The following is a 115,343-nucleotide window of genomic DNA, read 5'->3' on the forward strand; positions in this document are numbered from 1 at the left end:
AGGCGATGCATATCATAGGATTGTGGAAATCCCTTTTTCTTCATCAACCCACGCTCTTTCAGCACGTCATTAGGGTGCAAAAAGCCGTCGGTAGTAATCAGTTCAACGCGTCTGTGTTCTGGCCAACGGCTCAGCAGCGCCTGCAGCACGCGTGCTGTGGTGCTTTTGCCGACGGCAACGCTGCCGGCAATGCTGATAATATAAGGAACCTTCTGGCCATTAGTGCCCAGAAACTGTTCGAGCACCGCCTGACGACGCACGTTGGAACTGATATAAAAATTCAGCAAACGTGACAGAGGCAGATAGATCTCGGCCACTTCTTCCAGCGAAAGATCTTCGTTAATACCTTTCAGTTGTGCAATTTCTACTTCTGAAAGCGTCATTGGCACGGAGTCACGTAATGCTGCCCATTGGGTTCTGTCGAACTCTAAGTAGGGCGTAGTCACCAGGGAATCTTTTTTGCTCATATGCATGCTTCTGCCAGCAAATATCTATCCATCTGCACGTTATATAAGGGCTGGCATGATAACGCCATCTCCTTAATTCGTTCACGTACTCAGGGAAATATCAGAAAACAATGCGCAGGAGGTTAACACCAGTAAGGCGTGAAAAAGAAGGAAAAAGATAAATGTGCAGGCGCAATCGCAACAACGCCCGCACTTTTGTACTTTTGTTAACTGGCAATTGAAGGAATCAGCTGGTTAACGGCAAACAGTCTCTTGTAATAGATCACCGACGCATGGAAATAGCCATCGGGGGAGCTGGCGAAATCGGGAATTTCACCGAGGCAGTGATAACCCTGGGCGCGCCAGAAAGCTTCAGAAGCTGAACCTGCCCGCGTATTCAGGCAGAGCAAGCCGCGCTGCTGATCATGTGCGCTGCGCTCAAGGGCGGCGATCAGCATTTTGGCCGTGCCCTGACGTCTGACGCGCGAGTGCACCAGCAGTTTATGAATCTCTGCGCGGTTCTGACCATCTGGCTTTTGACAGATCTCCAGCTGGATGCTGCCGCGCACTCCTTGTGCGTCACGGGCAATCCACAGCTGCCGTTCGCCTTTGGCGATCCCGGAGCGCAGGCTATGAAAGTAACTCTCCGCGGCTTCGCGCGTTAATCGTTGCTGATAACCTACGGAAGCATTACTGGCGACAGCATCCATTAACAGACTGGCCAACTCGCTACGATACATCGGTAAGGTGGTAGCATTGAGCAAGATGATTTTCATGCGATCCCCTCCTTAGTGATATTCACTATTCAGATGCAATAAGCGATCCAGTGCTGACATCATGGGACATCGGGGTTACGTTTTACGCCTGAGCATAAATTGCACTATCAATGAGCAGCAGTGCAATGCTGGTGGTGCAAATGAGGATGTTTGTATAAATAGTGACCGAACAGTTGTCAGCAAAATAATTAAACCACTGCATAGTTGAGAGATGGCCGCAGAAAAAAGCGCTGACGAATCGTTTTTTTTGTGCGTTTTTTCTCCATTAAAGCGTGAATTTGCGAAGTTTTGCACAAATAACAAGCGAAAGAACAATTATCGCAATTTTTTTGTTGCATCCCACGCCAGCACTTCCTAGAATGCGCACCACTTGATGCCGGCTTAGCTCAGTTGGTAGAGCAACTGACTTGTAATCAGTAGGTCACCAGTTCGATTCCGGTAGCCGGCACCATCAAGTACCCAGGTGGGGTTCCCGAGCGGCCAAAGGGAGCAGACTGTAAATCTGCCGTCACAGACTTCGAAGGTTCGAATCCTTCTCCCACCACCATATTCAGGCTGAGCTCAAGCACAGTCAGGGTCAACAGGTTAAACCGGTTGGCTCGAATAATAAGAAGCTCATCTTATTATTCATAAGCTACAGAAAGAACAGGTAGCCGAGTTCCAGGTTGCGGGCATCGTATAATGGCTATTACCTCAGCCTTCCAAGCTGATGATGCGGGTTCGATTCCCGCTGCCCGCTCCAAAGATGTGCTGATATGGCTCAGTTGGTAGAGCGCACCCTTGGTAAGGGTGAGGTCCCCAGTTCGACTCTGGGTATCAGCACCACTTCATAATCTCCCTCCCTGATTCTTCTCTGTTACCAAAAAAATTCAACAGTTCAGGCTATGCCTGGTTGATGTGGTGATATCACCGATTTATCCGTGTCTTAGAGGGACAATCGATGTCTAAAGAAAAATTTGAACGTTCAAAACCGCACGTCAACGTCGGTACTATCGGCCACGTTGACCATGGTAAAACTACCCTGACTGCAGCTATCACCACCGTACTGGCTAAAACCTACGGCGGTTCTGCTCGTGCATTCGACCAGATCGATAACGCGCCAGAAGAAAAAGCTCGTGGTATCACCATCAACACCTCTCACGTTGAGTATGACACCCCGACTCGCCACTACGCGCACGTTGACTGCCCGGGACACGCCGACTACGTCAAAAACATGATCACCGGTGCTGCTCAGATGGACGGCGCTATCCTGGTTGTTGCTGCGACTGATGGCCCAATGCCTCAGACCCGTGAGCACATCCTGCTGGGTCGCCAGGTTGGCGTTCCTTACATCATCGTGTTCCTGAACAAATGTGACATGGTTGATGACGAAGAGCTGCTGGAACTGGTTGAGATGGAAGTTCGTGAACTGCTGTCTGCATACGATTTCCCAGGCGACGATCTGCCGATCGTTCGTGGTTCTGCTCTGAAAGCGCTGCAAGGCGAAGCTGAGTGGGAAGAGAAAATCGTTGAGCTGGCAGGTTACCTGGATTCTTACATCCCAGAGCCAGAGCGTGCGATTGATAAGCCATTCCTGCTGCCTATCGAAGACGTATTCTCCATCTCCGGCCGTGGTACTGTTGTTACCGGTCGTGTAGAGCGCGGTATCGTTAAAGTTGGTGAAGAAGTTGAAATCGTTGGTATCAAAGATACCGTGAAATCTACTTGTACCGGCGTTGAAATGTTCCGCAAACTGCTGGACGAAGGCCGTGCTGGTGAGAACGTTGGTGTTCTGCTGCGTGGTATCAAACGTGAAGACATCGAACGTGGTCAGGTTCTGGCTAAGCCAGGCTCAATCAAGCCGCACACCACTTTCGATTCAGAAGTTTACATCCTGTCTAAAGATGAAGGCGGCCGTCATACTCCGTTCTTCAAAGGCTACCGTCCACAGTTCTACTTCCGTACTACTGACGTGACCGGTACCATCGAACTGCCAGAAGGCGTTGAGATGGTAATGCCAGGCGACAACGTAAACATGAAAGTTACCCTGATCCACCCAATCGCGATGGATGACGGTCTGCGTTTCGCAATCCGTGAAGGCGGCCGTACTGTTGGTGCGGGTGTTGTTGCTAAAGTTATCGCTTAATCGCTGATAATATTTGACGCAACGCACAAGAAAAGGGCATCATTTGATGCCCTTTTTGCACGCTGTAACATAGAACCTGGCTCATCAGTGATTTTCCGTCATAATCATTGCTGAGGCAGGCTCTGTAGCACGGCGTTAAATGCCGAGTTACGCCTTCAACAGCTTTATTCGGTTTGGTTGCCTCGCATTGCGCGGGGCAAAATAGTTTCTGTTTATTGTGGCAGGTTGGTTTATGAGTGCTAATACCGAAGCTCAACGGAGCGGGCGCGGCCTGGAAGCGATAAAGTGGTTAGTCGTTGCCATTTTGCTTATCGTGGCAATCGTAGGTAACTACTACTATCGCGAAATTACATTGCCGGTACGTGCGCTGGCCGTTGTGGTGCTGATTGCCGCAGCGGGTGGCATTGCGCTGCTGACGACGAAAGGTAAAGCTACGGTGGCTTTTGCTCGTGAAGCAAGAACTGAAGTCCGTAAAGTCATTTGGCCTACTCGTCAGGAAACGTTGCATACCACCTTAATCGTTGCCGCGGTTACTGCCGTGATGTCACTGATTTTGTGGGGGCTGGATGGTATTCTGGTCCGTCTGGTATCGTTTATCACTGGCCTGAGGTTCTGAGATGTCTGAAGCTCCAAAAAAGCGCTGGTACGTCGTTCAGGCGTTTTCCGGTTTTGAAGGCCGCGTAGCACAATCGCTGCGCGAGCATATCAAGTTACACAACATGGAAGAGCTGTTTGGCGATGTCATGGTTCCAACCGAAGAAGTGGTTGAGATCCGTGGTGGTCAGCGTCGTAAAAGCGAGCGCAAGTTCTTCCCTGGTTACGTTCTGGTTCAGATGGTCATGAACGATGCAAGCTGGCACTTAGTGCGCAGCGTGCCGCGTGTCATGGGCTTCATCGGCGGAACATCAGATCGCCCGGCACCGATTAGCGATAAAGAAGTCGATGCGATCATGAACCGCTTACAACAAGTTGGCGATAAGCCACGTCCGAAAACCTTGTTCGAACCAGGCGAAATGGTGCGCGTCAACGACGGCCCGTTTGCCGACTTCAACGGTGTGGTCGAGGAAGTGGATTACGAAAAAAGCCGCCTGAAAGTGTCAGTCTCCATCTTTGGCCGTGCAACGCCAGTGGAACTCGACTTTGGTCAGGTTGAAAAAGGCTGATAGTCGCTGCGAAGCTCCGGGCGGCAGCTTGCGGTCAACCGGTTAAACAGTTTACGCATTGAACGATTATTGGTTGCAGAAGGCGCGAAATTGGCATACAATTTCGCGCCTTTTGTTTTTACATGCTGTCTCAGCGTGTAAAACGTAGATTGCACCTCAGCCTTTGGCCGGGTGCAAACGAATAATCACGGGGAGCTTCTTACGAAGCGCTATAACCCAATAGAGGAATTATCATGGCTAAGAAAGTACAAGCCTACGTCAAACTGCAAGTTTCTGCAGGTATGGCTAACCCAAGTCCACCAGTTGGTCCAGCACTGGGCCAGCAGGGTGTTAACATCATGGAATTCTGTAAAGCGTTTAACGCCAAAACAGAAAGCCTGGAAAAGGGTCTGCCAATTCCGGTTGTTATCACCGTTTATTCTGACCGTTCTTTCACCTTTATCACTAAAACCCCGCCAGCAGCAGTTCTGCTGAAAAAAGCGGCTGGTATTAAATCTGGTTCCGGTAAGCCGAACAAAGATAAAGTTGGTAAAGTAACTCGTGCTCAGGTACGTGAAATCGCAGAAACCAAAGCTGCGGACATGACTGGTTCTGACATTGAAGCGATGACTCGCTCAATCGAAGGTACTGCTCGTTCCATGGGCCTGGTAGTGGAGGACTAAGAAATGGCTAAGCTGACCAAGCGCATGCGTGTGATCCGTGACAAAGTTGATTCAACTAAACAGTATGATATCAACGAAGCTGTTGCTCTGCTGAAAGAACTGGCTACTGCTAAGTTCGTAGAAAGCGTTGACGTAGCTGTAAACCTGGGCATCGATGCTCGTAAATCTGATCAGAACGTTCGCGGTGCAACTGTACTGCCTAACGGTACTGGCCGTTCCGTTCGCGTAGCCGTATTTACTCAGGGCGCAAACGCTGAAGCTGCTAAAGCTGCAGGCGCTGAGCTGGTAGGTATGGAAGATCTGGCTGACCAGATCAAAAAAGGCGAAATGAACTTCGACGTAGTTATCGCATCTCCAGATGCAATGCGCGTTGTTGGCCAGCTGGGTCAGGTTCTGGGCCCACGTGGTCTGATGCCAAACCCGAAAGTTGGTACTGTAACTCCTAACGTTGCTGAAGCAGTTAAGAACGCTAAAGCAGGTCAGGTTCGTTATCGTAACGACAAAAACGGTATCATCCATACCACTATCGGTAAGGTTGATTTCGATACAGACAAACTGAAAGAAAACCTGGAAGCCCTGCTGATTGCGCTGAAAAAAGCGAAACCATCTCAGGCTAAAGGCGTTTTCATCAAGAAAGTTAGCCTGTCCACCACCATGGGCGCTGGCGTAGCTGTAGATCAGTCTGGTCTGAATGCAGTAGCGAACTAATTCGCTGCTTTACGCGGGCGAAAGTTTCGACTAGAATCTTACGCCCGTTGTTCTGTAAATATACAGAACCAAGATTCAAGACATTTGCGCTGAGACAAGCAGACAATGCAGTAGCTGCGCGAATGACGAAGAAGCTTAAGAATTTTCGGTTGGAGCCTGGCCTTATCCAGGCCTCCGTCCAAGACCGCAGGAGTCAGATGCTTTCGGGTTGAAGACTTAATACTTCCTGCGTAGACGGTGACAGAACCTGAAGAATATTTTTATAGTCTTTGCTGGATTCTGCTCACCGTGTGTTAGCGCTTACCTTCGGCAACGCGGGTAAGTGATGTGAGTTTCGGGGAAATCCTTCCCCGACCAAAATCCAGGAGCTAAAGCTAATGGCATTAAATCTTCAAGACAAACAAGCGATTGTTGCTGAAGTCAGCGAAGTAGCCAAAGGCGCGCTGTCTGCGGTAGTTGCGGATTCTCGTGGCGTTACCGTTGACAAAATGACCGAACTGCGTAAAGCAGGTCGTGAAGCTGGCGTTTACATGCGTGTTGTTCGTAACACCCTGCTGCGCCGCGTCGTTGAGGGTACTCAGTTTGAGTGCCTGAAAGACACGTTTGTTGGTCCGACCCTGATTGCATACTCTATGGAACACCCGGGCGCTGCTGCTCGTCTGTTCAAAGAGTTCGCGAAAGCGAATGCAAAATTTGAGGTCAAAGCTGCAGCCTTTGAAGGCGAGTTAATCACCGCGGCCAATATTGACCGTCTGGCGACTCTGCCAACTTACGATGAAGCAATCGCACGCCTGATGGCAACCATGAAAGAAGCCGCTGCCGGCAAACTGGTTCGCACTCTGGCTGCTGTACGCGATCAGAAAGAAGCAGAAGCTGCTTAATCAGCCTCGCTTTTCTTTTCTCGTTCACTTGCTTACGTACAAACTTTTTCTGAATTTAGGAACACGAAATGTCAATTACTAAAGACCAAATCATTGAAGGCGTTGCAGCTCTGTCTGTAATGGAAATCGTTGAACTGATCTCCGCTATGGAAGAGAAATTCGGCGTGTCAGCTGCTGCTGCTGTTGCAGGTCCAGCTGCTGCTGCTGAAGCTGTTGAAGAAAAAACTGAATTCGACGTTGTACTGAAAGCTATCGGCGCTAACAAAGTTGCTGTTATCAAAGCAGTACGTGGCGCAACTGGTCTGGGCCTGAAAGAAGCTAAAGACTTGGTTGAGTCTGCACCAGCAACTCTGAAAGAAGGCATCAGCAAAGATGACGCCGAAGCCCTGAAAAAGGCTCTGGAAGAAGCTGGCGCTGAAGTTGAAGTCAAATAAGACAGCCTTAACGGTTGCAGCCTGATTCGTCAGGCTGATGGCTGGTGACTTTTTGGTCACCAGCCTTTTTGCGCTCAAGGACCTCAATGGGGTTTCACACTGTTTAGCCATTGAAGTTCCTCAATATCTTTTTCTATCGACGCCTTAATATACTGCTTCCCTGTGAAGATTCCCTGTCGGCACAACAGCAATGAAATGATTTAAGAGTGATAGAAAGATGTATTGTCGGGGGGTGAGCCCTCACTTTCCGAAAAACAAAATAGTGTTGCATGAACTGTCCTCCAGGACGGACAGAGTGGGTCACTGATCAGCGAGCTGAGGAACCCTATGGTTTACTCCTATACCGAGAAAAAACGTATTCGTAAGGATTTTGGTAAACGTCCACAAGTTCTGGACATTCCATATCTCCTTTCTATCCAGCTTGACTCGTTCCAGAAGTTTATCGAGCAAGATCCGGAAGGCCAGTACGGACTGGAAGCAGCATTCCGTTCTGTTTTTCCTATTCAGAGCTACAGCGGTAATTCCGAGCTGCAATATGTCAGCTACCGCTTAGGCGAACCTGTATTTGATGTTAAAGAATGTCAGATTCGTGGCGTGACGTATTCTGCTCCGCTGCGTGTAAAACTGCGTCTGGTGATCTACGAGCGCGAAGCGCCGGAAGGCACTGTTAAAGACATCAAAGAACAAGAAGTTTACATGGGCGAAATTCCGCTCATGACCGATAACGGTACTTTCGTTATCAACGGTACAGAAAGGGTTATCGTTTCTCAGCTGCATCGTAGTCCTGGCGTATTCTTTGACAGCGATAAGGGTAAAACCCACTCATCGGGTAAAGTGCTGTATAACGCACGTATTATTCCTTATCGTGGTTCTTGGCTGGACTTCGAGTTCGATCCGAAAGACAACCTGTTCGTTCGTATTGACCGTCGCCGTAAACTGCCTGCGACCATCATTCTGCGCGCACTGAGCTTCACCACTGAACAGATCCTTGACCTGTTCTTCGCTAAAGTGGTGTATCAGATCCGTGACAACAAGCTGCAGATGGAACTGGTGCCAGAGCGTCTGCGTGGCGAAACCGCGTCCTTCGATATTGAATCGAACGGTACGGTATACGTTGAGAAAGGCCGTCGCATCACTGCACGTCATATCCGTCAGCTGGAAAAAGATAGCGTTGCGCATATCGAAGTTCCGGTTGAGTACATCGCGGGTAAAGTGGTCTCTAAAGACTACATTGACGAAAATACCGGTGAGCTGATTATTGCTGCCAACATGGAGCTGTCGCTGGATCTGCTGGCGAAACTGAGCCAGTCTGGTCACAAGCGTATTGAAACGCTGTTTACCAACGATCTGGATCACGGCGCTTACATGTCCGAGACCTTACGTGTTGACCCAACCAGCGATCGCCTGAGCGCGCTGGTTGAGATCTACCGTATGATGCGTCCTGGCGAGCCACCAACGCGTGAAGCGGCTGAAAACCTGTTCGAGAATCTGTTCTTCTCAGAAGATCGTTATGACCTTTCTGCGGTTGGCCGCATGAAGTTCAACCGTTCTCTGCTGCGTGACGAGATCGAAGGTTCCGGTATCCTGAGCAAAGACGACATCATTGAAGTGATGAAGAAGCTCATCGGTATCCGTAACGGTGTTGGCGAAGTGGATGATATCGACCACCTCGGCAACCGTCGTATCCGTTCCGTAGGCGAAATGGCAGAAAACCAGTTCCGCGTTGGCCTGGTACGTGTTGAGCGTGCGGTGAAAGAGCGTCTGTCTCTGGGCGATCTCGATACCCTGATGCCTCAGGATATGATTAACGCTAAGCCGATCTCTGCGGCAGTGAAAGAGTTCTTTGGTTCCAGCCAGCTGTCTCAATTTATGGACCAGAACAACCCGCTGTCTGAGATTACGCACAAGCGTCGTATCTCTGCACTTGGCCCGGGCGGTCTGACGCGTGAGCGTGCAGGCTTTGAAGTTCGAGACGTTCACCCGACTCACTACGGTCGTGTGTGTCCAATCGAAACGCCGGAAGGTCCAAACATCGGTCTGATCAACTCCTTGTCTGTTTATGCACAGACCAACGAGTATGGTTTCCTGGAAACCCCTTATCGTCGCGTACGTGACGGTGTGGTCACCGACGAAATTCATTACCTCTCTGCAATTGAAGAGGGTAACTACGTTATCGCTCAGGCGAACACCAACCTCGACGACGAAGGTCACTTCGTAGACGATCTGGTGACTTGCCGTAGCAAAGGCGAATCGAGCCTGTTCAGCCGCGATCAGGTTGACTACATGGACGTTTCCACCCAACAGGTGGTTTCCGTCGGTGCGTCACTGATTCCGTTCCTGGAGCACGATGACGCCAACCGCGCATTGATGGGTGCAAACATGCAACGTCAGGCGGTTCCAACTCTGCGTGCGGATAAGCCGCTGGTTGGTACCGGTATGGAACGCGCGGTTGCGGTTGACTCCGGTGTAACTGCCGTAGCGAAACGTGGTGGTACCGTTCAGTACGTTGATGCATCACGTATCGTTATCAAAGTTAACGAAGACGAAATGTATCCGGGCGAAGCCGGTATCGACATCTACAACCTGACCAAGTACACCCGTTCGAACCAGAACACCTGCATCAGCCAGATGCCGTGTGTCAACCTGGGCGAGCCGATTGAACGTGGCGATGTGCTGGCTGATGGCCCGTCTACCGATCTCGGTGAACTGGCGCTGGGTCAGAACATGCGCGTGGCGTTCATGCCGTGGAACGGCTACAACTTCGAAGACTCCATCTTAGTCTCCGAGCGCGTAGTACAGGAAGATCGCTTCACGACCATCCACATTCAGGAACTGGCATGTGTGTCGCGTGACACCAAGCTGGGGCCAGAAGAGATCACCGCTGATATCCCGAACGTGGGTGAAGCTGCGCTCTCCAAACTGGATGAGTCCGGTATCGTGTATATCGGTGCTGAAGTGACCGGTGGCGACATTCTGGTTGGTAAGGTAACGCCGAAAGGTGAAACCCAGCTGACGCCAGAAGAGAAGCTGCTGCGTGCGATCTTTGGTGAGAAAGCGTCTGATGTTAAAGACTCTTCTCTGCGCGTACCAAACGGTGTCTCCGGTACCGTTATCGACGTTCAGGTCTTTACCCGCGATGGCGTGGAAAAAGACAAGCGTGCGTTGGAAATCGAAGAGATGCAGCTGAAGCAGGCGAAGAAAGACCTGACTGAAGAACTGCAGATCCTCGAAGCTGGCCTGTTTGCGCGTATCAATTACGTGCTGGTTTCTGGCGGTGTTGAAGCCGAGAAACTGGACAAGCTGCCACGCGAGCGCTGGTTGGAACTCGGCCTGACCGACGAAGACAAGCAAAACCAGCTGGAGCAGCTGGCAGAGCAGTACGACGAGCTGAAGCACGAGTTTGAGAAGAAACTCGAAGCGAAACGCCGCAAAATCACTCAGGGCGATGATCTGGCACCAGGCGTGCTGAAAATCGTGAAAGTGTATCTGGCGGTTAAACGTCAGATCCAGCCTGGTGACAAAATGGCAGGTCGTCATGGGAACAAAGGTGTTATCTCCAAGATCAACCCGATCGAAGATATGCCTTACGATGAAAACGGCACGCCGGTAGACATCGTACTGAACCCGCTGGGCGTACCATCACGTATGAACATTGGTCAGATTCTTGAAACCCACTTGGGTATGGCTGCAAAAGGTATCGGTGAGAAAATCAACTCGATGCTGAAAAAGCAGGAAGAAGTGACCAAACTGCGTGAGTTTATCCAGCGCGCGTACGATCTGGGCACCGACGTGCGTCAGAAAGTCGATCTGAACACCTTCACCGATGATGAAGTACTGCGTCTGGCAGAGAACCTGAAAAAAGGTATGCCAATCGCAACGCCGGTGTTTGATGGTGCTAAAGAAAGCGAAATCAAAGAACTGCTGCAATTGGGTGGTTTACCGACTTCCGGTCAGATTACGCTGTTTGATGGTCGTACTGGCGAGCAGTTCGAGCGTCCGGTTACCGTTGGCTACATGTACATGCTGAAACTTAACCACCTGGTTGATGACAAAATGCATGCACGTTCTACCGGCTCTTACAGCCTCGTTACTCAGCAGCCGCTGGGTGGTAAGGCACAGTTCGGTGGTCAGCGCTTCGGTGAGATGGAAGTGTGGGCGCTTGAAGCATACGGCGCTGCCTATACGCTGCAAGAAATGCTCACCGTTAAGTCTGATGACGTCAACGGTCGTACTAAGATGTATAAGAACATCGTGGACGGCAACCATCAGATGGAACCAGGCATGCCGGAATCCTTCAACGTACTGTTGAAAGAGATCCGCTCGCTGGGTATCAACATCGAGCTGGAAGACGAGTAACTACCCGATTGGGTAAGCAGTTGTATTCGTACTGGTTACGAGGCGTCCGGGTCACACCGGACTGCCTTGAGAAGTCTCACTCCGACGGGAGCTAATCCGTGAAAGACTTACTAAAGTTTCTGAAAGCGCAAACTAAGACAGAAGAGTTTGATGCGATCAAAATTGCTCTGGCCTCGCCAGACATGATCCGTTCCTGGTCTTTCGGTGAAGTTAAAAAGCCGGAAACCATTAACTATCGTACGTTCAAACCTGAACGTGACGGTCTGTTCTGTGCGCGTATTTTCGGGCCGGTAAAAGACTATGAGTGCTTGTGCGGTAAGTACAAGCGCCTGAAGCATCGCGGTGTGATCTGTGAGAAGTGTGGCGTTGAAGTTACACAGACCAAAGTTCGCCGTGAGCGCATGGGTCACATCGAGCTGGCTTCGCCAACTGCGCACATCTGGTTCCTGAAATCGCTGCCTTCGCGCATCGGTTTACTGCTGGACATGCCACTGCGTGATATCGAACGCGTGCTGTACTTCGAATCTTATGTAGTGATCGAAGGCGGCATGACTAACCTCGAGAAGCGCCAGATCCTGACTGAAGAGCAGTATCTGGATGCGCTGGAAGAGTTTGGTGATGAATTCGATGCGAAGATGGGTGCGGAAGCTATCCAGGCGCTGTTGAAAAACATGGATCTGGAGCAAGAGTGCGAGCAGCTGCGTGAAGAGCTGAACGAAACCAACTCCGAGACCAAGCGTAAGAAGCTGACCAAGCGTATCAAGCTGCTGGAAGCGTTCGTTCAGTCTGGTAACAAACCAGAGTGGATGATCCTGACCGTGCTGCCGGTACTGCCACCTGATCTGCGTCCACTGGTTCCACTGGATGGCGGCCGTTTTGCTACGTCCGATCTGAACGACCTTTATCGTCGTGTGATCAACCGTAACAATCGTCTGAAACGTCTGCTGGATCTGGCTGCGCCAGACATCATCGTACGTAACGAAAAACGTATGCTGCAGGAAGCGGTCGATGCACTGCTGGACAACGGTCGTCGCGGTCGTGCGATTACCGGCTCTAACAAGCGTCCGCTGAAATCGCTGGCTGACATGATTAAAGGTAAGCAGGGTCGTTTCCGTCAGAACCTGCTGGGTAAACGTGTCGACTACTCTGGTCGTTCCGTTATTACCGTAGGTCCATACCTGCGCCTGCATCAGTGCGGCCTGCCGAAGAAAATGGCACTGGAACTGTTCAAACCGTTTATCTACGGCAAGCTGGAACTGCGTGGCCTCGCGACCACCATTAAAGCCGCCAAGAAAATGGTTGAGCGTGAAGAAGCTGTCGTCTGGGATATCCTCGACGAAGTGATCCGCGAACACCCGGTGTTGCTGAACCGTGCACCAACACTGCACCGTCTGGGCATCCAGGCGTTTGAGCCAGTACTGATCGAAGGTAAAGCTATTCAGCTGCACCCACTGGTCTGTGCGGCATACAACGCTGACTTCGATGGTGACCAGATGGCTGTTCACGTACCGCTGACGCTGGAAGCCCAGCTGGAAGCGCGTGCGCTGATGATGTCTACCAACAACATCCTGTCTCCAGCGAACGGTGAGCCAATCATTGTTCCTTCTCAGGACGTTGTACTGGGTCTGTACTACATGACCCGTGACTGTGTTAACGCCAAAGGCGAAGGCATGGTGCTGACCGGCCCGAAAGAAGCCGAGCGCATCTACCGTGCTGGCCTGGCATCGCTGCATGCTCGCGTTAAAGTGCGTATTACTGAGCACGAGAAAAACGAGCAGGACGAGTGGGTTGAGAAAACCAGCCTGATCGACACCACCGTTGGTCGCGCCATCCTGTGGATGATCGTGCCTAAAGGTCTGCCTTACTCCATCGTCAACCAGGCGCTGGGTAAGAAAGCGATCTCCAAAATGCTGAACACCTGTTACCGCATTTTGGGCCTGAAGCCGACGGTTATCTTTGCTGACCAGACCATGTACACCGGTTTTGCCTACGCTGCCCGTTCAGGTGCATCGGTAGGTATCGACGATATGGTCATTCCGGCGAAGAAAGTGGAAATCATCACTGAAGCGGAAGCTGAAGTTGCTGAAATCCAGCAGCAGTTCCAGTCTGGTCTGGTTACCGCTGGCGAACGCTACAACAAAGTGATCGATATCTGGGCTGCAGCTAACGAACGCGTTGCTAAAGCGATGATGGAAAACCTGTCGACTGAAACCGTGATTAACCGTGACGGTGTTGAAGAGCGTCAGGTTTCTTTCAACAGCATCTTTATGATGGCCGACTCCGGTGCGCGTGGTTCTGCGGCACAGATTCGTCAGCTGGCAGGTATGCGTGGTCTGATGGCGAAACCAGATGGTTCGATCATCGAGACGCCAATCACTGCGAACTTCCGTGAAGGTCTGAACGTACTCCAGTACTTCATCTCCACGCACGGTGCACGTAAAGGTCTGGCGGATACCGCACTGAAAACTGCGAACTCCGGTTATCTGACGCGTCGTCTGGTTGACGTTGCACAGGATCTGGTCGTAACCGAAGACGACTGTGGTACCCACGAAGGTATCCTGATGACGCCGGTTATCGAAGGTGGTGATGTTAAAGAACCACTGCGTGAGCGCGTACTCGGCCGTGTTACTGCGGAAGACGTTCTCAAGCCAGGTACTGCAGACATTCTGCTGCCACGTAACACTCTGCTGCACGAGCACCAGTGTGACCTGTTGGAAGAGCACTCTGTCGACAGCCTGAAAGTCCGCTCCGTGGTAAGTTGTGAAACTGACTTCGGTGTGTGTGCACACTGTTATGGACGCGATCTGGCGCGTGGTCACATCATCAATAAAGGTGAAGCGATCGGCGTTATTGCAGCACAGTCCATCGGTGAGCCGGGTACTCAGCTGACCATGCGTACGTTCCACATCGGTGGTGCGGCATCGCGTGCGGCAGCCGAATCCAGCATTCAGGTGAAGAACAAAGGTACTATCAAGCTGACCAACGCGAAATCGGTAACGAACTCCGCTGGTAAGCTGGTGATCACCTCGCGTAACGTTGAACTGAAAATGATCGACGAATTTGGTCGTACCAAAGAGAGCTATAAAGTTCCTTACGGTGCCACCATGGCGAAAGGTGATGGCGAACAGGCCGCAGCGGGCGAAACCGTCGCGAACTGGGATCCGCATACCATGCCAGTTATCACCGAAGTGAGTGGTTTCATTCGCTTCACGGATATGGTCGACGGCCAGAGCATCACCCGTCAGACTGACGACTTAACCGGTCTTTCTTCACTGGTTATCCTCGACAGTGCTGAGCGTACTACCGGTGGTAAAGATCTGCGTCCGGCACTGAAAATCGTTGATGCGAACGGTAATGATGTTCTGATCCCTGGTTCAGATATGCCAGCTCAGTACTTCCTGCCAGGCAAAGCGATCGTCCAGCTGGAAGATGGTATTAAGATCAGTTCAGGTGATACCCTGGCGCGTGTTCCTCAGGAATCAGGCGGTACCAAGGATATTACCGGTGGTCTGCCACGCGTTGCGGATCTGTTCGAAGCCCGTCGTCCGAAAGAGCCGGCAATCCTGGCTGAGATCAGCGGTATTATTTCCTTCGGTAAAGAGACCAAAGGTAAACGCCGTCTGGTGATCACCCCGATTGATGGCAGCGAACACTACGAAGAGATGATTCCTAAGTGGCGTCAGCTTAACGTGTTCGAAGGTGAGCGCGTAGAACGTGGTGATGTGGTTTCCGATGGTCCAGAGTCTCCGCATGACATTCTGCGTCTGCGTGGCGTGCATGCTGTGACCCGTTATATCACTAACGAAGTGCAGGAAGTTTACCGTCTGCAAGGCGTTAAGATTAACGATAAACACATCGAAGTCATTGTTCGTCAGATGCTGCGTAAAGCAACCATCGAGAACAACGGTAGTTCAGACTTCCTGGACGGTGAGCAGGTCGAGTTCTCGCGCGTTAAAATCGCGAACCGCGATCTGGAAAACAGCGGCAAGATTGCAGCGACCTTTGCACGCGATCTGCTGGGTATCACCAAGGCATCTCTGGCAACCGAATCGTTCATCTCTGCGGCATCGTTCCAGGAGACCACACGTGTCCTGACCGAAGCAGCCGTTGCAGGTAAACGTGACGAACTGCGCGGCCTGAAAGAGAACGTAATCGTGGGTCGTCTGATCCCAGCCGGTACCGGTTACGCTTATCACCAGGATCGTATGCGTCGCCGTCAGGCAGGTGAAGCACCAGTAGTACCTCAGGTGACTGCAGATGAAGCATCTGCAAGTCTGGCTGAACTGCTGAATGCAGGCCTCGGTGGTAGCGACAACGATTAATCGTTAGTCTGCTATTACGCTATAAAAACCGCTCTTCGGAGCGGTTTTTTTATGCACAGAATTTGGCTGACCTGGGAAATTTCGTATATTTCAACGATTAATGGCGTTCTGAACGGTGCATGCGTATTTTTATCAGGCCACCTAATGTTAAGGACATCATAATGAAATTATTACCTTCTGCTTTACTGGCTTCTGCCACACTTTTATCACTGTCTGCGGTCGCGGCTGAAGCGCCAGCGGCAAAAAATCCGTTAAGCGTACACGTACTCAATCTGCAAACTGGCGTACCGACTGCCGGGGTTAACGTCGAGCTGGAACAGAAACAACAGGATAAGTGGGTGAAACTGGCATCGGGTACGACCGATCAAAATGGTCGTATTACCGCGCTCTATCCGGCAGGTAAAGACTTCGCTGAAGGTGACTACAAAGTGGTTTTTAAAACCGGCGATTACTACCAGAAAGTGAAGCAGGATACCTTCTTCCCGGAAATTCCGGTGATTTTCCATGTGACTAAAACCGATCAGCACTACCATATTCCGTTATTGCTGAGTCAGTACGGTTACTCTACCTATCGCGGTAACTGATTTAGCAAAAAAGGGGCGAAGCTGATCCTTCGCCCAATAACAACACACACTATTTATAGCGCCTGACATCCTCACACGTTAAGCCGATATCCCGCAGTTGCGCGTCACTCAGTGCCGATAAAATTTTCCGCGTTTGCTTTCGCAGTAGCCACGCCTTCCACAGGCGATACGGCAGAATAAACATCAAACGAAAAGGTGACTGCTTAAAAGGTTTACCCGCACGGTTCTCATTAAATTCCATCATCTGTTCCTCATCCGGTATCTGAGAACCATTTTGCGAGCAAAGTGATTTTCAATACAGATGCAAAATTCACCTTTATTTAACATACAGAATGGCGGATAGTACTTCTGAATGGTCGGTTTTACTGCGATCTGTACTGGTTTTTACCTGGCTGATTAAGGTGAGTGTAATACGATGACGCGCTATCAACATCTGGCAACGCTGCTGGCACAGCGGATTGAGCAGGGGCTGTATCAGGGAGGCGAACGACTGCCCTCGGTACGATCGCTGAGTGCTGAGCATGGTGTCAGTATCAGCACCGTGCAACAGGCTTATCACCTGCTTGAGGAGAAACAGCTGATCACTCCACAGCCGCGATCGGGCTATTTCGTCACACCCTGTAAATCGAAGCCGCCGGTACCGCCGATCACCCGACCGGCACAGCGCCCGGTCGAAATCACCCAGTGGGAATCGGTGCTCGAGTTAATTAATTCCCGGCTGGACGAAGACACTTTGCAGCTCGGCAGCGGTATGCCTGATACCAGCCAGCCGACCATCAAACCGTTATGGAAAATCATCAGCCGCCTGGCGCAGAAGCAAGATCCGCGCATGCTGAATTACGACAATATTTACGGTGTCGCGGCACTGCGTGAGCAGGTGGCGCGGATGGCAATAGACAGTGGTTGTCAGCTGTCGCCGGATGAGATTGTGATTACCACCGGCTGCCACGAGGCGCTGTCAGTTTCGATCCGCGCCATTTGTCAGCCGGGAGACATTATTGCCGTCGAGTCGCCGACCTTTCACGGTACCATGCAGACACTGCGCGGTTTTGGTATCAAAGTCATTGAGATCCCGACCGACTCCGTTACCGGCATCAGCCTTGAAGCGCTGGAGCTGGCGCTGGAACAGTGGCCGATAAAAGCCGTGATCGTCGTACCCAACTGTAATAACCCATTGGGCTTTATCATGCCCGAGGCGCGCAAACGGGCGCTGCTGTCGATGGCGCAGCGTTATGATATCGGCATTATTGAGGATGATGTGTATGGCGAGCTGGTCTACGAATATCCCCGTCCGCTCAGCATCAAGTCAATGGATGAAGATGGCCGTGTGCTGCTGTGCAGTTCGGTTTCCAAAGTGCTGGCACCTGGATTGCGGGTCGGCTGGGTAGCGCCGGGCCGCTATCTTAATCGGGTTCTGCATTTGAAATATATTGGCACCGGCTCGACCGCGACCCAGACTCAGCTGGCGGTCGCTGAGTTTATCCGTCAGGGATACTATCAGCCGCATCTGCGTAAGATGCGCATGCACTATCAGCGCAACCTCACTATTTTCACCCACTGGGTGCGCCACTATTTTCCCTGCGGTATTTGCGTCAGTCGTCCGCAGGGCGGATTTCTGATGTGGATTGAGCTGCCGGAAGCATTCGATGCAGTGCGACTTAACCGCGAACTGCGAGAATCACATATCCAGATTAGCGTCGGTTCGCTATTTTCCGCCTCGGGTAAATATCGTAACTGTTTGCGGTTGAATTACGCGTTGGCGGTCACGCCACAGACCGAGCGGGCGCTGGCGACAGTCGGGGCAGCCGTTGAGCGTGCGATGGCGAGTTGCATACCCGTTGCTGCAGTAGCAGTAGCAGAAGTTGAAGGCGGGGCCAGCCTGAAGGGATAACAACCGGCCCCGGACGATAACGAAATTGCTACCGACAGCGCCACTATAGCGCTGTCGGTCATTGCAGCCAGCGATGCTTTGGCGGCTTGCGGCCTGTACCGATAACTTTCTGTCGTCGTTGCTTCAGCTTACGGTTTGATGCGGGATGCGTCCCAGATAACCATCCCAGTCCTTCCATACTGGCTGCAAACCCGCCTTGCTCAGCGCGGCAGCAACCTGCTGCGGTGTGCGGGCATCATGGGGAGCAAACTGTTCAAGTTCCGGGCGATTATCGGCATAGCCACCCGGTTGAGTTTTGGAAAAGGCGCTGACGCTGTTGATCGCCAGCGGCACCACATGATCGCGGAAAAACGGCGATTCACGCGTTGACAGCGACAGTTCCACATCCGGTGAGAACAGACGAAACGCGCAAATCACCTGCACTAGCTGGCTTTCGCTCATAATCGATGCGGGTTCTATGCCGCCGGCACAAGGCCGCAGGCGCGGGAAGGAGAGTGAGTAACGGCTTTGCCAGTAAGTTTGCTGCAACCATAACAGGTGTTCAGCAACCATCAAGCAGTCGGTACGCCAGCTGTCAGACAGGCCGATCAGCGCGCCCAGACCGATCTTATCGATCCCGGCACGTCCAAGACGATCGGGGGTTTCCAGTCGGAAGAAGAAGTCCTGCTTGTTACCTTTCAGATGATGCTGGCTATACACCGCCTGATGATAGGTCTCCTGATACACCAGTACGCCATCCAGCCCCAAAGTTTTTAACTCAGCGTATTCATCCTGCGACATCGGCTGCACTTCCATCATCAACGAGCTAAAGCGCTGTCGAATCGCCGGCAGGTGCTGACGAAAATAGTCCATGCCCACTTTACTTTGATGTTCGCCGGTCACCAGCAATAAGTGATCGAATCCCATTGCGCGTATCGCTTCACATTCTCGGGCAATTTCATCACTGTCCAGCGTTTTGCGCTTGATGCGATTGCTCATTGAGAAACCGCAGTAAGTGCAGTCATTGGCGCACAGATTGGAGAGATAGAGCGGAACATAGAAGCTAACGGTATTACCGAACCGCTGGCGCGTCAGCCGCTGTGCCTTTTGCGCCAGCGGTTCGAGATAAGCCGCCGCTGCTGGTGACAGCAACGCCATCAACTCTTCACGTCCGACGCGCGAAGCATTCAAAGCACGTTCAACATCGGCGGCAGTTTTGCTGTTGATACGCAGGGTAATATCATCCCAGTTCAGGGTTTGCCAGCGTGAGATAAAGTCATTCATGATGATACCTCACCGTGCTGCAAAAATGCGGTAAGCGGGCTGGACGCGACCGCCTGCTGCTGCGATACACCCAGCCCGCTGTGCCATGCCAGTTCTCCAGCCTCCACCGCCAGCTTAAAGGCCCGCGCCATCTGCACCGGGTCACGTGCCACCGCAATCGCGGTATTAACCAGCACCGCATCTGCGCCCATTTCCAGCGCTTCGCTGGCATGGCTGGGTGCGCCAATACCGGCATCGACGACGACAGGCACCTTTGCCTGTTCGATGATGATCGCCAGTAAATCGCGGGTTTTTAATCCCTGATTGCTGCCGATAGGCGCACCAAGAGGCATCACTGCGGAACAGCCCGCTTCTTCCAGGCGCTTACACAATACCGGGTCGGCACTGCAGTAGGGCAGCACCACAAATCCATCTTTAACCAGCTGTTCGGCAGCTTTCAGCGTTTCGATGGGATCCGGCAATAAGTAGCGCATATCGGGATGAATTTCGAGTTTTACCCAGTGAGTGCCCAGCGCTTCACGGGCCAGGTGCGCGGCAAATATCGCCTCCGCCGCGGTTTTTGCCCCTGAAGTATTGGGCAGAAGCTGCACGCCAAGCTGCTGTAACGGGGCGAGGATGCCATCATCTCCGCCTTTCAGGTCAACACGTTTCATCGCCATAGTGACCAGCTGAGAACCTGATGCGGCAATCGACTCCAGCATCAATCCTGGCGTGGCAAATTTTCCGGTTCCGGTAAACAGGCGTGATGAAAAGCTTTTGTCTGCAATGTGTAGCATATCAACCTCCGGCGATGGCCTGGAAAATCACCAGTTCATCGCCCTCCTGTAACTGATAAGACGGCCAATGGGCGCGTGGCACAATGGTCTGATTAACCGCCAGCGCGGTACCGGGCTGGTGGTGTTCCAGTTGTTCAAGCAGCGCCACAATCGACAACGGCATATCCAGCGTTATCGGCTGGTCATTGACCACAATCCTCATGACTCGCCTCCACAAACCGGACAGTGTGGCGAGCGCTGCAGATTTAAGCTGCGCCAGGTCTGTTGACGGCCATCAAACAGTCGCAGTTTGCCGTTGAGCGGTGATGGATGTCCGGCCAGTAATTTAACGGCTTCCAGCGCCTGCAACGTGCCAATTACACCGACGACCGGGCCAAGTACTCCTGCGGTACGGCAATTACGCTCGGGTTCCGCTTCATCCGGCCACAGGCAGCGGTAGCAACCCTGCGTCCACGGCGGGGTGATGACCATCAACTGGCCGCCGAAGCCAACCGCACTGCCGCTGACCAGCGGTGTGTTGCTGGCAACACAGGCGGCATTCACCTGTTGACGCGTGGTCATGTTATCGCTGCAGTCCAGCACCAGATCGACCTGTTGTAATGCGGTCTTCAGCGACAGCGGATCCATTCGTTGTTCCAGCGCGATTGACTCCACCTGTGGATTAATCGCCTGCAAATGTCCCTGAGCCAGCAGCGCTTTTGGCTGTCCGATTTCGCTACTGCGAAACAAAATCTGTCGCTGTAAATTGCTGATATGCAATTTATCGTCATCTGCCAGCAGCAATTTGCCCACTCCCGCGGCCGCCAGATAAAGCGCGGCAGGTGAGCCCAGACCGCCCAGTCCGACGATCAGTACGCTGGCGTGCTGCAATTTTTCCTGAGCTTCGATGCCGAACTCCTCCAGCAGCAGCTGACGGCTGTAGCGCAGGAAGTCACTGTCATTCAGCATGCTCAGCCCCTTGTGGCTCTGTCAGCGTCAGCAGAGTTTGCGTGGCTTGTCGCCAGTCTGCCGCCTGAGTAATGGCGCTGACCACCGCAATACTGCCGACACCGCAGGCCAGCACTTCGGGTGCCCGCTCAATGCTGATGCCGCCGATTGCTACGGTAGAAATATCGCCCAGACGGCGAATATGGCGTTTCAGTTCATTCAGCCCCTGTGGCGCAGAGGGCATATCTTTAGTCTGGGTAGGAAAAATATGGCCGAGTGCGATATAAGAGGGGCGCACGGCAAGCGCCCGATCCAGCTCAGCGTCGTCGTGGGTGGAAAGGCCCAGCCGCAGCCCGGCATTGCGTATTGCGGCTAAATCGGCCACATCCAGATCCTCCTGACCGAGATGCACGCCGTAAGCGTTATGTTTAATTGCCAGCTGCCAGTAATCATTGATAAACAAACGTGCGCGATAGCGTTTACCCAGCGCGATGGCTGCAGCTATCGCCGGTTCTACTGCCTCGTCAGGCTGATCTTTTATCCGCAACTGGATGGTGCGAACACCCGCGTCCAGCAAGCGGGCAATCCATTCCACACTGTCGACCACTGGATAAAGCCCGAGTTTTTTTTCAGTGGCAGGGAAGGGCGCGCTCATACATTTTCCTCCTGTTGCAGGCCATCGGCCGGGTGATAAAGTTCGCCGCCGCGACTGCGGAATTCCGTCGACATCTGCGCCATGCCGACCTCAATCGGCTGTGCCATTGCCTCTTGCTGCGCGGCATATTCACGCACTTCCTGGGTAATCTTCATTGAGCAGAATTTCGGGCCGCACATGGAACAGAAATGTGCCACTTTGCCGGATTCCTGCGGCAGAGTTTCATCGTGGTAAGCCCGGGCGGTATGCGGGTCCAGTGCCAGGTTAAACTGATCTTCCCAGCGGAATTCGAAGCGTGCTTTTGACATGGCGTTATCGCGGATCTGCGCGCCCGGATGGCCTTTGGCGAGGTCGGCGGCGTGGGCGGCAATTTTGTAGGTGATCAGTCCCTGTTTGACGTCCTCCTTGTTTGGCAGGCCAAGATGCTCTTTAGGCGTTACGTAACAGAGCATCGCACAGCCGAACCAGCCAATCATCGCCGCGCCAATGCCTGAGGTGAAATGGTCATAGCCTGGCGCAATATCGGTGGTTAACGGGCCGAGGGTATAGAACGGTGCTTCATGGCAGTGTTCCAGCTGTTCGGTCATATTCCGGCGAATCATCTGCATCGGCACATGGCCCGGACCTTCAATCATCACCTGCACATCATATTCCCAGGCGATTTTCGTCAACTCACCCAGCGTACGCAGCTCGGCAAACTGTGCTTCGTCATTGGCATCCTGAATCGAGCCGGGGCGCAGGCCGTCGCCTAATGACAGCGAAATATCATAGGCGGCGCAAATCTGGCAGATGTCGCGGAAATGCTGATAAAGGAAGCTCTCCTGGTGATGTGACAGGCACCATTTGGCCATAATCGATCCGCCACGTGAGACAATACCGGTCAGACGTTTCGCGGTCATTGGCACGTAGCGCAGCAGCACACCGGCGTGAATAGTAAAATAATCCACTCCCTGTTCGGCCTGTTCCAGCAGCGTATCGCGGAAGATTTCCCAGTTAAGGTCTTCGGCAATGCCATTCACTTTCTCCAGCGCCTGATAAATCGGCACCGTACCAATCGGCACCGGGCTGTTACGCAAAATCCATTCGCGAGTTTCGTGAATATAGCGGCCGGTAGAGAGATCCATTACCGTGTCGGCACCCCAGCGGGTAGACCACACCAGTTTCTCCACTTCCTCTTCAATCGAAGAGGTGACCGCGGAATTACCAATATTGGCATTCACTTTCACCAGGAAGTTACGGCCGATAATCATCGGTTCCGATTCCGGATGATTGATATTGGCCGGGATAATCGCGCGACCTGCGGCCACTTCCTGGCGGACAAATTCGGCGGTGATATTTTCCGGCAGCTGTGCACCGAAACTGTTGCCGGGATGTTGTTGCAGCAGAACCTCACCGCGGATGCGATCGCGGCCCATATTTTCCCGCAGCGCGATAAATTCCATTTCCGGCGTGATGATGCCGAGGCGAGCATAGTGCAACTGGGTGACACAGCGACCGGCCAGCGCGCGCTTCGGGCGCGGCAGGTTATCAAAGCGCAAATGCTCCAGTCCTTCATCGGCCAGCCGCTGCTGGCTATAGCTTGAGCTGAGCTGGTCGATCTCTTGTGTATCACCACGTTCAGCAATCCAGCCGGCACGTAATTTCTCCAGGCCAGTATGGACATCAATGCTGGCGCTCGGATCGCCATACGGACCGGCAGTGTCGTACACCGGGACCGGCTCGTTATCCTCAAATTTTGGCTGATCTTTGCTGCCACCCACCATGGTCTGGCTCAGCTGAATTTCACGCATTGGCACACGAATATCCGCGCGTGAACCGCTCAGATAAATTCGTCTGGAATTGGGAAAAGCGGTGCCTTGCAGGGAATCGATAAACTGTTGGGCCTGAGCGCGTTGCTCACGACGACGGGATTTTTTCTCAACGGTAGACATAGCTCATATCCTGATTACAAGGAAAAATGGCTTGTCCGGAGTTCGGAGGGAGTAACAGACGGTGTGACGACGTGTCGGCAAACACCGAAAAAGATTGTTTACTCTTGTTCCCTTCGCAGGTACTAACCTGATCAGGTTCCGCGGATCCCGAATTAACGGTCTCAGCCCCGGGGGGCACTCCGACAAGATGTTGGTCGTATAAAACACAACCAAAAAATAGCCCCTCCAGCATAGGGGGGCTTTTGGCAAACTACAACAAATTTACTACCTGAGCAACCTTACGCCGGACGAACCAGAGCAGGCTCATTGGCCGCTGGCTGTGGGCGCAATTTGTGGTCGAAGGCGAGCTGAATCAGCTTATCTTCAAGAGTAAAGCGTGCTTCAAGCGCTTCACCGACGCCGGATAATGCCTGCTGGAATTCCAGACAGTTGTCATCATCAATCGCCGTTTCCAGGTGAGTATCGTAATAATCCATGATGCGTTCAGTGTTGGCCTGCAGCGCCGGATAAATCTGGGAGGCCGCAATCAGCGGGCTATCACCCTGCAGTTCATCAATGATACGTTCGTAAATATTGAAGTGTCCGGTGGAAAGGTAGTCCACCAGTCTCTGACAAAAGTTATCCAGAGCTTCATCGTCAAGTACGGTCAGTGGATCTTTGTTAGGCTTAATACCCACTAACTGATAATAGGCGGCCAGTAGCGGTCTGCGGGCATTTAACCAGAGATCCACCAGTTCATTACTACCACCGACGCGTGCGGCCAGAGCATCTAACTGGTTAAGCATGATCAACTCCGTTGAGTAAATACCCTGCTACTTTGGGTATTATAGTTATAAGCATCTTTCCGAATACTTAACATCAGTACTACAGAGTGCCTGTTAAAGCAAAGGATAACAAATTTTATGGAACATGAGATCTCAAGCGTAGACGCTGGCTGGTGGGTTGTCAGCCATGAGCAGAAACTTTGGTTACCGAAGGGGGATCTGCCGCATGGTAATGCGGAAACTTTCGGGCTGACAGGATCGAGAGGATCGCTGATCGGTGAATGGCAGGGTGAAAAGGTGTGGTTGATCCGCGAGAACCGCGCGGAAAATATGGGATCGGTACGGCAAATTATCGATCAGGATGTCGGGTTGTTTCAACTGGCGGGGCGCGGGGTCCAGCTGGCAGAATTCTTCCGCTCTCATCGCTGGTGCGGTTATTGCGGCCACGAAATGCACCACAGCAAAAGTGAAAATGCCTGTCTCTGCGGCCATTGTCGTCAGCGTTACTATCCGCAAATCGCGCCCTGCATTATTGTCGCCATTCGCCGTGGCGACGAGATACTGCTGGCGCAGCATGCCCGCCATCGCAACGGTATTTATACCGTACTGGCCGGATTTGTTGAGGTCGGCGAAACGCTGGAGCAAGCCGTGGCGCGTGAAGTGATGGAAGAGAGCAGCGTCAAAGTGAAAAACGTGCGTTACGTGACTTCGCAGCCGTGGCCGTTTCCTCATTCACTGATGATGGCGTTTATGGCCGAATACGATGCCGGTGAGTTGCAGCACGATGGTAAAGAGCTGATTGACGCTGGCTGGTATCGCTATGACGAGCTGCCGCTGTTACCGCCGCCGGGTACGGTGGCCCGTCGGCTGATTGAGGATACTGTTGCACTGTGCCGCGCCGAAGCGCAATGAGTGATATACTGAGCACCTGTTTTTGAGAGAGTCTGATGATGAGTGAATTGAAGAACGATCGTTACCTGCGTGCTCTGCTGCGCCAGCCCGTTGATATCACCCCGGTATGGATGATGCGTCAGGCAGGACGTTATTTGCCAGAGTACAAAGCCACTCGCGCAGTGGCGGGTGACTTTATGTCACTGTGCAAGAATGCCGAGCTGGCGTGTGAAGTCACGCTGCAACCACTGCGACGTTATCCGCTTGATGCGGCGATCCTGTTCTCCGATATCCTGACCATTCCTGATGCGATGGGCTTAGGGCTCTACTTCGAAACCGGTGAAGGCCCACGTTTCTCATCGCCGATTACCTGTCGCGCCGATGTGGAAAAACTGCCAATCCCGGACCCGGAGCACGAACTGGGTTACGTGATGAACGCTGTACGCACCATTCGTAAAAACCTGCAGGGTGAAGTGCCGCTGATTGGTTTCTCCGGCAGTCCGTGGACGCTGGCGACCTACATGGTTGAAGGCGGTAGCAGCAAAGCCTTCACCAAAATCAAAAAAATGATGTATGCCGAGCCGGAAACGCTGCATCTGATGCTGGATAAGCTGGCAGATAGCGTCACGCTGTATCTGAACGCTCAGATCCGTGCGGGTGCGCAGTCGCTGATGATTTTTGATACCTGGGGTGGCGTGCTGACCGGTCGCGACTATCGTGATTTCTCCCTGTACTACATGCATAAAATCGTCGACGGCCTGCTGCATGAAAACGAAGGCCGCCGTGTGCCGGTAACGCTGTTTACTAAAGGCGGCGGTCAGTGGCTGGAAGAGATGGCGGCAACCGGTTGTGATGCGCTGGGCCTGGACTGGACGACTGATATCGCCGATGCGCGTCGTCGCGTCGGTGACAAAGTCGCGTTACAGGGCAATATGGACCCGTCGATGCTTTATGCTTCGCCAGAACGCATTCAGCAGGAAGTTGCTGGCATTCTGCAAGGCTTCGGTAAGGGTAACGGCCATGTATTTAACCTGGGGCACGGTATTCATCAGGATGTGCCACCAGAGCATGCCGGTGCCTTTGTGGAGGCAGTACACGCGTTATCGCGTCCTTACCATCAGGAGTAAGCATGGATATTCAGGCGCTGCGCGCTGAGCAGCTGGCCCGTGCAGCGGAAGTGGTTCGCCACGATGACTTTGACTGTTTGCCGCCGCGCCTGATTGCTGGCGCGGATGTCGGATTCGAGCAGCAGGGTGAGGTTACCCGCGCGGCGCTGGTCATACTGGAATATCCTTCGTTAAAACTGGTTGAATACAAGGTGGCGCGCATCGCCACCACCATGCCCTATATTCCGGGCTTCCTCTCCTTCCGAGAATATCCTGCGCTACTGGCTGCCTGGCAGATGCTGGAGCATCGACCCGACTTGGTGCTGGTCGATGGTCACGGCATTTCGCATCCGCGACGCTTGGGCGTTGCCAGCCATTTTGGGCTGCTGGTGGATGTGCCGACCATTGGCGTGGCAAAGCGACGTCTGTGCGGTCGTTTTGAGCCGCTTGATGAAGAACCGGGCTCCCGTCAGCCGCTGCTGGATAAAGGCGAGCAGATCGGCTGGGTATGGCGCAGTAAAAAACGCTGTAACCCGCTGTTTGTTTCAGGCGGTCATCGCGTCAGTCTGGATACCGCGCTACAGTGGGTAGAGAACTGTATGGCGGGTTATCGCCTGCCGGAACCGACCCGCTGGGCAGACGCCGTCGCCTCACAGCGCAGCGCTTTCGTGCGCTGGCAGCAACAGGGTTAACGGTGTGAGTCAGCGGCTTTTCAGGTACACTGCAGGCCGCGCGTCAATGTCTATGAGATCCCAACATGTTACGTAATCCGATTCATCTGCGGCTGGAAAAGCTGGAAAGCTGGCAGCACGTTACTTTTATGGCTTGCCTGTGCGAGCGTATGTATCCCAACTATTGGGCATTCTGCCAGCAGACCGGTTTTGCCGATCCTCAGCTGTATCGCCGCATCCTCGATCTGGTATGGGAAACGCTGGTGGTGAAAGATGCCAAAGTGAATTTCGACAGCCAGCTGGAAAAACTGGAAGAGGCGATTCCAGCGGCAGAGGATTACGATGTTTACGGCGTTCACCCGGCTATTGATGCCTGCGTGGCGCTGAGCGAGTTGCTGCACTCACGTCTGAGCGGTGAAACCTTTAGTCATGCCATCGAAGTGAGTGAAACTTCGATCACGACCGTTGCTATCCTCGAAATGACTCAGGCCGGTCGCGAAATGACCGATGATGAGCTAAAAGTTAATCCTGCAGTGGAAGAGGAGTGGGACATCCAGTGGGAGATTTTTCGCCTGCTGGCAGCCTGCGAGGAGCGGGACCTGGACCTGATTAAAGGACTGCGATCTGACCTGCGCGAGTCGGGAATCAGTAACATCGGTATAAATTTTCAGCAGTAAGGCGATAAAACGTGACTTCACGCCTGATTTGTCATGCCTAAAGGCTTCACATTCGCCCCCTGTCTGGTCTACATTTGGGGGGCTGAAAAATGTTGCTATCGGTGCGTGCAGGCTGAAGAGTGCCGAATGCTGGCTTTTCCCTCGCACTTGATGCTTAGCAAGCGATAAATACACTGTAAGGATAACTTATGAACAAGACTCAACTGATTGATGTAATTGCGGACAAAGCGGACCTGTCTAAGACCCAGGCTAAAGCTGCTCTGGAATCCACCCTGGCTGCGATTACTGAGTCTCTGAAAGAAGGTGATGCTGTACAACTGGTTGGTTTTGGTACCTTTAAAGTTAACCACCGTGCTGAGCGTACTGGCCGCAACCCGCAGACTGGCAACGAAATCAAAATTGCTGCTGCAAACGTACCGGCATTCGTATCTGGTAAAGCACTGAAAGACGCTGTTAAGTAATAGCGTTACAGTGAAGGTTTGAACACTGGGAGCGATTAATCGCTCCTTTTGTTTTTTTGGCTGCCCAGGCTATCTTACTTGTCATATTCGGCTTGCGTAGTGCTCGCACCAATCTGACAGTGACGATGACGCTTTATGAAATTAAAGTCCGTTTTAATTCTTTCAATGGTTCTTCTTGCGGGTTGTAGCTCGCGTTCTTCTCTGCCGGACTTTACCGCCAGCGGCTATCTGGCCGATCGCGGTGCGGTGCGTATCTGGCGCAAAGACACCCATCAGGAAGTGGCGCATATGATGACGGTATTTAGCCCGTTTGAAGGCGACGCGACTGAGATCACCGATTACCACTGGCAGGCTGGCAATTTGCTCTCCATCGAGCGGCATATTAAAGGCGCGCATCCTGATGACATCACCTTGCGATTCGATCAGCAGGGAAAACTCAATTTTATGCAGCGTCAGTTAGTGGGCCGGCGCGAATCGGTCTCAGCGGACGCTGTAGAGCTTTATATTTTCGATGCACAGCGAATGCTGAGAATTAGCGACGCGTTGCTTACCGGGCGTGTGATGCTGAAACAGGGGCACTGGCTTTCGGGCGGCGAGGTGAAAACCTGTCAGGGCGCGCAGGAAAAACCAGCACTGGATAACAGCGCAATACAATATATTGTGCAGCGACAGAGTCGTTCGGCGGTTCCGGTGAGCATCGCCTGGCTGGAGGCGCCAGAAGGCACGCAGTTACTGTTGGTGGCAAATGAAGATTTTTGTCAGTGGGAGCCGACGGAAAAAGATTTCTGACAGGTGTCAGAATGGGCGGCAATACCTTCTCACCGCCCATTTGCGGTTTATTTGCGATTAATCGCGCGGTAACCGATATCCTTACGGCAAAAACTGCCATCCCACGAGATGTGCTCCATCAGCTGATAAGCCCGCTGTTGTGCCGCAGCCACATCATCACCCAGCGCGGTTACGCATAATACGCGTCCACCATTGGTCACCACCAGATCGTCCTGCATGGTGGTTCCGGCGTGGAATACTTTACCGTCAGCGACTTCTTCCAGTGGCAATCCGTGGATCTGGTCGCCGGTATTGTAGTTGCCCGGATAACCTCCTGCCGCCAGCACCACACCCAGTGAAGGGCGCGGATCCCACTGTGAATCTTTCTGATCTAATTTACCGTCGCAGGCCGCGAGGCAAAGATCAACCAGATCCGATTGCAGACGCAGCATGATCGGTTGCGTCTCCGGATCGCCAAAGCGACAGTTAAATTCGATCACTTTCGGCTGATTGTTGCTGTCGATCATCAGGCCGGCATACAGGAAACCCGTGTAAGTATTACCTTCTGCTGCCATGCCGCGAACGGTTGGCCAGATCACTTCGTCCATTACACGCTGGTGGATTTCATCCGTCACTACCGGCGCCGGGGAGTAGGCACCCATTCCACCAGTGTTAGGGCCGGTATCGCCATCGCCGACGCGTTTGTGATCCTGGCTGGTAGCCATCGGCAACACATTTTCACCGTCGACCATCACAATAAAACTGGCCTCTTCACCATCAAGAAACTCTTCCACCACGATGCGGTGGCCAGCGTCGCCAAAAGCATTACCAGCCAGCATATCCTGAATGGCATCTTCCGCTTCCTGCAGCGTCATCGCGACAATCACGCCTTTACCGGCAGCCAGACCGTCAGCTTTAATTACAATTGGCGCGCCTTTACTGCGCACGTATACCAGAGCTGGCTCTGTTTCGGTGAAATTCTGGTATTCCGCGGTAGGAATCTGGTGACGTGCCAGGAAATCTTTGGTGAAAGCTTTTGAGCCTTCCAGCTGTGCTGCCGCCTGAGTCGGGCCAAAAATCTTCAGACCGGCGGCGCGGAATGCATCAACCACACCGATAACCAGTGGCGCTTCCGGGCCAACGATAGTCAGATCGATTTTTTCTCTCTGAGCAAAATTCAGCAGCGCCGGAATATCCGTCACGCTGATAGCCACGTTTTGCAGCGCGGGTTCCAGCGCCGTGCCGGCATTGCCTGGCGCGACAAATACCGTTTCGGCCAAAGGAGACTGGGCTGCTTTCCAGGCCAGTGCGTGTTCACGACCGCCATTACCGATAACTAAAATTTTCATCACAAATTCTCCAGAGGACGATTAATGGCGGAAATGGCGCATGTCGGTAAAGATCATCGCAATACCATGCTCGTTGGCTGCGGCAATCACTTCGTCATCACGAATCGAACCGCCCGGCTGAATAACACAGCTAACGCCAACGGCGGCGGCAGCGTCAATACCATCGCGGAACGGGAAGAAGGCGTCGGAAGCCATCGCGCAGCCTTTCACTTCCAGACCTTCGTCTGCGGCTTTAATACCGGCAATTTTCGTTGAGTAGACGCGGCTCATCTGGCCAGCACCAATGCCAATGGTCATATTGTTGCTGGCATACACGATGGCGTTGGACTTAACGAATTTCGCAACTTTCCAGCAGAACAGCGCATCACGCAGCTCTTGTTCGCTTGGCTGACGCTGGCTGACTACGCGCAGCTGGCTCTCATCGACCATTCCGAGATCGCGGTCCTGCACCAGTAAGCCACCATTAACGCGTTTGAAATCCAGCCCTTTTTGACGCTGCTGCCACTGGCCGCAGGTCAGCACGCGTACATTCTGTTTAGCTGCGGTGATTTTCAGCGCGGCTTCGCTGGCGGAAGGAGCAATAATCACTTCAACAAACTGGCGGCTGATGATCGCCTGCGCGGTCGCTTCGTCCAGTTCGCGGTTAAAAGCAATAATGCCGCCGAATGCTGAAGTCGGGTCGGTTTTGTAAGCACGCTCGTAAGCATCGAGGATCGCATCACCCACCGCCACACCGCACGGGTTAGCATGCTTGACGATCACGCAGGCCGGCTCGCTAAATTCTTTAACGCATTCCAGTGCGGCATCGGTATCAGCGATGTTGTTATAAGAGAGCGCTTTGCCCTGTAACTGCTGTGCAGTGGCTACCGAAGCTTCAGCGATCTTCTCTTCTATATAGAAGGCAGCATCCTGGTGGCTGTTTTCACCGTAACGCATATCCTGCTTCTTAATGAAGTTCAGGTTTAACGTACGCGGGAAGCGGCCAGCTGGCTCACGGGACTCGCCGTGATAAGCCGGTACCAGGCTACCGAAGTAGTTGGCGATCATGCTGTCATAGGCGGCTGTGTGTTCGAAGGCTTTGATTGCCAGGTCGAAGCGCGTTTCCAGCGTCAGGGAGTTTTCGTTGGCATCCAGCTCGGCAACGATCGCGCTGTAGTCACTGCTGTTTACAACGATCGCCACATCTTTATGGTTCTTGGCGGCGGAGCGCACCATCGTTGGGCCGCCGATATCGATATTCTCTACCGCATCTTCCAGTGAACAACCTTCGCGGGCCACGGTTTCAGCAAACGGATAAAGATTGACGACCACCATGTCGATAGGGGAGATGTCATGCTGCGCCATAATCGCATCATCCTGACCGCGGCGACCGAGAATGCCACCGTGTACTTTCGGGTGCAGCGTTTTGACGCGTCCATCCATCATTTCAGGGAAACCGGTGTAATCCGATACTTCGGTCACTGGCAGGCCCGCATCAGCCAACAGGCGAGCAGTGCCTCCGGTGGAGAGTAGTTCAACACCACGGCTGGAGAGCGCCTGGGCAAATTCAAGGATACCGGCTTTATCAGACACGCTGAGCAGCGCGCGGCGTAGAGGACGAGGTTGTTGCATGGTGGTTATATCCCTTGGCTTTGGTTCGCAATGACTTGGGGTAATGAAACAGCGTTACATCAAGCTTAGCTTTCTCTCTATATATAGAGGGAGAGAAGATAAGTTTCAGGTAACGCCCCAAAAGGAGAGCCCGTTACGTCGCCCGGCATTGTAGCGAAAACGTTTGCGTGATGCTCGTCAAAATTTCCGCTCGATAATGAATGTGGATAAGTTTGTGCATAACCACGTATAAGGTGGCCTTTTGCTGGGGATTGCAGCAAACAGTTAATTTATCGCAATTTACCTGTTGCGGCCTGCGGAGAACTCCCTATAATGCGCCTCCATCGACACGGAACAACGGCTTACCAGCCACGGTGTTGAGAGGTTCAGGAAGTTCTGAACCGCCGGAGAAAAACTTCTGAAAAAGAGGTTGACTCTGAAGGAGGAAAGCGTAATATACGCCACCTCGCAACAGCAAGCCAAATCGCTGATTGCACTGCTCTTTAACAATTTATCAGACAATCTGTGTGGGCACTCGCAGGGTTGATATCGCAAACCATCCTCGGATGGAAAAAATTTGAAATATCAAGTCTCAAGAGTGACTACTATATTCATTACGAATAACAGTTTTAATTCTTTGAGCATCAAGCTTTTTAATTGAAGAGTTTGATCATGGCTCAGATTGAACGCTGGCGGCAGGCCTAACACATGCAAGTCGAACGGTAGCACAGGGGAGCTTGCTCCCTGGGTGACGAGTGGCGGACGGGTGAGTAATGTCTGGGGATCTGCCCGATGGAGGGGGATAACTACTGGAAACGGTAGCTAATACCGCATAACGTCGCAAGACCAAAGTGGGGGACCTTCGGGCCTCACACCATCGGATGAACCCAGATGGGATTAGCTAGTAGGTGGGGTAACGGCTCACCTAGGCGACGATCCCTAGCTGGTCTGAGAGGATGACCAGCCACACTGGAACTGAGACACGGTCCAGACTCCTACGGGAGGCAGCAGTGGGGAATATTGCACAATGGGCGCAAGCCTGATGCAGCCATGCCGCGTGTATGAAGAAGGCCTTCGGGTTGTAAAGTACTTTCAGCGGGGAGGAAGGGATGAGGGTTAATAACCTTCGTCATTGACGTTACCCGCAGAAGAAGCACCGGCTAACTCCGTGCCAGCAGCCGCGGTAATACGGAGGGTGCAAGCGTTAATCGGAATTACTGGGCGTAAAGCGCACGCAGGCGGTTTGTTAAGTCAGATGTGAAATCCCCGGGCTCAACCTGGGAACTGCATTTGAAACTGGCAAGCTTGAGTCTCGTAGAGGGGGGTAGAATTCCAGGTGTAGCGGTGAAATGCGTAGAGATCTGGAGGAATACCGGTGGCGAAGGCGGCCCCCTGGACGAAGACTGACGCTCAGGTGCGAAAGCGTGGGGAGCAAACAGGATTAGATACCCTGGTAGTCCACGCCGTAAACGATGTCGACTTGGAGGTTGTGCCCTTGAGGCGTGGCTTCCGGAGCTAACGCGTTAAGTCGACCGCCTGGGGAGTACGGCCGCAAGGTTAAAACTCAAATGAATTGACGGGGGCCCGCACAAGCGGTGGAGCATGTGGTTTAATTCGATGCAACGCGAAGAACCTTACCTGGCCTTGACATCCACGGAATTCGGCAGAGATGCCTTAGTGCCTTCGGGAACCGTGAGACAGGTGCTGCATGGCTGTCGTCAGCTCGTGTTGTGAAATGTTGGGTTAAGTCCCGCAACGAGCGCAACCCTTATCCTTTGTTGCCAGCGAGTAATGTCGGGAACTCAAAGGAGACTGCCGGTGATAAACCGGAGGAAGGTGGGGATGACGTCAAGTCATCATGGCCCTTACGGCCAGGGCTACACACGTGCTACAATGGCGCATACAAAGAGAAGCGACCTCGCGAGAGCAAGCGGACCTCATAAAGTGCGTCGTAGTCCGGATCGGAGTCTGCAACTCGACTCCGTGAAGTCGGAATCGCTAGTAATCGTAGATCAGAATGCTACGGTGAATACGTTCCCGGGCCTTGTACACACCGCCCGTCACACCATGGGAGTGGGTTGCAAAAGAAGTAGGTAGCTTAACCTTCGGGAGGGCGCTTACCACTTTGTGATTCATGACTGGGGTGAAGTCGTAACAAGGTAACCGTAGGGGAACCTGCGGTTGGATCACCTCCTTACCTATGTGAAGATACCCGCGCAGTGCCCACACAGATTGTCTGATAGAAAACGTAATGAGCAAGGCGCCTGCGAAGTCGCGACACCCCGTGTCCCCTTCGTCTAGCGGTTAGGACTCCGCCCTTTCACGGCGGCAACAGGGGTTCGAATCCCCTAGGGGACGCCACTTGCTTGGTGACAGGTGAAAGGTGTCGCTGAAAATATCTTAAAGCTGACTTTCGAGTCAGGTTTTAAGATATTGCTCTTTAACAATCCGGAACAAGCTGAAAATTGAAACGACGCGTCGTCTCATTTCTCCGTAATAAGAAATGAATCGCGATGTGTTCGAGTCTCTCAAATGCTTACAACCGCAGTGGAAACACTTGTGGGTTGTGAGGTTAAGCGACTAAGCGTACACGGTGGATGCCCTGGCAGTCAGAGGCGATGAAGGGCGTGCTAATCTGCGATAAGCGACGGTAAGCCGATATGAGGCGCTACAACCGTCGATACCCGAATGGGGAAACCCAATGCAATTCGTTGCATTATCATTAAGTGAATACATAGCTTAATGAGGCGAACCTGGGGAACTGAAACATCTAAGTACCCAGAGGAAAAGAAATCAACCGAGATTCCCCCAGTAGCGGCGAGCGAACGGGGAACAGCCCAGAACCTGAATCAGTTTGTGCAGCAGTGGAAGCCTCTGGAAAGTGGCGCGATACAGGGTGATAGCCCCGTACACGAAGCTGCACTTGTTGTGAGTTCGATGAGTAGGGCGGGACACGTGACATCCTGTCTGAATATGGGGGGACCATCCTCCAAGGCTAAATACTCCTGACTGACCGATAGTGAACCAGTACCGTGAGGGAAAGGCGAAAAGAACCCCGGCGAGGGGAGTGAAACAGAACCTGAAACCGTGTACGTACAAGCAGTGGGAGCCTTGATTTATCAGGGTGACTGCGTACCTTTTGTATAATGGGTCAGCGACTTATATTCTGTAGCAAGGTTAACCGTATAGGGGAGCCGCAGGGAAACCGAGTCTTAACTGGGCGTTAAGTTGCAGGGTATAGACCCGAAACCCGGTGATCTAGCCATGGGCAGGTTGAAGGTTGGGTAACACTAACTGGAGGACCGAACCGACTAATGTTGAAAAATTAGCGGATGACTTGTGGCTGGGGGTGAAAGGCCAATCAAACCGGGAGATAGCTGGTTCTCCCCGAAAGCTATTTAGGTAGCGCCTCGTGAACTCATCTCCGGGGGTAGAGCACTGTTTCGGCTAGGGGGCCATCCCGGCTTACCAACCCGATGCAAACTGCGAATACCGGAGAATGTTATCACGGGAGACACACGGCGGGTGCTAACGTCCGTCGTGAAGAGGGAAACAACCCAGACCGCCAGCTAAGGTCCCAAAGTCATGGTTAAGTGGGAAACGATGTGGGAAGGCACAGACAGCCAGGATGTTGGCTTAGAAGCAGCCATCATTTAAAGAAAGCGTAATAGCTCACTGGTCGAGTCGGCCTGCGCGGAAGATGTAACGGGGCTAAACCATGCACCGAAGCTGCGGCAGCGACACTATGTGTTGTTGGGTAGGGGAGCGTTCTGTAAGCCGTCGAAGGTGGACTGTGAGGTCTGCTGGAGGTATCAGAAGTGCGAATGCTGACATAAGTAACGATAAAGCGGGTGAAAAGCCCGCTCGCCGGAAGACCAAGGGTTCCTGTCCAACGTTAATCGGGGCAGGGTGAGTCGACCCCTAAGGCGAGGCTGAAAAGCGTAGTCGATGGGAAACAGGTTAATATTCCTGTACTTGGTGTTACTGCGAAGGGGGGACGGAGAAGGCTAGGTTATCCGGGCGACGGTTGTCCCGGTTTAAGCGTGTAGGCTTGCATTCCAGGCAAATCCGGAATGCTCTAAGGCTGAGGCGTGATGACGAGCCACCACGGTGGTGAAGTAACTGATGCCATGCTTCCAGGAAAAGCCTCTAAGCTCCAGGTAACACGAAATCGTACCCCAAACCGACACAGGTGGTCAGGTAGAGAATACCAAGGCGCTTGAGAGAACTCGGGTGAAGGAACTAGGCAAAATGGTGCCGTAACTTCGGGAGAAGGCACGCTGGCGCGTAGGTGAAGGGACTTGCTCCCGGAGCTGAAGCCAGTCGAAGATACCAGCTGGCTGCAACTGTTTATTAAAAACACAGCACTGTGCAAACACGAAAGTGGACGTATACGGTGTGACGCCTGCCCGGTGCCGGAAGGTTAATTGATGGGGTTATCCGCAAGGAGAAGCTCTTGATCGAAGCCCCGGTAAACGGCGGCCGTAACTATAACGGTCCTAAGGTAGCGAAATTCCTTGTCGGGTAAGTTCCGACCTGCACGAATGGCGTAATGATGGCCAGGCTGTCTCCACCCGAGACTCAGTGAAATTGAACTCGCTGTGAAGATGCAGTGTACCCGCGGCAAGACGGAAAGACCCCGTGAACCTTTACTACAGCTTGACACTGAACATTGAGCCTTGATGTGTAGGATAGGTGGGAGGCTTCGAAGCGTGGACGCCAGTCTGCGTGGAGCCAACCTTGAAATACCACCCTTTAATGTTTGATGTTCTAACCTGGCGCCGTAATCCGGCGTGGGGACAGTGTCTGGTGGGTAGTTTGACTGGGGCGGTCTCCTCCTAAAGAGTAACGGAGGAGCACGAAGGTCAGCTAATCACGGTCGGACATCGTGAGGTTAGTGCAATGGCATAAGCTGGCTTGACTGCGAGAGTGACGGCTCGAGCAGGTGCGAAAGCAGGTCATAGTGATCCGGTGGTTCTGAATGGAAGGGCCATCGCTCAACGGATAAAAGGTACTCCGGGGATAACAGGCTGATACCGCCCAAGAGTTCATATCGACGGCGGTGTTTGGCACCTCGATGTCGGCTCATCACATCCTGGGGCTGAAGTAGGTCCCAAGGGTACGGCTGTTCGCCGTTTAAAGTGGTACGCGAGCTGGGTTTAGAACGTCGTGAGACAGTTCGGTCCCTATCTGCCGTGGGCGCTGGAGAATTGAGAGGGGCTGCTCCTAGTACGAGAGGACCGGAGTGGACGCATCACTGGTGTTCGGGTTGTCATGCCAATGGCATTGCCCGGTAGCTAAATGCGGAAAAGATAAGCGCTGAAAGCATCTAAGCGCGAAACTTGCCTCGAGATGAATTCTCCCTGACTCCTTGAGGGTCCTGAAGGGACGTTGAAGACTACGACGTTGATAGGCCGGGTGTGTAAGCGCAGCGATGCGTTGAGCTAACCGGTACTAATGACCCGTGAGGCTTAACCTTACAACGCCAGAAGTGTTTTTGGTGGTTGTGATGTGAGAGAACCATCAATATTCAGCTTGTTCGAAACGGATTGATTCGCGTGGCCCGCAGGGCGGCGCGGATAACAGAATTTGCCTGGCGGCTTTAGCGCGGTGGTCCCACCTGACCCCATGCCGAACTCAGAAGTGAAACGCCGTAGCGCCGATGGTAGTGTGGGGTCTCCCCATGCGAGAGTAGGGAACTGCCAGGCATCAAATTGCGATAACCCCAGCGTAAGCTGGGGTTTTTTGCGTTTAAAGCCCCGAAAAATCTCCTGACAGGTCACTTCACGCTATTACAGGTGAAACATTTTCAACTATCGTATCATCTCTCGACTTTTGCATGACAAAACGCTATCTTCAGGCATCTGGATGTCTAAACGTTTAAACGTATGTGTGAGGAAAGCAGGTTATGCCAATCAGGGTACCCGATGAATTACCAGCCGTGAGTTTTTTGCGCAATGAGAATGTCTTTGTCATGGCATCTTCACGTGCAAGCACTCAGGAAATCCGTCCGTTAAAGGTGCTGGTGTTAAATCTGATGCCGAAAAAGATTGAGACTGAGAACCAGTTTTTACGCCTGCTTTCTAATTCACCGCTGCAAATCGATATCCAGTTGCTGCGTATCGACAGCCGTGAGTCGCGTAATACCCCCAGTGAGCACCTCAATAATTTCTACTGTAATTTTGAAGATATCCAGCACGATAATTTTGATGGACTGATCGTCACGGGCGCACCGTTAGGTCTGGTAGATTTTAACGATGTGGCATACTGGCCACAGATTCAAAGGGTGTTGCACTGGGCAAAAGAGCATGTCACTTCGACACTGTTTGTCTGTTGGGCGGTGCAGGCAGCATTAAACATTCTGTATGGCATCCCGAAACAGACGCGAGAAACCAAACTGTCGGGAGTATATGAACATCAGACGCTACACCCACATGCGCTACTGACGCGTGGTTTTGATGATAATTTCCTCGCACCCCACTCGCGCTATGCGGATTTTCCAACGCAGCTATTGCGGGATTACACCGATCTGGAAATTTTTGCCGAATCTGAGCAGACGGGAGCCTACCTGTTCGCCAGTAAGGATAAGCGTCTGGCGTTTGTTACCGGCCATCCCGAATATGATGCACTGACTCTGTCGGGTGAATATCATCGTGATTTTGATGCAGGGCTTAATCCGGAAGTGCCGTTTAATTACTTCCCGCATAACAATCCTGAACTGCCGCCGCGTGCCAGCTGGCGTAGCCATGGTAATCTGCTGTTTACCAACTGGCTTAACTATTATGTCTATCAAATCACACCGTTTGATCTGCGCCATATGAATCCAACGCTGGAATAATCTGCTGTAGCGGGCCGAGCCTTTTCGGCCCGTTTTCTGAACATCCCTCCACACCTCCTTCCGGTTTACAACACACCGCTGCTGCTTTTTTCCGTCTTAAAACCAGATGAAAACCAATTCCTCTCACGCTTAAACTTTAACCACTTATTTATCATGCTGTTAAATGCATTCGATTACAAAAATGGAAATAGCTTTTGATTTTAAAAGTTATCTGATTATTATTTGATCCTGCGGGTCAAAAAACCATCAGTGCAAAGATTGGTTTATCGATCGCAATGCGGCTCAGATGATCAAACAGGAGAGGGTGAGCATGACACAACAAGCAATCAGCACCGAACTGGCATTCAGCCAGCCTTTTGGCAGAGCGGAACAGCAGATTTTAACTGATGATGCCGTCGATTTTCTCAGCGAACTGGTCAGGCGCTTTACACCACGCCGCAATGAATTACTGGCTGAACGCAGGCTGGTGCAAGGTAAAATCGATCGCGGTGAGCTGCCTGGATTTATTTCGGAAACGGATTCCATTAAAAACGATAACTGGAGAATCCGCGGGATACCGACAGATTTGCAGGATCGTCGCGTTGAGATCACCGGCCCGGTAGAGCGCAAAATGGTGATCAATGCGCTGAATGCCAATGTGAATGTATTTATGGCAGATTTCGAAGATTCACTGGCCCCGTCATGGGAAAAAGTGATCGCCGGGCAAATTAACCTTCGCGATGCGGTGAACGGTTCCATCAGTTACAGCAATGAAGCGGGCAAAATTTATCAGCTGAAGCCCAATCCGGCGGTGCTGATTTGCCGGGTTCGCGGTCTGTATCTGCCGGAGAAACACGTTAACTGGCGTGGTGAAGCGATCCCTGCCAGCCTGTTTGATTTTGCGCTCTATTTCTTTCATAACGTCGATGCTTTGCTGGCAAAAGGGAGCGGCCCCTATTTCTATCTGCCGAAAACCCAGTCTTTCCAGGAAGCAGCCTGGTGGAGTGAGGTATTCAGCTTTGCCGAGGATCGTTTTGATCTGCCGCGCGGCACAATTAAAGCCACGCTGTTAATTGAAACGCTGCCAGCGGTGTTCCAGATGGACGAGATCCTCTTTCACCTGCGCGATCATATTGTTGGGCTGAACTGCGGCCGTTGGGATTACATCTTCAGCTATATCAAAACCCTGAAAAATCATCCGGATCGCGTATTGCCGGATCGCCAGTCGGTCACGATGGATCAGGGTTTCCTTGATGCCTATTCGCGACTGTTGATTAAAACCTGCCACCGACGCGGAGCCTTTGCCATGGGGGGAATGGCGGCATTTATTCCCAGTAAGGAGACTGAGCGTAATAACTGGGTGCTGAATAAAGTGCGGGCTGATAAACAGCGTGAAGCTGAGAACGGTCACGACGGCACCTGGATCGCGCATCCTGGGCTGGCCGATAGCGTTATGGCGGTCTTTAACCAGGCATTGGGTGATAAACCGAATCAGCTGGATGTACTGCGTGAAAACGATGCGCCGATCACCGCTGAACAGTTGCTGGAACCCTGTGCGGGAAAACGCACCGAGGCAGGAATGCGCGCCAATATTCGCGTGGCGGTACAGTACATCGAAGCCTGGATCTCCGGTAATGGCTGCGTGCCAATCTATGGCTTGATGGAAGATGCCGCAACGGCAGAAATCTCGCGAACCTCAATCTGGCAATGGATACATCATCAGAAAACGCTGGAAGATGGCCAGCCAGTAACCGCCAGCTTGTTCAGCAAAATGCTGGCAGAAGAGATGCAGGTGATTCAGGAAGAGCTGGGTGAGCAGCGCTTCAGCCAGGGACGCTTTGATGAGGCCGCGCGCCTGATGGAGCGCATCACAACCGAACCTGAACTGGTAGAGTTTTTGACGCTGCCAGGCTACCGCCTGATTCCCTGAACTTTATTCCTTAATAAACAGGAGTATCTGCTATGACCTCACGTACCCAACAGATTCAGCAGACAGAACAAAACTGGCGCAATGCACGCTGGGAAGGCATCACCCGTCCGTACAGCGCGGCGGAAGTAGTGAAACTGCGCGGTTCGGTTAATCCGGCCTGTACGCTGGCGCAGCAAGGAGCAGAAAAATTGTGGTCGCTGCTTAACGGCGGCGCGAAGAAGGGATATATCAATAGCCTGGGAGCGCTGACCGGTGGCCAGGCGTTGCAACAGGCAAAAGCGGGAATTGAAGCAATCTATCTTTCCGGCTGGCAGGTGGCGGCGGATGCCAATCTGGCTGCCAGTATGTATCCCGATCAGTCGCTCTATCCGGCGAATTCAGTACCGTCGGTTGTCGAGCGAATTAATAACAGCTTTCAGCGAGCCGACCAGATTCAGTGGGCCAACAATATTGAACCGGGCGATGCGCGCCACGTTGATTACTTTCTGCCCATTGTCGCCGACGCTGAAGCCGGTTTTGGCGGCGTGCTGAATGCTTTTGAGCTGATGAAATCGATGATCAGCGCTGGTGCGGCGGGAGTACATTTTGAGGATCAGCTGGCCTCGGTGAAAAAGTGCGGTCATATGGGCGGAAAGGTGCTGGTGCCAACGCAGGAGGCGATTCAGAAACTGGTGGCGGCGCGTCTGGCGGCCGATGTAATGGACGTGCCGACGGTATTGATTGCCCGTACGGATGCCGATGCTGCCGATCTGATTACCTCAGATTGCGATGAATACGATCGCGAATTTATCACCGGTGAGCGTACGCATGAGGGCTTCTTCCGTACCCGGGCTGGCGTGGAACAGGCCATCAGCCGTGGACTGGCCTACGCACCGTATGCCGATGTGCTGTGGTGCGAAACCTCGACGCCGGATCTGCATTTGGCGCAGCGCTTTGCCGACGCCATCCATGCAAAATTCCCCGGAAAACTGCTGGCCTATAACTGCTCACCTTCATTTAACTGGAAGAAGAATCTCGATGACAGCACCATCGCCCGCTTTCAGCAGGCGCTGGCTGATATGGGCTACAAATATCAATTTATCACGCTGGCAGGCATTCACAGCATGTGGTTCAACATGTTCGATCTGGCACAGGCTTATGCGCAGGGTGAGGGAATGCGACATTACGTCGAAAAGGTGCAACAGCCTGAGTTTGCGGCGATTAAACAGGGCTACACCTTCTCCTCGCATCAACAGGAAGTCGGCACCGGCTATTTCGACAGCGTCACCACCATTATTCAGGGGGGGGCTTCGTCGGTTACCGCGCTGACGGGTTCCACCGAAGAGCAGCAGTTTAACCATTAAAGATTTGACGCCGGGCAGCGTTCTCGCTGCCCGCGTGGAGGGCGTGCTATGCCACAAATCGAAAAGCTGATTGCGCAAACCATTTTGCAGGGTTTCGATGCGCAATATGGCCGCTTTCTGGAGATTACTGCCGGGGCACAACAGCGCTTTGAGCAGGCTGACTGGTTAGCGGTACAACAGGCCATGAAGGCGCGTATTCATCTCTACGATCATCACGTCGGCCTGGTGGTTGAACAGTTACGCTGCATCACCGCGGGAGAAGATTACGACGCGGACTTCCTGCTAAGGATCAAAGCGATCTATACCGATCTGCTGCCTGATTATCCACGCTTTGAAATTGCAGAAAGCTTCTTTAACTCAGTCTATTGCCGTTTATTTGATCATCAATCACTGACTCCGCAGCGCTTATTTATCTTCAGTTCTCAGCCAGCGTGTCGTTTTCGCTCTGTTCCGCGCCCGCTGGCGAAAGAGTTCAGCGCAGTGAAGGGTTGGCAGCCGATGCTGCATCGTCTGCTGAGCGACTTACCTTTGCGTTTGCCGTGGCAGAATTTATCGCGGGATATTGGCTATATCATTGCGCATCTGCAGCAGAACTTTGCTGTGCAGCAGCTGGAGCAAGCGACGCTAAAAGTAGTCAACGAACTTTTCTATCGCAATAAGGCCGCGTGGCTGGTCGCCAGGCTCTGTTTGCCGTCAGGCGTATTTGCATTTTTACTGCCAATTCATCGCAGCGACGCGGGCGAGCTGTTTATCGATACCTGCCTGACGCGTAAACGTGAAGCCAGCATCGTATTTGGTTTCGCTCGCTCCTATTTTATGGTGTATGCCCCGTTGCCTGCCGCACTGGTGGAGTGGCTGCGGGAAATATTGCCGGGCAAAACCACTGCCGAGCTGTATATGGCAATTGGCTGCCAGAAGCACGGCAAAACCGAAAGCTACCGTGAATATCTGCAATATATGGCGACAACCCGCGAGCAGTTTGTCATTGCACCGGGAGTACGCGGCTTAGTGATGTTGGTATTTACCTTACCGGGTTTTGATCGGGTATTTAAGGTAATAAAAGATCGTTTTGCGCCGCAAAAAGAGGTGACGCCAGCCAGAGTGCGTCAGTGTTATCAGCTGGTGAAAGAACATGACCGCGTCGGGCGGATGGCAGATACCCAGGAGTTCGAAAATTTTGCCATTGAGAAAGCGCGCATTAGCGTCGAGCTACTGGCTGAGTTACAGCGTGAAGTGCCGGAAAAATTGCAGCAACGCGGCGAGATGCTGATTATTCAGCATCTGTATATTGAGCGACGGATGACGCCACTCAATATCTGGCTGGAGCAGGCCAATCCTCAGCAGCGCCATGATGCAATTGAAGAGTATGGCAATGCGGTGAAACAGCTGGCGGCGGCGAATATCTTTCCCGGCGATATGCTGTTTAAAAACTTCGGTGTCACTCGTCATGGGCGGGTGGTGTTTTACGATTACGATGAAATTAGTTATATGACCGAAATGAATTTTCGCGATATTCCGCCGGCACGTTATCCGGAGGATGAGCTAAGCCTTGAACCCTGGTATAGCGTGTCACCGGAAGATGTGTTTCCGGAAGAGTTTCGCCACTATCTGTGTAGCGATCCGGCTATTGCGGCGTTATTTGATGAGATGCACAGCGATCTGTTTTGTGCCGATTACTGGCGTGCGCTACAGCAACGAATCCGCGACGGCCATATTGAGGATGTGTTCGCCTATCGCCGTCGCCAGCGCTTTTGCCAGCGTGATATGCCGGTAGCAAGCGCACATGTCTGAAACATTATCGGCTGCGGGTTACAACCTCTTAAAATCTCCCGCCAGCTGGATGCCCGCAGCGTCGAAATAGACCGGTAGATAAGGATGCGTTGGCATATTTTTGATTACACTCAGCAGCTCGAATCCGTCGGCTGACTGAAGTCTGATTCTGCGGTTCATATCGGCAACCGACATTTTCATCCCGGTGGAGTAATTCTCCGATTCCAGTAGACGCAAATAAGGGCTTACCGCTTCTCTGGCGACAACTCTACCGGTATAGCCTTTGACTGGGAGGTGGCTGACTCTGGCAAATCCGGCGGCAAAACTGTTTTCACCGCCAGCAGCTGAATGGCACACTACCATTCGGGCATACTGATAATCTGCGAAGTTAACTTGCAGATTATCCCTTAAATATTCCGCAAAGGCGTGGCCGGGATAAAAATTAAGCCGATCGTCAGTGAGCATGGCATAGTCAGTGGAGTCAACCAGGAAACCATGGCCTATAACATTCAGTCGCTTGCCACCTTTATAACTATCATCAAATATTGCATTAACACATCTTACGCGCTGTCCAGCTATTATCTCATACTCAGCGGAGGAGGAGACGGGGAGCAGGTTTTCACCGCCCGCCAAAACAACCGTTGTACTGCGCGGAAAACTATCAAGCACACCTCTGCCATTAAGCACTGACGGACTGATAGCAGAGATACCGCTAAGTATGCCGCAGGCCAGTGCTACCCATCCCAGTACACCAGAAGCTTTCGGATCTTTTCCGGCGGTCAGTACACTGGCAATTCCGCCAGCATCTGCCATCACACCCGTTGCGCCCGTCATTATTGACATCACACTGGCTGAGTTTAAAGCAGCTAAAAGGCCGCCTTCTGCAGCCAGCGATATGCCGCCGGTAAAAATCGCCGCCAGTAAACCCAACACGCCGGTTCCCACACCCAGCCATGCCTGCCAGCTGGAATGGCCGCTGGGATCGGCGCGATTAATCGGGTCGCCGATGCAATAAACGTAAGCATTTATCCCGCCCGCGCCAAACGGACTAAAGTCGTCCGGGTGGCTAAAGCGCATCAGCTGCGGATGATAAGCCCGGTATCCGTTGCCGGGATGAAAACAGCCGCTGATTGGATCACGACGTTCGCCATTGTAGCTGAGCAGACAACTGTCCATGTTCTGTCCTTGTGATTAAGCGCGAAATTCCTCTTAATCAGACTGAGCGATAGGCGGTCGTCAGTGCAAGCTCAACAACATCATTGAAAACACGCTGTGCGGCGGATCTTATATCGGAGTTTAACGCCTGCCCCCGTATTCGCCGGTAATTTCCTTTGCCGCCTTAATCACCATCGCACCGATTTCGGTGACGCGGTCATCGGTGATACGGGAAATCGGACCGGAGATAGAGATGGCTGCAAAGGGCTCGCCATGCTCATCGTAAATGCAGGAGGCAACGCAGCGCAGTCCCAGCGCATGCTCTTCATCATCAAAGGCATATCCGGCTTTACGCACCTGTGCCAGATTCTCCTTCAGACTTTGCGGCGACATCAGGGTGTGTGGCGTGTAGTGATGCAGCCCTTTGCGGTGCAGCAGGTCAGTAACCTGTTGTTCGCTGAGATTGGCCAGAAACGCTTTTCCTGCCCCTGATGCATGCATCGGTAGCTTCCCGCCGATCGGCGCGGACATGCGCATCAGCTGGGTACACTGTACCTGGTCAATAATCACCGCCTGATGATCGCTTAAATCCAGCACCGCCAGGTTAACGGTTTCTCCGGACGACTCCATTAACTTACGCAGCATCGGATGCACCATCGCCAGCAGATTACGGCTCTGCAGGAAACTGCTGCCGACAACAAAGGCATGTGCGCCAATGGTCCAGTAACCCAGATCGCCAACCTGTCGTACAAAACCGAGCTGTTGCATGGTGGTCAACAGACGATGGGTGGTGGAGTTGGGCAGGCCAGATTGCTGGGCCAGTTCAGTTAATGCCACGCTGCCATGGGATTCTGCGATGGCTTCAAGCAGCTTTAATCCACGCGTCAGGGATTGCACCTGCCCGGTCGGGGCGGCAGCTGGCGTGGCAGCATTGCGGGGTTTTTTACCCCGCTTGGTCGGAACGGGCGTTGTCATATCGTGTTCCTCTTATTTTCACTATATGGAAATCATTTTCGTTCTATTGGCTAATATTGCAACGACCAGCATTCTGGTCGGAGCAGTTTGGCGGCTCAGCTGAAAATGTCTCATATACCGTTGCTTTTACCCGGTCAAAAGTTGTGCCAGTATGTCCAGCTGGCATATCAGCCAGAGAAAATACGGTGACGAGGCGAGTGTGAGTAACAGAACAGAAGCGCTGCATCAGCAGCTCGCGAAACGTATCATGGTGCTGGATGGCGGCATGGGCACGATGATCCAAAGTTATAAGCTAGAAGAAGATGACTTTCGCGGCACGCGTTTTGCTGACTGGCAAAGCGATCTGAAAGGCAATAATGATCTGCTGGTGCTCACACAGCCCGGAATTATTAGCTCCATCCATCACGGCTACCTCGAAGCGGGTGCCGATATTCTGGAAACGAATACTTTTAACTCCACCACCATTGCGATGGCGGATTACCATATGGAGTCGCTGTCGGCGGAGATTAACTTCGAGGCGGCGAAACTGGCGCGCGCGGCGGCCGATGAATGGACGGCAAAAACGCCGGATCGCCCACGCTATGTCGCCGGGGTACTGGGGCCGACCAACCGCACCTGTTCTATCTCTCCGGATGTTAACGATCCCGCTTTTCGTAACGTCACTTTTGATCAGCTGGTGGAGGCCTATCGCGAGTCAACCCGCGCGCTGGTGGAAGGCGGTTCCGACCTGATTATGATCGAAACGGTGTTTGACACCCTGAATGCCAAAGCCGCCATCTTTGCAGTACAGACCGAGTTTGAAGCATTGGGCGTCGATCTGCCGCTAATGATCTCCGGCACTATCACCGATGCATCCGGGCGCACGCTCTCCGGCCAGACTACCGAAGCGTTCTACAACTCCTTACGCCATGCGCAACCGCTGTCGTTTGGCCTGAACTGTGCACTCGGCCCGGATGAGCTGCGTCAGTATGTGGCTGAGCTTTCGCGGCTGGCGGAGTGTTATGTTACCGCACACCCTAACGCCGGTTTGCCGAATGCCTTTGGTGAGTACGATCTGGATGCCACTATTATGGCCGAACAGATTGGCGAATGGGCACAGGCCGGATTTCTTAATATTGTCGGCGGTTGCTGCGGCACTACGCCAGAACACATTGCCGCTATTGCTGCGGCGGTTGCCAATGTTCCCCCGCGTCAGCTGCCGGAAATACCGGTTGCTTGCCGTCTCTCCGGCCTTGAACCCTTAAACATCAGCGCTGAATCGCTGTTTGTTAACGTCGGTGAACGCACTAACGTCACCGGTTCAGCTAAGTTTAAGCGACTGATTAAAGAAGAAAAATATAACGAAGCGCTGGAAGTGGCGTTGCAGCAGGTGCAAAGCGGCGCGCAAATTATTGATATTAATATGGATGAGGGAATGCTCGATGCCGAAGCGGCGATGGTGCGTTTCCTAAATCTGATTGCCGGTGAACCCGACATCGCGCGGGTGCCGATTATGATCGACTCCTCGAAATGGGAAGTGATTGAGAAAGGGCTGAAATGCATTCAGGGCAAGGGCATTGTTAACTCCATCTCAATGAAAGAAGGGGTTGAAACCTTTATCCATCATGCACGGCTGGTGCGGCGCTACGGTGCAGCGGTGGTGGTGATGGCGTTTGATGAAGTCGGCCAGGCGGATACCCGCGAGCGCAAAATTGAAATCTGCCGCCGCGCCTACAAAATTCTCACCGAAGAGGTAGGATTCCCGCCGGAAGATATTATTTTTGACCCCAATATTTTCGCGGTTGCCACCGGGATTGAAGAACATAACAACTATGCGCAGGACTTTATCGGCGCATGCGCTGATATAAAGCGCGAACTGCCACATGCGATGATTTCGGGTGGCGTATCCAATGTCTCCTTCTCATTCCGCGGCAACGATCCGGTGCGTGAGGCTATTCACGCGGTATTCCTGCTCTACGCCATTCGTAACGGCATGGATATGGGCATTGTTAATGCCGGTCAGCTGGCAATCTACGATGATCTCCCGGCCGAACTGCGCGATGCAGTGGAAGATGTGGTGCTGAACCGTCGTGATGACAGTACCGAGCGATTACTGGAGCTGGCAGAGAAATATCGCGGCAGCAAATCTGATGATGAAAGTCACAAACAGCTGGCTGAATGGCGCAGCTGGGAAGTGGAAAAGCGGCTTGAATATTCGCTGGTCAAAGGCATTACCGAATTTATCGAAGCCGATACCGAAGCCGCACGCCAGAATGCTTCCCGCCCGATAGAAGTGATTGAAGGGCCGCTGATGGCCGGGATGAACGTGGTCGGCGATCTGTTTGGCGAAGGTAAAATGTTCCTGCCGCAGGTGGTTAAGTCAGCGCGCGTAATGAAACAGGCGGTGGCGTATCTGGAACCTTACATCGAAGCCAGTAAAGAGAAGGGACAGACCAACGGTAAAATCGTGCTGGCAACCGTAAAAGGTGACGTGCACGACATCGGTAAAAATATCGTCGGTGTGGTGCTGCAGTGTAATAACTACGAAATTATCGATCTCGGCGTTATGGTGCCGGGCGAGAAAATCCTGAAAACCGCGCGTGAAATGAATGCCGATATTATTGGCCTGTCCGGGCTAATTACGCCGTCGCTGGATGAAATGGTCAATGTTGCCAAAGAGATGGAACGACAGGGCTTTACCATACCGCTGCTGATTGGCGGTGCCACCACCTCGAAAGCGCATACCGCGGTTAAAATTGAGCAGAACTACAGTGGCCCAACGGTGTATGTACAGAACGCCTCACGCACCGTTGGCGTGGTGTCCGCGCTGTTATCCGCCACGCAGCATGACGACTTCGTGGCGCGCACGCGGAAAGAGTACGATACCGTGCGCATCCAGCATGCGCGCAAGAAGCCGCGCACTCCGCCGGTCACCTTGCGCGCAGCGCGTGAAAATGACTTAGCGTTTGACTGGGACAATTACACACCGCCGGTGGCACATCGTCTCGGAGTCAGTGCAGTGGAAGCCAGCATTGAGACACTGCGCCATTATATCGACTGGACGCCTTTCTTTATGACCTGGTCGCTGGCGGGCAAATATCCGCGCATTCTTGAAGATGAGGTCGTTGGCGAGGAAGCAAAACGGTTGTTTGCCGATGCTAACGCGATGCTGGACCAGTTGGATCAGCAGAAGACATTGAATCCGCGCGGTGTGGTCGGTATTTTCCCGGCGAATCGGGTAGGCGATGATATTGAAATTTATCAGGATGAATCCCGTTCACAGGTGATTCAGGTCAGCCGTCATTTACGTCAGCAGACCGAAAAAACCGGCTTTGCCAACTACTGTCTGGCTGATTTCGTTGCAGCAAAATCCACTGGTAAAGCGGACTATCTCGGTGCCTTTGCCGTTACCGGCGGGCTGGAGGAGGACGCGCTGGCGGAAGCCTTTGATGCACAGCATGATGATTACAATAAAATCATGGTGAAAGCACTGGCCGACCGTCTGGCGGAAGCCTTTGCTGAGTATCTGCATGAGCGGGTGCGTAAAGTGATCTGGGGCTACGCCGCCCATGAAAGCCTGAGCAACGAAGAGCTGATTCGCGAAAATTATCAGGGGATTCGCCCGGCTCCGGGGTATCCGGCCTGCCCGGAACATACCGAGAAAGCGACTATCTGGCAGTTACTGGATGTTGAAACGCATACCGGTATGCAACTTACCGAATCTTTTGCGATGTGGCCAGGTGCAGCGGTATCCGGGTGGTACTTCAGTCATCCTGAAAGTAAATATTTCGCCGTAGCGCAACTGCAACGCGATCAGATTGAGGATTACGCCGCGCGCAAACATATGTCGGTCAGTGAAGTGGAGCGCTGGCTGGCGCCGAACCTCGGTTATGACGCGGATTAATGCATAATAAGCGACAGGGCGGAATCTCAGCCGCCCTGACTCGCTACCCGGCTAAAAACCTTCTGCGGATGGCATCGATCCTGTTCCGCATGAAAATCTGAGCTTGATAAAATAATGGTCTTAATTACCGATAGCGAATAATAATTGACGATGATTTGGCGTTTTTTAATAAACTTTTTGTTCGCCTGAAAGATACAATATCAGCGTTTTAGGCAAGCCTTAAGTTGAAATGGCAAGTCAATTAATCTATTAATAATTCATCCCCGACTTCCCTGCGGTGAGGATTATTATGAAGGACTTTAATATCGTTTCGACGGCATTTACAATGCCAAATCTGTTAATCATCAATCAGCAGCAAACTGACGTCATTCAGCCTGTTACACAATTTATCTCGGCTGTGACCAATTCACCTCTGTTGTTTACCCTGCCTTTATCTGACGAACCCTTGATACTCTGCGGGCAACCTGTTCAGCCCAGTTGCCCGGCAGCCTTACCTGCTGCGGTGGTAAACGTCAGCAATTACAGCCTCGTCGATGAAAGATATGTTTCTCAGCCATCCACTTCCTCAGCGCAATCTTTAACAACATTGATGCCATCAGTCAGTAAGAAAAAAGCGGATGGAAGTAAATATTATAAAATGAGGAAAGTGTTTATCGAAATTAAAAGTGATGCCATGAAGTTCATTAAAGAATATGCTGATGATAAAACCTACGGCAAGATGCCAAAAGGAACCATCATTGCAGGGCTGGCTTTTAATCAGGGGATTTCGATCAAAGATAAAAATATACAGAAAAAAATCAGACTTTGGGCGTTTTGTACAAAACAGGAATTAAAATCCGGTGTGGATTATATTATTAATGAATCAAAATCATCAGCCGGAAGGCATTTTCTGTCGAAGCTGGCGACTATCAGCCATCAATCCCGACTGGTAAAAGTTGATGTTCTGACAAAAAAAATCGATGCCTTATCGCTTGTTGCCAAACGCACTAAGCCGAATGTGTCGGGCAACCAGTTTATTTCGGAAAAATCGATAAACCGATTTAGAGCGACCTCTACTTCTGAAAACCACCTGCCTGTATCACAGTATGAATTACAACTGAAAACCAGTGAGCAAAATCTTCGGCTGACCAGTAATATAATCAGTAAAATCAGCAATCTAAATAAAGAGGAGCGTGATGCGCTGTTCTGCGCGATGAAAGCTATGGCGAGTCAGGAGACGGGCAAAGCGGTAAAAATCAGTGATGTGGTGAGAGCAAGACTGATTGAGTTGAGACTGGTTGAATCCAGATTCAGATCGCCTGTTCTGACACCGGTTGGTGAAGAAGTGTTGACGATATTAATTGCTGCGGAGCAATCTGTAACCCCGTTCGGGACACGAAGGTCTCATCGGCAAGCCGAAGGACAAATCATCACCTCTGCCGGACAGCTCACTCGTTCAGAACTGGCTTATTTGCTGACAAATAAGGTTGAGACGGATAATGTTCTGCAACTGGCCAATACAGAATTGATCACCAGGCTGATTGTGCAAACTCCTTACTTCAGAAGTTTGTCAGCCTATCTGGTGGTGGCTAATACACAACACGAGGTGATTAAGGTCATCACCTGTGGTGCTGCGCTGACACCAGAAGAGGCTCTGACCTCCGCTTTACCGGCGGCGGTTATTCAGCAGGTAACTGACTCACGCTACAATGCCTATGTGACATATGGCGATAATGTCAGCGTTGAGATTCTGGATGGTGGGGGATTGAGGGTAAGTTCGGAACAGTTGTTAGCCACATCACCCGCTTCATCTCATTCGCTGGTCGATGCCGCCGCGATGGCATTAATGGGCATCGCCGCTGATACTGAACTGGGCAGGGGCGCTGATCCCAAACAATACTGCGCACTGCTGCGTGAGCAGTTGTTTGAACTGGTCTCCCAATCTGGGGAGGCGGATGCATCTGCGGGTTATGCGGAGTTTCCGGGTATCGCCTGACTAAAACAGCCGATCCAGTTACCCGATTGGTCTATACTCAATCCTGGCCACCTTGCGTAAAGTTGCATGTAAAATAAGCAAAAATAGTGCTATTCACTAAAACAGGCGCAGGGATGGCGGATGCATTCATGCGCTGCTCTTTCGCGTCAGGCAGGCAGTGCGTGTGGTTTTTAAGCCTGGCGTGAAAGGAGTACATATCGTTGTTAACCCTGCTTAATTTACTTTCTGCCATCGCTTTGCTGGTATGGGGCACGCATATCGTGCGTACTGGTATTATGCGTGTCTACGGTGCGGACTTGCGCCGTGTGCTTAGCCGCGGCGTCGAGAAAAAACCGATGGCGTTCCTCGCTGGCATTGGCGTTACTGCGCTGGTGCAGAGCAGTAATGCCACCACCTTGCTGGTGACCTCATTTGTCGCTCAACAGCTAATGGGGCTGACGCCAGCGCTGGTGGTCGTGCTCGGTGCCGATGTCGGTACCGCATTAATGGCGCGCGTACTGACTTTTGACCTTTCATGGCTGTCACCGCTGCTGATCTTTTTTGGTGTGGTGTTTTTCCTTGGCCGCAAACAGTCGCGCGCCGGGCAATTAGGCCGTGTCGGCATTGGTCTTGGGCTTATCCTGCTGGCATTGCAGCTGATCGTCGAAGCCGCGCGGCCGATTACCCAGGCTTCCGGCGTGCAGGTGATTTTCTCCTCACTGACCGGCGATATTATGCTGGATGCGCTGATTGGTGCGGTATTTGCGATCATCAGCTACTCAAGCCTGGCAGCGGTGTTGATCACCGCGACCCTGACGGCCACCGGTGTAATCTCTTTCCAGGTGGCGCTCTGTCTGGTCGTTGGTGCCAATCTTGGCAGCGGCCTGCTGGCGATGCTGAATAACAGTGGTTCCAACGCTGCCGGTAAGCGGGTCGCACTCGGCAGTCTGCTGTTCAAATTTATCGGTTGTCTGGCCGTGCTGCCGTTTATCCATGTACTGGCCACCTGGCTGGACAAACTGCCGATCAATGATGAAGAGGTGGTGATTTTTTTCCACGTGTTCTACAACCTGATTCGTTGTCTGGTAATGGTGCCCTTTGCCGCACCGATGGCCAAACTCTGTGAGCGGTTAATCCGTGACGACCCGGAAACCGATCTGCGGCTGAAACCACGCCATCTTGATACCAGCGCGCTGGATACGCCGGCATTAGCACTGGCTAACGCCGCCCGTGAGACGCTGCGTATGGGGGATGTGCTGGAGCAGATGATGACCAGCTTCAGTAAAGTGGTGCATGGTGCACCGCGTGAAGATCGCGAAGTTCGCAAGTTGGATGACGATGTTGACGTGTTATACACCGCGATCAAACTCTACCTGGCGCGTATGCCAAAAGAGGATCTGGCGGAAGAGGATTCGCGTCGCTGGGCAGAAATTATCGAGATGGCGCTAAACCTTGAGCAGGCGGGCGATATTATCGAAAGGATGAGCGGTGACGTAGCGGATAAGTCGCTGGCGGCGCGTCGGGCATTTTCACCGGAAGGCGTGGCAGAGCTTGAAACATTGCAGGAACAGTTGCTGAATAATTTGCGGCTGGCGCTGTCAGTATTTTTATCGCGTGATATCACCAGCGCCAAGCGCCTGCGCCGCGGTAAGCACCGTTTCCGCATTACCAACCGCCGCTATTCCCATGCACATGTTGAGCGACTGCATCAGCAGAATGTGCAGAGCATCGAAACCAGTTCACTGCACCTGGGGCTGCTTGGTGATATGAAGCGTCTGAACTCACTGTTTTGTGCGGTGGCGTATAGCGTGCTGGAACAGCCGGATGACGATCGGGATAATGAATAGTCGTGGATAGTTAATGTTAACGGCGGCGTATTCGCCGCCGTTAAACGATTATTTTTTCTTAATCTGTTTGCCAGACCAGTAACCGGCCAGCAGCGAACCGGACAGGTTGTGCCAGACCGAGAATAGCGCGCCAGGCAGCGCGGCCAGCGGTGAGAAGTACAGCTTACCCAGCGTTGCTGCCAGCCCGGAATTCTGCATGCCCACTTCCAGCGCCAGTGTTCGACAGGTGGACTCATCGAAACCAAACAGCTTGCCGCCCCAGTAACCGCCCAGCAGCCCAATGGCGTTATGCAGAATCACTGCCGCGATGACCATCAAACCGACTGAACCAATAAAGCCCTGGCTACCGGCAACTACCGCACTGATAATCAGCAAAATACACACCATCGAAAACGCCGGAAGATACGGCTCAACGCGTTTCACCACGCTATTCATTGAGTGATGAATAATCAGACCAAGGCTGATGGGGATCACGACGATTTTCACGATGCTGAGCAACATGCCGACCACATCGACTTCAATATGGGTATCAACATAAAAGCGCGTTAGCAGCGGGGTGGCAAACACGCCAACCAGTGCCGAAACTGATGAGATGGTCACCGACAGCGCCACATCGCCTTTCGCCAGATAAATCATCACATTCGATGCGGTGCCGCTGGCAACGCTGCCGACGAGTATCATTCCGGCAGAAAGATCCGGTGGCATATGGAACAGTTTTGCCAGCCCCCATGCCGCCAGCGGCATCACCAGATAGTGTAAAAAGGTGCCGGCAATCACCGGTGCCGGGCGAGTCAGTACCCGCTTGAAGTCGCCGATATTCAGCGTTACGCCCATACCAAACATAATCAGCATTAATAACCAGCTGACCCACGGGCCAATGCCGAGAAAAGTGGTAGGGGTGTAATAAGCAGCGACAGAGAGCAGGACTGCCCACAGCGGGAACAGTCGGGTAATTTTGGCGAGCATAGCAGGCTTCCTTGTTGCCCGTCATACTTCAGATCGCCGGCGAGTTAACGGCGCCTGCGATCTGAATGATTCAGGGGGGAAATAAGTTATTCGAATAAATTGTGATGCAGGGTGCGAACCACCTGTTCTGCATCGTTACCCGGAACCAGGAAGCAGAGATTATAGCTGCTGGCACCGTAGCAGATCAGACGCAGGTTGAAAGGTTCGAGCACGCCGAATACCTCTTTTCCTACGCCACACGCCTGCGACAATTTGTTGCCGATAATCGCTACCAGCGCCAGGTTCTCTTCGACTTCTACCCGGCACAGCGAAGAGAGTTCGGTCAGCAGTGCCTGAGATAACAGGCTGTCGCCGCTGGAGGTTGAACCGGTGGTATCCAGCGTCAGCGCCACGCTCACTTCTGAGGTGGTAATCAGATCCACCGACATATTATGGCGGGCAAGAATATTAAACACTTCGGCAAGGAAGCCGCGTGCATGCAGCATATTCAGGCTGTGCAGCGTCAGCAGCGTTTGCTTACGACGCAGTGCCAGCGCGCGGAACAGCGGCGGATTTTCACTCTGGTTGCACACCATGGTGCCACCGGCAGCCGGATCTTTGCTGGAGCCGACAAACACCGGAATATCGCTACGAACTGCTGGCAGCAGAGTGGCCGGATGCAGCACTTTCGCGCCAAAGGTCGCCATTTCAGCGGCCTCTTCGAAGGTGATTTCATCGATACGTTTTGCCGTAGGCACCACGCGTGGATCGGTGGTGTAAATCCCTGGCACATCCGTCCAGATATCAATACGTTTCGCCCGCAGCGCTTCGCCCAGCAATGCCGCAGTATAGTCGCTGCCGCCACGACCCAGCGTAGTGGTGCGGCCTTTACTTTCACTGCCGATAAAGCCCTGGGTAACGATCAGCGCTTCTTCGACGCGCGGCTGCAACTGGCTGACGGCCAGTTCTGCCAGCTCGGCCATATCCGGCTCGGCGCGACCAAAACGGTCGTTGGTACGCATCACTTTACGCACGTCAAACCATTCTGCGGCAACACTGCGTTCACGCAGAATTTCAACAAACAGCAGGGTAGACATTAACTCGCCGTGGCTGACCAGTTCATCGGTCAGGGCGGTTGAGGTAGCCAGCGCAGCGGCTTCAGACAGCATGGCGATATTTTCGATCATGCGGTCGATCTCTTCGCGAATCACTTCCGGCTGCTTCAGGCAATCAATGATTGCATACTGAATGCGGCGGATTTCGTCCAGCTGGCAGACGCGCTGTTCTGCTTCCTGGCCTTCAGCCAGGGAAACCAGCAGATTGGTGATGCCGGCAGAGGCAGAAAGTACCACTAAACGCACATTGGCATCAGACAGCACCACGTCGGCGCTGCGGTTCATAGCCGCAAAATCGGCAACGCTGGTACCGCCAAATTTCGCAACAATAAGAGTAGGTTGGAACATTAAATTGACTACCTCGTGTCAGGATAAATCATCAGGCTTGGCACAAGGTAAGAGCGGGATACGGGGCAGACGTAGAAAGGAATGACTACGATACACCCAGAAGCGCCCCACCTTGCAGATCGTCCGACTGCCGAACGGTCCTGGTGACAACCCAGGGGATTCAGCCCCTGCAGTCGATATCTTACACTCCGTATGTAAGATATCTCGGCGTCGCACCCCCTTGTGTGCCTTCATCGGATTCGGTTCCTCCGACACACTACCTGGGCGACGCGCCTCTTCTGGCTTGCGCACACGTGCGCAAGTAGTTGCTTAGAAATATCGGTTTCTGGCTTCGCTGTCAACGTTTGGCGGATGATCAATTTTCATTTAATCGTTTGATGTCAGCGCACAAGCAATCAAGCGTTACGTCAGGCTGAGGCTTAAAGTGAGTAAATGACGGCAGGGTTAATGACGCAGCACAATGCGTTAAGGGTTTTGACGCCGCAAGATAACGCCATAATTTTTTGCCTTTCTTCAGCAACCATAGTCATACTGAAAAGCTGTGCGGGAATCATTATCGCAGCCTGAATTACGAGCAGTTCCGGAAATGATAGCCGTAACCTGTTGCAGGAAAAGGGAAGTTGGTTCCTGGTAACGGGTAAGATGGCATCCGGTCTGAATTACGGTTCTTAAATAAAAAAGAGTGTTGTTATGAAAAATATCAATCCGACACAAACCGCTGCCTGGCAAGCGCTGCAGCAGCATTTTGAACAGATGAAAGATGTCCAGATCGCCGATCTTTTTGCCAAAGATGGCGATCGTTTTGCGAAATTCTCTGCCACCTTTGACGATCAGATGCTGGTGGATTTCTCAAAAAACCGTATTACCAGTGAAACCCTCGATAAGCTTCAGGCGCTGGCAAAAGAGACCGATCTGCAAGGCGCGATCAAATCGATGTTTGCCGGTGAGAAAATTAACCGCACCGAAGAGCGTGCGGTTTTGCACGTGGCGCTGCGTAACCGCAGCAACACGCCAATTCTGGTAGACGGTAAAGACGTTATGCCAGAAGTGAATGCGGTGCTGGCGAAGATGAAAGGCTTCTCAGAGCGCATTATCAGCGGCGAATGGAAAGGCTATACCGGCAAGCCAATTACCGATGTGGTTAACATTGGTATCGGTGGTTCTGACCTGGGACCTTTTATGGTGACTGAGGCGCTGCGCCCGTATAAAAATCACCTGAATATGCATTTTGTTTCTAACGTTGACGGCACTCATATTGCTGAAACGCTGAAGAACGTTAATCCAGAAACCACGCTGTTCCTGGTGGCTTCGAAAACCTTCACCACTCAGGAAACCATGACTAACGCCCACAGCGCGCGCGACTGGTTCCTGCAAACTGCCGGTGATGAACAACACGTGGCAAAACACTTTGCTGCGCTCTCCACCAACGCCAAAGCGGTGGGCGAGTTCGGCATCGACACCAACAATATGTTCGAATTCTGGGATTGGGTCGGTGGCCGCTATTCGCTGTGGTCGGCGATTGGCCTGTCGATCATCCTGTCAGTCGGCTATGACAACTTTGAGCAGTTGCTGAGCGGCGCGCACGCGATGGATAAACACTTCGCTGAAACGCCAGCGGAGAAAAACCTGCCGGTGCTGCTGGCGTTGATTGGCATCTGGTACAACAATTTCTTTGGTGCTGAGACCGAAGCGATTCTGCCTTACGATCAGTATATGCATCGCTTTGCTGCCTATTTCCAGCAGGGCAATATGGAGTCCAACGGTAAGTATGTTGACCGCAATGGCACGCCAGTCAATTATCAGACTGGCCCAATCATCTGGGGTGAGCCAGGTACCAACGGTCAGCATGCGTTCTACCAGCTGATTCACCAGGGCACCAAGCTGATCCCTTGTGATTTTATCGCGCCGGCAATCAGTCATAATCCGCTCAGCGATCATCACGCAAAACTGCTGTCGAACTTCTTTGCCCAGACCGAAGCGCTGGCGTTTGGTAAGTCGCGTGAAGTGGTGGAAAAAGAGTTTGCTGATGCCGGTAAAGATGCGCAGTCTGTAGAGCATGTGGCACCTTTCAAAGTGTTTGAAGGTAACCGCCCGACCAACTCAATTTTGCTGCGTGATATCACCCCATTCAGCCTCGGTGCGCTGATTGCGTTGTATGAGCATAAAATCTTCACTCAGGGTGCCATCCTCAATATCTTTACTTTCGATCAGTGGGGCGTGGAGCTGGGTAAACAGCTGGCTAACCGTATTCTGCCTGAGCTGGGTGGAGAAGAAGCGATTAACAGCCATGACAGCTCAACCAATGGTCTAATTAATCGCTATAAATCCTGGCGTAAATAATTGTTAAGTGGCCAGCCTGTCTGGCCCATTAATAAGTTCAGTATTTCGTCCTGAAATACTGAACTTATGCGATCTGGTTGGCATTTTCAGAGGTTAAAACTGGCAGAATGATGAAAATCGTCCTCAGTTTATTCTGAAAAAACTGCGTAATTGCGGTATTTAATGCAAGATTAATCTGAAACAATCGCGCAGAAAAAGCGACTTTTTCTGATGTTTTCACAATCTAACGTATTAATTTTTAAGTTAAATTTAAGTTCTTCCTGCTAATCCTTCCACTTTTCCTCGTTTCGGCAATAAATCAGATTCATTCAGATGAAAATCCTGCCATATGTTTAATTTTTGTAATTTTATATGGTCAATTTGCGATGAAATATCTCAAATTGTTAATTAAAGCTGTATTGCTGTCATTTCGACCTGTTAATGCACGCCATTTTAGCCGCGGTTCGGCCACTAATTTCTGGCATTTGGTTGCCCTATACTCACAAGTCCCGGAATCCATCCGGGCCTGTTATCCATTCATCTGATGAAGGGAATGTTAGTTATGAAAAAAATATTATGTGCTACTGCAGCCGTAATGTACTTCGCAGCCGCATCTGCCGCGTTCGCCGCGCCAGGTGATGCCGCAGGTGACAATGCCAATACAATGTCATCTGGTGACTCTACGGCAGTTGGTCTTGGTGCAGTGGGTGCGCTGTTAGGTATTGCTCTGATCGCCTCTGATGGTGACAGCTCTAATACCGGTACCACTACCACCACGAGCACAACGCGTTAAGTTGGCTTAATTAAACATAACCACACAGCCGTGTGGTTATTTTTTGACTTTGTCGGAATTAAGTACAGGGATACACAGGTGCGACATATTCCATTACTGCTTCTCTGCCTGTTGCTTCAGGCTTGTACCCAGACTCAGCTGGGCGTTGGCGAATCCCTAAAAAGAGCCGTGACCGGCAGCGATGACGTTACGCTTACTAATGAAAAAATCCAGTCACTGCCTTATGCCAGCATGTATCTGCGAATTGATGGCGGACAGCGTATTTTCGTGGTGCTGGGCTATAACGAAAATGGCGAACAGAAATGGGTCACTCAGGATAAAGCGATGCTGGTTACCCGTCACGGACGCGTAGTCAGAACCCTTGGCTTGCCGGACAACCTGAAAGATATCAACAATCTGCAACAAGATCCGCTGGCTAATCCTCTGAACATTGCCAATGGCGCAAGCTGGACACGTACCCTGAGCTGGACCGAAAAAGGCCAGTTGCGTTCGGGCACCGCCGTTTCACGTTTTACTCGTGAAAAAGATCAGCTGCTGAGCATTGCTGGCGAGCAGGTTACCTGCCGGGTTTATCGTGAATCGATAGAGATCGCGGCTAATGGTGCATCGTGGGAAAACATCTTCTGGGTTGATGCCATTTCGGGCCAGGTCCGCCAGACCAGCCAGTCGGCAGGCGCTGACTCTATTCATGTTGAAACCACCATCCTGAAGCCGGCTAAATCATGAAAAAAACCACATTATTTCTCGCAGGCATCTGTTCATGCCTGTCTATTAGCGCCAACGCGGATAGCCAGGTAAGTGTTTACTATCCTGGGAAAAAAGAGATCTCAATCGTCAGTCATGCGGCGAATCTGTCGCAGTTAGTGGCCAGCCCTGCACTGCAGGGAAAAACCTGGTGGCCAGGTACGGTGATTAGCGACAAGCTGGCGACTGCCGTAGCGGAACAACAGTATCAGCAGCTGATGGCGCGCCTGAAAGGCTATGCCGCGCAAAGCTCAGGCGAAAAAGCGGCGGCAATTAATAACGTCATTCAGCAGCTGTCAGCCATTAAGGTGACTGGCCGCCTGCCAGCTAACCTCGATCCGGACTGGCTGCGTATGCGCCCGGAACTGAATCGTCGTCTGGAAGGTGAATACAGCGTCTATACCCTGCCAAAGCCCAACTCAGTGACCTTGTTCGGTGCTATTACCGGCAGTGGCAAAGTCAGCTGGCAGCCGGGCGGCGATACGCGCGATTATCTTGACGGACACGATCGTCTGGACGGCGCAGATCGCAATATCGCCGTGGTGATTGCACCTTCGGGTGACGTTACCGAGGCTCCGGTCGCTTACTGGAACCATCGCTATGTTGAAGTCGAACCGGGCTCGATTATCTATATTGGTTTCTCTTCCTGGTCGCTGCCCGCTGCCTATAAAGACCTGAATCAACAAATCATTTCTGTACTGACGCACCGGATCCCTGACTGATGAAAAAACGTTATCTTCTCAGCTTCTTATCCATTTCGATTGCCTGCGCCTGTCAGGCCCAGGCGGCCATCAAGCCCGATCCGGTTGGGCCATCACAGTCAGATTTCGGTGGTGTCGGCCTGATGCAGGTGCCGACTGCGCGTATGTCGAAAGAGGGTGAGTTTAGCCTTAACTACCGCTGGAACGATCAATACCGTTTTTACTCCTCTTCCGTTCAGCTGTTCTCCTGGCTGGAAGCGACAATTCGTTACACCGACGTCAGAACCCGTCTCTACAGTGGAGTCCAGGAGTTCAGTGGCAATCAAAGCTATAAAGATAAAGCGTTTGATCTGAAACTGCGCCTGTGGAATGAGGGATACTGGCTGCCGGAAGTGGCAATTGGTACGCGCGATCTCGGCGGTACCGGCCTGTTTGACAGTGAATATCTGGTAGCGAGTAAAGCCTGGGGCCCGCTTGATTTTACCCTCGGCTTTGCCTGGGGTTATCTTGGTAACAGCGGCACGGTAAAAAATCCGTTTTGTGAAGCCAGCGATAAATACTGTACCCGGAGTAATGGCGGCTCGACCGGCTCGATTGACGCCGACAACATGTTCCGTGGCCCGTCGGCGCTGTTTGGCGGCGTAGAGTATCAGACGCCCTGGCAGCCGCTGCGCCTGAAAGCAGAGTATGAAGGCAATGATTATCAGGGTGACTTTGCCGGTAAGCTGAGACAGAGCAGTAAGGTCAACGTCGGTGCGATTTACCGCATTACCGACTGGGCCGATGTTAATGTCAGCTATGAGCGCGGTAATACGCTGATGGCGGGCTTGACCCTGCGCACCAACTTCAACGACCTGCGTCAGCCAAAGATCGACACGCCAAAACCGGCTTATCGGCCAAATCCGCAGTCGGAGTTTTTGCAAACGACAGTGGCGGGATCCCAACTCAGTGACCTGAAATATAACGCTGGCCTGGATGCACCGAATATCCAGATGAAAGGCAATACCCTGTACGTTACCGGTGAGCAGTATAAATATCGCGATACTCAGGAAGGCGTCGATCGCGCCAACCGTATCATGATGAATAATCTGCCGCAGAACGTCGATACGTTGAAAGTGACGCAAACGCGTTACAACATGCCGCAAGTTACCACCGTGACTAAAGTAGACAGCCTGCGTGAGCAGTTGGAAGGTTATCCGCTGGGTCATGAGAAAACGTTGGATCAGCAGCGCGTTAACCCGGTTGATCCGGGTAAAACCGAGCAGGGTTACTATATCGAAAAAGACAGCCTGAACTACAGCCTGTCGCCGATACTGAACCAGTCATTTGGTGGCCCGGAAAGTTTCTACATGTATCAGGTTGGCGTGATGGGTAACGCCGATTACTGGTTAACCGACCATTTAATGGTTGGGGGCGGGCTGTTTGCTAACATCGCCAATAACTACAATAAATTCAATTACACCAATCCGCCGAATGACTCCAAACTGCCGCGTGTGCGTACTCACGTGCGTGAATATGTGCAGAATGACGTTTACATTAATAACCTGCAGGCCAACTACTTACAGTACCTGGGTAACGGTTTCTATGGCCAGGTATACGGTGGTTATCTGGAGACGATGTTCGGTGGTGCCGGTGCGGAAGTCCTTTATCGTCCGCTGGATTCCAGCTGGGCAGTCGGTGTTGATGCCAATTACGTGAAGCAACGTGACTGGGATAACATGATGAAGTTCACCGATTATAAAGCGCCAACCGGTCATTTAACCGGTTACTGGCAGCCGCAGTTTATGGATGGTGTACTGGTGAAAGTCAGCGTTGGTCAGTATCTGGCAAAAGATAAAGGCGGCACCGTCGATATTTCGAAACAGTTCGACAGCGGTATCACTGTCGGTAGCTATGTCAGCCTGACTAACGTATCCAAAGAAGAGTATGGCGAGGGTGACTTCACCAAAGGTTTCTATATCTCTATTCCAATGGATCTGTTCAGCGTGAATCCGGTACGCGGTCGTGCGCAGGTCAACTGGACCCCGCTGACGCGTGATGGTGGTCAGATGCTGGGTCGTAAGTACCAGCTGTATAATATGACCAGTGACAGAGATATTAACTTCCGTTAATTGCACTGACTTCGGGGCGGCACTTTGTCGCCCTGATTAATTTTTATCCTCCCTATACGATAACTTGTGATCTTCGTCACACTAAAGCATATTGTTGACCTCGGCCTGTGCCGACTAATAACAATAATGTTGAGGGTGTGAACATGATTACCGGAACGCGTATTGCACAAGCGCTGCAGATGGTGTTAAACATCGGCTTGCTGGTGCTTGGCGTCATTTTGATTATCTTTTTGGGTAAGGAAACCATTCACTTAGCCAATGTGCTGCTGAATACTGGCGAACAGGCATCGTCCTATCTGCTGATTGAAGGCATCGTCATCTATTTTCTCTATTTTGAGTTTATCGCGCTGATTGTGAAGTATTTTCAGTCGGGTTATCACTTCCCGCTGCGCTACTTTGTCTATATCGGTATCACTGCGATTATTCGTCTGATTATTGTCGACCATAAGAACCCGTTTGATACGCTGGCTTACTCAGGGGCAATCCTGATCCTGGTGGTCACGCTGTGGTTGGCGAACAGTAATCGTCTGAAGCGCGAATAAAAAAAAGGCGGCCTGATGGCCGCCGAAAACACAGGGACTTGCAATGGCAATGACTAACAGTGGCAATGACTAACAGTGGCAATAATAGAGAAATTTAGCCCTTCACCCCGCCGGCGGTTAAGCCATTAACCAGCCAGCGCTGTGCCAGCAGGAAGACGAGAGTGATTGGCAGGGCAGAGAGCACCGCAGCCGCGGCGAAATCCCCCCACAAATAGTTCTGCGGATTCAGATATTGCTGCATGCCCACCGCCAGCGTGTAGCTGTTGACGTCACGCAGCAGCAGCGAGGCGACCGGTACTTCGGTCACGGCGGCAATAAACGACAGAATAAACACAACGGCTAAAATCGGCACCGACAGCGGCAGCAGAATCAGGCGGAATGCCTGCCACGGCGTTGCGCCATCCAGCGCTGCCGCTTCTTCCAGCGAACCATCAATCGTTTCAAAATAGCCTTTAATCGTCCAGACATGCAGCGCGATACCACCGAGGTAGGCGAATATCAGCCCGGCGTGGGTATTCAGCCCGATAAACGGGATGTACTGACCGAGACGATCAAACAAGGCATAGAGTGCGACCAGCGACAGTACTGCCGGGAACATTTGAAAAATCAGCATTCCTTTTAACAGGCTGGATTTGCCGCGAAAACGCATACGGGCAAAGGCGTAGGCACAGGTGGTCGACAGCGCCACAATGCCAATGGCGGTAATCGCCGCTACCTTCACTGAATTCCATAACCACAACAGCACCGGGAACGGCGGCGGTGTTACGCTACCGTTTTCATGGGTAACCGAAAAGCCCAGCGCCAGCTTCCAGTGATCCCACGAGATATGGTCGGGCAGCAGGCTGCCAATCGAGTAGTTGCCGGGACGCAGCGAAATCGCCAACACCATTAGCAGCGGATACATAATCAGCGCGATAAAACTTAGCAGCAGCAGGTGAGTAAACAGTAGCCGCAGCTTTTGAGATTTCGGTTGTACGATAGCCATAAACGTTACTCCTTACTAAATCTTCATCCGCGTGGCTTTCAGGTTGAGAATAGCGAGACCGCCAACCAACAGGAAAATCAGCGTGGCAATGGCTGCCGCCAGGCCAAAGTCTTGTCCACCACCGCCTTCAAAGGCGATGCGCCAGGTGTAGCTGACCAGCAAATCGGTATATCCGGCTGGCGTGGTGGTGCCGAGACGATCCGGGCCACCATTGGTAAGTAACTGAATAAGAACGAAGTTATTAAAGTTAAAAGCAAAACTGGCGATCATCAACGGCGTCAGCGGTTTGATCAGCAGCGGCAAGGTGATGCGGAAGAAATTCTGCATTGGCGTAGCGCCATCCATTGCCGAGGCTTCATACAAATCTTCAGGAATCGCTTTGAGCAGGCCCATACAGAGAATCATCATGTAAGGGTAGCCCAGCCAGGTATTTACAATAATCAGCATGCTACGCGCCAACGTCGGGTCGCTAAACCATGCGGGTTTAAGCCCGAACAGGTTATGCAGCATCACGTTGATTTCGCCAAAGCTCTGGTTAAATAATCCTTTGAAAATCAGTATTGAAATAAATGCCGGCACCGCATAGGGCAGAATCAACAGTAGACGGTAGACCGCGCGTCCTTTCAGCGACTCCCACTGCATCAGGCAGGCGAGTACCATGCCAACGGCGACCGTCAGAAATACCGTGATGGCGGAGAACACCACCGTCCAGACAAAGATGGCCATAAAGGGCTTTTTGATCCCTTCGTCGGTCATCACCCGCAGAAAGTTTTTCCAGCCCACCGTCACGGTATATCCCGGACTGAGCTTTTCCGTGGTCCATTGCTGGGCTGCATCTTTAGTCTGATAGAAGCCGCTGTCGTCGTTTGGCCACCACACTACGCCGGTTTGCTTGTCGGTCAGACTGCCGTTTTCGGCGAGGGTATACAGCGGCTGAGTGCCGGAGAACTGACGCAGTGAACTCATGCGTACCTTGCTGCCATCGGGCAACACGGCAGTGAGTAAGCCCAGCGCCTGACGGTTTTGCGTCACGATCCGCAGCATGGCTTTTTCACCATCAGGTGGAGTCTGGCTTTTAGTGAGTGTGAGTGTTTGCTCACTTTTTGTATCAAAGCTGAAGGGAGGCGATACTAACTGGCTGTTATCCGCGTCGTTTAGCGCCAGAATCCATTGATTACCCTGTGGATAAAGGCTGAAATTATATCCGGCACCGGCCTGAAACTGGCGGTCCATTAATACCTGTTGCGCCCGCTCAAAGGTGAGCTGATTGGTGCTGCTGTAGTTGGTAAAGGCGATAGCGATAGTGCAGGCCAGTGGAAACAGGACAAACAGCCCCATACCGGCAAGGCCCGGGTAAACATAGCGCCAGGCGGAAGCGCGACGCTGGGCGAAAATGGCCAGCCCGACGCTCAGCAGTACCAGAGTCAGAATAGCGAACAGATATTCACCCTGCACATACATCAGGACGACCAGATAGCCAGATAACAGGGTACAGAGGGCAAGAACCAGCCACTTCAGGGCGTCATGCTGCCACCACAATGCAGATTTTGCCATTTAACATTCCTTTTGCTGGAGGATACGGGCGGAAAACGGAGCGGCTTCTCGCCGCCCCATACCGGTTTATTTGGTGATGCGCTTTTCCGCATCTTCCAGCGCGGCTTTCACCGTCTGACGACCATTAATCGCATTCAGCACCGCGGTGCGTTCGGCGTACCAGAAGGCGCTCATTTGCGGAATGTTTGGCATCACTTCGCCTTTCTGCGAGTTAGCCATGGTGGCGGCGATTTTTGGATCTTTCGCCAGCTGCTCCTGATAGGATTTCAGCGCCACCGCACCGAGAGGTTTGTCAGCGTTCACTTTCGCCAGACCGTCGTCAGTCAGCAGGTAGTTCTCAAGAAACTCTTTAGCCAGCTCTTTATTCGGGCTGGCGGCGTTGATACCCGCACTCAATACCCCAACAAAGGGTTTGGACGGCTGACCTTTAAAGCTTGGCAGCAGTGTGACGCCGTAATTAACTTTAGCGCTGTCGATATTGCCCCATGACCACGGACCATTAATGGTCATCGCGGTTTCGCCCTTATTAAATGCGGCTTCGGCGATGGCATAGTCAGTATCAGCATTCAGCTGCTTGTTTTTCACCAGGTCGACAAGGAATTGCAGCCCCGCCTGAGAGCCCTCGTTGGCAACGCCAACGTCTTTCAAGTCATAGCTGCCGTCTGCCTGTTTTTTAAAGGCGTAGCCGCCAGCAGCAGCAGTCACTGGCCAGGTGAAGTAGGGTTCTTGCAGGTTAAACATGATGGCGCTCTTACCTTTAGCGCGCAGCTGTTTATCCAGCGCCGGGATCTCTTCCCAGGTTTTCGGTGGCTCTGGCAGCAGATCTTTATTGTAAATCAGCGACAGTGACTCAACGGCCACCGGATAGCCAATCAGCTTACCGTTGTAACGCACCGCGTCCCAGGTAAAGGGATAGATTTTATCCTGTAGCGCTTTGTCCGGGGTGATCTCTGCCAGCAGGCCAGATTGTGCATAGCCACCAAAACGATCATGGGCCCAGAAAATAATATCCGGGCCGTCACCAGTGGAGGCCACCTGCGGATATTTCTCTTCCAGTTTATCGGGATGCTCAACCGTCACTTTAATGCCGGTATCCTGTTCAAACTTCTTACCGACTTCAGCCAGTCCGTTGTAGCCTTTATCTCCGTTAATCCAGATAACCAGCTTACCCTCTTCGATTTTCGCCAGCGCGGCACCCGGAAGCAGCGCGGTGGTTAAGGCACACAACATCAGCGTTTTTGTATTCAGTTTGAACTTTGACATTTCCCGTTCCTCTAATCGTTAGCGGTAGTCTTAACGCCAGCAGTCTGCGGATAACTGCCCGTTCCCTCATCCTCCTCCGCTCTACGCCCCAGTGGGTGGAAGTGTGATCGCCGCTACCTTTCTGCCTGTTTCTGTGTCACAGCCCACAAAAAACACCCCCTTTTTTTGCCAGCACGATCACGAAAATCTGTTTTGTTCCCGGTTTCTGCGCGTCCTGTTACGCGTCTCATCCTCCTGCCTCCTCCCCCATAAAAAAGCAGCAGGCGGAGGATTTAACCTCCGCTGACATCCCACAGACTCCCAGCCATTCGATAAGCGGTACGAACTGGACGGGAGAGGCAAATGGCGAGCGTGGTGCTGAAGGATGTCACCAAAGCCTGGGGTGATGTGGTGGTATCGAAAGATATCAATCTGACTATCGCTGAAGGTGAATTCGTCGTGTTTGTCGGGCCATCAGGCTGCGGCAAATCAACACTGCTGCGCATGATTGCCGGATTAGAAGAGATCACCTCGGGTGAATTGCTGATTGGTGATAAACGCATGAACGAGGTACCACCAGCCGGGCGTGGTGTCGGCATGGTGTTCCAGTCCTATGCGCTCTATCCGCATCTGTCGGTGGCGGAAAATATGTCGTTTGGCCTGAAGCTGGCCGGTACGGCAAAAGCGGAGATTCAGCAGCGCGTGACCCAGGTTGCTGATGTGCTGCAACTCGGGCATCTGCTGGAGCGCCAGCCAAAAGCGTTATCCGGTGGACAGCGTCAACGCGTTGCTATCGGACGTACGCTGGTGGCCGAACCCGAAGTATTCCTGCTGGATGAGCCCCTGTCTAACCTTGATGCCGCGCTGCGCGTGCAGATGCGTATAGAGATTTCCCGCCTGCATAAACGCCTGCAGCGCACCATGATTTACGTCACCCACGATCAGGTAGAAGCGATGACGCTGGCTGACAAAATTGTGGTGCTGGAAGGGGGACATATTGCGCAAGTCGGCAAGCCGCTGGAGCTGTATCACTATCCAGCCAACCGTTTTGTCGCCGGTTTTATCGGCTCGCCGAAGATGAACTTCCTGCCGGTCAAAGTCACCGCTACGGCGATCGACCAGGTGCAGGTCGAACTGCCAAACCGCCAGCAGATCTGGCTGCCGGTCGACAGTACCGATGTACCGGTGGGCGCCAATATGTCGCTCGGTATTCGTCCGGAACATCTGCTGCCCAGCGACGTTGCTGACGTCACGCTATCTGGCGTGGTGCAGGTCGTCGAACAGCTGGGACATGAAACCCAAATCCATATTCAGATTCCGGCTCTGCGTCAAAACCTGGTTTACCGCCAGAACGACGTGGTGCTGGTAGAAGAAGGTGCCCATTACGCCATCGGCCTGCCGCCACAACGTTGCCATCTATTCCGTGAAGATGGTCGCGCCTGTCGCCGGCTACATACAGAGCCGGGTGTTGAAGCACGCCAGCAATAGCAAAGAGAACAGGAGAATAACAATGATGATAATGCTGCGTAAATATCCTCTGGCCGTGGCAGTGGCTGCAGCGGTGATCTCAACTCAGGCAGCTGCGGTTGATTTTAAAGGCTATGCGCGTTCAGGTATTGGCTGGACCGGCAGCGGCGGAGAGCAGCAGTGCTTCAAGGCAACCGGTGCTGACAGTAAGTATCGTCTCGGTAACGAGTGCGAAACTTACGCTGAAATTCAGTTAGGTCAGGAAGTCTGGAAAGAAGGTGATAAAAGTTTCTATGTCGACACCATGATCGGCTATGCGGTTGATCAGAAGAACGATTATGAAGATACCTCCCCGGCCGTTCGTCAGATGAACGTGGTCGGTAAAAACCTGTTCGATGCATTGCCGGGTGCCGATATCTGGGCCGGTAAACGTTACTATCAGCGTCATGACGTTCATATGATCGACTTCTACTACTGGGACATTTCGGGTCCTGGCGGTGGTATCGAAAATATCGATGTTGGCTTTGGTAAGCTCTCACTGGCAACAACCCGTAACAGCGAAGCCGGTGGTTCTCAGAGCTTTATTAATGGCACGACCCGAACCAAAGATCTCTCCAACGACATCTTCGATGTGCGTCTGGGACAGATGCAAGTCAACCCGGGCGGTTCACTGGAAGTGGGCTTTGACTACGGCAGAGCGAACGAAAGCGATGGCTATGAACGCGTTAACCGTGACAGCTCGAAAGATGGCTGGTTGGGCACCATTCAGCACACGCAGACCTTCGGCGATAACGGCAGCCTGAACAAATTTGTGGTGCAGTACGCTACCGATGCGATGACTCAGAACCGTAACGGTCGTCCGGGCACGGCACAGAACAACAATGGCAAAATGATCCGCGTGATCGATCACGGTGCGATTGATTTCAACGACACCTGGAGCCTGATGTATGTCGGTATGTACCAGGACGTCAATCGTGATAACAACAATGGCACCACCTGGTACACTGCGGGCGTGCGCCCGATGTACAAATGGACGCCAATCATGAGCACCTTACTGGAACTCGGCTACGACAACGTGAAATCGCAGAATACCGGCGACCGCAACAACCAGTATAAAGTGACTTTAGCGCAGCAGTGGCAGGCGGGCAGCAGTATCTGGGCTCGTCCGGCAATCCGCGTGTTTGCCACTTATGCCAAGTGGGATGAGAAATGGGGCTACTCTTCGTCAACCGTGGGCGACAGCAACTATGTCGCGGGCGTGCCAAATGGTACCGCGTTGAATGACACCAACACCCAACGCTTCAGCCGTGGCGATAGCGACGAGGTGACCTTCGGTATTCAGATGGAAGCCTGGTGGTAAATTTATCCGTCATCGTTCAGGTCGCAGAGGCATCAGCCGCCCCCTGAATTATTCCGGATAAATCCTTTGTTAGCCCGTCTTCCTATTGCCTGAGGAAGACGGGTGAAAATTTTGAGGAAAACAACAATGAAAAAACACCTAATCGCGCTCTGCCTGCTGCAGGCGCTGAGCGTCGGCACGCTGTCAACCAGCTTTGCCGCCAGTAATCTCAACCCACAAAATGTTTCAACCGCGCCGGTGATTGCGCAGGATAAACTGCACAGCCTCTCGTGGCTGCCGGTGATGCCGCCAGTGACACAGGATATTGAACTGAATGCTTCTTCGGTAACGATCAATCAGGGTAATATCAGCGGCGCAGTTGCCGCGATTGCGCTGCCAGCCGATCAAGGCTCGCTGGAGATTACCCTGACCAGCAGCATCAAAGATAAACGCGCCTACGTGCCTAATGTATTGGTGCTGGATGAGCAGTTACAGCCCGCCGCTTACTTTCCTGGCAGCTATTTCCCGTATGCCAAGCCGGGTATTGCCTCTGGTAACCGCTTGGAAGGCACCCTGAAACTGACGCCAGTGCTGGGGCAGAAACAGATTTATCTGTTGATCTACACCACCACTGACGATCTGGCTCGTACTTCTACCATGCCCAGCCCGGCCAAGCTATATGCCGAGGGGGCGAACAACGCCATTCCTGACGTACCGGATTTAGTGGTGCGGCATAGTCCGACAGGCAGCTTAACCATTAAGGCGAAAACCGAGCAAAACAGCGGCAATATTATGATTGGTAAGCTTTTTGGTGCTGCCGATCCTAAACCTGTGGTGATCGGAAGCACCGGTGCTGCGGTTAACACCACTGCCGCGCCAGCTCCGGCTTCGGCTCCAGCCCTCGCACCGGCACCGGCGCCTGCCCCGATGCGCGCCGCACCTGCGCCGAAAACTGAGCCATTACTGAACGAGACCGAAAGCTACTTTAATAACGCGATCAAACAGGCGATTAAAGAGGGCGAAATTGATAAAGCGCTGAGGTTGATGAATGAGGCTGAACGCCTTGGCTCGTCGACGGCCCGCGCGACCTTTATCAGCAGTGTGAAAGGCAAGGGATGACGTTATCCCCATATTGCTGATGTTGCTGGACCATTGGTGCGTCACTGACGCACCCTTTTTTAACTGACATCAGCCAGATAATTTTTGCCATTTCCTCCCGCGTGGCGTGTTCTCCGCCAGGCTCTGCGTTACACTACGGCTTCTGATTTTTAACCTGGAGATGCCGTATGTCGGATAACGCGCTTAAGCTGCTGCGCGCGATGGAATGGCTTCCTGCTTCGTCCCCTTCACTTGATGCAGCCCTGCTGGACTGGCTGATGGAAGAGGATTCAATGACGAGGCGTTTTGAGCGTCACTGCGCGAAAGTCACCGTTGAGCCACTGCGCGAAGGTTTTATCAGCGCTGCTGACGTTGGCGATGAGGTGGCGTTACTGCCACAGGAACAGCGTTACTGGCTGCGCGAAATCTTGCTGTTTGGCGACGGCGTGCCCTGGCTGGCTGGCCGCACTATTGTGCCGGAATCGACGCTTAACGGGCCGGAAGCGATGCTGCAAAACTTAGGCAGTCGTCCACTTGGTCGCTATCTGTTTTCGTCCTCTACGCTAACCCGTGATTTTATTGAACCCGGTATCGTCCAGTCCTTATGGGGACGACGCTCGCGCCTGCGTCTGGCCAATAAGCCGCTACTCCTTACCGAACTTTTTTTACCTGCGGCGCCGCTCTATCAGCGTGGGCCTGCGGAAGGATCACGATAAGTGGAAAAAAGTCTGCAAATAAACAAACTTCAGGCTTATAGCCGCCTGATGCGTATCGATAAACCGATTGGTTCACTGCTGCTGTTATGGCCGACGCTCTGGGCGCTGTGGCTGGCTGATATGGCAATGCCACCGCTGAATGTACTGGTGGTGTTTGTGCTGGGCGTATTTACTATGCGTGCTGCGGGTTGTGTGATTAACGACTATGCCGATCGCAAAATCGATGGTCATGTCAAACGCACCCGCGAGCGGCCGTTACCGAGCGGAGCGGTTAGCGGGAAAGAGGCCAAACTGCTGTTTGTGGCGTTAGTTCTGGTCTCGTTTGCGCTGGTATTGACGATGAATGCCATGACCATCTGGCTGTCATTTGGCGGTCTGGCGCTGGCCTTTGTCTATCCATTTATGAAGCGTTATACCCATCTGCCGCAAGTGGTGCTGGGTGCGGCATTTGGCTGGGCAATTCCAATGGCCTGGGCGGCGGTCAGTGAAAGTGTACCGTTAACCTGCTGGCTGCTGTTTTTCGCCAACATCTGCTGGACGGTGGCTTACGACACCCAGTATGCGATGGTCGATCGCGACGACGATCTGAAGATTGGCGTGAAATCGACGGCAATCCTGTTTGGTCGCTTCGACAAGTTGATTATCGGTTTACTGCAGCTGGCAGCATTAATATTGCTGGTGGCGATCGGCCTGTTGTTGAAACTGAACGGTGCGTTTTACTGGTCGATTCTGCTGGCGGGCGCGCTGTTTATTCATCAGCAGAAACTGATTGCCGATCGCAAACGCGAGCACTGCTTCCGGGCATTTCGTAATAATAATTATGTCGGACTGGTGCTGTTTATCGGGGTGGTATTGAATACTGCGCCGTTTACGTTTGGATAATCAAGTCACACAGGGGCGAATTTCGCCCCTGTGGATCAGTTATTGATAAAGTCATTCGCGTGCAGAGAACGGAAGGTTGTTTTCCATTGGGTAAACTGTTTATTTCTTTCATAAACCTGCGCGTTAAACATGGATTCACTGATTATTATTTGCTCTTGCTGCTCTGCATTCTGAAAACTGTGAGGGTGCAACATCCTGCGGATATTGGTGGTACGCATCATCGATAATTTATTTTCCAGAGGATTAATATTACTTTTACTGAGTTGCGAAGCAGAGGTAAAATGATGTTCTCCCCGCCAGATACGCCTTACCTGCTCAATATAGTCACTGTTGGTATACGTAGACTTAAAAATAGCATAGTCATCAACAGAAGGCTTATAACTGGCCATAAACTCGGTAGCGCTTCGTTCAGGTAACAGGCTATCTAAACGGGTCAGCATTCTTTCAACGTTGGTCTGCATGGTCTTCGATGTCGCGCGTAAGTTATCTATTTCCGTTCCCGTCAGTCGGCGCATAATGCCGCTCATAATCAGCGGATTGTGCGATAGCGTTTCTAAGGTGGGTGTGGCAGCCGCAGCGGGGAGTTCGGGCATAATGGCATGTTCAGCCGCAGGGGTGATATTGCCACTCTCCTCTGCGGTTGTAGTTAGCAGCTGATAGCCTCCGGCGGTCAGACCGGTTCCTAATGATAGCAAGCCTGCCGCAAGCGATATCCACCCCAGCAGTGAAAAAGCCTTTGGGTGGCCGTGCGCAGTTAGCGGGCTGGCGACGCTGGTGATATCGGCCACCACGCCGGCCGTGCCGACGGCCAGTGTTGTCACCGTCGATGCGGCCATCGCCGCTCCCAGGCTGCCTGCTGCGACCAGTGAACCACCGGCGGTGAATATCGCCCCCAATATTCCCAGCAGCCCCATACCAATGCTCAGCCCGGCCTGCCAGCTGAAATGCCCTGACGGATCGGTGCGGTTGATCGGGTCACCGGCACAATATGCGTAAGGATTAATCCCGCCGTGACCAAACGGACTCCAGCTGTCCGGGCAGTTAAAGCGTCGCAGGGCGGGATAATAAGCACGATAGCCGTTGCCCAGATGTGTTGCGCCACTGAGCGGATCGAGACGCTCGCCGTTAAATCCCAGTAAAGAAATACTCATCGCCAACTCCTGTAAGCAAAAAGAAAGGAGGTTGAGTTAATCACATACCAAGGCGGGAAATGACATCATTATAATAACTATAAGGTCGCTGTCATATACTGGGAAAAATGGGGGCAGTTCACTCCCGAAATTTAATCCTCAATAAAGATTTCAGGATGAATGCTATGAAACAGTGACTGCCAGGCTCTGAAAATTCGGTTACGAATATTAACCTGTTTTATAAATTTTCTATCCCATCGGGTGGCTGAATACCTCATCATTGTGCTTGATGATTCGCCTGAATGGTTTATCGCCATAAATCCGGCGCTGGCAGGATTTATGCTATTGAGATTGAGTTGCGAGGGCGGAGTATAGGGATAGTGCCCGCGCCATATTTCTCTGACGGTCTCCAGGGCAGTAATATGCATCGGTTTCTCTTTCAGCGACTCGAGCAGACCTATCGATACCAAATGTTCATTCTCCCAGCGTTTTATCTTGATGGTGTAATTTTCTATATTATCCACTGCACGATGAACATTATTCAGCATGCTTGTTGATGTCGCGCGTAAACTATCAACGTCCAGCCCCGAAAGATGCTGCATAATGTTGCGCATAATCAAACCGTTATGTGTTAACTCCTCAAAAGACGTCAGGCTCGCCGCAGAAGGAAGTTCGGACGACAGGATAGGCTCAGCCGCAAGGACGGTGTAACTGCTTTGCTGCACGGTTTTATTTAACAGCCGATAGCCTCCGGCAGCCAGACCAGCGCCTAATGACAACAGGCCGCTGGCAAGCGACAGCCATCCCAGCAGTGCGGAAGCTTCTGGATTGTGCTGTGCGGTTAACAGACTCACCACGCCGGTGACATCCGCCACCACGCCCGCCGTGCCCACCGTCAGTGCCGTCACTGAGGACGCTGCCAGCGCTGCACCCAGACTGCCCGCTGCCACAAGAGAAGCGCCGGCGGTAAATACCGCACCCAGTATTCCCAATATTCCCAGCAGCCCCATCCCGATACCCAGCCCGGCCTGCCAGCTGAAATGTCCTGACGGATCGGTGCGGTTGATCGGGTCACCGACACAATAAGCGTAAGGATTAATCCCGCCGTGACCAAACGGACTCCAGCTGTCCGGGCAGTTAAAACGCCGCAGGGCGGGATAATAAGCACGATAGCCGTTGCCCAGCTGCGTTGCGCCATTAGCCGGATCGAAACGCTCGCCGTTAAATCCCAGTAAAGAAACACTCATCGCCAACTCCTGTAAGCAAAAAGAAAGGAGGTTGAGTTAATCACATACAATGACGAAAAATAACATCATTATAATAACCATCAGGTTAGTGTCATATACTGGGAAAAATGGGAGGATCAATTTCCCCCGAAAATTAATCCTCAATAAAGCTGTCAGGGTGAACACTATGGAACAGCGACTGCCACGCCCTGAATATCCGGTTGCGAGTGCTCATTTCTTTTATAAACTCTTTATCCCATTTAGCGGCCGAATATTTCACCATCGTGCTGGATGATTCAGACAAATTGTTTAGCACCATAAACTTTTGGCGGGCAGGATTAATTTGATTGAGGCTGAGTTGCGAAGGGGGATGATACGGATGTAAACCTTCCCATATCTCCCTCATTGCCGCGATGCCAGGATGACTTATCGGCTGATCTCCCAGAGCCTCGAGCAGTGGCACTTTATATCTGTTCTCTCCACGCCTGACCGGAACAATGTAATTGTCTATATTATCCAGCACGTTGTGGACGTTATTCAGCATGCTTGTTGATGTTGCGCGTAAACTATCAACGTCCAGCCCCGAAAGATGCTGCATAATGTTGCGCATAATCAAACCGTTATGTGTTAACTCCTCAAAAGACGTCAGGCTCGCCGCAGAAGGAAGTTCGGACGACAGGATAGGCTCAGCCGCAAGGGCGGTATAGCTGCTTTGCTGCACGGTTTTATTTAACAGCCGATAGCCTCCGGCAGCCAGACCAGCGCCTAATGACAACAGGCCGCTGGCAAGCGACAGCCATCCCAGCAGTGCGGAAGCTTCTGGATTGTGCTGTGCGGTTAACAGACTCACCACGCCGGTGACATCCGCCACCACGCCCGCCGTGCCCACCGTCAGTGCCGTCACTGAGGACGCTGCCAGCGCTGCACCCAGACTGCCCGCTGCCACAAGAGAAGCGCCGGCGGTAAATACCGCGCCCAGTATTCCCAATATTCCCAGCAGCCCCATCCCGATACCCAGCCCGGCCTGCCAGCTGAAATGGCCTGACGGATCGGCGCGGTTGATCGGGTCACCGACACAATAAGCGTAAGGATTAATCCCGCCGTGACCAAACGGACTCCAGCTGTCCGGGCAGTTAAAACGCCGCAGGGCGGGATAATAAGCACGATAGCCGTTGCCCAACTGCGTTGCGCCACTGACCGGATCGAAACGCTCGCCGTTAAATCCCAGTAAAGAAACACTCATCGCCAACTCCTGTAAGTGATAAAGCAAGGAGATTGAGTAAATGACACTCTGGGGGGCAGCTCAAATCACATTTATCACCCTGCGGGGGCGGTTACAGGATGTTTTCCGCTTGCGCAGCAAAAAAAAACGCCCGATAACTTATCGGGCGTTTTTCATGCGGCATAAATCAGCGATTAAGGTTTCGTTAAGACTTCAAGCGCCGCTGCGCTCTCAATCGTCAGCCGTACTTCCTGAGTAATCAGATCGGCCAGTAGCAGGTACACTTTCTGCGTCTGTTCAATCTGAGCATCGCCGGTATCGCTGATATAGCCTTCATCACGTAGCGTCAGCACCAGTGAAGAGAATACCGCCTTATCAAAGAATTCCGGGGCATTAATCCCGTGCAACACTGACAAGCGCTGGGCCATAGTGCGGCTCTCTTTTTCCAGTGAACCCCGGTTAATCGCCGGATTTGCACTGAGAATTGAGAAGGTAATCGCATAGCGTTGCAATGTTTCGCGTACCCCTGCGGCCAGCAGCTGCAGGGTACGGAAGCGTGACGGATTCAGGCGCAGAGTGCTCTCATCGGCAGTGACCAGACCCTGACGCGACAATTCAGCGATCATCTCATCCAGTACCTGTGGCAGCTCCTCTTTATTCCAGCGCAGGAACAGCTCACTTTTCAGCATCGGATAAATAACGCTGACCTGACGCAACAGCTCCGCGCGCGAAATTTCGCGATGCTGCTGCACTATGGCGGCAATCAACGCCGGTAACACCAGCATATGATGGATATTGTTGCGATAGTAAGTCATCAGCACCGCTTGCTCACGCGGCAGAATAATGATGTCACCGATATTGTCCTGCTCGGTTTCAAATTTATTCATTCCCAGCGCGCTGTTCAGCAGCGCTTCCGCCGTCATATCCGGTACGGTAGCGTCAGGCGAATAAGGCACATTACGCAGCAGCTGGATGTAGCAGTCGAGCTGCTCGGTCAACTGTTCGCGCGTTAATGAACGTTGACGAGAAGCCAGCAGCGCGGTGACACAAAGGTTCATGGCGTTGGCCGCGCCGGCGTTATTAATCCGCACCATCACGCGCTGAGCGATATCATTTACCGCCGGTGTCAGCCAGGCCGGGCGCTGAGCTTCAATCGGATCGATAGAATCACGCCATTCAGGCACATGCTTATTCAGATAGTTAATCAACGGCAGCGGTTCACCAAAGTTAACATAGCCCTGGCCGAGATTGCGCAGTTTGCGTAAACCGCGCACCATCTGCATAAAGCCTTCTTTCTCTTTGGTAGCACCGCGCAACTCTTTGGCGTAAGTGCCTACTTCCATCACGTGTTCATAGCCAATGTAGATTGGCACCAGCGTGATAGGGCGGTTACCGCCGCGCAGCATCGCCTGAATGGTCATCGACAAGGTACCGGTTTTCGGATCGAGCAGACGCCCGGTGCGCGAACGCCCCCCTTCGACGAAGTATTCCACCGAATAGCCGCGGGTAAACAGCTCGCCGAGATATTCGCGGAACACCGTGGCGTACAGTTTATTGCCTTTAAAAGTACGGCGGATAAAGAACGCACCCAGACGACGGAAGATCGGGCCCGCAGGCCAGAAATTCAGATTAATACCGGCAGCAATGTGCGGCGGCACCAAGCCCTGGTGATACAGCACATACGACAGCAGCAGGTAGTCCATATGGCTGCGATGGCAGGGAACATAAACGATTTCATGGCCATCCTGCGCCAGCTGACGAACACGTTCGCCACCGTTGACGTTAATGCCCTGATAAAGCTTGCTCCACGTCCAGCTCATCACGCGGTCGGTAAGACGAATCGCTTCGTAAGAGAAGTCAGCGGCGATCTCTTCCATCAGCTCAACTGCGTTTTGCTGTGCCTTCTCATGGGAGATTTTTTTGCTGCGTGCTTCATCTTCGACCGCTTTAGCGATGGCTTTGGATTGCAGCAGCCGACCAAACAGCTCCTGACGCACCGGCAAACGCGGGCCGATCGCCGCCAGACGCTGACGAGCGAAATGCATACGCGCAACGCGGGCCAGCTTCTGGGCGATAGTTTGATCGGTGCCGTGTTCAGTCGCCATACGGCGCAGTGACACGGTAGGAGAGAAACGCACGAAGCTGTCGCGTCCTAACCAGAGAACGGCAAAAAACTTCTGAATGCCGTTCAGCACGCGCAGATGTGGCGTCTGTTCACCCTGAACTTCGCGACCCGGCGCACGGCCAAACATGACGGAAATCGGCACCATCTGCACGTCAAGATCGGGATTACTGCGGTGTAGATCCAGATATTCGTGAAACAGCTTTACCGACTCCAGATTGGGAACGAAGTAGGGGAACACGCGCGGTCCATCGTGGATAAACACGTGGCGTGGCAAAACCGTGCCATCGATTTCCAGCGGCTCCAACGGATCGGGCAAGTCGCGTTTACGACATTGCGATCGCAATGCAAGGAGATCCGCCTTTGAATCATAAGGCAATACATACATAATGGGGCGCGAACTATCGAGCCCGAGTTCAGCTACCGGATCGGCCGGAATAGCCTTACTTCTCACCAGAAATGAGAGGGGTAAGTTTAGTAACTTGTAATAGAAATTACGCCAACCTGACATAGACAACATGAAGCCTCTTGTTAGCAAAGCGCGGCAAGCATACCAGAAAGCGCTATTAAGATCTGTTGTGTTGCAATACGTGCGCCACCCTCTGGTGGACGTTAAACATCTCAAAGGGTTCCCTGATTATGACAAATAATGTAACCGGCCTGGCGCGAATTGTGAAAGCAGCAGGTTATTCATGGAAAGGTTTGCGTGCCGCCTGGCAGCATGAAGCCGCATTTCGCGAGGAGTTGATCGCAGCAGTGGTGGCGATCGTTATTGCCTGCTGGCTTGATGTGGATGCCATCACTCGTGTACTGCTAATCGGCTCAGTACTGCTGGTGATTATCGTAGAAATCCTTAACAGCGCGATAGAAGCGGTGGTGGATCGGATCGGCAGTGAAATGCATGAGCTTTCCGGACGCGCCAAGGATATGGGGTCTGCGGCGGTGTTACTCACCATTCTGTTAGCGGTATTTGTCTGGATAATGCTGTTATGGGCACATTTCGCCTGACCAGGCAGAAATTGACAAGCAGTCGTTTTTTACGCAGCTTTAGGTTTCAAAGCAGCGAATACCTGTATATACTCACAGCGACTGTATAAACAACCAGGGGGCGGAATGAAAGCATTAACGGCAAGGCAGCAGCAGGTCTATGATCTGATTCGTGACCATATTAATCAGACGGGTATGCCTCCTACACGCGCCGAAATTGCCTCGCAATTAGGTTTCCGTTCCCCCAACGCCGCGGAAGAGCATCTGAAAGCCCTGGCGCGTAAGGGTGTGATTGAGATCGTTTCCGGCGCTTCGCGCGGCATTCGTCTGATGATGGAAGATGAGAGCGGCCTGCCGCTGATCGGTCGCGTCGCAGCGGGTGAACCATTGCTGGCAGAACAGCATATTGAAGGCCATTTTCAGGTCGACGCCAATCTGTTTAAACCTAATGCAGACTTCTTGTTGCGCGTCAGCGGCATGTCGATGAAAGACATCGGTATTATGGATGGCGATCTGCTGGCAGTGCATAAGACTCAGGACGTGCGTAATGGACAGGTTGTCGTAGCGCGTATTGACGATGAAGTCACCGTCAAACGACTGAAGAAACAAGGTAATGTGGTTCAGTTACTGCCTGAAAACAGTGATTTTCAGCCAATTGTGGTCGATCTTCGTCAGCAAACCCTGACGATTGAAGGTCTGGCGGTCGGTGTGATTCGCAACGGCAACTGGCTGTAACCTTCTACTTCCTTTAGCGCGTGCTGTTATCCTCCGCAGGCACGCGCCGTGACTTACATTGTCTATTTTATTGCATCAGAACTCTCAATATTGCATTACCCGAGAAAGCGCCTGAGTCAGGGGTGCTGGATCCAACGGTCTGATAGACGGAGCTTATCTTAAAATTTTTACTGCCATCGACAACACCAACAAAGCTGGCATTATCATCAATCGTCAATGTACATTTTCCATTATTACCACACTTCGTCACATTTTTAGCCTCCCCGGTAACAGGCTGAACACCCTCAAAGGTTAACTGCACGTTAGACGGTGTGCCGCAATTAACTCCGAAATAAGTACTTGAGGAATGTCCGCTACGAGCCTGTGCGGTGGTTATTTTTCCATGATTAATGGCGATATTATTGCCTCCGGTCAAAGAACAGCTGGCTATCACATTAACCTGCACTGGAGCAAATCGGTTTTGCATAGCTGCAACTGCACTTTCCACTCCTGCTCCACCAGAACAGACTTTTTCACCCTTATACCACTCTTCAGCTCCGATCTTTATTGGAATTCTCACATTATATGTACCCGAAAAAGCGCTTCCTTTGGCGATATAAACGCGCAATTTGGTCTCAGAAAAAGAGTTTTCGACCAGCGGATAAGTGGATCCGACGTTAAGACCACTCGGGAAATTTCCTACCCAGCTATTGTATTTATACGGACCAGAATAGGTCTGAAAACCTGAATAGATTCCCCGCACCAGATAGTTTCCGGAAATAACTTCTACCCGTCCTTTCAATCCATCCCCCAGAGATACATCACTATCACCAGAGGGTAATGCTATCCATGTCGCCAGGTTCTTGGTGCCATTTCCACTTGCAAGATTCGGCGTGTTATAGGGAACATTATTGCGTTGAAGCCATGATACCCTTCCCGGTGACGTGGACGGTAACCCGGGTAAAGTGATGTCAAAGTATTCCGCTGTACTACCATTACTGACGGTTATCGGAGGGATTGCCTGAGCGTTATCATCCATTTGCCACAATATTTGCAAATCACGGCAAGGGTCATAGGCAAACGCGGGTACGCTACAGCAAAGAAAAATACCCGATAAAAAGTAATTTACTACTTTCACCTTTTCAACTCCTTTTAAAAATTATTTTCAGAATCACACAATAAAAACCAGCATGGCTGATGCTGTAATCATATTGTGTAACTGCTATTTCTCGAACGCATTGAGATATATCCGCAATGATTCATAATTTTCTTCACAAAAATCTGGCCTGGCATTTACAATCGTGACGTGCTGAGACACCTGAGGCGTTTATAACTAAAAGTAGCTTATACTCATACTTGCAGAGGCCGAAAATGCCTTTGTCTCCAACTGACCGGTACCATTTTTAAATGGCACTGCTGTGAAAACGAAAACGCCTGATTCTTTTCCTGAAAGCCCATTAGTGATTGGATAACCAATGGATACTGACCCATAGATTGTCCCCCCTCCAAGGGTTAATTTAGTGGACGTTCCCTCTCCCTGATAAAGAGCAATGCCAAAATTGCTGACATTCGTTGCCAGTACGTTTGTATTCGCGCCCAGTTGAGTCCCTGTCACCTTCACGTAAGCTGTTCCCTGAGGATAATCACAAGTAATTGGCACACTAATTTTTTGATAATTTTTTGGGTTGGCCACGTCCGTTACGGATATATCTCCAAACTTTACTTCGATCGTTTCTCCGCCATTAACCTGACAGGCAGGAATATAGACCTCTCCTGTAATACTGATAGGGATATCTTCTGCAAGTGTTCTGCCAGACAGAAACAGCATCGAGTAAGAAATTACTGCTGTTATTTTCATTAATTTTAGCGACATAATTTTTACGCCTCTTAGTAGATCCGTCTGTGCTGTTTTAACGCTGCTATGCATCTGAAAAGGTCTTCGCCTGTTCATATTGTCAGGCCAGCTCAGCGGAAGCTGCCTGAGTCCGGATCAATGCAGCTTTACAATGGTGCTGGCCATCCTTTATTGCTCTTCTGGCCGGATATTACTGATAGCGTACCTGTAGTGTTGAGCTGGCGGTAAACTCTCCAGGCGTCAGCGCATCAAGATCTTTAATGCGTCCGATACCGGCCGTCAGGGCCAGGGTCCGGGCGGTGCCACTACCGGTAACGGATGAGGTGACATCGGTTTCTGTCCCCAGCGGCAGGGCAGTCGTGCCATTTTTCTGACGTAAATAGACAACCAACCCTTCGCTGTATTTCGAGGTCTGTAGTACGCCCTGGGCCGCATCGTGAACCGTCGATGAAGTCACTGTCAGCCTCGGCGCACCGAGAGTGTAAGGGCAGTTGACGGGGATCGTTATCTCTTGCAGGTCGTAAGGAGTGTTTACCGCGGTCAGCGTCTGGATCTCCACGTCGCCGAACGGCACTGTCACCTGAGTGTTGTTGTTCACGGTACACAGTGGAACGACAAGATTACCGGTGAAAACCATACTGGTATCCGCCTGGGCGGTCAGCGGCAGAATGCAGGCAGCCAGTAGCGTGCCAATTTTTATTTTAAAACGCAGCATTTCTTATTCCTTTATCTGTTTGACATTATTGATAGTTAATTTCAAAAGTAGCGATCGCGCTGTAATCACCTGGCTGCACGCTTTTGTCAGCCAGAGCTTCAGGCGTGGCCTGTACATAGGCGCTAAAGTTGAGCGTAACGATCTCGGAGGCAATCACCTCTCCATTGCCGGCGTGGTGGGCGTCTCCCAGAGCCAGTGGCGTCTTACCGTCCGTATCGATAATTTGAACCGCTAACTTGCCAGAATTGACTCCTGAGACTTTAAGTGCCCCCGGCACGCGTTGTTCTGCCTCGCCTGAGAAGACAACTTTGACAATCTTCCCAAGTGACTCCGCCCGACAGTTAAGCAATTTGATCGCGAAGTTTTTGTTGTTGCTTCTGCCGGGCGCGTTGTGAAATTGTGGCAGTGCGCTTTCGGAAAAAGTCACATCTTGTCCCGCCGATGCCGGATCCAGCTGGCAAGGACGATCCAGCAGATTTCCGGTAAAGACCACATCGGCTCCGGCTCGCCCACAGAGGCCAAGCAGGCATAACATCATCAGGCAGACAAGGAGCCTGATCATCGTCAGCCCTTGTCTGTAGCAGTACACTGGCTACCCTCACAGCGGAAAGGCAGCGTTGGTCGCCCACCGTAGTCGTTAATGAACGTGAGCCACGGCGTTCCGGTCTGGGGAGCTTTCACCTGCAACTCTGATTTTGGCGCTACCATTACCGCTTCAAATTTCCCTTTCTCAGCATCCTGGCGGGAAGCACCGAAGCCAATAATGGTGATGTAATACGGCGTTGGGTTAGTAATACGATAGCCACCCGCTTCGGGATGCAGCACCAACTGATCCTGCCAAACTTTATTAGGTTCGGCTTTGATCGCCGCCGGACGATAAAAGAGTTTGACCTGAGTCTGCAGCGCTATCTGCAGAACATTCGCTTTATCACTCTTTGGAGGAATTTCACGCAGGTTAAAATAGAACAAGCTTTCACGATCCTGGGGCAGCTGATTGATTCCGGGGGTAGACATCAGCCTGAGCTGGCTTTTCGTTCCGGCTTCCAGACGCTGGACCGGAGGTGTGACCACTAACGGGCCGGTGGTGAGCTTTTCTTGCTTGTCATTATCCAGCCAAACCTGGGCCAGGTAGGGCAATTGATTATTTTCATTGGCAATATTCAACGCCATGGATTTTTCATCCCCATTATAAATAATTCGGGTGCGATCCATTGAAATAGCGGCATAGCCTGTTGATATCGTAAAAACACCGACAATCAACACTATCGTCCTTAATTTAAACATTTTTTTCTCCAGTTCTTTTCTGCCCGCCGACTGATTGCCGACGACATAATTTATTAATTTGCACGACACGGTAATAATAATTGCTGGTCAGGCTGCAGGTTGTCAGGAAGATCGGTGAGACACTGCACCTTTCCGTTCCAACTGACACTCAGGGTTTCACCTGGATTAACGCCGCTGATCCAAACGAGGCCATCGTCGCCAACCATACCTAATTCCCGACCTTTGGCATTGAGTACGGCGGCACCAAAAGGAGGATGATTATTTTCTGCGGTACGCAGTACGGCAAACAGACGCGCACCTTTCAGAACTTCAAATTTGCGGTAGCCGATGGCACCTTCCGTAAGAGCGGACTCAACTACCGATTGCGGGGCTTCGATATCCTCTGGCAACTTGCTGACATCAACAGATACTGTGTTACGGTAATAGCTGCTGATATCCGTCACCACACCCGTTCCCCAACGGTTAGTGAACACTCGCCCACCATCCACGGGTACGCCGGCGATGCCATCAGTTGATACCAGCATTCTTGTACCGCCATTCAGACCACCGGCATGTAAAGCCGCTCCCTTCGCCGTTATTGTCGCTCCACCGGAAGCGCTTAAACCTAGCGAACTATAATTATTTTGTACCGTGGCAAAAGAGGCTGATACATCGGCCAGTGAACTATGGCGGCTGTAATAGCCATTAAATGTTCCGCCACTGGTATTATCACCGTGGTTTAACCCGGCGTTAATGTTATAACTGTCCATGCCGTTATTTAGAGTGTCGCTATATCCTATCGTCTGCGAGTAACGGCTGTCGTTCTTACTGCCGTTATAACTGAGCATACCCGTGCCCAGCGGTACAGAAATACGCAGGAATCCGGCATTATCATCGCGGTCAAGATATTTTGTTCGCGATACCGTCAGGCCGACAGAGAGATTTTTGAATCCCAGAATATCGAGATACTGGTTAAAAGATAGAGTGTAATAATTCGACGTACCCAGATCCCAGTATGTCTGATGACTGTACTGAACATTTACCGACATTCGCTGTTCGGAAAAATATTTATTCAGTGAAACCGTATAAAGTTCCTTGTCATGTCCGGCGATATTATTCCGATAGCGGGTATCGAGATAACCTTGCATCGTCATATAATCGCGTTCGGAGAAGCGATATCCGGCAAAGGTGATATCCGTATTCGCGTCATCAAAGCGTTTCGAATAGCTTAAGCGCCAGGACTTACCCATCAGTGTTTCTTTACCATCAAAACGCGCGACGGATTGGGTCACGTCGCTCGACAGTGCACCCCACTCATATAAATCGCGACCAATACCTATTGCCAGAGCATTATAGGAACCGGAAAAAATTCCGCCGCCGTACAGCGACCAGTTATTGTTAACGCCCCATGACAACTCACTACCGGTGAAAGCGGGGCCTTCCGTCTCATGCCCTAAATAGCGAGAGCGTCCACCAACCAGTTTATAACGCAATTGTCCCGGACGCGTCAGATAAGGTACGTAAGCCGTATTGACGACAAACGTCTTTTTTTGTCCGTTACTCTCAATCACCTCTACGTCCAGTCGCCCGCGAATAGAGCTGTCCAGGTCCTGGATGCTGAAAGGTCCGGCAGGGACGGTAGAGTCGTACAGCACGCGCTCCTGCTGTTTTACTATGACTCTGGCATTGGTTTCCGCTATGCCGGTAATTTGTGGGGCGTAACCGCGCAGTCGGGGCGGCAGCATACGATCGTCACTTTCCAGAGAGGCGCCGGTATATGCCCAGCCATTGAAAATGTCAGAGTTAATATAGTTTTCACCCAGCGTCAGCTTTGACTGTAGCCGTGGCAACGCACGGAACAAGTAGAAACGCGTCCAGTCAGACTGGCTTTGGGTGCCGTTCGCACTTCCTTGCGTACGGTTAATGCTGCCCTGATAATCCCCTCTGAGCCGCCAGGCATCAAAGTTGGCGCCGACGGTACCGTTATAACTCAGGGATTGGCTCTGATCGCCTTCATTTGGACGCGTCACGAGCCCATTCAGGTTGTAATCAAATAGCAGGCCTGGAATACCATTTTCCCAACGGGAAGGCGGCAGCCATGAAGCGTCTGAATATTCCAGCAGCGCCTTAGGCAGAGTAATGTTCAGTTCACCTGCGGCAAGGTCCGCCTGAATAGTGCTACCAGATAATGGCGCTAAATCAGCACAGCTGTGGTTATTCCACCACGTCACCCTGGCGAGCGATGCCTCAGTAAGGCCGATTTTCGCCACCATTTCGGGGGTCAGACAGGCCCGCGATACCAGCTGGCCCTTGCTATCAGGTACATCAATAAAAGAGACGGATAGTTCACTGACCGAGACGTTCTGTCCATTAACGACGAGCTGAAGCTGATACTGCCCGGGCATGATATACCCGGCCTGTGAAAAACGGGTAAAATCGATATTATTCCGATCGCTGGAATCAATAACGTCTGTATTAAATTCGACTGCCAGCGAGTATTTACAGAAACTCAGACAGATCACAGCTGTAGTCATTTTAATGACGGCAAATAAATTATTTTTCATTGTGATCGCAGACATCGTTAAAATAACCAGACTTCCCTGATTTGATCTTTATCAGGAGCAGGGAATCCTCCCCTGCTCCTCACCTGTATTTACTGGTAGCTAAGGTTAAAGTTCGCTACCGCGGTAAAATCGCCCGCAGCAACGGTTTTGCCCGTAGCCTGTTTCACCCAGGTATTGAACTGCAGAGTATTTTGACCGTCACCCAACGGAATATCGTTGGTCGCCTTACCGAAGCTCAGGTCAGTACCATTGTTAATAATAATCGCCGTGTTGGTCGGGCCAGAGGTTGCCAGCTCGGTTGCTACCGGTACTGTTGTGCCATTTTCACCTGGAGCAGACATGGTATTACCGTTGAAGGTGACCTGTACGCCTTTAGAGACATTACTGACATCACAGCCAACAAGCTTGATAGCCAGAGTTTTCTGCTGGGAAATACCGCCTGCGGCCAGTGTGGCTTTTGAGATCTGACCAAAATCGATGGACTGATCGGCAGAATCAGATTCAATACCGCACGGGGCATCAACAACGGTACCCTTAAAGTTTACAACCCCTTCACCCTGTGCCGCGCTTGCACCAAAAGCGGCCAGTAATACGGAAAGTGCGCTCAGTTTGGCTAATGTACTCATGTTTAATTTCCTTATTGATATTTCATTTGCATTGGTGACAGAAATACAGAGTCAGCATGACTCCAATTGATACAGCGTTTTTATTTGACTTACTTTGGTGAAGTGTTTTTTCAGCGATCCAGACGGAGGGCTTGGTTATCGCTGCACAAATAAATTTTGCAGAAATATTCGATTATCACAGCCTAATTTCAACATCAGGTTTCTGCGATGGGTATAAAATGTTTTATAATTAATTCCCAGCTTAGTCGTCATCTCCTGGTGCGTCACACCATCTGACATTAACGTCAAAAGTTCTTTTTCACGCCGGGTCAGTTTTTTCTTGGTATGATAAATTCCAGAATCACGCTTAAGTAAAAAAAAACCGAGAATGTCCTGCACACTACTTCTTTTGTCTAAAACATGGGGTATGCCAATTTTCTCTGCCTTATAAAAGTCAATGTCATTGGATACAAAGGCGACTTTCTCTTTACCGTCAGAGACGGACATAAGAACATGATCTATGTGTTGGCAGTCGAAATCGAGCACGGTGAAAAAGGCGTTAATAAAATCCATGCTTAACAATCTACAAAGACCGTAGACGAAAAAATTATCCTCTGAAAAAATAGAGTTCACTACTTTTATATTGTTATTACGGCAGTTCCATTCCATTTTAAAAATCCATTTCTTATACCGAACAAAGAACTTTCTCTGGTGATGCACTCTTTTCGTTCTGGTCAACGATTGAGAAATTATGCAATAGCAGCCCCTTTCTCCCAACAATAAAAAAAATAAACAGATAAAAAGGCCATGGCCACTGTATATTTCATTGATTTAAAGCAAAAAAAACCGGGCAAAAGTTAGTTTTAATCCCTTAAATTTAAAAGGGTCAACCTTAACTAACCACTGGCATCAATAGGCACAACCTTTATATGGGAATTTTCTTGGGTATCTTTCTTTCATTACATCATCGAAAAATAACAATGCATGACTTCTCCTTCTCAATACTCACGTTGCTGGTCAGCGAAAGCGAGAGCCATAGTAGTCTCTGGTAAAAAAAAACAGCCATTTGTATAAGTAAAAATGATTAATTAGGAAGATTATTCTAATTTATAAGGTTATATAAATGTAATTAAGATAAACACACCAAAAACTTCCTCTCTAAACCGTATGTTCAACTCTGGAAAAAAGGGCTATAATTTTTAGGACTATTCAGCACACGAGAGCTACGGTGTTCTACATCATTAATAACAAAGTAAAATTCAGAAATACTGATGGTTTATTCTGGCTCGATCAAGATGAAGCATCCGGCATCACATTAACCGCTACTATGAGTCGCCTGCTGGCATTTTTACTTGAGCACCGAGGAGAAGTCGTAAGCAGAGATGAAATACTTAGCCATGTATGGGATGCACATGGATTAAGAAGCTCAAATAACAGTCTGAATAAATATATTTCCGATCTGAGACAAGTGTTTCGAAATATGGGGTGTAGCGAAGAAATTATCGTTACAGTACCAAGAATTGGTTTTATGTTGTCCGGGGATTGCGAGGTTGAAAAACACGCATCGACTCATCAACCACAGGACAGCCCATCTCCCCTGGTAGAAAGCAAACCACGAACAAAACGCCGGTTTTTTTTTATAAATCTTGGTGTGATTCTGTTTATTTTGGCGCTCGTATCGGGACTAAAATGGAGCTTCTCTGTCAATAAAAGCGACGGCGAGCTGATCAGTAAAAAAACTTGGCTGCTGGGGAAAATTAATAGCTGTCAGGTCTTTGCTTTTAAACCCGCATCGCCAGAAACTGCACAACAGAAACTGGCTATCATAAAGGACGTTCTTGATGCAGAAAAACTGAGCTGTACATCTGATGACGATATCTATATTCAGGTAGCCGATCCAATTTATTATGGTTTTCCCGGCAGAATATTTTTGTCTATCTGCAAAAGGAACGATCGTAGCGGAACACTTCTCGCCTCCTGCTACAATTTCTACGAGACCGCTTATGAAACTAAAAAAGAGTAGAATAATCGGCTTCATGCTTTCGGTCTTTGTTATCGTTGTAACTATTTTCTCGGCCGTCATCGGACATAAAAAAAATTACTCTACTTTAGACAATGACTGTTCTGCGGCCGTTTCCATACGCGATAAATCAGCAAACTTCTCTGCCAGGCTGAACATATATCTGAGCTTACACAATGATAATACTGGCTATCTGGATGTTGTGGGAAAGATAAGCGAAGCTGGCGTCAGCTATACAACTGCACGCTCCTGGTGCTTTAATTACGCCCTGCAGAACGGTAACACCGCGTATTTGACCCGGCTCACGATGGACAAACGTGCCGCTGATGATTCGCCCGACGGCCTGGTGGACAGGTTGATCTTCAGTACCGACGCCGGCAGCGGGCGCTATGTAAAGATCGCCGTGTTAAATAATGCCTGGGTCATCGGTAATCTCTACTCACCGCAGTTTCTCTGCCTGATACGTGATAAATAAGGCACTGTTGCCCATAAACAGTGGCGGTAGGCTGGTATTCATCTTTTGCCGAGTTGGGTTTGCGTCAGACATATTTAGTTACACCGCGGCACTATGGCTGGATTACCTTAAAACTGACTATCTTTCAGTGAGTTATTCTATCTGTAAGACTGTCAGGCAGAAGTAATCTCTACATATCGGTTCGCAATGTGCTTCAGCTACTATAATTAACTCTGTGTTTAGCGAATGGACAGCGTTTTCTTCTAACAGTAGAGACGTAGCTAATACGAAACACCAAAGCTGTTATCACCTAAGGTAGAGGAAATATATTATGAATAGCGACCAAGCCGGCGGTAACTGGAAACAGTTTAAAGGTAAAGTGAAAGAAAAATGGGGTAAATTAACCGACGACGACATGACGGTGATCGAAGGTAAACGCGATCAACTGGTAGGTAAAATCCAGGAACGTTATGGCTACGCTCAGGATGAAGCGGAAAAAGAAGTTAAGGACTGGGAAACCCATAACAGCGATCATCGCTGGTAGTCCTCAAAGCATTAAAGTTCATTTAAGGACGATGCTCCTACCCCAAGGCACACGGAGTGTGCCACTTTAAAACGAATGACCTAACGCCCCCGTTTTTTACTCACCACCGTATGATCGTGCTGGCAACTTTCCTGATGCGTACAGGCTTCGACTTCCCGACAGCCAATACACAGCCCATGTGCTTCGATAACGCTGTGCCGCAACACGAATCCTGACTGGCGCGCCAGTGCCTGCAAAATATCTTCAACGCCTTCAGCATGCTTCTCATTAACCGAACCACAACGATCGCAAATTAACATCGCCGAGGTGTGCTGCGGTTGTTCAAAATGGTGGCACACCACATAGCTGTTGTTTGATTCAACGCGATGGATAAATCCCTGTTCCAGCAGAAAATCCAGAGCGCGATAAACGGTGGGGGGTTTAGCCTGAGGTTCGGATACGCGTAATAAATCCAGCAGGTCGTAGGCACTGATAGCCCCTTTCTGTTCGGTCATCAGACGCAATACTTCCAGGCGCTGCGGCGTTAAACGCACGTTGCGCTGCTGACAAAGTTGCTCTGCCTGCGACAAAATTTGTTCAGGAACGATAGCGCTCATGAGGAATCTCCGGACCGAATTGAAATGTTATTTTATCACGTACAGCAAAAAACGCCGAATGCTCTGTTTTTTTCGACGCGGATGACAACCCCCTGGCTTAGTGGTCCCTGAGAGTTTCAACGCGGCTTTTGGGCAAGGCATCCCTCGCCCCTACGCTATTCTGTGATATCATTGCGCACATTATCGACATCGATTCCACCGCACAGAGTTATCGCTTTTCATGACCCAGAATCTACCTGCTCATCGTTTTTCAATCGCGCCAATGCTTGACTGGACCGACCGTCACTGCCGTTATTTTCACCGCCAGCTTACACAGCAAACGCTGCTGTACACTGAGATGGTCACTACCGGTGCGATCATTCATGGTAAAGGCGACTATCTTGCCTGGAGTGAAGAAGAGCAGCCGGTCGCATTGCAGCTGGGTGGCAGCGATCCCGCGGCGCTGGCGCAGTGTGCCAGGCTGGCTGAAGCGCGTGGTTATAATGAAATAAACCTTAACGTCGGTTGCCCGTCCGATCGGGTACAAAATGGACGTTTTGGTGCCTGCCTGATGGGCGAAGCGGCGCTGGTAGCGGATTGTATTAAAGCAATGCGTGATGTGGTGTCGATTCCGGTAACGGTTAAAACCCGTATAGGTATTGATGAGCAGGATAGTTACGCGTTTCTTTGTGACTTCATCTCGACGGTTGCCACCCAGGGTGGCTGTGACATGTTTATCATTCACGCGCGTAAAGCCTGGCTTTCCGGCCTCAGCCCGAAAGAGAATCGTGAAATTCCACCGCTGGACTACGAACGTGTGTATCAACTAAAACGCGATTTTCCGCAGCTGACGCTATCGCTAAACGGTGGGGTAAAAACGCTGGATGAAGCTAAGCAACATTTGCTGCATCTGGATGGCGTGATGATGGGGCGCGAGGCTTACCAGAATCCCGGCATTCTGACGCAGGTCGACCGTGAGTTGTTCGGTCTGGATACCGCAGCCAGCGATCCAGTGGCGGTGGTGCGGGCAATGTATCCCTATATTGAAGCTGAACTGGCAAAAGGTACTTATCTCGGCCATGTCACCCGCCATATGTTGGGACTGTTCCAGGGTATTCCGGGCGCACGTCAGTGGCGTCGTTACCTGAGCGAAAATGCCCATAAGCCTGGCGCGGATGTTGAGGTAGTGGAAAAAGCGCTGTCGTTGGTAGCTGATAAAATTCCTGCCGCCACGCCAGTGGTCTGACTGACCAGCATCCCGGGCGGCAGCGTGCTGTCCGGGTTAGTTAATGTTTAACCATTTTTTGATTAATCTCACCAAAAACACACCACTCTGCCTTCACCACTGCGCTGCTAATCAACGACTTAATGTTATCAGCAAGCTGGCATGCTTTTTGTATTAGCTAATCAATACTTAATTTAATGGAGCTTGCCGTATGGAAATCCTGTTTGTGCTTGGATTTTTTTTAATGTTGCTGCTGACCGGCGTCTCTGTACTGGGCATCGTGGCTGCACTGGTGGTCGCCACGCTGGTGATGATGGTCGGCGGATTGTTTGCGATTGTAATCAAGATGTTGCCGTGGCTGTTATTAGCGGTCGTTGCCGTGTGGATTTATCGCGCCTGTAACAAGCCTAAAATAAGCCGGGGCCGCTGGTAATCACCGTGATTAATCAATGGGTTGCGTAAAAATCAGCCATGAAAAATGCGGACTGGATCACATCGTAACTTTTACTTAGCTGTTTTTCGCAATTAAACATATTTTTTACTTATATTTTCTGCCAGTATGGAAACCGTTGAGTCGAAAACGTATTCATCGCCGCTGACCCTACAAACAGCGCGAACTATAAAAAAGAAAAAGGGGCTTCCTTCGGGAAGCCCCGCTCGCGTTTATAAGCCTGCGGAAATCCTCTTTTAACTATTATTCAGAGGATGGGTCTGCTGCGGGAAGCAGTGAAATACGTTTTCCCAGTACCACGTCATGGCAGACTTTATACAATGCTTCCAGATGGGGCCTTGTATCAAAAGGCCCTTTGCATCTGCCGATCAAGGAATCAATAAACTCGATCCCTGAGTGCCACGGCTTTCCAGGGTTTTATGCGCTTGCTGCGCATCCGCCAAAGCAAATTTCTGCTGCGGCGGCACATCGACTTTAATCGCACCGCTGGCGATCAGTGAAAACAGTTCACTGCTGGCCAGCTGCAGCTCTTCACGATTGGTGATATAGCCAAACAGTGAAGGGCGGGTAACATACAGCGAACCTTTCTGATTAAGAATCGCCAGATTCACCCCACTGACCGGGCCGGATGAATTACCAAAACTCACCATCAGACCACGGGGTTGCAGACAATCCAGCGAGGCTTCCCAGGTATCTTTACCCACTGAGTCATACACCACCCGCACTTTTTTGCCATCGGTCAGTTCGCTGACGCGTTGCGCAATATCTTCTTCGCGATAGTTAATCGTGGCCCAGGCGCCGGAATCCTTCGCCAGCCTGGCTTTCTCTGCTGAGCCAACGGTGCCGATCAGATGTGCTCCCAGCGCTTTTGCCCACTGGCAGGCGATTAAGCCAACACCACCGGCTGCGGCATGGAACAGAAACACCTCATTCGGCTGTATTTCATGCGTCTGGCGCAGCAAATAGTGCACCGTCAGCCCCTTCAGAAATGAGGCCGCCGCCTGCTCAAACGTAATGGCATCGGGCAACAGCGCCACTTTACTGGCATCAACATTGTGCAGTTCGCTATAGGCACCCAGCGTTGACTGCGCATACACCACGCGATCGCCTGGCTTAAGCACCGTAACTGCCGATCCCACTTTGCTGACGATACCAGCCGCTTCGGTACCCAGGCCGGAAGGCAGACTGGCTGGCGCATAGAGCCCGCTGCGGAAGTAGGTATCAATGTAATTAATACCAATCGCTTTGTTCTCCACCTGTACTTCATGGGCCGCTGGATCGGCGACATCAATATTGACCAGCTGCAACACTTCCGGGCCACCGTGCTGACTGAATTGTATCCGCTTTGCCATGCTCACTCCTGTTGATTGATGGGAGGATATTAAGCGCACAAACGAGTATACTTGCGCGTCTTCTCAACTGATTTTCGGTATTGCATTCACTATGGCAGGAAATAAACCCACCAACAAATCGAACGAAACCCGTGACCGCCAGATGGAAGGGCTGAAACTGCCGCCTCATTCGCTGGAAGCGGAGCAGTCCGTGTTGGGTGGTTTGATGCTGGACAACGAGCGCTGGGATAACGTTGCCGAACGCGTGGTCGCGCAGGATTTCTTCAGCCGTCCACATCGCATGATATTCGGTGAAATGCAGCGCCTGCTGGAAATGGGCAAGCCAATCGATCTGATTACCCTGTCTGAATCGCTGGAGCAGAAGGGTGAGCTGGACATGGCCGGTGGCTTTGCTTATCTGGCCGAGCTATCGAAAAATACGCCAAGTGCGGCGAATATCGGTGCTTACGCAGACATCGTGCGCGAACGTGCGGTGGTGCGCGATATGATCTCGGTCGCCAATGAAATTGCCGATGCCGGTTATGATCCGCAGGGGCGCAGCAGTGAAGATTTGCTGGATCTGGCCGAATCGCGCGTCTTCCAGATTGCTGAGAACCGTGCCAATAAAGATGAAGGGCCGAAAAGCGTCGATCAGATTCTGGAAGCCACGGTCTCGCGTATTGAGTCGCTGTATCAGACGCCGCACGACGGTGTGACTGGCGTGGATACCGGTTATCAGGATCTCAATAAAAAAACCGCTGGTCTGCAACGCTCTGACCTGATTATCGTCGCCGCTCGTCCATCAATGGGTAAAACCACCTTTGCGATGAACCTGTGTGAAAACGCCGCGATGCTGCAGGATAAGCCGGTGTTGATCTTCAGTCTGGAGATGCCCGGCGAACAGATTATGATGCGTATGCTGGCTTCGCTGTCACGCGTTGACCAGACGAGAATTCGTACCGGGCAACTGGATGATGAAGACTGGGCGCGTATCTCCGCCACCATGGGGATTCTGCTTGAGAAGAAGAATATGTATATCGATGATTCTTCTGGCCTGACGCCAACCGAAGTGCGTTCGCGTGCACGCCGTATTTTCCGCGAGCACGACGGCTTAAGCCTGATTATGATCGACTACCTGCAGCTGATGCGTGTACCTTCACTTTCCGATAACCGTACGCTGGAGATTGCAGAAATCTCACGTTCGCTTAAAGCGCTGGCAAAAGAGTTACAAGTTCCGGTAGTGGCGCTGTCGCAGCTTAACCGCTCGCTGGAGCAGCGTGCTGACAAACGTCCGGTTAACTCGGATTTGCGTGAATCAGGCTCTATCGAGCAGGATGCCGACTTAATCATGTTTATCTATCGCGATGAGGTTTATCACGAGAACAGCGATCTGAAAGGTATCGCCGAAATTATTCTCGGTAAGCAGCGTAATGGTCCAATCGGTACTGTGCGCCTGACCTTTAACGGTCAGTGGTCGCGTTTCGATAATTATGCCGGGCCGCAGTACGACGACGAATAATTTAGCCAGCGTCCTTGAGGCCACACTGCGAATCGCTGATCTCATTGTCATCATAAAATAGTGTTGGACAACGCCGCAAAGATTGCGGTTATCTGTAGCGGCACCGCGCCCCTTCATACAACACGGATCGATAATGACCAGCATTGACGATTTTGATCTTAAAATACTGACTTTACTGCAAACCAATGGCCGTCTGACCAATCAGGAATTGAGTGATTTAGTCGGCCTTTCGGCATCACAATGCTCGCGTCGCCGTATCAATCTTGAACAAGCGAATCTGATTCTCGGCTATCACGCGCGGCTCTCGCCCGATGCGGTAGGCCTTGGCATGATTGGTCTTATCGAAGTGCGCCTGATCAATCACACCGCAGAATATGTTGAGAGTTTTCATCGGATGGTGGCGGAGCAACCCGCGATTGTCGACGCCTATAAAACCACCGGCGATGCCGATTATTTATTAAAGGTCGCGGTTGCCGATCTGGCAGGTTTAAGCTCGCTAATCAGTCAGTTAGTTGCCGGGCATCAAAGTGTGTCGCACGTTAAAACATCGGTTGTGCTTAATCGGTTGAAAGAGAATGGCCTGATGATGTTGCCGGAAAGCAACGTGCGCCAAAATGGTGCGTGATGCGCAATAATGGTGCATCAAATGCCAATTATCTGCATGATTTGTGCATTAACTGGCGTCTTTGTGCGTTATCAGGCAGTTTTAAGGCTGTTTTGCGCACAAAGCTTACAAATAAAGACTTTTATTTTTCAATGAGTTATTTTCTTCCCTGCTGTTAGCGCTGTTTTTCACTGTGGCCTGGTGCGATTTTTGCTGTCTGATAGTGTCATTTACTTGAGAATCAGACAGATGAATAATACTGCTCCCTCCTTTGCACCAATTGAAAAAATTCCACACACCCGGGTTGAAGATGGTCTGGCGATACTGATTGGCACACTGATGGTCTCATTCGGCGTGGTGATGCTGAAACAGGCCGGAGCCTTGACCGGCAGCACCGCCGGCATCGCTTTTCTGATTAGCTATCTGACACACTCTTCATTTGGTCTGGCATTCTTTGTGATTAATTTGCCGTTTTACTGGCTGGCAGTACGCCGTATGGGCTGGGCATTTACCGTAAAAACCTTCTGCGCGGTGGGCCTGGTCTCGCTGTTTACCCACTTGCATCCGCTTTTTGTCCATTTTGAGTCACTGAATCCATTTTATGCGACACTGTTCGGTAACCTGATAATGGGAATTGGGTTTATAGTGTTGTTTCGCCATAAAGCCAGCCTTGGCGGCGTCAATATTCTGGCGCTGTGGTTACAAGACCGCTTTGGTATTCGTGCCGGTAAACTGCAAATGGCAGTCGACACCTGCGTGGTGCTGGCATCACTGTTCGTGGTGTCGTTACCGATGCTGGCGGCATCGATTTGTGGCGCGGTGATCCTCAATCTGATCATCGCCATGAACCATCGTCCCGGACGTTACGACGTCTGAAGAGTGTCAAAACGCGCCCTGACGCGTTACTGATAAAATTAATCTATGGAGATCTGCACCGTGTTTCAAAACGTTGATGCCTACGCTGGCGATCCAATTCTCTCGTTAATGGAGACCTTTAAACAGGACACGCGACCGCACAAGGTGAATTTGAGCATCGGTTTGTATTATGACGGACAAGGTGTGATTCCACAGCTGCAGGCGGTTGCCGCTGCTGAAGAGCGTCTGAACGCACAGCCACAGGCAGCTTCACTCTATCTGCCAATGGAAGGTCTGCCAGCTTACCGCAATGCGATTGCGCCACTGCTGTTTGGCGCTGAGCATCCGGCGCTGAAAGCCGGGCGTATCGCCACCATTCAGACGCTGGGCGGTTCCGGCGCGCTAAAAGTCGGTGCGGACTTCCTGAAGCGCTACTTCCCGAATTCTGACGTCTGGGTCAGCGATCCTACCTGGGAAAACCATATCGCGATCTTCTCCGGCGCGGGTTTTGACGTGAATACCTACCCGTGGTTTGATGCTGAATCCAATGGCGTGCAGTTTGATGCGTTTATTGCCAAATTAAAAACGCTGCCTAAGCAAAGTATCGTATTACTGCACCCTTGCTGCCATAACCCGACGGGTGCCGACCTGACCGATGCACAGTGGGATATCACTACTGAAGTGCTGAAATCTCAGGAGCTGGTGCCGTTCCTCGATATCGCTTATCAGGGCTTTGGTGCCGGAATGGAGCAGGATGCTTACGCCATCCGTGCGATTGCCGCCGCAGGCTTGCCAGCGCTGGTCAGCAATTCGTTCTCAAAAATCTTTTCACTGTACGGCGAACGCGTTGGCGGTCTGTCAGTGGTATGTGATGACGCTGACGAAGCGGCACGCGTGCTGGGTCAGCTGAAAGCGACGGTGCGCCGTAACTACTCCAGCCCGCCGAATTTCGGCGCACAGGTTGTTTCCTGTGTACTGAATGACGAAGCGCTGAAAGCCAGCTGGCTGGCCGAAGTAGAAGCGATGCGTTTGCGTATTCTCGAGATGCGTCAGGCTTTGGTTTCGGTGCTGGCGGCAGCGGTGCCGGGTGCTAACTTTGATTATCTGCTGAAACAGCGCGGGATGTTCAGTTACACCGGCCTCAGTGAGCAGCAGGTGGATCGTCTGCGTGAAGAGTTTGGTATCTATCTGATCGCCAGTGGCCGTATGTGCGTCGCGGGCCTGAACGCTAATAATGTGCATCAGGTGGCGGAAGCTTTTGCTGCGGTAATGTAACACCTCAGTATTGACGCAACAGAAAAGCAGCCGGCCACGCCCGCTGCTTTTTTTTCGCTATTTACCGGAGAGGGGTTTACCTTTGGTCGGCATGCTGCACACTTAACCAAAGTTATTCAGCTAAGGAATTTTGAAATGTGGTATCAGCAGACCCTTACCCTCGGTGAAAAGTCGCGAGGATTTCATCTGGTAACCGAAGAGATTGTCGGTGAGCTTCGTCGCCTGAAAGACGTGCAAATCGGCCTGCTTCATCTGCTCTTGCAGCATACTTCAGCCTCGCTGACGCTAAATGAAAATTGTGACCCCACGGTGCGTAGCGACATGGAACAGCACTTTTTACGTCATGTTCCTGAAAATGCGCCTTACCAACACGACTATGAAGGCGCTGATGACATGCCAGCTCATATCAAGTCGTCGCTGTTAGGCACTTCGCTGGTGTTGCCGGTTAATCGTGGGCGTCTGGTTCTCGGCACGTGGCAGGGAATCTGGCTCGGAGAGCATCGCGTTCATGGCGGTGCGCGTCAGATTATTGCCACCCTTCAAGGGGAATAATAATGAACACTTCGGATCTGCTTTCTTACTGCATGGATAAACCCGGTGCGGAACAGAGTGTCCACAGTGACTGGAAAGCCACGCAGATTAAAGTTGATGATGTGCTGTTTGCGATGGTGCATGAAGTTCAGGGGCGACCGGCGGTGTCGCTTAAGGCTTCGCCTGCGCTGACCGAGCTGTTACGCGAAGAACATCAGGATGTCTCACCCAGCGAACATCTGAATAAATCACACTGGAGCACGGTATTTCTTGATGGATCGCTGAAAGATTCGCAGATCTACTATCTGGTGGACGCCTCGCTACAGCAGGCGGTTAACACCCGGGCGGCGGGCGGCAATCGCGGTGGATAACAGCCGATCACTGGCGTGACCGGCTGCGAGATATTACGCGGTTGCTTCGTTGCGTAAGGTATCGATATCAATCACGAAACGGTACTTCACATCGCTTTTCAGCATGCGCTCGTAAGCTTCGTTGATTTGGTTCATCTTAATCATTTCGATATCAGAAACGATATTGTGCTTACCGCAGAAATCCAGCATTTCCTGGGTCTCAGCGATGCCACCGATCAGTGAACCGGCAATACTGCGGCGTTTGAAGATCAGATTAAACACTTGCGGTGATGGATGGTCGTGTTCAGGTGCGCCGACCAGCGTCATATTGCCGTCGCGACGCAGCAGGGTAATAAACGGGTTAAGATCGTGCTGCGCGGCAACCGTATTGATAATTAGATCAAAACTGTTGGCGTGCTGCGCCATCTGCTCAGGATCTTTGGAAATCACCACTTCATCTGCGCCGAGGCGTTTACCGTCTGCGACTTTTGATTCAGAGGTGGTAAACAGCACTACATGTGCGCCCATCGCATGGGCGATTTTCACCCCCATATGCCCCAGCCCACCCAGTCCGACAATACCGACTTTTTTGCCCGGGCCTGCGCCCCAGTGACTCAACGGTGAGTAAGTGGTAATGCCGGCGCACAGCAGCGGTGCGGCACCGGCCGGATCCAGGTTTTCCGGTACGCGCAGCACGAAGTCTTCATGCACGACTACCTGAGTTGAATAGCCACCGTAGGTGATATCGCCAGTCTGACGGTCTTCACCGTTGTAGGTGCCCACAAAGCCATTTTCACAATACTGCTCTAAACCCTCTTCACAGCTGGAGCAGGTGCGACAGGAATCGACCATACAGCCGACGCCGACCAGATCGCCGACTTTATATTTGTGGCTGTGGCCACCGACCGCGGTGACGCGTCCGACAATTTCATGCCCTGGCACCACTGGAAAGATGGTGTTATTCCACTCATTGCGGGCCTGATGAAGATCCGAGTGGCAGACGCCACAAAACAGCACTTCAATTTGCACATCATGTTCACGAAGTTCACGCGGCTGGTAATCGAAGGGGGCCAGCTTAGATTTCGCGTCCTGAGCAGCCCAGGCGTGCGTAATATTCATGGTGTCTCCAGATTAAGTTGATGTTGTGTCATGAAGGAAAATGATTGCTGCGTAACGGTAGCAGCAGAAAATATCAGAGCATTAAGCTTAGTCAGTGAGCGGCATCGCGGGTATGCCTGAATGTGTCGAAATCTTGCCTGATTCTACGAGATTCTGACGAAATGAGCAGTGGCTGGCTGATGAGAAAAGAAGAGATAAAGCAGGGGCCAGTAGTGACCGGCCCCGAACAGTTTTACATTTTTAACAGCGGCTTCAGGAAGCGCGCGGTATGGGATTTCTCACATTTGGCAACCGTTTCTGGTGTACCGGAAACGAGGATTTCCCCGCCGCCGCTACCGCCTTCCGGGCCGAGGTCAACAATCCAGTCAGCGGTTTTAATCACATCAAGATTGTGTTCGATAACCACGATGGTATTACCCTGGTCGCGCAGCTGATGCAGCACTTCCAGTAACTGCTGAATATCTGCAAAGTGCAGGCCAGTGGTTGGTTCGTCAAGGATGTACAGCGTCTGACCGGTACCGCGTTTCGACAGCTCGCGCGCCAGCTTCACACGCTGTGCCTCACCACCGGACAGCGTGGTAGCCGACTGACCAAGACGAATATACGACAGGCCAACATCGATCAGCGTTTGCAGCTTACGTGCCAGCGCTGGCACCGCATCGAAGAACTCACGAGCTTCTTCAATGGTCATTTCCAGCACTTCATGGATGTTTTTGCCCTTGTATTTTATCTCCAGCGTCTCGCGGTTATAGCGCTTGCCTTTACACTGGTCACAAGGGACATAAATATCTGGCAGGAAGTGCATTTCTACCTTGATTACACCGTCGCCCTGACAAGCTTCACAGCGGCCGCCACGCACGTTAAAACTAAAACGCCCCGGATTGTAGCCACGCGCACGCGCTTCCGGCACGCCGGCAAACAGTTCGCGCACCGGAGTAAAGATACCGGTATAGGTCGCCGGGTTAGAGCGCGGTGTGCGTCCAATCGGGCTTTGATCGATATCGATCACCTTGTCGAAATTTTCCATTCCGCTGACTTCGCGATACGGTGCAGGTTCGGCAATAGTGGCACCATTAAGCTGGCGCTGGGCAATCGGGAACAGCGTATCGTTAATCAGCGTCGATTTACCGGAGCCGGAAACGCCGGTAATACAGCTGAACAGGCCGACCGGCAGCGTCAGGGTCACATCCTTCAGGTTGTTACCACGCGCGCCGACCAATTTCAGCACTTTAGTTGGGTCGGCCTGTACGCGCTGCTGAGGAATCGCAATTTCGCGTTTGCCACTCAGGAACTGACCGGTGAGCGAATCTTCCTTCGCCATAATATCGTCGACCGTGCCTTCAGCCACGATTTGACCGCCGTGCACCCCGGCACCCGGACCGATATCGATCACGTGGTCGGCAGCGCGGATCGCGTCTTCATCATGCTCCACCACAATCACGGTATTACCAAGATTACGCAGGTGAATCAGCGTTTCCAGCAGGCGTTCATTATCGCGCTGATGCAGACCAATGGATGGCTCATCCAGCACGTACATCACGCCAACCAGTCCGGCACCAATTTGGCTGGCCAGACGGATACGCTGTGCTTCACCACCGGACAGCGTCTCCGCTGAGCGCGACATCGACAGATAATTCAGACCGACGTTAACCAGGAATTTCAGGCGATCGCCAATCTCTTTCAACACCTTTTCGGCGATTTTTGCGCGCTGACCGCTGAGTTTCATGTTCTGGAAAAACGCCATCGCATGACCGATGCTCATATCTGAGATGGTCGGCAGGGTGGTGTTTTCCACAAACACATGGCGTGCTTCGCGACGCAAGCGGGTGCCTTCACAGCTGGCACAGGCGCGGTTGCTGATAAATTTGGCCAGATCCTCGCGTACCGCAGCAGATTCGGTCTCTTTGTAGCGGCGCTCCATATTGTGCAGCACGCCTTCAAACGGATGACGGCGCACCGAAGTATCACCGCGATCGTTGATGTACTTAAATTCGATGTTTTCTTTACCGGAGCCGTAAAGAATCACTTTACGCGCTTTCTCTTCCAGCTGGTTGAACGGTGCTTCGATATCAAAATCGAGGTGTTCCGCCAGTGAGCGCAACATCTGGAAATAATAGAAGTTACGGCGATCCCAGCCGCGGATTGCACCGCCAGCCAGCGACAGCTCAGGATTTTGCACTACGCGATCCGGATCGAAATATTGCTGCACGCCCAGACCATCACAGGTTGGACAAGCCCCGGCCGGGTTGTTAAATGAGAACAGGCGGGGTTCCAGCTCGCTCATGCTGTAGCCGCAAATCGGGCAGGCAAAGTTAGCCGAGAACAGCAATTCTTCTTTACTGGTATCGTCCATATCGGCGACGATCGCGGTTCCGCCGGATAACTCCAGTGCGGTTTCAAACGATTCAGCCAGGCGCTGGGACAAGTCTTCACGCACTTTAAAGCGGTCAACTACCACTTCAATGGTATGTTTCTTTTGCAGCTCCAGCTTAGGTGGATCGGACAGATCGCAGACTTCGCCGTCGATACGCGCGCGGATATAGCCCTGAGACGCCAGGTTTTCCAGCGTCTTGGTATGCTCACCTTTACGATCCTGCACTACCGGCGCCAGCAGCATTAGCCGCGTGCCTTCCGGCTGCGCCAGCACATTATCCACCATCTGGCTGACGGTTTGCGCCGCCAGCGGCACGTCGTGATCGGGGCAGCGCGGTTCACCTACGCGGGCAAACAGCAGGCGCAGGTAATCGTGAATTTCAGTGATAGTCCCGACGGTGGATCGCGGGTTATGGGAGGTCGATTTCTGCTCAATCGAAATCGCTGGCGACAAGCCTTCGATATGATCGACATCCGGCTTCTCCATCAAGGAGAGAAACTGACGTGCATAGGCGGAAAGGGATTCCACATAGCGACGTTGACCCTCAGCGTACAGCGTATCAAACGCCAGCGAGGATTTACCGGAACCTGACAGGCCGGTGACAACGATCAGTTTGTCGCGAGGGATGGTCAGGTTGATGTTTTTCAAATTGTGGGTGCGGGCACCCCGGACTTCAATCTTATCCATGCACATTTCCCGGATTAACGCAGACTCACTGTGCCGGTATCCTTCAAAGTCAGGCGCGGCACAGCCAGAACCAAACGTCTAATTATGACACAAAAAAACCTGAATGGATATCCAGTGTTTATTTGCAAAGCGGTAACGCGCCGAGGCTTTTTTCGAGGTTGATCTGAAAGTAGGAACTGGCAGGATGCCATGTTAGAATTTAGGGTTTAGACTTAACTGAATATTCATCGGAGACACCAACATGGCCAGCAGAGGCGTTAACAAAGTGATTCTTGTCGGAAATCTGGGTCAGGATCCGGAAGTCCGTTACATGCCGAATGGTGGTGCGGTTGCCAACATTACCCTGGCCACGTCTGAAAGCTGGCGTGACAAGCAGACCGGCGAAACCAAAGAGAAGACTGAATGGCACCGTGTTGTGCTGTTTGGCAAGCTGGCTGAAGTTGCGGGCGAATACCTGCGTAAAGGCTCTCAGGTGTATATCGAAGGTGCACTGCAGACGCGTAAATGGACTGACCAGGCTGGCGTGGAAAAATACACCACTGAAGTGGTAGTAAACGTTGGCGGCACCATGCAGATGCTGGGTGGCCGTGGTCAGGGCGGCGGCGCACCAGCCGGTGGCGGCCAGGGCAACAACAATGGTTGGGGCCAGCCTCAACAGCCTCAGGCAGCGCAGGGCGGTAATAACAACCAGTTCAGCGGCGGCGCGCAATCTCGCCCGCAGCAGCAGAACAACGCGCCAGCCAATAATAATGAACCACCAATGGATTTTGATGACGATATTCCGTTCTGATAATGAGCGAATTGCGTTAATCAATAATCCAGAAAACCCCACTATGTGGGGTTTTTTGTATCCAGATTATTAGTCAGGCAGGTGCATCAGCCTGACAATATTATATTTTATTATCAATGCCGGGACGGTTTAAGCATTAATCAGCTATACGGGAAGCATCAGTCTGATATTAATCAGTAACAGTAAACTGATGTTTTCTAAAATGAAACGATTCTGATAACGCTTTGTAATGTCGATGTTTATTATTATTTAATCAAAGACTCATTTGGCAGTGATACAGACATCCGGTTGCAAAGTGAATATCGTTGGTTCCGCAGGGAGCCTGTTAACCCTTACTATCTTCAGGCTATGTTTTTTGTTGTGCCGGCAAACACCGATGTTATAGTCGGTAATGCACAATATCCCCCCCGTTATTATTCGAAAAAATTATTAAATCATTTTCGGGGAAAGCTAATCCGGCATAAGGAAGATGTAATGGAAGGTTTTAACTCTCTGGAGTCGTTCTTAAACTCTGTACAACAGCGTGACCCGCACCAGCCTGAATACCTGCAGGCAGTGCGTGAAGTGTTTACTTCATTGTGGCCTTTTATTGAGCAGAATCCACATTATCAGCAGCAGGGCCTGTTAGAGCGGCTGGTCGAGCCAGAACGTGTGATCCAGTTTCGCGTGGCATGGACTGATGATAAAAATCAGGTGCAGGTGAATCGTGCATGGCGCGTGCAGTTCAGTTCCGCTATCGGGCCGTTTAAAGGCGGGATGCGTTTTCATCCGTCGGTCAACTTATCAATTCTTAAATTCCTCGGCTTTGAGCAAACCTTAAAAAATGCGCTGACTACGCTACCAATGGGCGGCGGTAAAGGCGGTTCTGATTTCAATCCGAAAGGAAAAAGTCAGGGCGAAGTGATGCGCTTTTGTCAGGCGCTGATGACCGAGTTGTACCGTCATCTTGGCCCGGATACCGATGTGCCGGCTGGTGATATTGGCGTCGGTGGTCGTGAAGTGGCCTACATGGCCGGAATGATGAAAAAACTGTCCAACAACACCGCCTGCGTGTTTACCGGGAAAGGATTATCGTTTGGCGGCAGTCTGATACGTCCCGAAGCCACTGGCTACGGCTTAGTTTATTTCACTGATGCGATGTTAAAACGCCACGGCTTAGGTTTTGAAGGCAGTAAAGTTGCGGTTTCCGGCTCTGGCAATGTGGCGCAATTCGCCATCGAAAAAGCCATGGCGTTAGGTGCCAGAGTGATTACGGCCTCTGATTCGCGCGGCACGGTAGTTGACGAAGAGGGCTTTACGCCGGAAAAACTGGCGCTTCTGGCTGAGATTAAAAATCAGCGTTACGGTAGCATTGAAGATTATGCCCGCGAGCGCCAGCTGGTGTATCTGGCGGGGCAGCAGCCGTGGAGCGTATCGGTTGATATCGCGCTGCCTTGTGCCACGCAGAATGAGCTGGATCTGCCTGCTGCGCGTCAGCTGATCGCTAATGGTGTTAAAGCGGTGGCAGAAGGGGCCAATATGCCAACCACAATTCAGGCGACCGACGCGTTTCTCGATGCCGGCGTGCTGTTTGCGCCGGGCAAAGCGGCAAATGCCGGAGGTGTGGCGACATCCGGGCTTGAGATGGCGCAGAATGCCGCGCGAATCAGCTGGAAAGCGGAGAAAGTCGATATCCGTCTGCAACACATTATGCTGGATATTCATCACGCTTGTGTGGAGCACGGTGGGGAAGGTAAGCAGACTCACTATGTGCATGGCGCGAATATTGCCGGCTTTGTTAAAGTCGCTGATGCGATGCTGGCGCAGGGCGTGTTGTAACCTCGCCAACCAGAAAGACAAAAGCCCCTGCAAAGGGGCTTTTTTAAATGCCAGTTTTCACTATCAAAGGCTTTGCAAAAACGCCAGCAGATCGTCATTCAACTGTTGCTGATGCGTCACCGCGAAGCCGTGTGGTGCATTGTCGTACACTTTCAGCTGCGAGCCAGCGATCATTTCCGCCGCCAGTTTGCCGGTGGCTTCAAAGGGCACGACCTGGTCATTACTGCCGTGAATCACCAGCGTCGGCACACCCACCTTTGCTATATCAGCGCGGAAATCTGTTTCCGAAAATGCCGTTACACAATCAATGGTGCCTTTTAGCGATGCCAGCAAAGCAATATTCAGCGTTTGCGCCAGTACGCCGTCAGAGACGGTCATTCCCTGATTAGTGCCGTAGAATGGCGTAGCAAAGTCCTTAATAAACTGGGCGCGATCTTCACGCAGCCCCTTTTTGATGCCGTCAAAGACTGATTTTTCCACACCTTCAGGATGATCGTTGGTTTTACCAAAAATCGGCGTTACCGCGCCCAGCAGCACCAGCGAGTCAATACGTTCGCTGCCGTAACGGCCAATATAGCGAGTGACATCACCGCCGCCCATCGAAAAGCCGACCAGCGTAATATCCCGCAGATCGAGAAGAGTAATCAGATCGTTGATATCGCTGGCAAAGGTGTCGTAGTTGTAACCTTCCCACGGTTGTTCGGAACGGCCAAAGCCACGACGGTCAAAGGCGATAACGCGGTAGCCGCGTTCGGCGAGAAAGTTTAACTGGCTGTCCCACATATCAGCATCCAGCGGCCAGCCGTGGCTGAACAGCACCGGTTTGCCCTTGCCCCAGTCCTTATAGTAAATCTGTGTTCCGTCTTGCGTGTTAAATGTGCTCATGATGTTTTCCTCAGATTCTGTATGTGCGGTTGTATTTGCCAGACATAACGTTAGCAATTGCCTTGAGGGAAAGATAAGGCATAATTTTTGACAAGCTGTTGAAGGATTTTTAACGAACTATCTGACTGACTTTAATGTAGTTTTAGCTTTATAGCCTGTCAAAAAAAACTCAACAAGTTGGCAAATTCTTTCCGCTATCTGTGAAAACGTTCCTCTCTTATTGTTAGCTCCAGCAGCACAACACTAACCGATAACACTATCCTGAGAGGAAATGAACATGTCTACATCCAACCCGCATGCTTCCACGCTGGTTCACTCATTCTCACAACGTCAGGCTTAATCAGCACACTCCGATCCGAGGGAACAAGCATGAGTCAGAACACAACATCAACGGGCGCCTTTGCTCCACTGAAGCAAGGTCTGTTCGCGGTTATCTGGGCGGCGACCATTCTCGGTAATACCGGTAGCTTTATGCGCGATGTTGCCAGCTCATGGCTGGTTACCGGGCTGTCGTCGAATCCGGCGGCGGTTGCGCTGATGCAGACTGCGGCGACGTTACCGATCTTTTTGCTGGCGATCCCGGCTGGCGTGCTGTCCGATATACTCGATCGGCGGCGCTTGCTGATTTTTGTTCAGCTGTTGCTGGCCAGCGTCAGCGGCACTCTGCTGCTGCTATCGCATAATAATTTGCTGACGGTGGATTATCTGATTGCGCTGACCTTTGTCGGCGGTATCGGTGCCGCGTTGATGGGGCCAGCCTGGCAGGCAATTGTGCCGGAACTGGTGCCGCGCCAGCAGCTGCGAAATGCGGTCGCGCTTAACTCACTGGGTATTAATATTGCCCGGGCAATCGGCCCGGCGACCGGTGGAGTACTGCTGGCGGCACTGGGGGCCTGGGCGGCGTATGGTGCCGATGTTCTCAGCTATGTATTTGTTCTCGCTGCTTTACTGTGGTGGAAGCGCCCACAAAAGCCAAAGGATGCATTGCAGGAACATTTTTTCGGTGCCTTTCGTGCCGGAATGCGTTACGTCAAAGCCAGCCGTGAGTTGCATCGGGTGCTGTTGCGCGCTGCGGTTTACTTCGCTTTCGCCAGTGCAATTTGGGCCTTACTGCCGCTGGTAGCGCGTAATCTGTTACAGAGCAGCGCCGGATTCTACGGCATTATGCTGGGCGCGGTTGGTGTTGGGGCGATTGTCGGTGCTTTACTGCTGGCCCGCTTACGTCAGGTGATAAGCAGCGATGGCTTATTATTACTTTCCGCCGCGCTGTCTGCGCTGGTGATGGTGGTACTGGCGCTGTTACCAATTCAGTGGCTGGCACTGCCGCTAATGGTATTGCTGGGCGTCAGCTGGATTATTGCCCTGACTACGCTGAATGGCGTTGCGCAAGCAGTGCTGCCAGACTGGGTGCGTGGTCGTGGGCTGTCGGTTTATCTGATGGTGTTTAACGGTGCGATGGCGGCGGGCAGTCTGTTCTGGGGGCTGGTGGCGAGCCAGACCGGTCTGGTGACCACGCTATTGCTGGCAGGCGCGGCGCTGTTACTGTCGGCGCTGTTGTTCTGGCGCTTAACATTGCCGGGCGGCGAAGATGATTTGCAACCTTCCGGCCACTGGGATGCACCGGTAACAACAGGGGATTTGCATGCCGATCGTGGCCCGGTAATGATTCAGATTTATTATCAGGTGGCAGCAGCAGATCGTCCGGCGTTTCTGGCGGCTATCAAGAAGTTCTCACTGTCACGCCGTCGCGATGGCGCTTACGCCTGAGGGATTGCCGAGCATAGTGCCGAGCCTGAAACTCTGGTTGAGTGGTTCCTGGTCGAGTCCTGGCAGGAGCATCTGCGCCAGCATCAGCGCGTATCTCTGGCCGATGCTGAGCTGCAACGCGAGGTAACAAGCTTTCACCGTGGCGACAGTAAGCCGGTAGTCCACCATCTGCTGTCAGTGAATTAAAAAAATCGCCGCACTCGTCACAGGCAGTACGGCGAATATTTATACCGGCGCATAGATTGCGCCGATGCCACTAAAGTTTTGTAATTTCTCCCGCCACCAAGTGACTGCATTGCCGGTGGCGCTTTCGTTCCAGGCCAGGAAAGCCTGATCGCGGCGTGGCTCGCTATCCAGCTGACGCTCGATCAGTTTGCCGCTGACCAGATGCGGTGCCGCCAGATAGCGCGGCAGATAGCCACAGCCCAGCCCGTCGAGCTGTGCCTGCACTTTATCGTTGAAGCTGTGTACGCTGAGGATTGGCTGATCGTCCAGCACCCGCAGATCGGCGCCTTCACTGTGACGCGAAGAGTCATTCACCACCACAGCACGATACTGGCGAATCTGCTCTCTCAGCAGCGGCGCCGGCAGCGAAGCCAGTGGATGATGTGGCGCGATAGCAAACACATACTCCAGCCAGCCGAGTGGCACGCACTGAATGCCCTTGTGCCTTGCCGGCTCCTGCACCGCGCCGAATACAATATCTGCTTCACCCCAGGTTATTGCTTCCCAGCATCCCGCCAGTGCGTCATGGCGGAAAAGCAGCTGGGTGTGCTGATGTTGCTGATAAAACTCATCGATTAGCGGCGAAAGCAGTGCAAAGGGTACCGAAGCGTCAAGGCTAATGGTCAGTTTGCTTTCCCAGCCACTCTCAACGTATTTTGCCTGCTGCTCCAGCTCACCCACCGCGCGTAATAACACGCGACCTTTCTCCAGCATCAGCCGTCCAGTCGAGGTGAACGTGGCGCGGTGCCCGGAGCGGTCAAGTAGGGTGATATTTAAATCGCTTTCCATTTTTTGGATCGTATAGCTCAAGGCGGAAGCCGTTTTAAACATTCTGGCCGCCGCAGCGGCAAAGGTGCCATGACGATCCAGTGCATCAAGGATCATCAAAGCTTCAAGGTTTAATCGCATCGTTTAGCTAACCCCAAAATTATTTAACAACAACGTAAAATCTTTCCGTTATCAATAACATTTCCTATTTCGTATTGTTTCTCTATTGAATACAACCCCTGACGGTCAAATCCCAGGTCAAAGAGGAGAATATCGTGGACTATTCGCATCAGCCAGAGCATGTGACGCTGGTGATTACCCACCGCCTGCAACCGGGAAAACAGCCTGAATATGAGCGCTGGCTGGAAAAGATTATGCCGCAGGCGGCGCTATTCACCGGTCACCTCGGCGTGAATGTACTGCGCCCGGTGCATGGCGAAATGACGTATACCATTCTGATCAGATTCGACGGCCTGGATAATCTTTATAAGTGGATTAATTCCAGCGAACGTCAGGCGCGGGTGGCTGAACTGCCAGAAATGCTGATGGCTCCGGAACACATTGAAATGCGTCCTGGCGCCGCGTTCTGGTTTACGCCAGCAACGCCTGCTTCCCCGGTTACGGCGCGCTGGAAACAGTTTCTGGTTACTCTGGCGGTTATCTTTCCCTCTACCAATCTGGTTCCCTGGTTCTGGGGCCATGCGCTACCCGCCAGTAAAGGCACCCTGTGGGGGCATTTACTGAACGATGCCTGCGTGGTGGCTCTGGTGGTCTATCTGTGGATGCCGGCAATCACTCGCCTGCTTAAAAACTGGCTGACCCCACGCGGTTAGTCTTACCTGGAGAAATGTAATGACAACAGCTTCATTAGTTCTGACCAACGGTAAGTTTCATACGGTGGACCGTGACAATCCGCTGGCAACCGCAGTGGCGATTAAAGATGGCAAGTTTCTGGCAGTGGGCAGTGAAGCGGAGGTGATGCAGTTCGCCGATGCGGCGACTAAAGTTGTCGATCTGCAAGGACATACCGGTATTCCGGGGCTAAACGACTCACATCTGCATTTAATCCGTGGCGGCCTGAATTACAACCTTGAGCTGCGTTGGGAAGGCGTGCCATCGCTGGCGGACGCGTTAAGAATGCTGAGAGAGCAGGCGCTGCGCACGCCTAATCCGCAGTGGGTTCGTGTGGTGGGCGGCTGGAATGAGTTTCAGTTTGCTGAACGCCGCATGCCTACGCTGGATGAAATTAACGAAGCGGCACCGGATACGCCAGTATTTATCCTGCACCTGTACGATCGTGCCCTGCTGAACCGCGCGGCACTGAAAGTTGTCGGTTATACCCGCGACACGCCGAATCCGCCGGGCGGCGAAATCCAGCGCGACAGCAAAGGTAATCCGACCGGCATGCTGATTGCGCGGCCTAATGCGATGATTTTATATGCCACGCTGGCAAAAGGACCAAAACTGCCGCTGGAGCAACAGGTTAATTCCACACGTCAGTTTATGCGTGAACTGAATCGCCTTGGTGTCACCAGTGCGATTGATGCCGGTGGCGGTTTCCAGAACTATCCTGATGATTACGAAGTGATTTCTGAACTGCACGCGAAAAAGCAGCTGACCATTCGCATTGCGTACAATCTGTTTACCCAGCGCCCCGGCCATGAGCTGGAAGATTTTGAAAAGTGGACTGATATGCTGAAGCCGGGCCAGGGTACTGATTTTTATCGACATAACGGCGCGGGTGAAATGCTGGTGTTCTCGGCGGCCGACTTCGAAGACTTCCTCGAACCGCGTCCCGACCTGGCTCCGGGTATGGAAGATGAGCTGGAACGCGTGGTGCGCCATCTGGTGGAGCAGCGCTGGCCATTCCGTTTGCATGCAACCTACAACGAATCCATCAGCCGCATGCTGGATGTGTTTGAAAAGGTTAACCGTGAGATTCCGTTTAACGGCCTGCACTGGTTCTTTGACCATGCAGAAACCATTACTGAAGCCAATATTGAGCGGGTAAAAGCATTGGGCGGTGGCATTGCGGTACAGCACCGTATGGCGTTTCAGGGGGAGTATTTCGCCGAGCGTTACGGTAAAGAAGCCACCAAACAGACGCCGCCGGTGGCGCGGATGCTCGAGGCTGGCGTACCGGTCGGGCTGGGGACGGATGCGACGCGTGTCGCCAGTTACAATCCATGGACCGCGCTTTACTGGCTGGTTTCCGGTCGTACCGTTGGTGGTATGGCGATGTATGACGACAATGCGCGTCTCGATCGTGAAACGGCACTGATGCTCTGGACGCAGGGCAGTTCCTGGTTCTCCAGTGAGCAGGGCAAGAAAGGGCAGATTAAAGTCGGCCAGCTGGCGGACCTGGTGATTTTATCGCAGGACTATTTCAGCGTGGCGGAAGAAGCGATTAAAGGTATCGAATCGGTACTGACGATGGTAGACGGCGAAATTGTTTACGCTGCGGGCAGCTTTGGCCCACTGGCACCGCCGTCGATTCCGGTCCTGCCGGACTGGTCGCCGGTAGTCAGCGTGCCGGGTCATTACCGCAGCGCACCGCCGCAGGCTAATGGCCGCGTGGCGTTAATGCAGCAGGTACACCATTGTAGCGGACCATGTGGCGTACATCAGCATTCACATAATATCGCGCGAGGATCGTCGGTGCCGGTAGCGGATGATAACGCTTTCTGGGGCGCGCTGGGCTGTTCCTGCTTCGCGTTTTAGACCATTAAAGCAGGAGGACTGTAGGGGAGCCGAAAACGGCTCCCCTACAATTTCAGCCGCTTACCCGCGCTTTCCGTTAGCAACTTCTCGCACCTTCGGCCATAGTGTTAACTGCACTTTTTCCCCGTTAACTGATGCGAAAGGAGCACGGCTATGACCCGTCTGACGGCAAAAGACTTCTCTCCGGAACTGCTTGAGCTTTACGATCACTATGTGCACGGCAAAATTACCAAGCGCGAATTTCTCTCGCTGGCCTCTAAATTTGCGGTCGGTGGCACGGCGGCGGCGGTATTGGGGGCGCTGATGCCCAATTACGCTTTAGCTGAGCAGGTTGAATTTACCGATCCTGATATTGTTGCGGAATACATTGAATATCCGTCGCCTGGTGGTCATCAGAAAGTGCGGGGATATTGGGTGCGGCCTGCTGCGGCCACCGGGCCGGTTCCGGCGGTGGTGGTGGTGCATGAAAATCGCGGGCTGAATCCCTATATTGAGGATGTGGCGCGCCGGGTTGCCAAAGCCGGATTTATTGCGCTGGCACCGGACGGACTCAGTTCCGTAGGCGGTTACCCGGGTAATGATGAAAAAGGGCGTGAACTGCAACAGGCGATTGATGCCACCAGACTGATGAATGATTTCTTCGCCGCGATTGAATTTTTGATGCAGCATAAGCAGGTAAACGGCAATGTTGGTATTACCGGTTTTTGTTACGGCGGCGGCGTATCGAATGCGGCGGCGGTGGCCTATCCGGAATTAAAAGCAGCGGTGCCATTTTATGGGCGTCAGCCGAAAGCCGAAGATGTCGCGTGTATTAAAGCGCCATTACTCATTCACTACGCCGAGCTGGATACGCGAATTAACGAGGGCTGGCCTGCCTATGAAGCGGCGCTGAAAGCCAATAATAAAAACTATCAGGCGTATATTTATCCGGGCGTACATCATGGTTTTCATAATGACTCGACGCCGCGCTACGATAAGCCAGCGGCGGATCTCGCCTGGGACCGAACCATCAATTGGTTCCGCGAATATCTGATGTAATTCAGCATCATTGAATGGCGACGCTGCGGATATCGGCGTTCGCCTTAAACGATTTCAATCAGCTGAAATTCCTCAAAAACCAGCTCCATATCTTCAGAAAATGTGCCTGCACGCTGAAAAAATTGCTGATGTCCGGCTCGCCAGTGATCAAGGCTAAGATCGCCTTCGCCTTCCAGTCTGGCTTGTGATGCAGTGACGTCGCAGTAGCGTACCAGCCGCATCGCTACGGTTCTGATCACACAAGCTGGCTCTCCTGCACTGTTCAGAATGATGCTGTAACTGCCCACCACGGGCGGCGTTGTCTCTTTGCTGTAAGAGTCGAAAGAACAACAGCTGGCGGTCTTGATACCTTTAATTACCAGCTCTGCCAGCTCATCAGCCAGTTCCGGTGTATCACCAAATGACCAGCTAAATGCACCGGGATATTTATCTTGCAGAATTGCGAGAGCGTTGCCCATTTTTAACTAAAATCCTTGTTGATAAGGTGGGGTTTAATCCGATGCGTTCTTTGTCTTCAGTGCGGGACATACCCGCCCTGTGTTGCAGATCGCTGACCGGGCGAGCAATGCGCCAGTGGCCTGGAAGTAGAGTTAATTCTCCGGACAAAAGGATGACTGCTGACAACCCGCCGCAATTGCCGCGGCTAATCCCTGCGGATTCTCCCATGACATCGCATGTCCGGCGCGGGCGACCACCGAGAGATTAATCCCGGCAGCCTTAACGATATCAACATCCTGGTCAGAAGGTGAGCATTCACCCACTATCAGGCCGCAGCGCATCGGTAGTGTGGTAAAGATTTCCAGCCAGCAAGGCGTAATGCCGTTAACCAGCGAGGAGGCGCCACGCCAGGCGGCCTGCGCTAACGTCATTTGCATTGAACCCGCCCACGGCGTGTCATCTTCTTCAATCAGCAAATCGTGGCCGTAAGCGATAAATTCAATTTCATCCTGCGCGGCAATGATACGGCTGAAGCTACCGCCACCGGCGCGAAAGTTGGGCTCGGAGACCAGCAGCGTCGTCAGGTTAGCGGGTTTCATCGCCGCTACTTCAATCGCGATGCTGCCGCCCATACTGTGGCCGTAAAGAGTGAACGCCGGTAATGCGAGATGGTTTAACAATTCGATTATTACCCGTGCCTGGTCGCTGGTGGTGTAGCTAAAGCTGGCGGGCTTATCGCTAAAGCCGGATCCGGGCAGATCGATCAGAATAATGCGATGATCGCGCAATGCCGGATCGGCAGCCACGCGCGGGTATTCATAGGACGCTGCACAACCCAGACCGTGGATAAATACGATCGGCGCTTGTTCACCGGGCAGATCGTGATAGCGCACTTCACCTGAAAGCACCGAAGAGAAAAAGCAGTTCAATGTGAAACTCCTTTGCATTGTTGAGCAAGCGACTGGCATTCTATTATGCTTATCCCTTCATCTTTATAGTAGCGGGAGTGTGCAGTGCAAGGCGTACCTGAACAGTTTCCATGTGAAAAAGATCGCGCACAGTTCCGTCATTTACCGTCGTTGCCGGGAGTGGAGCTGTATCACGCGCATATCTCCAGCTACGCGTTTGAGCCGCATACCCATGAAGCTTTTGGTATTGGCACCATCGATTTTGGCGCGGAGCGCTTTCGCTATCGCGGCGTCAATCACGTTGCGCCGACCCATTCGCTGGTATTGATGAATCCGGACGAACTGCATACCGGCGAGTCAGCCACAGATGAAGGCTGGCGCTATCGGATGCTTTATATTGAGCCGCAGATGCTGGAGTCACTTTCCGGTGAGCAGGGCTGGTGGTTTACCGATGCGGTACGTGACGATCTCGCCACTTCACAACAGCTGTCACAGTCGCTGGCCGCACTCTGGCAGGCGAGTGATTCGCTGGCGGCAGAGAGTTTGTTGCTGAATATCATGCAATTATTCCGTCCTCACGCGCGGGTGGCAAATAAGCTGCAGGCTGAGCCTGCGCATCGCTTTGATATCGTCAGAGACTACCTGCGGGCCAATTTCGAGCGCAATATCACGCTCGCCGAACTGGCGGCGCTGAGTCCTTATCATTTCCTGCGTCAGTTTAAGCAGCAGTATCACGTTACGCCGCACCAGATGCTGATGGCGTTTCGTCTGTTTGAGGCAAAGCAGCTGCTAACGCGCGGTGTGCCGCTGGCGGAAGTGGCGGCAACGTCGGGCCTGACCGACCAGGCACATCTGACGCGCACTTTTTCTCAGCGCTATGGTATTACGCCGGGCCGCTATCAAAAGCAGGTCATGC

At 52.0% G+C, this 115,343-nt stretch carries 93 protein-coding genes, 5 tRNA genes, 3 rRNA genes, 1 pseudogene and 2 riboswitches (2 of these 104 cut by a window edge); of the genes and pseudogenes, 63 read left to right on the forward strand and 39 right to left on the reverse strand.

What is annotated here, in order from left to right; genetic code table 11:
* A protein-coding gene (coaA, locus tag ACP3TC_RS00550) for a type I pantothenate kinase (protein ID WP_313854328.1) crosses the window boundary here: on the reverse strand, positions 1–467 show its beginning. It extends 484 nt beyond the left edge of the window; only the first 467 of its 951 coding nucleotides appear in the window; it begins with the start codon at positions 465–467; the stop codon falls past the left edge of the window.
* Between the two features lie 206 nt (positions 468–673).
* Positions 674–1,222, reverse strand: coding sequence for a GNAT family N-acetyltransferase (locus ACP3TC_RS00555; protein WP_426817316.1), 549 nt, complete (start codon positions 1,220–1,222; stop codon positions 674–676).
* A gap of 375 nt (positions 1,223–1,597) precedes the next feature.
* Here ACP3TC_RS00555 and ACP3TC_RS00560 point away from each other — a divergent pair.
* The 14 genes from ACP3TC_RS00560 (at position 1,598) to uraH (ending at position 16,457) form a co-directional block, all read left to right on the forward strand.
* Positions 1,598–1,673, forward strand: a tRNA-Thr gene (locus tag ACP3TC_RS00560).
* Between the two features lie 11 nt (positions 1,674–1,684).
* Positions 1,685–1,769: transfer RNA gene (locus tag ACP3TC_RS00565), tRNA-Tyr, on the forward strand.
* 120 nt (positions 1,770–1,889) lie between these two features.
* Positions 1,890–1,964 (forward strand) — tRNA-Gly (locus ACP3TC_RS00570).
* A 7-nt stretch (positions 1,965–1,971) separates the two neighbouring features.
* Positions 1,972–2,047 (forward strand) — tRNA-Thr (locus ACP3TC_RS00575).
* A 115-nt stretch (positions 2,048–2,162) separates the two neighbouring features.
* On the forward strand, positions 2,163–3,347 hold the full coding sequence (gene tuf, locus ACP3TC_RS00580) for an elongation factor Tu (protein WP_313854325.1): 1,185 nt from the start codon (positions 2,163–2,165) through the stop codon (positions 3,345–3,347).
* Positions 3,348–3,579: 232 nt separating this feature from the next.
* Positions 3,580–3,963 (forward strand): preprotein translocase subunit SecE, encoded by a 384-nt coding sequence (gene secE, locus ACP3TC_RS00585; RefSeq protein ID WP_313854324.1) that lies wholly within the window; start codon positions 3,580–3,582, stop codon positions 3,961–3,963.
* Position 3,964: 1 nt separating this feature from the next.
* Positions 3,965–4,510: a transcription termination/antitermination protein NusG gene (nusG, locus tag ACP3TC_RS00590; protein WP_012439920.1), complete on the forward strand. Its 546-nt coding sequence runs from the start codon at positions 3,965–3,967 to the stop codon at positions 4,508–4,510.
* 233 nt (positions 4,511–4,743) lie between these two features.
* Positions 4,744–5,172, forward strand: a complete 429-nt coding sequence (gene rplK / locus ACP3TC_RS00595; RefSeq protein WP_313854322.1) for a 50S ribosomal protein L11 — start codon at positions 4,744–4,746, stop codon at positions 5,170–5,172.
* A gap of 3 nt (positions 5,173–5,175) precedes the next feature.
* Positions 5,176–5,880: a 50S ribosomal protein L1 gene (gene rplA / locus ACP3TC_RS00600; RefSeq protein WP_313854320.1), complete on the forward strand. Its 705-nt coding sequence runs from the start codon at positions 5,176–5,178 to the stop codon at positions 5,878–5,880.
* A 377-nt stretch (positions 5,881–6,257) separates the two neighbouring features.
* Positions 6,258–6,761, forward strand: a complete 504-nt coding sequence (gene rplJ / locus ACP3TC_RS00605) for a 50S ribosomal protein L10 (protein ID WP_313854319.1) — start codon at positions 6,258–6,260, stop codon at positions 6,759–6,761.
* 68 nt (positions 6,762–6,829) lie between these two features.
* Entirely contained in the window at positions 6,830–7,195 is a 366-nt protein-coding gene (gene rplL / locus ACP3TC_RS00610; protein ID WP_052902630.1) for a 50S ribosomal protein L7/L12, read from the forward strand.
* A 327-nt stretch (positions 7,196–7,522) separates the two neighbouring features.
* The gene (gene rpoB, locus ACP3TC_RS00615; RefSeq protein WP_313854318.1) at positions 7,523–11,551 is read left to right on the forward strand and encodes a DNA-directed RNA polymerase subunit beta; all 4,029 of its coding nucleotides are present in this window, start codon (positions 7,523–7,525) and stop codon (positions 11,549–11,551) included.
* 98 nt (positions 11,552–11,649) lie between these two features.
* Complete coding sequence (rpoC, locus tag ACP3TC_RS00620; RefSeq protein WP_313854317.1) at positions 11,650–15,873, forward strand: DNA-directed RNA polymerase subunit beta'; 4,224 nt, start codon at positions 11,650–11,652, stop codon at positions 15,871–15,873.
* Between the two features lie 161 nt (positions 15,874–16,034).
* Positions 16,035–16,457 (forward strand): hydroxyisourate hydrolase, encoded by a 423-nt coding sequence (gene uraH, locus ACP3TC_RS00625; RefSeq protein WP_313854315.1) that lies wholly within the window; start codon positions 16,035–16,037, stop codon positions 16,455–16,457.
* A gap of 49 nt (positions 16,458–16,506) precedes the next feature.
* On the opposite strand, the gene ACP3TC_RS00630 is transcribed toward uraH, so the two are convergent.
* A complete protein-coding gene (locus tag ACP3TC_RS00630) occupies positions 16,507–16,701 on the reverse strand; it encodes a DUF1127 domain-containing protein (RefSeq protein WP_390902466.1) in 195 nt (64 codons plus the stop codon).
* 171 nt (positions 16,702–16,872) lie between these two features.
* Between ACP3TC_RS00630 and ACP3TC_RS00635 the strand changes: the two genes are divergently transcribed.
* Positions 16,873–18,348, forward strand: a complete 1,476-nt coding sequence (locus ACP3TC_RS00635; RefSeq protein ID WP_313854313.1) for a PLP-dependent aminotransferase family protein — start codon at positions 16,873–16,875, stop codon at positions 18,346–18,348.
* 123 nt (positions 18,349–18,471) lie between these two features.
* Here ACP3TC_RS00635 and thiH read toward each other — a convergent pair whose 3' ends face one another.
* The 7 genes from thiH to rsd all read right to left on the reverse strand — a co-directional run bounded on the left by thiH (position 18,472) and on the right by rsd (position 24,685).
* Positions 18,472–19,611 (reverse strand): 2-iminoacetate synthase ThiH, encoded by a 1,140-nt coding sequence (gene thiH / locus ACP3TC_RS00640; RefSeq protein WP_313854311.1) that lies wholly within the window; start codon positions 19,609–19,611, stop codon positions 18,472–18,474.
* Positions 19,608–20,387 (reverse strand): thiazole synthase, encoded by a 780-nt coding sequence (locus ACP3TC_RS00645; RefSeq protein WP_313854309.1) that lies wholly within the window; start codon positions 20,385–20,387, stop codon positions 19,608–19,610. The genes thiH and ACP3TC_RS00645 overlap by 4 nt, the downstream gene beginning before the upstream one ends.
* A 1-nt stretch (position 20,388) precedes the next feature.
* Entirely contained in the window at positions 20,389–20,589 is a 201-nt protein-coding gene (gene thiS, locus ACP3TC_RS00650) for a sulfur carrier protein ThiS (protein WP_313854307.1), read from the reverse strand.
* Positions 20,586–21,335 (reverse strand): HesA/MoeB/ThiF family protein, encoded by a 750-nt coding sequence (locus ACP3TC_RS00655; RefSeq protein ID WP_426817317.1) that lies wholly within the window; start codon positions 21,333–21,335, stop codon positions 20,586–20,588. Before ACP3TC_RS00655 ends, thiS begins: the two co-directional genes overlap by 4 nt.
* A complete protein-coding gene (gene thiE / locus ACP3TC_RS00660; protein ID WP_313854305.1) occupies positions 21,325–21,969 on the reverse strand; it encodes a thiamine phosphate synthase in 645 nt (214 codons plus the stop codon). Before thiE ends, ACP3TC_RS00655 begins: the two co-directional genes overlap by 11 nt.
* The gene (gene thiC, locus ACP3TC_RS00665; protein WP_313854304.1) at positions 21,966–23,900 is read right to left on the reverse strand and encodes a phosphomethylpyrimidine synthase ThiC; all 1,935 of its coding nucleotides are present in this window, start codon (positions 23,898–23,900) and stop codon (positions 21,966–21,968) included. Before thiC ends, thiE begins: the two co-directional genes overlap by 4 nt.
* Before the next feature lie 91 nt (positions 23,901–23,991).
* A riboswitch (TPP riboswitch) is annotated at positions 23,992–24,092 on the reverse strand.
* A gap of 86 nt (positions 24,093–24,178) precedes the next feature.
* Positions 24,179–24,685 carry a sigma D regulator gene (gene rsd / locus ACP3TC_RS00670; RefSeq protein ID WP_426817318.1) on the reverse strand — a complete coding sequence of 169 codons (507 nt, stop codon included), beginning with the start codon at positions 24,683–24,685 and terminating at the stop codon, positions 24,179–24,181.
* Positions 24,686–24,802: 117 nt separating this feature from the next.
* On the opposite strand from rsd, the gene nudC reads away from it, so the two are divergent.
* From nudC to ACP3TC_RS00700, 6 genes are all read left to right on the forward strand, one after another.
* Complete coding sequence (gene nudC, locus ACP3TC_RS00675; RefSeq protein WP_426817319.1) at positions 24,803–25,576, forward strand: NAD(+) diphosphatase; 774 nt, start codon at positions 24,803–24,805, stop codon at positions 25,574–25,576.
* Between the two features lie 38 nt (positions 25,577–25,614).
* The gene (hemE, locus tag ACP3TC_RS00680; RefSeq protein ID WP_313857828.1) at positions 25,615–26,682 is read left to right on the forward strand and encodes a uroporphyrinogen decarboxylase; all 1,068 of its coding nucleotides are present in this window, start codon (positions 25,615–25,617) and stop codon (positions 26,680–26,682) included.
* Positions 26,683–26,684: 2 nt separating this feature from the next.
* On the forward strand, positions 26,685–27,353 hold the full coding sequence (nfi, locus tag ACP3TC_RS00685) for a deoxyribonuclease V (RefSeq protein WP_313854300.1): 669 nt from the start codon (positions 26,685–26,687) through the stop codon (positions 27,351–27,353).
* A 65-nt stretch (positions 27,354–27,418) separates the two neighbouring features.
* Positions 27,419–28,009: a YjaG family protein gene (locus tag ACP3TC_RS00690; RefSeq protein ID WP_313854297.1), complete on the forward strand. Its 591-nt coding sequence runs from the start codon at positions 27,419–27,421 to the stop codon at positions 28,007–28,009.
* A 188-nt stretch (positions 28,010–28,197) separates the two neighbouring features.
* A complete protein-coding gene (gene hupA, locus ACP3TC_RS00695) occupies positions 28,198–28,470 on the forward strand; it encodes a nucleoid-associated protein HU-alpha (RefSeq protein ID WP_017803060.1) in 273 nt (90 codons plus the stop codon).
* Between the two features lie 135 nt (positions 28,471–28,605).
* Entirely contained in the window at positions 28,606–29,259 is a 654-nt protein-coding gene (locus ACP3TC_RS00700) for a DUF1481 domain-containing protein (protein ID WP_426817320.1), read from the forward strand.
* 47 nt (positions 29,260–29,306) lie between these two features.
* Here ACP3TC_RS00700 and purD read toward each other — a convergent pair whose 3' ends face one another.
* Complete coding sequence (gene purD, locus ACP3TC_RS00705; protein WP_426817321.1) at positions 29,307–30,587, reverse strand: phosphoribosylamine--glycine ligase; 1,281 nt, start codon at positions 30,585–30,587, stop codon at positions 29,307–29,309.
* A gap of 21 nt (positions 30,588–30,608) precedes the next feature.
* Positions 30,609–32,198, reverse strand: coding sequence for a bifunctional phosphoribosylaminoimidazolecarboxamide formyltransferase/IMP cyclohydrolase (gene purH, locus ACP3TC_RS00710; protein ID WP_426817322.1), 1,590 nt, complete (start codon positions 32,196–32,198; stop codon positions 30,609–30,611).
* Positions 32,199–32,831: 633 nt separating this feature from the next.
* Here purH and ACP3TC_RS00715 point away from each other — a divergent pair.
* From ACP3TC_RS00715 to aceK, 8 genes are all read left to right on the forward strand, one after another.
* Positions 32,832–34,374: ribosomal RNA gene (locus ACP3TC_RS00715) — 16S ribosomal RNA — on the forward strand.
* A gap of 89 nt (positions 34,375–34,463) precedes the next feature.
* Positions 34,464–34,538, forward strand: a tRNA-Glu gene (locus ACP3TC_RS00720).
* Positions 34,539–34,747: 209 nt separating this feature from the next.
* A 23S ribosomal RNA gene (locus tag ACP3TC_RS00725) occupies positions 34,748–37,656 on the forward strand.
* A gap of 113 nt (positions 37,657–37,769) precedes the next feature.
* Positions 37,770–37,885 (forward strand): 5S ribosomal RNA (rrf, locus tag ACP3TC_RS00730).
* Together the 16S, 23S and 5S rRNA genes with 1 tRNA gene alongside form the textbook arrangement of a ribosomal RNA operon.
* 200 nt (positions 37,886–38,085) lie before the next feature.
* Entirely contained in the window at positions 38,086–39,015 is a 930-nt protein-coding gene (gene metA / locus ACP3TC_RS00735; protein WP_313854291.1) for a homoserine O-acetyltransferase MetA, read from the forward strand.
* Positions 39,016–39,325: 310 nt separating this feature from the next.
* The gene (aceB, locus tag ACP3TC_RS00740; protein ID WP_426817323.1) at positions 39,326–40,924 is read left to right on the forward strand and encodes a malate synthase A; all 1,599 of its coding nucleotides are present in this window, start codon (positions 39,326–39,328) and stop codon (positions 40,922–40,924) included.
* Positions 40,925–40,956: 32 nt separating this feature from the next.
* Positions 40,957–42,267, forward strand: a complete 1,311-nt coding sequence (aceA, locus tag ACP3TC_RS00745; protein ID WP_313854288.1) for an isocitrate lyase — start codon at positions 40,957–40,959, stop codon at positions 42,265–42,267.
* Positions 42,268–42,315: 48 nt separating this feature from the next.
* Positions 42,316–44,058, forward strand: coding sequence for a bifunctional isocitrate dehydrogenase kinase/phosphatase (gene aceK / locus ACP3TC_RS00750; RefSeq protein ID WP_313854287.1), 1,743 nt, complete (start codon positions 42,316–42,318; stop codon positions 44,056–44,058).
* Between the two features lie 18 nt (positions 44,059–44,076).
* Here aceK and ACP3TC_RS00755 read toward each other — a convergent pair whose 3' ends face one another.
* A complete protein-coding gene (locus tag ACP3TC_RS00755; protein WP_426817324.1) occupies positions 44,077–45,213 on the reverse strand; it encodes an RHS repeat-associated core domain-containing protein in 1,137 nt (378 codons plus the stop codon).
* A gap of 120 nt (positions 45,214–45,333) precedes the next feature.
* Positions 45,334–46,167 carry a glyoxylate bypass operon transcriptional repressor IclR gene (gene iclR, locus ACP3TC_RS00760; protein WP_426817325.1) on the reverse strand — a complete coding sequence of 278 codons (834 nt, stop codon included), beginning with the start codon at positions 46,165–46,167 and terminating at the stop codon, positions 45,334–45,336.
* Positions 46,168–46,318: 151 nt separating this feature from the next.
* Here iclR and metH point away from each other — a divergent pair, with 151 nt between their 5' ends.
* From metH to ACP3TC_RS00775, 3 genes are all read left to right on the forward strand, one after another.
* Positions 46,319–50,050: a methionine synthase gene (metH, locus tag ACP3TC_RS00765; RefSeq protein WP_426817326.1), complete on the forward strand. Its 3,732-nt coding sequence runs from the start codon at positions 46,319–46,321 to the stop codon at positions 50,048–50,050.
* A gap of 289 nt (positions 50,051–50,339) precedes the next feature.
* Complete coding sequence (locus ACP3TC_RS00770; RefSeq protein ID WP_426817327.1) at positions 50,340–52,025, forward strand: hypothetical protein; 1,686 nt, start codon at positions 50,340–50,342, stop codon at positions 52,023–52,025.
* 200 nt (positions 52,026–52,225) lie between these two features.
* Positions 52,226–53,851: a Na/Pi cotransporter family protein gene (locus tag ACP3TC_RS00775; protein ID WP_313854282.1), complete on the forward strand. Its 1,626-nt coding sequence runs from the start codon at positions 52,226–52,228 to the stop codon at positions 53,849–53,851.
* 48 nt (positions 53,852–53,899) lie between these two features.
* Here ACP3TC_RS00775 and panS read toward each other — a convergent pair whose 3' ends face one another.
* Both panS and lysC read right to left on the reverse strand, forming a co-directional pair.
* Positions 53,900–54,817: a ketopantoate/pantoate/pantothenate transporter PanS gene (gene panS, locus ACP3TC_RS00780; protein ID WP_313854279.1), complete on the reverse strand. Its 918-nt coding sequence runs from the start codon at positions 54,815–54,817 to the stop codon at positions 53,900–53,902.
* An 86-nt stretch (positions 54,818–54,903) separates the two neighbouring features.
* On the reverse strand, positions 54,904–56,259 hold the full coding sequence (lysC, locus tag ACP3TC_RS00785; protein WP_313854277.1) for a lysine-sensitive aspartokinase 3: 1,356 nt from the start codon (positions 56,257–56,259) through the stop codon (positions 54,904–54,906).
* 92 nt (positions 56,260–56,351) lie between these two features.
* Positions 56,352–56,545, reverse strand: a riboswitch (Lysine riboswitch).
* 404 nt (positions 56,546–56,949) lie between these two features.
* Here lysC and pgi point away from each other — a divergent pair.
* The 6 genes from pgi (at position 56,950) to psiE (ending at position 63,469) form a co-directional block, all read left to right on the forward strand.
* Positions 56,950–58,599, forward strand: coding sequence for a glucose-6-phosphate isomerase (gene pgi, locus ACP3TC_RS00790; RefSeq protein ID WP_313854276.1), 1,650 nt, complete (start codon positions 56,950–56,952; stop codon positions 58,597–58,599).
* A 541-nt stretch (positions 58,600–59,140) separates the two neighbouring features.
* Positions 59,141–59,371 carry an exopolysaccharide production protein YjbE gene (yjbE, locus tag ACP3TC_RS00795; protein WP_313854274.1) on the forward strand — a complete coding sequence of 77 codons (231 nt, stop codon included), beginning with the start codon at positions 59,141–59,143 and terminating at the stop codon, positions 59,369–59,371.
* A 78-nt stretch (positions 59,372–59,449) separates the two neighbouring features.
* Positions 59,450–60,097, forward strand: coding sequence for a YjbF family lipoprotein (locus ACP3TC_RS00800; RefSeq protein WP_426817328.1), 648 nt, complete (start codon positions 59,450–59,452; stop codon positions 60,095–60,097).
* Positions 60,094–60,837 carry a capsule biosynthesis GfcC D2 domain-containing protein gene (locus ACP3TC_RS00805; RefSeq protein ID WP_313854268.1) on the forward strand — a complete coding sequence of 248 codons (744 nt, stop codon included), beginning with the start codon at positions 60,094–60,096 and terminating at the stop codon, positions 60,835–60,837. The genes ACP3TC_RS00800 and ACP3TC_RS00805 overlap by 4 nt, the downstream gene beginning before the upstream one ends.
* On the forward strand, positions 60,837–62,927 hold the full coding sequence (locus tag ACP3TC_RS00810) for a YjbH domain-containing protein (protein ID WP_313854266.1): 2,091 nt from the start codon (positions 60,837–60,839) through the stop codon (positions 62,925–62,927). Before ACP3TC_RS00805 ends, ACP3TC_RS00810 begins: the two co-directional genes overlap by 1 nt.
* Positions 62,928–63,070: 143 nt before the next feature.
* Complete coding sequence (gene psiE / locus ACP3TC_RS00815; protein WP_052902008.1) at positions 63,071–63,469, forward strand: phosphate-starvation-inducible protein PsiE; 399 nt, start codon at positions 63,071–63,073, stop codon at positions 63,467–63,469.
* Between the two features lie 94 nt (positions 63,470–63,563).
* Here the strand turns inward: psiE and malG are convergent, their stop codons facing one another.
* From malG to malE, 3 genes are all read right to left on the reverse strand, one after another.
* Positions 63,564–64,454: a maltose ABC transporter permease MalG gene (malG, locus tag ACP3TC_RS00820; RefSeq protein ID WP_426817329.1), complete on the reverse strand. Its 891-nt coding sequence runs from the start codon at positions 64,452–64,454 to the stop codon at positions 63,564–63,566.
* A gap of 15 nt (positions 64,455–64,469) precedes the next feature.
* On the reverse strand, positions 64,470–66,008 hold the full coding sequence (gene malF, locus ACP3TC_RS00825; RefSeq protein WP_313854263.1) for a maltose ABC transporter permease MalF: 1,539 nt from the start codon (positions 66,006–66,008) through the stop codon (positions 64,470–64,472).
* A 66-nt stretch (positions 66,009–66,074) separates the two neighbouring features.
* Positions 66,075–67,271, reverse strand: coding sequence for a maltose/maltodextrin ABC transporter substrate-binding protein MalE (gene malE / locus ACP3TC_RS00830; RefSeq protein WP_426817330.1), 1,197 nt, complete (start codon positions 67,269–67,271; stop codon positions 66,075–66,077).
* 342 nt (positions 67,272–67,613) lie between these two features.
* Between malE and malK the strand changes: the two genes are divergently transcribed.
* The 5 genes from malK (at position 67,614) to ubiA (ending at position 72,752) form a co-directional block, all read left to right on the forward strand.
* The gene (malK, locus tag ACP3TC_RS00835) at positions 67,614–68,738 is read left to right on the forward strand and encodes a maltose/maltodextrin ABC transporter ATP-binding protein MalK (protein ID WP_313854262.1); all 1,125 of its coding nucleotides are present in this window, start codon (positions 67,614–67,616) and stop codon (positions 68,736–68,738) included.
* A gap of 25 nt (positions 68,739–68,763) precedes the next feature.
* On the forward strand, positions 68,764–70,077 hold the full coding sequence (locus ACP3TC_RS00840; RefSeq protein WP_313857826.1) for a maltoporin: 1,314 nt from the start codon (positions 68,764–68,766) through the stop codon (positions 70,075–70,077).
* 126 nt (positions 70,078–70,203) lie between these two features.
* A complete protein-coding gene (malM, locus tag ACP3TC_RS00845) occupies positions 70,204–71,175 on the forward strand; it encodes a maltose operon protein MalM (protein ID WP_313854261.1) in 972 nt (323 codons plus the stop codon).
* A gap of 167 nt (positions 71,176–71,342) precedes the next feature.
* Positions 71,343–71,870 carry a chorismate lyase gene (gene ubiC / locus ACP3TC_RS00850; RefSeq protein ID WP_426817331.1) on the forward strand — a complete coding sequence of 176 codons (528 nt, stop codon included), beginning with the start codon at positions 71,343–71,345 and terminating at the stop codon, positions 71,868–71,870.
* Complete coding sequence (ubiA, locus tag ACP3TC_RS00855; protein ID WP_313854256.1) at positions 71,871–72,752, forward strand: 4-hydroxybenzoate octaprenyltransferase; 882 nt, start codon at positions 71,871–71,873, stop codon at positions 72,750–72,752. It begins immediately after the preceding gene.
* A 35-nt stretch (positions 72,753–72,787) separates the two neighbouring features.
* Here ubiA and ACP3TC_RS00860 read toward each other — a convergent pair whose 3' ends face one another.
* The 4 genes from ACP3TC_RS00860 to plsB all read right to left on the reverse strand — a co-directional run bounded on the left by ACP3TC_RS00860 (position 72,788) and on the right by plsB (position 78,963).
* Complete coding sequence (locus ACP3TC_RS00860) at positions 72,788–73,903, reverse strand: RHS repeat-associated core domain-containing protein (protein ID WP_426817332.1); 1,116 nt, start codon at positions 73,901–73,903, stop codon at positions 72,788–72,790.
* Between the two features lie 131 nt (positions 73,904–74,034).
* Positions 74,035–75,129: an RHS repeat-associated core domain-containing protein gene (locus tag ACP3TC_RS00865; RefSeq protein ID WP_426817333.1), complete on the reverse strand. Its 1,095-nt coding sequence runs from the start codon at positions 75,127–75,129 to the stop codon at positions 74,035–74,037.
* Between the two features lie 133 nt (positions 75,130–75,262).
* Positions 75,263–76,351 (reverse strand): RHS repeat-associated core domain-containing protein, encoded by a 1,089-nt coding sequence (locus ACP3TC_RS00870; protein WP_426817334.1) that lies wholly within the window; start codon positions 76,349–76,351, stop codon positions 75,263–75,265.
* 173 nt (positions 76,352–76,524) lie between these two features.
* Positions 76,525–78,963 carry a glycerol-3-phosphate 1-O-acyltransferase PlsB gene (gene plsB, locus ACP3TC_RS00875; RefSeq protein ID WP_313857825.1) on the reverse strand — a complete coding sequence of 813 codons (2,439 nt, stop codon included), beginning with the start codon at positions 78,961–78,963 and terminating at the stop codon, positions 76,525–76,527.
* A 128-nt stretch (positions 78,964–79,091) separates the two neighbouring features.
* Here plsB and ACP3TC_RS00880 point away from each other — a divergent pair, with 128 nt between their 5' ends.
* Positions 79,092–79,460, forward strand: coding sequence for a diacylglycerol kinase (locus ACP3TC_RS00880; RefSeq protein WP_313854252.1), 369 nt, complete (start codon positions 79,092–79,094; stop codon positions 79,458–79,460).
* 105 nt (positions 79,461–79,565) lie between these two features.
* Positions 79,566–80,174: a transcriptional repressor LexA gene (gene lexA, locus ACP3TC_RS00885; protein WP_313854251.1), complete on the forward strand. Its 609-nt coding sequence runs from the start codon at positions 79,566–79,568 to the stop codon at positions 80,172–80,174.
* A 67-nt stretch (positions 80,175–80,241) separates the two neighbouring features.
* Here the strand turns inward: lexA and ACP3TC_RS00890 are convergent, their stop codons facing one another.
* From ACP3TC_RS00890 to ACP3TC_RS00925, 8 genes are all read right to left on the reverse strand, one after another.
* Positions 80,242–81,291, reverse strand: coding sequence for a hypothetical protein (locus ACP3TC_RS00890; RefSeq protein ID WP_426817335.1), 1,050 nt, complete (start codon positions 81,289–81,291; stop codon positions 80,242–80,244).
* 195 nt (positions 81,292–81,486) lie between these two features.
* A complete protein-coding gene (locus ACP3TC_RS00895; RefSeq protein ID WP_313854249.1) occupies positions 81,487–82,026 on the reverse strand; it encodes a fimbrial protein in 540 nt (179 codons plus the stop codon).
* A gap of 172 nt (positions 82,027–82,198) precedes the next feature.
* Positions 82,199–82,723, reverse strand: coding sequence for a fimbrial protein (locus ACP3TC_RS00900; protein WP_313854247.1), 525 nt, complete (start codon positions 82,721–82,723; stop codon positions 82,199–82,201).
* A gap of 25 nt (positions 82,724–82,748) precedes the next feature.
* On the reverse strand, positions 82,749–83,285 hold the full coding sequence (locus ACP3TC_RS00905; protein ID WP_313854245.1) for a fimbrial protein: 537 nt from the start codon (positions 83,283–83,285) through the stop codon (positions 82,749–82,751).
* Positions 83,286–83,287: 2 nt separating this feature from the next.
* Complete coding sequence (locus ACP3TC_RS00910) at positions 83,288–84,007, reverse strand: fimbrial biogenesis chaperone (protein ID WP_313854243.1); 720 nt, start codon at positions 84,005–84,007, stop codon at positions 83,288–83,290.
* 53 nt (positions 84,008–84,060) lie between these two features.
* A complete protein-coding gene (locus tag ACP3TC_RS00915; protein WP_426817336.1) occupies positions 84,061–86,550 on the reverse strand; it encodes a fimbria/pilus outer membrane usher protein in 2,490 nt (829 codons plus the stop codon).
* A gap of 89 nt (positions 86,551–86,639) precedes the next feature.
* Positions 86,640–87,176 (reverse strand): fimbrial protein, encoded by a 537-nt coding sequence (locus tag ACP3TC_RS00920; protein WP_313854241.1) that lies wholly within the window; start codon positions 87,174–87,176, stop codon positions 86,640–86,642.
* A gap of 135 nt (positions 87,177–87,311) precedes the next feature.
* Positions 87,312–87,824: a helix-turn-helix domain-containing protein gene (locus ACP3TC_RS00925; RefSeq protein WP_313854238.1), complete on the reverse strand. Its 513-nt coding sequence runs from the start codon at positions 87,822–87,824 to the stop codon at positions 87,312–87,314.
* 559 nt (positions 87,825–88,383) lie between these two features.
* Between ACP3TC_RS00925 and ACP3TC_RS00930 the strand changes: the two genes are divergently transcribed.
* The 3 genes from ACP3TC_RS00930 to ACP3TC_RS00940 all read left to right on the forward strand — a co-directional run bounded on the left by ACP3TC_RS00930 (position 88,384) and on the right by ACP3TC_RS00940 (position 90,173).
* Positions 88,384–89,178: a winged helix-turn-helix domain-containing protein gene (locus ACP3TC_RS00930; protein ID WP_313854237.1), complete on the forward strand. Its 795-nt coding sequence runs from the start codon at positions 88,384–88,386 to the stop codon at positions 89,176–89,178.
* A complete protein-coding gene (locus tag ACP3TC_RS00935) occupies positions 89,159–89,650 on the forward strand; it encodes a FidL-like protein (protein ID WP_426817337.1) in 492 nt (163 codons plus the stop codon). Before ACP3TC_RS00930 ends, ACP3TC_RS00935 begins: the two co-directional genes overlap by 20 nt.
* A 310-nt stretch (positions 89,651–89,960) precedes the next feature.
* Positions 89,961–90,173: a CsbD family protein gene (locus ACP3TC_RS00940; RefSeq protein WP_313854234.1), complete on the forward strand. Its 213-nt coding sequence runs from the start codon at positions 89,961–89,963 to the stop codon at positions 90,171–90,173.
* Positions 90,174–90,253: 80 nt separating this feature from the next.
* Here the strand turns inward: ACP3TC_RS00940 and zur are convergent, their stop codons facing one another.
* Complete coding sequence (zur, locus tag ACP3TC_RS00945) at positions 90,254–90,769, reverse strand: zinc uptake transcriptional repressor Zur (protein WP_313854233.1); 516 nt, start codon at positions 90,767–90,769, stop codon at positions 90,254–90,256.
* A gap of 220 nt (positions 90,770–90,989) precedes the next feature.
* Between zur and dusA the strand changes: the two genes are divergently transcribed.
* Together dusA and pspG are read left to right on the forward strand one after the other, a co-directional pair.
* Complete coding sequence (gene dusA / locus ACP3TC_RS00950; RefSeq protein ID WP_313854232.1) at positions 90,990–91,994, forward strand: tRNA dihydrouridine(20/20a) synthase DusA; 1,005 nt, start codon at positions 90,990–90,992, stop codon at positions 91,992–91,994.
* A gap of 190 nt (positions 91,995–92,184) precedes the next feature.
* Entirely contained in the window at positions 92,185–92,406 is a 222-nt protein-coding gene (gene pspG / locus ACP3TC_RS00955) for an envelope stress response protein PspG (protein ID WP_313854230.1), read from the forward strand.
* Between the two features lie 386 nt (positions 92,407–92,792).
* On the opposite strand, the gene ACP3TC_RS00960 is transcribed toward pspG, so the two are convergent.
* A complete protein-coding gene (locus ACP3TC_RS00960; RefSeq protein WP_313854229.1) occupies positions 92,793–93,776 on the reverse strand; it encodes a quinone oxidoreductase in 984 nt (327 codons plus the stop codon).
* 91 nt (positions 93,777–93,867) lie between these two features.
* On the opposite strand from ACP3TC_RS00960, the gene dnaB reads away from it, so the two are divergent.
* The 6 genes from dnaB (at position 93,868) to ACP3TC_RS00990 (ending at position 98,910) form a co-directional block, all read left to right on the forward strand.
* Positions 93,868–95,274 carry a replicative DNA helicase gene (dnaB, locus tag ACP3TC_RS00965; protein ID WP_313854228.1) on the forward strand — a complete coding sequence of 469 codons (1,407 nt, stop codon included), beginning with the start codon at positions 93,868–93,870 and terminating at the stop codon, positions 95,272–95,274.
* Positions 95,275–95,407: 133 nt separating this feature from the next.
* Positions 95,408–95,899: an Lrp/AsnC family transcriptional regulator gene (locus ACP3TC_RS00970; RefSeq protein ID WP_426817338.1), complete on the forward strand. Its 492-nt coding sequence runs from the start codon at positions 95,408–95,410 to the stop codon at positions 95,897–95,899.
* A 228-nt stretch (positions 95,900–96,127) separates the two neighbouring features.
* On the forward strand, positions 96,128–96,754 hold the full coding sequence (locus tag ACP3TC_RS00975; protein ID WP_313854226.1) for a YitT family protein: 627 nt from the start codon (positions 96,128–96,130) through the stop codon (positions 96,752–96,754).
* A 60-nt stretch (positions 96,755–96,814) separates the two neighbouring features.
* On the forward strand, positions 96,815–98,008 hold the full coding sequence (locus tag ACP3TC_RS00980; RefSeq protein ID WP_426817339.1) for an amino acid aminotransferase: 1,194 nt from the start codon (positions 96,815–96,817) through the stop codon (positions 98,006–98,008).
* Positions 98,009–98,143: 135 nt separating this feature from the next.
* Positions 98,144–98,560, forward strand: a complete 417-nt coding sequence (locus tag ACP3TC_RS00985) for a secondary thiamine-phosphate synthase enzyme YjbQ (protein WP_313854224.1) — start codon at positions 98,144–98,146, stop codon at positions 98,558–98,560.
* Positions 98,561–98,562: 2 nt separating this feature from the next.
* Positions 98,563–98,910, forward strand: coding sequence for an MmcQ/YjbR family DNA-binding protein (locus tag ACP3TC_RS00990; protein WP_313854223.1), 348 nt, complete (start codon positions 98,563–98,565; stop codon positions 98,908–98,910).
* Positions 98,911–98,943: 33 nt separating this feature from the next.
* On the opposite strand, the gene ACP3TC_RS00995 is transcribed toward ACP3TC_RS00990, so the two are convergent.
* Complete coding sequence (locus ACP3TC_RS00995; RefSeq protein WP_313854222.1) at positions 98,944–100,008, reverse strand: NAD(P)-dependent alcohol dehydrogenase; 1,065 nt, start codon at positions 100,006–100,008, stop codon at positions 98,944–98,946.
* Between the two features lie 232 nt (positions 100,009–100,240).
* Positions 100,241–103,069: an excinuclease ABC subunit UvrA gene (gene uvrA / locus ACP3TC_RS01000; RefSeq protein ID WP_426817340.1), complete on the reverse strand. Its 2,829-nt coding sequence runs from the start codon at positions 103,067–103,069 to the stop codon at positions 100,241–100,243.
* Between the two features lie 241 nt (positions 103,070–103,310).
* On the opposite strand from uvrA, the gene ssb1 reads away from it, so the two are divergent.
* Both ssb1 and gdhA read left to right on the forward strand, forming a co-directional pair.
* Positions 103,311–103,859, forward strand: coding sequence for a single-stranded DNA-binding protein SSB1 (gene ssb1 / locus ACP3TC_RS01005; protein WP_313854219.1), 549 nt, complete (start codon positions 103,311–103,313; stop codon positions 103,857–103,859).
* A gap of 474 nt (positions 103,860–104,333) precedes the next feature.
* A complete protein-coding gene (gdhA, locus tag ACP3TC_RS01010) occupies positions 104,334–105,677 on the forward strand; it encodes an NADP-specific glutamate dehydrogenase (RefSeq protein WP_313854218.1) in 1,344 nt (447 codons plus the stop codon).
* 63 nt (positions 105,678–105,740) lie between these two features.
* Here gdhA and ACP3TC_RS01015 read toward each other — a convergent pair whose 3' ends face one another.
* Entirely contained in the window at positions 105,741–106,562 is an 822-nt protein-coding gene (locus ACP3TC_RS01015) for an alpha/beta fold hydrolase (protein WP_313854217.1), read from the reverse strand.
* 369 nt (positions 106,563–106,931) lie between these two features.
* Here ACP3TC_RS01015 and ACP3TC_RS01020 point away from each other — a divergent pair.
* Positions 106,932–108,515, forward strand: a pseudogene (locus ACP3TC_RS01020) (MFS transporter).
* 39 nt (positions 108,516–108,554) lie between these two features.
* Here the strand turns inward: ACP3TC_RS01020 and ACP3TC_RS01025 are convergent.
* Positions 108,555–109,463: a LysR family transcriptional regulator gene (locus ACP3TC_RS01025; RefSeq protein WP_313854215.1), complete on the reverse strand. Its 909-nt coding sequence runs from the start codon at positions 109,461–109,463 to the stop codon at positions 108,555–108,557.
* Between the two features lie 134 nt (positions 109,464–109,597).
* On the opposite strand from ACP3TC_RS01025, the gene ACP3TC_RS01030 reads away from it, so the two are divergent.
* The 3 genes from ACP3TC_RS01030 (at position 109,598) to yghX (ending at position 113,081) form a co-directional block, all read left to right on the forward strand.
* Positions 109,598–110,155 (forward strand): antibiotic biosynthesis monooxygenase, encoded by a 558-nt coding sequence (locus tag ACP3TC_RS01030; protein WP_426817341.1) that lies wholly within the window; start codon positions 109,598–109,600, stop codon positions 110,153–110,155.
* A gap of 19 nt (positions 110,156–110,174) precedes the next feature.
* Positions 110,175–112,043 (forward strand): amidohydrolase, encoded by a 1,869-nt coding sequence (locus ACP3TC_RS01035; RefSeq protein ID WP_313854212.1) that lies wholly within the window; start codon positions 110,175–110,177, stop codon positions 112,041–112,043.
* A gap of 153 nt (positions 112,044–112,196) precedes the next feature.
* Complete coding sequence (yghX, locus tag ACP3TC_RS01040) at positions 112,197–113,081, forward strand: YghX family hydrolase (RefSeq protein WP_426817342.1); 885 nt, start codon at positions 112,197–112,199, stop codon at positions 113,079–113,081.
* A gap of 44 nt (positions 113,082–113,125) precedes the next feature.
* On the opposite strand, the gene ACP3TC_RS01045 is transcribed toward yghX, so the two are convergent.
* Both ACP3TC_RS01045 and ACP3TC_RS01050 read right to left on the reverse strand, forming a co-directional pair.
* Positions 113,126–113,539 carry an ASCH domain-containing protein gene (locus tag ACP3TC_RS01045; protein ID WP_426817343.1) on the reverse strand — a complete coding sequence of 138 codons (414 nt, stop codon included), beginning with the start codon at positions 113,537–113,539 and terminating at the stop codon, positions 113,126–113,128.
* 132 nt (positions 113,540–113,671) lie between these two features.
* Complete coding sequence (locus tag ACP3TC_RS01050) at positions 113,672–114,448, reverse strand: alpha/beta fold hydrolase (protein ID WP_426817344.1); 777 nt, start codon at positions 114,446–114,448, stop codon at positions 113,672–113,674.
* 84 nt (positions 114,449–114,532) lie between these two features.
* On the opposite strand from ACP3TC_RS01050, the gene ACP3TC_RS01055 reads away from it, so the two are divergent.
* Positions 114,533–115,343 carry the 5' portion of an AraC family ligand binding domain-containing protein gene (locus tag ACP3TC_RS01055; protein ID WP_426817345.1) on the forward strand. 14 nt of this gene lie beyond the right edge of the window, so the window shows 811 of its 825 coding nt (coding positions 1–811); its start codon is at positions 114,533–114,535; its stop codon lies beyond the right edge, outside the window.

Origin of the sequence: Winslowiella sp. 2C04, from assembly GCF_050037805.1 — a bacterium.
Lineage (GTDB): Bacteria > Pseudomonadota > Gammaproteobacteria > Enterobacterales > Enterobacteriaceae > Erwinia > Erwinia toletana_A.

Excerpts from the sequence above, each read along its gene's own strand:
- ACP3TC_RS00555 (WP_426817316.1), bottom strand. The coding sequence starts at position 1,222 with ATGAAAATCATCTTGCTCAATGCTACCACCTTACCGATGTATCGTAGC.
- tuf (WP_313854325.1), top strand. The coding sequence starts at position 2,163 with ATGTCTAAAGAAAAATTTGAACGTTCAAAACCGCACGTCAACGTCGGT.
- secE (WP_313854324.1), top strand. The coding sequence starts at position 3,580 with ATGAGTGCTAATACCGAAGCTCAACGGAGCGGGCGCGGCCTGGAAGCG.
- nusG (WP_012439920.1), top strand. The coding sequence starts at position 3,965 with ATGTCTGAAGCTCCAAAAAAGCGCTGGTACGTCGTTCAGGCGTTTTCC.
- rplK (WP_313854322.1), top strand. The coding sequence starts at position 4,744 with ATGGCTAAGAAAGTACAAGCCTACGTCAAACTGCAAGTTTCTGCAGGT.
- rplA (WP_313854320.1), top strand. The coding sequence starts at position 5,176 with ATGGCTAAGCTGACCAAGCGCATGCGTGTGATCCGTGACAAAGTTGAT.
- rplJ (WP_313854319.1), top strand. The coding sequence starts at position 6,258 with ATGGCATTAAATCTTCAAGACAAACAAGCGATTGTTGCTGAAGTCAGC.
- rplL (WP_052902630.1), top strand. The coding sequence starts at position 6,830 with ATGTCAATTACTAAAGACCAAATCATTGAAGGCGTTGCAGCTCTGTCT.
- rpoB (WP_313854318.1), top strand. The coding sequence starts at position 7,523 with ATGGTTTACTCCTATACCGAGAAAAAACGTATTCGTAAGGATTTTGGT.
- uraH (WP_313854315.1), top strand. The coding sequence starts at position 16,035 with ATGAAATTATTACCTTCTGCTTTACTGGCTTCTGCCACACTTTTATCA.
- ACP3TC_RS00630 (WP_390902466.1), bottom strand. The coding sequence starts at position 16,701 with ATGATGGAATTTAATGAGAACCGTGCGGGTAAACCTTTTAAGCAGTCA.
- ACP3TC_RS00635 (WP_313854313.1), top strand. The coding sequence starts at position 16,873 with ATGACGCGCTATCAACATCTGGCAACGCTGCTGGCACAGCGGATTGAG.
- thiH (WP_313854311.1), bottom strand. The coding sequence starts at position 19,611 with ATGAATGACTTTATCTCACGCTGGCAAACCCTGAACTGGGATGATATT.
- ACP3TC_RS00645 (WP_313854309.1), bottom strand. The coding sequence starts at position 20,387 with ATGCTACACATTGCAGACAAAAGCTTTTCATCACGCCTGTTTACCGGA.
- thiS (WP_313854307.1), bottom strand. The coding sequence starts at position 20,589 with ATGAGGATTGTGGTCAATGACCAGCCGATAACGCTGGATATGCCGTTG.
- ACP3TC_RS00655 (WP_426817317.1), bottom strand. The coding sequence starts at position 21,335 with ATGCTGAATGACAGTGACTTCCTGCGCTACAGCCGTCAGCTGCTGCTG.
- thiE (WP_313854305.1), bottom strand. The coding sequence starts at position 21,969 with ATGAGCGCGCCCTTCCCTGCCACTGAAAAAAAACTCGGGCTTTATCCA.
- thiC (WP_313854304.1), bottom strand. The coding sequence starts at position 23,900 with ATGTCTACCGTTGAGAAAAAATCCCGTCGTCGTGAGCAACGCGCTCAG.
- rsd (WP_426817318.1), bottom strand. The coding sequence starts at position 24,685 with ATGCTTAACCAGTTAGATGCTCTGGCCGCACGCGTCGGTGGTAGTAAT.
- nudC (WP_426817319.1), top strand. The coding sequence starts at position 24,803 with ATGGAACATGAGATCTCAAGCGTAGACGCTGGCTGGTGGGTTGTCAGC.
- hemE (WP_313857828.1), top strand. The coding sequence starts at position 25,615 with ATGAGTGAATTGAAGAACGATCGTTACCTGCGTGCTCTGCTGCGCCAG.
- nfi (WP_313854300.1), top strand. The coding sequence starts at position 26,685 with ATGGATATTCAGGCGCTGCGCGCTGAGCAGCTGGCCCGTGCAGCGGAA.
- ACP3TC_RS00690 (WP_313854297.1), top strand. The coding sequence starts at position 27,419 with ATGTTACGTAATCCGATTCATCTGCGGCTGGAAAAGCTGGAAAGCTGG.
- hupA (WP_017803060.1), top strand. The coding sequence starts at position 28,198 with ATGAACAAGACTCAACTGATTGATGTAATTGCGGACAAAGCGGACCTG.
- ACP3TC_RS00700 (WP_426817320.1), top strand. The coding sequence starts at position 28,606 with ATGAAATTAAAGTCCGTTTTAATTCTTTCAATGGTTCTTCTTGCGGGT.
- purD (WP_426817321.1), bottom strand. The coding sequence starts at position 30,587 with ATGAAAATTTTAGTTATCGGTAATGGCGGTCGTGAACACGCACTGGCC.
- purH (WP_426817322.1), bottom strand. The coding sequence starts at position 32,198 with ATGCAACAACCTCGTCCTCTACGCCGCGCGCTGCTCAGCGTGTCTGAT.
- metA (WP_313854291.1), top strand. The coding sequence starts at position 38,086 with ATGCCAATCAGGGTACCCGATGAATTACCAGCCGTGAGTTTTTTGCGC.
- aceB (WP_426817323.1), top strand. The coding sequence starts at position 39,326 with ATGACACAACAAGCAATCAGCACCGAACTGGCATTCAGCCAGCCTTTT.
- aceA (WP_313854288.1), top strand. The coding sequence starts at position 40,957 with ATGACCTCACGTACCCAACAGATTCAGCAGACAGAACAAAACTGGCGC.
- aceK (WP_313854287.1), top strand. The coding sequence starts at position 42,316 with ATGCCACAAATCGAAAAGCTGATTGCGCAAACCATTTTGCAGGGTTTC.
- ACP3TC_RS00755 (WP_426817324.1), bottom strand. The coding sequence starts at position 45,213 with ATGGACAGTTGTCTGCTCAGCTACAATGGCGAACGTCGTGATCCAATC.
- iclR (WP_426817325.1), bottom strand. The coding sequence starts at position 46,167 with ATGACAACGCCCGTTCCGACCAAGCGGGGTAAAAAACCCCGCAATGCT.
- metH (WP_426817326.1), top strand. The coding sequence starts at position 46,319 with ATGTCCAGCTGGCATATCAGCCAGAGAAAATACGGTGACGAGGCGAGT.
- ACP3TC_RS00770 (WP_426817327.1), top strand. The coding sequence starts at position 50,340 with ATGAAGGACTTTAATATCGTTTCGACGGCATTTACAATGCCAAATCTG.
- panS (WP_313854279.1), bottom strand. The coding sequence starts at position 54,817 with ATGCTCGCCAAAATTACCCGACTGTTCCCGCTGTGGGCAGTCCTGCTC.
- lysC (WP_313854277.1), bottom strand. The coding sequence starts at position 56,259 with ATGTTCCAACCTACTCTTATTGTTGCGAAATTTGGCGGTACCAGCGTT.
- pgi (WP_313854276.1), top strand. The coding sequence starts at position 56,950 with ATGAAAAATATCAATCCGACACAAACCGCTGCCTGGCAAGCGCTGCAG.
- yjbE (WP_313854274.1), top strand. The coding sequence starts at position 59,141 with ATGAAAAAAATATTATGTGCTACTGCAGCCGTAATGTACTTCGCAGCC.
- ACP3TC_RS00805 (WP_313854268.1), top strand. The coding sequence starts at position 60,094 with ATGAAAAAAACCACATTATTTCTCGCAGGCATCTGTTCATGCCTGTCT.
- ACP3TC_RS00810 (WP_313854266.1), top strand. The coding sequence starts at position 60,837 with ATGAAAAAACGTTATCTTCTCAGCTTCTTATCCATTTCGATTGCCTGC.
- psiE (WP_052902008.1), top strand. The coding sequence starts at position 63,071 with ATGATTACCGGAACGCGTATTGCACAAGCGCTGCAGATGGTGTTAAAC.
- malG (WP_426817329.1), bottom strand. The coding sequence starts at position 64,454 with ATGGCTATCGTACAACCGAAATCTCAAAAGCTGCGGCTACTGTTTACT.
- malF (WP_313854263.1), bottom strand. The coding sequence starts at position 66,008 with ATGGCAAAATCTGCATTGTGGTGGCAGCATGACGCCCTGAAGTGGCTG.
- malE (WP_426817330.1), bottom strand. The coding sequence starts at position 67,271 with ATGTCAAAGTTCAAACTGAATACAAAAACGCTGATGTTGTGTGCCTTA.
- malK (WP_313854262.1), top strand. The coding sequence starts at position 67,614 with ATGGCGAGCGTGGTGCTGAAGGATGTCACCAAAGCCTGGGGTGATGTG.
- ACP3TC_RS00840 (WP_313857826.1), top strand. The coding sequence starts at position 68,764 with ATGATAATGCTGCGTAAATATCCTCTGGCCGTGGCAGTGGCTGCAGCG.
- malM (WP_313854261.1), top strand. The coding sequence starts at position 70,204 with ATGAAAAAACACCTAATCGCGCTCTGCCTGCTGCAGGCGCTGAGCGTC.
- ubiC (WP_426817331.1), top strand. The coding sequence starts at position 71,343 with ATGTCGGATAACGCGCTTAAGCTGCTGCGCGCGATGGAATGGCTTCCT.
- ACP3TC_RS00860 (WP_426817332.1), bottom strand. The coding sequence starts at position 73,903 with ATGAGTATTTCTTTACTGGGATTTAACGGCGAGCGTCTCGATCCGCTC.
- ACP3TC_RS00865 (WP_426817333.1), bottom strand. The coding sequence starts at position 75,129 with ATGAGTGTTTCTTTACTGGGATTTAACGGCGAGCGTTTCGATCCGGCT.
- ACP3TC_RS00870 (WP_426817334.1), bottom strand. The coding sequence starts at position 76,351 with ATGAGTGTTTCTTTACTGGGATTTAACGGCGAGCGTTTCGATCCGGTC.
- plsB (WP_313857825.1), bottom strand. The coding sequence starts at position 78,963 with ATGTCAGGTTGGCGTAATTTCTATTACAAGTTACTAAACTTACCCCTC.
- ACP3TC_RS00880 (WP_313854252.1), top strand. The coding sequence starts at position 79,092 with ATGACAAATAATGTAACCGGCCTGGCGCGAATTGTGAAAGCAGCAGGT.
- lexA (WP_313854251.1), top strand. The coding sequence starts at position 79,566 with ATGAAAGCATTAACGGCAAGGCAGCAGCAGGTCTATGATCTGATTCGT.
- ACP3TC_RS00895 (WP_313854249.1), bottom strand. The coding sequence starts at position 82,026 with ATGTCGCTAAAATTAATGAAAATAACAGCAGTAATTTCTTACTCGATG.
- ACP3TC_RS00900 (WP_313854247.1), bottom strand. The coding sequence starts at position 82,723 with ATGCTGCGTTTTAAAATAAAAATTGGCACGCTACTGGCTGCCTGCATT.
- ACP3TC_RS00905 (WP_313854245.1), bottom strand. The coding sequence starts at position 83,285 with ATGATCAGGCTCCTTGTCTGCCTGATGATGTTATGCCTGCTTGGCCTC.
- ACP3TC_RS00910 (WP_313854243.1), bottom strand. The coding sequence starts at position 84,007 with ATGTTTAAATTAAGGACGATAGTGTTGATTGTCGGTGTTTTTACGATA.
- ACP3TC_RS00915 (WP_426817336.1), bottom strand. The coding sequence starts at position 86,550 with ATGAAAAATAATTTATTTGCCGTCATTAAAATGACTACAGCTGTGATC.
- ACP3TC_RS00920 (WP_313854241.1), bottom strand. The coding sequence starts at position 87,176 with ATGAGTACATTAGCCAAACTGAGCGCACTTTCCGTATTACTGGCCGCT.
- ACP3TC_RS00925 (WP_313854238.1), bottom strand. The coding sequence starts at position 87,824 with ATGGAATGGAACTGCCGTAATAACAATATAAAAGTAGTGAACTCTATT.
- ACP3TC_RS00935 (WP_426817337.1), top strand. The coding sequence starts at position 89,159 with ATGAAACTAAAAAAGAGTAGAATAATCGGCTTCATGCTTTCGGTCTTT.
- ACP3TC_RS00940 (WP_313854234.1), top strand. The coding sequence starts at position 89,961 with ATGAATAGCGACCAAGCCGGCGGTAACTGGAAACAGTTTAAAGGTAAA.
- zur (WP_313854233.1), bottom strand. The coding sequence starts at position 90,769 with ATGAGCGCTATCGTTCCTGAACAAATTTTGTCGCAGGCAGAGCAACTT.
- dusA (WP_313854232.1), top strand. The coding sequence starts at position 90,990 with ATGACCCAGAATCTACCTGCTCATCGTTTTTCAATCGCGCCAATGCTT.
- pspG (WP_313854230.1), top strand. The coding sequence starts at position 92,185 with ATGGAAATCCTGTTTGTGCTTGGATTTTTTTTAATGTTGCTGCTGACC.
- ACP3TC_RS00960 (WP_313854229.1), bottom strand. The coding sequence starts at position 93,776 with ATGGCAAAGCGGATACAATTCAGTCAGCACGGTGGCCCGGAAGTGTTG.
- dnaB (WP_313854228.1), top strand. The coding sequence starts at position 93,868 with ATGGCAGGAAATAAACCCACCAACAAATCGAACGAAACCCGTGACCGC.
- ACP3TC_RS00970 (WP_426817338.1), top strand. The coding sequence starts at position 95,408 with ATGACCAGCATTGACGATTTTGATCTTAAAATACTGACTTTACTGCAA.
- ACP3TC_RS00975 (WP_313854226.1), top strand. The coding sequence starts at position 96,128 with ATGAATAATACTGCTCCCTCCTTTGCACCAATTGAAAAAATTCCACAC.
- ACP3TC_RS00985 (WP_313854224.1), top strand. The coding sequence starts at position 98,144 with ATGTGGTATCAGCAGACCCTTACCCTCGGTGAAAAGTCGCGAGGATTT.
- ACP3TC_RS00990 (WP_313854223.1), top strand. The coding sequence starts at position 98,563 with ATGAACACTTCGGATCTGCTTTCTTACTGCATGGATAAACCCGGTGCG.
- ACP3TC_RS00995 (WP_313854222.1), bottom strand. The coding sequence starts at position 100,008 with ATGAATATTACGCACGCCTGGGCTGCTCAGGACGCGAAATCTAAGCTG.
- uvrA (WP_426817340.1), bottom strand. The coding sequence starts at position 103,069 with ATGGATAAGATTGAAGTCCGGGGTGCCCGCACCCACAATTTGAAAAAC.
- ssb1 (WP_313854219.1), top strand. The coding sequence starts at position 103,311 with ATGGCCAGCAGAGGCGTTAACAAAGTGATTCTTGTCGGAAATCTGGGT.
- gdhA (WP_313854218.1), top strand. The coding sequence starts at position 104,334 with ATGGAAGGTTTTAACTCTCTGGAGTCGTTCTTAAACTCTGTACAACAG.
- ACP3TC_RS01015 (WP_313854217.1), bottom strand. The coding sequence starts at position 106,562 with ATGAGCACATTTAACACGCAAGACGGAACACAGATTTACTATAAGGAC.
- ACP3TC_RS01025 (WP_313854215.1), bottom strand. The coding sequence starts at position 109,463 with ATGCGATTAAACCTTGAAGCTTTGATGATCCTTGATGCACTGGATCGT.
- ACP3TC_RS01035 (WP_313854212.1), top strand. The coding sequence starts at position 110,175 with ATGACAACAGCTTCATTAGTTCTGACCAACGGTAAGTTTCATACGGTG.
- yghX (WP_426817342.1), top strand. The coding sequence starts at position 112,197 with ATGACCCGTCTGACGGCAAAAGACTTCTCTCCGGAACTGCTTGAGCTT.
- ACP3TC_RS01045 (WP_426817343.1), bottom strand. The coding sequence starts at position 113,539 with ATGGGCAACGCTCTCGCAATTCTGCAAGATAAATATCCCGGTGCATTT.